Here is a 113,280-nt window from a genome sequence, read left to right as displayed (position 1 = left end):
CGACTGACTCTTATTCGCTCTGTCCTGTGCCTGCGCAGCAGAGCGGATTTATGCTTTGCTTGTAGCCTGCAGGGGCAGCCATGCGCCTTGCCCTCTGCAGCTGACTGATCTGGGGAGTGTGCTTTTGTCCTTTACGCGCGATGACGTGGACATCATCAGCCGGGAAACCGGCTTCAAGGGGTTCTATCGCCTCGACGTCCTCAATTTGCGTCACCGGCTGTTCAACGGTGGCTGGGGACCCGTGCTACGGCGCGAGCTGTTCGTGCGCCACGATGCCGTGTGCGTTCTGCCTTACGACCCCTGGCTGGATCAGGTTGTGCTAATCGAGCAGGTGCGTGTCGGCGCGCTGGAGAAAAGTGACAATCCCTGGATGCTGGAGCTGGTTGCCGGACTGATCGATACCGATGAAACCCCGGAAGAGGTTGCCCATCGCGAGGCTGACGAGGAAGCTGGCCTGACCCTGCGCTCGCTGCACCCCATTATCCGTTATTACCCGTCACCCGGCGGCAGCGACGAGTTTGTGCATCTGTACTGTGCGCTGGTCGACAGCCGCGGCGTTGGCGGTATTCACGGTCTTGCCGAGGAAGGCGAGGATATCCGCGTCAGCCTGTGGCCGCGCGTCGAGGCCGTTGCGGCGCTCGAAACTGGTCGAATCGACAATGCTGCCAGCATCATCGCGTTGCAGTGGCTGCAGTTGCATGCGGAACGCTTGCGTGCCGAAGCGGACCCACAGCCATGATGACTTTGCGCAAGCCTCGATATCACGTTGATCTGGTCGGTCTGCAGGCGCTGTGTGAGAGCAATTATTGGAAATTGCTCAAGCTGATGTCATCAATGAATGAAGAAAATGAGCGCCGCATTGTTGTCGATGCTGGTGACGGCGCTGTGCAGGCGTTGGTTATCCGCGTGCTGGAGCGTTGCCCCTATACTTCAACGCTGCAGCTGGCGCATGAGCGTCAGCAGGACTGGGTAACGCCGCCCAGCATGGAGGTGCGTCTGTATCACGATGCTGGGCTCGCTGAGGTGGTTGCAGCGTACAATAGACGGCGCTTTCGTGGTGTATACCCCTATCCGAATGAGCAGATGCTGCAGCCGGATGAGAAATTTCAGCTGAACCAGTTCCTCGGCGAATGGTTGGGCTATTGCCAGCGCTATGGACAAAGCGCGCAGCCGTTGTCATTTGCCGGTCAGGGTCTGTGACCGAATCGCTGGATTCCTGCTGCAGCAACGGCCAAGATTACACCAGAACAAGGGAGCAATGAGTGGGGGCACAATGTCGTTAGGGTCGGATTTCGTCTGCGTGGTGCAGTTGACGGACAGTCATCTGTTTGCCGAGGTGGGCGGTGATCTGCTCGGACTCGATACGCAGGCCAGTCTGGACGCCGTAATCGATATGGTGCTCGAGCAGACGCCGGAAATGGACCTGGTGCTGGCCACCGGTGACATTACCCAAGACGGCAGTGAGGCGGCCTACCGTCGCTTTATCACCGCCAGCCAGCGTCTGCCAGCGCCCTGCTGCTGGATTCCCGGTAATCATGATGACGCTGAGCTGATGAGCCATATCGGCGATCCGCTGGGTCTGAATCGGCCGTGGGTCGATTTGGGGAATTGGCGGATTGTCATGCTTGACACCAGTATCCTTGGTGCCGTGCCCGGCCGTCTGGAGCCCTCCCAGCTGGCCATCGTTGATGACGCATTGAGTTCGGTAGGCGAGCGCCATGTCATGGTCTGCCTGCACCATCAACCGGTTGACATTGGCAGCGACTGGATGGCGCCGATCGGACTGCTTAATCCTCAGGATCTGCTTGAGCGTATTCGGAATCGATCAGAAGTAAAGGTCGTGCTCTGGGGTCATATTCATCAGCACTTCGACCAGCAGCTGGGTCACCTGCGACTGTTGGCCACGCCTTCTACCTGCGTCCAGTTTGCTGCCGGCAGCAGCGATTTTGCTGCCGATACGCTGGCACCCGGCTACCGCTGGATGCGTCTGTATGACAACGGTCGCATCGAAACGGCCGTTTCCCGTCTTCCCGAAGGGGTGTTTTTGCCCGAGCCGGGAGCGGTGGGCTATTGAGTTGCTGCCGCACTGACGGTGGCAGGCAGTCCGCCCGCCGGATACTATGTGACCCCATGCAAGCTCACTCCGATGGCCGGCGTCAGTCAGTCAGGCAGGCGGGTGGGCGTTGAAGCAATTCAAGAAGGATACCTGCTCACACCATGTCTGATTCGACCTATAACGCGGATGCGCTTGAAGTACTCAGCGGCCTCGATCCGGTGCGCCGTCGCCCCGGCATGTACACCGATACAGCGCGTCCCAACCATCTGGCGCAGGAAGTCATTGATAACAGTGTCGACGAAGCGCTTGCCGGGCATGCCCGCACCATCAGTGTGGTATTGCATCAGGACAACGCCCTGGAGGTCAGTGATGACGGCCGCGGGATGCCGGTGGACATTCACCCGGAAGAGGGAGTCTCTGGCGTTGAGCTGATCTTTACCAGGCTGCACGCCGGCGGCAAGTTCTCGAACAAAAATTACCAGTTCTCCGGCGGTCTGCATGGGGTTGGTATTTCTGTGGTCAACGCGCTCTCGTTGCGAGTCGAGGTGAAGGTCAAGCGCGACGGGCAGGAATATGCCATGGCCTTCGAGCACGGTGACAAGGTTCGTGAGCTGGAGGTGATCGGCACCGTCGGCAAGCGCAATACCGGCACAAGTGTGATTTTCTGGCCGGATGGCAAATACTTCGATTCACCCAAATTCAGCGTCAGTCGTCTCAAACACCTGCTCAAGGCCAAGGCCGTGCTGTGCCCGGGGTTGCGAGTTGATTTTGATGATCGCCAGTCCGGCGAGAAGATCAGCTGGCATTACGAGGATGGTCTGCGCGACTACCTGGTCGATGCCTGTGCCGAGTGGCCAAAGTTGCCGGAAGAGCCCTTTGCTGGCAGCTTCAGCGCCAAACAGGAAGCAGTTGACTGGGCTGTTTTCTGGCTGCCGGAGGGTGGCGAGCTGGTGCAGGAAAGCTACGTCAACCTGATCCCGACCGCACAGGGCGGTACTCATGTTAATGGCTTGCGCGCCGGGCTGCTGGAAGCTATCCGTGAGTTCTGCGAGTTCCGAAACCTGCTGCCGCGTGGCCTTAAGCTGGCTCCGGAGGACATCTGGGAACGCGTTAGCTACGTTTTGTCGCTGAAGATGGCCGAGGCGCAGTTTTCCGGTCAGACCAAAGAGCGGCTGTCGTCCCGTGAGTCGGCTGCTTTTGTGTCCGGTGTGGTCAAGGATGCCTTCAGTCTGTGGCTCAACCAGCACGCCGAGATCGGCCAGCTGATTGCCGAAATGGCGATCAGTCACGCTGGTCGCCGTCTCAAGGCGGGCAAGAAGATCGAGCGCAAGCGCATCACCCAGGGGCCTGCACTGCCCGGCAAGCTGGCCGATTGTGTCGGCCAGGACAGTAAGCGCTCCGAGCTGTTTCTGGTGGAGGGTGACTCGGCTGGTGGCAGCGCCAAGCAGGCCCGCGACAAGGAGTTTCAGGCCATCATGCCGCTACGCGGTAAGATCCTGAATACTTGGGAAGTTGAATCCAATCAGGTCCTGGGCTCGCAGGAAGTACATGATATTGCCGTTGCCATCGGAGTGGATCCGGGCGCAGCCAGCCTCGACCAGCTGCGTTACGGCAAGATATGCATTTTGGCTGATGCGGACTCGGATGGGCTACATATCGCGACGCTACTGTGTGCGCTGTTCGTTCGTCATTTCCGCCCGCTGGTCGAGGCTGGCCATGTCTTTGTTGCCATGCCGCCGCTCTACCGAATCGACATCGGCAAGGACGTCTACTACGCGCTGGATGATGCCGAGAAGCAAGGTATCCTCGACCGCATTGAGGCTGAAGGCAAGCGCGGCAAGATTCAGGTTACCCGCTTCAAGGGTCTGGGCGAGATGAACCCGCTGCAGCTACGTGAGACCACCATGGCGCCGGAGACTCGCCGGCTGGTGCAGCTCACCGTTGATCAGACGCAGGACACCGAGCAGTTGATGGATATGCTGCTGGCGAAGAAGCGTTCTTCCGATCGCAAGGTCTGGCTGGAAAGCAAGGGCAACCTTGCCGAGGTGCTGCTTTGATGAGTGGCTCCCGTCTGCTGGCGGCAGCGCTGATGGTTTTCAGCACTGCAGCGCTGGCATTTGAACGTGCTCCTGAGCTGCAGCTAGAGCGTGCTTTGCCGGTGGATGGCATGCCGCGCGGCAATCTCTCCGCTCTGCAGCACTGTGATGGGCGCCTGCTGGCGGTGTCCGACCGGGAAGATACCAGTCTGTTTGTGTTGCAGCGTACTGAAGACAGTTATCAGGCGGAGATTGAGCCGTTCTTGCTGCCAGCAGAAACACCGTCGAGTTTGCCAATGCAATTGCTGGCGGGGGCCTGGTTACGCGGGCTAAGCGGGCCGGCACTGGATTTTGAAGGCCTGGCCTGCGATGGTGATGGCAATCGCTATCTGGTCAGCGAAAGTCAACTTGGCGTGTTGCGGTTGCCACCCTCGGCCGACGAGCCAGTGGCGGGTGAATGGCTCAAGCTGGATTCGGCGCTGTACACCGAAGGCGAGTCGCGTGGCCTGTGGCAGCAAATCAACGCGTTGGCTGAAGGCATTGCGATCGACGCGGAAGCGGGCACGCTCTGGCTTGCAGCGGAGCGTCAGGCACGCGGGCTGCTCAAGCTGCAACGTCAGGGGGATGAGTGGAAATGCCCGCTTGCCGGCTGTGTGCTGCTGGCTGAGCGGCGGTTCCTGCCGACCGAGCCGTTCGGGCCCGGTATTCTCAACCGTGAAGTGATGCCGGTGGATTTCTCTGACGTCGTGTACTGGCAAGGGCGGCTGTGGACGCTGGAGCGCAATGCTCATCAGGTTTGTCGCCGTAGCCCACTTTCCGGGCAGCGCGAGCGTTGCTGGTCTTTTGCGCAAAGCGTGCTGGTCGAACCCTATTTTTACCCGGATGCTCCGTTCGGCCTGGCTGAAGCGCTGATGATTGGCGATGACGGCATCGTTATCGGACTGGACAACAATGACCGCGGCCGCCCGGATGGGGACACGCGTCCCTGGGTGTTTCACTTTGTCTTGCCGGATGACTGGCGCGAGGGATATCAGCCGTGAACGAGCCTCTGCCTCCTTCACAGCGCAAGCTGGGCACCGGGATGATGATCCTGGCCTGGGTGGCAGGGCTGCTGCTGGCCGCCTATTGGTTCAGTGGGGTAGAGGAGCGTCAGCGCAATCCCAACCAGCAGCCGACCTCCAGCCAGCTGGGCGGCGCGGTTGAAGTACGGCTGGAACCGAACAGACAGGGCCATTACCTGTTGCGCGGCCAGATCAATCGCAAGGCGGTAACGCTGCTGGTGGACACCGGTGCCAGCTTTGTTGCGGTTCCTGCTGCGTTGGCCGATGAGCTGGGGCTGTCGCGCGGTCGACAGTTTATGGTTGATACCGCCAACGGCACAGCCGAGGGCTATGCCACGCGCCTGCAGACTCTGCAACTGGGCGACATTCTGTTGCACGACGTTGATGCGGGCATTGTGCCCGGTATGGCGGGTGACGAGGTGTTGCTGGGCATGAGTGCGCTCAGGCAACTGGATTTTCGTTCGCAGGGCGGTGATTTGCTGCTGCGACAGTACCAATGAGTTATCCGGCGGGCTGCGCATGGCGCGCAGCCGCCCGAGTGGAGAAGAAGCATGAGTGATGGACTGGACCTGAGCCTCGATGGCGTCGAGCGACGTTCGCTGGCGTCCTTTACCGAGGAGGCCTATCTCAACTATTCCATGTACGTCATCATGGATCGGGCGTTGCCGCATATCGGCGATGGCCTGAAGCCGGTACAGCGTCGTATCGTTTATGCAATGAGTGAGCTGGGCCTTTCGGCCAGCTCCAAGCACAAGAAGTCGGCCCGTACCGTCGGTGACGTGCTGGGTAAGTATCACCCCCACGGCGACTCGGCCTGCTACGAGGCCATGGTGCTGATGGCCCAGCCATTCTCCTATCGCTATCCGCTGGTGGACGGGCAGGGTAACTGGGGCGCGCCGGACGATCCCAAGTCGTTCGCGGCCATGCGTTACACCGAGGCTCGCCTGGCGCGTTACAGCGAGGTGCTGCTATCCGAGTTGGGACAAGGCACGGTCGATTGGCAGCCGAACTTCGACGGTACCATGGAAGAACCCATGGTTTTGCCGGCGCGCCTGCCCAATCTGCTGCTTAACGGAACGACTGGTATTGCGGTCGGTATGGCGACCGATATCCCGCCGCATAACCTGAAAGAAGTGGCGGCGGCCTGTATTCGTCTGCTGGACGATCCGGGTGCCGGACTGGACGATATTCTGGAGCATATTCAGGGGCCGGACTTCCCCACTGAAGCCGAGATCATCACCCCGCGGGAAGACCTGTTGAAGATGTACGCCAGCGGCCGCGGCTCGGTGCGCTGTCGTGCGGTGTGGAGCAAGGAAGACGGTGAGATCGTGATTACTGCGCTGCCGCATCAGGTGTCTGGCGCCAAGGTGCTGGAGCAGATTGCCGCGCAGATGCAGAACAAGAAGCTGCCGATGGTGGCCGATCTGCGCGACGAATCCGATCACGAAAACCCGACGCGTATCGTCATTGTTCCGCGCTCCAACCGGATCGATCTGGACGATCTGATGCAGCATCTGTTTGCGACCACCGACCTGGAGCACAGCTACCGGGTCAATATGAACGTCATCGGTACTGACGGCAAGCCTGCGGTGAAGGATCTCTGGGGCATGCTGAGTGAGTGGCTGGGGTTCCGTGTTGCCACGGTGCGTCGCCGCTTGCAGTACCGCCTGGATAAGGTCTTGGCCCGTCTGCACCTGTTGGACGGTTTGCTGGTCGCCTTCCTCAATCTGGATGAAGTCATCCATATCATCCGTACCGAAGAGCATCCCAAGGCGGAGCTGATCGCGCGGTTCGACCTCAGCGATCTGCAGGCTGACTACATTCTCGATACCCGTTTGCGGCAGCTGGCGCGACTGGAAGAAATGAAGATCCGGGCCGAGCAGGATGCATTGCGCGACGAGCGTGATGAGCTGCAGGGGATCCTCGGAGATGAGCGCAAACTGCGTACTCTGGTACGTGACGAGTTGGCTGCTGATGCTGAGACCTATGGTGATGAGCGCCGTTCGCCGCTGGTCGAGCGCAAGGAAGCGCGGGCCCTGTCGGAAACCGAGCTGGTGCCATCCGAGCCGGTTACGGTCGTGATCTCAGAAAAGGGCTGGGTGCGCTGCGCCAAGGGGCACGATGTCGATGGTACGGGGCTCAGCTACAAAGCGGGGGACGGTTATCTTGCACAGGCGAGCGGGCGTTCCAATCAACAGGCAGTCTTTATCGACAGTACCGGCCGCAGCTATTCATTGTCTGCTCACACCCTGCCGTCCGCCCGTGGCCAGGGCGAGCCGCTTACCGGTCGCTTCAGTCCGCCGGCGGGGGCCGGGTTTGATGCGGTACTGATGCCTGATGAGCAGGGCCTGTATCTGTTGGCGTCGGATGCCGGTTACGGCTTTCTGGTCAAGGGTGAGGACATGCTCGCCAAGAACAAGAACGGCAAGGCGCTGCTGAATATTCCGGACGGCGGACGAATCCTTTCGCCACAGCCGGTCCGCTATCCGCAGAGCAGTCATCTGGCGGCGGTTTCCAACGAAGGTCGTCTGCTGGTATTCCCACTCAAGGATCTGCCTCAGCTTGCCAAGGGCAAGGGCAACAAGATCATTTCCCTGCCTTCTGGTCGGGTGAAGATGCGCGAGGAGTTTGTCGCTGGTCTAGCCGTTCTGCCGCCGGGTGCGCAGTTGGTGTTGACTGCCGGCAAGCGCACCTTGACGCTGAAGTCAGCCGACCTTGAGCATTACAGTGGCGAGCGCGGTCGACGTGGCAACAAGCTGCCACGCGGCTTCCAGAAAGTTGACTCGGTGGCAGTGGAGCTGACGTCAGCGGCAGCTGCCGAGCCGGCTGCCGATTAGGGGGGAGCGGCGCCAGTCTCAGGACTGGCGTTGGTTGTACAGTGAGCTGAGCTGCCGCTCCAGCAGGGACTGATAGGGTTCCAGCAGGCGCTCGATGCAGAAGGTGCCGGGCTGGCTTGCCAGGCGGCGTGTTGAAGCGCAGTGGGAAAGTGCTTCGCTGGCTGCCAGCTCGGCGTCCACCAGCAGCAGGTTGCGGCTGTGCTGCAGGTGCTCTATAACGCGCTGACAGGCTTCATGCTGCCCCAGCGTCTCATCGTCCAGGCCATCCAGTCCGCTGGCGTGGCCGAGCGCCAGCTGCATGTGCAGCGCGATACCCGTGTCGGCAATCTCAATCTGCAGATCGTGGCCGAGCACACGCAGCAACTCCCCGCAGCACAGGCCATGCTTTAGCTCCGAACCGTCACCGGTACTGTCCCTGAACAGCGCGATGCTGGTGCCGTCGTGCAGCGTGTGTTGCTCGCCGCCGTACAGCTGGCAAGCATGCTGAACTTGCTGACGATAGCGCTCGAGCAGTTGCATCAGGCGCTCACGCGGCAATCGGCGCAGCGCGTCGTGGTTACCGAGGCGTACCGCCAGCATGGCCTGCTTCTGGACGCGCTCCTCCGCGGGGTTACTATCCTGCGGCTCAGTTGCTGCCGTCTCGTCCAGCGATTCGGTTGTGTCGCTGGACGAGTCGGCCGCTACGTCTACTGCTTCTTGCTGGGCCGGCTCATCCTGGGGGGGCTCGTCAGCACCGATTTGCTGTTCTGGCTGGAGCACCGGGATGGCGTCAGTCTCGAAACTGGGAACCTCCGGCATCGGCGTCGTTACGTCCTCCGGTTCAGGCTCAGGCTCGGGTTCCGGTGGCGTCAGGCCGCGGTTGCTGAGCAGAGCCCGTGACAGCGCGCCGAGTTCATCGCTGCGGGTGCAAGCTGGTGCCGGATAGCTGGGCGTGGCGTCCCAAAGGGCGAGTGCTTCCAGTTGGCGTGACAGCTCACGCCCGCGGTGCCATGCAAGCAGGCCCGCGCCGCAACCGACCAGTAATAGCCCCCAGATCATGCGTTCCAGCAGCAGATTAGCGGGCAGGATGAATGGCGTGGCGGCCAACGTCAGCTGCACTTGACCAGTAAGCTGGTCCTGCAGGTGAACTGCTGCAATGTAGTTGCCCTGGCCCGGTGCCCGCTGCTGCCGCGGCGGTTCACTGCCGGCCTCGGCGATCAGCCGGTTACCCGGTGAGTAAAGGCTGACGTGGGCAATCATCGGGTTCTGGTTCCACTGGGCCAGCAGAATGTTCAGGCTCAGTCGGTCTTCGGCTGCCAGTGGTTCCGCAGCGCTTGCTGCAATCTGGCGTGCCAGTGCGCTACCGACGCGGTCGGCCTGCTGCGCAACATCCTGCTGCAGCTGCACCTTGCCCAGCCAGAGAACCAGAATCAGCATGAGCAGCAGCGGGGCAATCACCATCAGCGGCATCGCCCCGGCCAGAGTCAGCGAGCGACGGCGTAGGTTGGCATAGCAGCGCAGGAATAGATTGTCGTGGTTCGGCGTTTGGCGGCTCAAAGCGTGACTCGATGGTTGCGGAGGTTTGAATCTCGGGGGAATCGGGGAATAGCAATGTGGCGAGTATAGCTATTCCCCAAATGCGGCAAAAGGCTGATATGTGAGGCGTTGGGCAAATGCAGGTAGAATAGGTTCCTCACTTTTAACTGGGAGCGAGCGTCTTGAAGGAAATCGTTCTGATCAACATCACCGGTCCTGATCGCCCGGGTCTTACTGCGGCTATCACCGGGCTGCTCGCCAGGGCGCGGGTCAATATTCTCGATATTGGTCAGGCGGTCATTCATGACACGCTGTCCTTCGGTATTCTGGTCGAAATGCCGGCTGATCAGGGTAGCTCCGATGTGCTCAAGGAAGTTCTGTTCCGGGGCTATGAGTTGGACCAGCAGGTGCGCTTCACGCCTGTCAGTGCGGACGAGTACAGTCGCTGGGTCACAGGGCAGGGCAAGCCGCGCCATATCGTAACCTTGCTCGCCCGCCGGGTGACTGCCGAGCACATCGCCCGGGTCAGTGAGATTACCGCGCGTTACGGTCTTAATATTGATCATATTGATCGTCTGTCGGGGCGGATTCCTGAGGGGTTGCCGGAGGATCAGGGCAAGGGTTGCATCGAATTCTCCGTACGCGGTGAGCCGGAAGATCCGGCCGCTCTGCGCGCGGAATTTCTGGCTATTGCTCAGGAGTTGAGCGTCGACATTGCTTTCCAGCAGGACAGTATCTTCCGCCGTAACCGTCGCCTGGTTGTATTCGATATGGACTCGACGCTGATTGACGCCGAGGTTATCGACGAGTTGGCCAAGGCCGCCGGTGTTGGTGATGCGGTGGCGGAAATCACCGAACGGGCAATGCGGGGCGAGCTGGATTTTCGCGCCAGCTTCCGTGAGCGGATGGCGTTGCTCAAGGGGTTGCCGGTGTCGACTCTGGACAGCATCGCTGAGTCGCTGCGGTTGACGGAAGGGGCAGAGACGCTGATCGCGCAATTGCGCCGACTGGGCTACAAGACCGCGATTCTCTCTGGCGGTTTTACCTACTTTGCCGAACGCCTGCAGCAGCGCCTGGGCATTGACTATGTGTATGCCAACTCACTTCCGGTCGAAGATGGTTTGGTGACTGGGGAGGTGCTGGAGCCGATTGTTGATGGTCAGCGCAAGGCTGAGCTGCTGCGTCAACTGGCTAGCCAGGAAGGGATCAGTCTGGAGCAGACCATCGCCGTCGGCGATGGTGCAAATGACCTGCCAATGCTCTCTATCGCGGGGCTCGGTGTAGCCTTTCGGGCGAAGCCGCTGGTCAAACAGTCTGCCAAACAGGCTATTTCAACACTGGGGCTGGACGGCATTTTGTATCTGCTGGGATTTCGCGATCGGGAAGGTATGTAGTGCACTGTGGGCGTTGCATGCGCTGCAACGCCCACACGCTGTCAGTCGGCTGAGAAATCGTAGTTCATGCTGTCGCTGGGTGCCTGCAGGTAGTGGCCCTGAATGTAGTTGGCGCCAGCCTGCCAAAGTGTTGGCATCATGGCCGCGCTATCAACGTACGGCACAATGGTGAGCTTGCCCTGGCTGTGCAGCGAACTGATGATTTCCTTCAGGGTTGCTACCGCTTTCTCGTCAGACAGGTCGCGGGTGAATGAGCCGTCTATCTTGATGTAGTCGGCGTGCACATGTTTGAGCGCAGCGTAGGGGTTCAGCGCACCGCCAAAGTGGCTGATTGAGACCTTGCAGTGCATTTGGTGCAGGGCCTCGGTGTGCATCTTGGCCTGCTTGAGGTAGGTGTTCACATCCGCGTCGTGGAACTGGAAGATGATGGCGTCAGCCGGCAGCCTGGCCTCTTTCAGTTTGGCGGCAATCCATTCGACCATGTCTGCTTCCTGCAGGCTCGCCGCGCTCAGGTTGAGCAGCAGATGGGTGTCTGCGCCGCGACCGCGGTGATTGCTCAGTAGCTTGACGGCCTGAGTGATCACCCAGCGATCAATCTCCAAGGCCAGGCTAGCTTCCTGCGCCGCCGGCAAAAAGTCTGCGGCTGGCACTTCCTCGCCCTCATGGTTCAGCAAGCGGAGGAAGGTCTCGTAATTCTCTGCCTCGTCACCACGCAAGCTGATGATAGGCTGGAACAACAGGCGGAAGCCGTTGGTTTCCAGCGTGTGCTGGATCAGTGCGATCAGGTTGCCGCGGTTGGCTTGCAGTGCCAGCTCTTCCAGCGGGTTGAATACCTTGATGCCATTACCACCGTTGTTGCTCAGTTGATCGGCAAGGCGGTGGGCCCGGTCTATGGCTTCGACCGGGTCAGCTTCGGTTTCGCTGATCGAGGCTACGCCCATGCTGACCGTAATGCGCACGGTGCGGCCGTTGGTTTCGAACAGGTGCGCTTCAATCTTGGCGCGCAGGGCCTCCAGTTGCTCGGTAGCGGTGGCAGGCTCCTGACCTTCGATCAGGATGCTGCAGGCATCGTCGGCGAAGCGTGCCATGAGGGTGTCTTCGCTAAAGTGTCCACGCAGCATTTGCGCTAGGTCGGTCAGCAACAGGTCAGCCGCGCCGATGCCGATGTCGGCTTGCAAGCTGCTGAAACCGTCGATGCTGAGGTAGACCAGCGTGCTTGGTTGGCCCTGGCGCACAGCCTGGTCACGAACGGTTTCCAGCTGCTCCTGAAAGTACGCTCGATTGAACATGCCGGTAACCAGATCGCGGCTGGCCATGACCTTGAGCTTTTCTTCGAACTCGCTGCTCGCTGTTTCGGCGCGGATAACAACCTGGGTGCAGGGTTCGCCGTCGTAACTCGCCGGCGAAAAGCTCAGCACAATAGGGAAGCGTTTACCACTGCTGTCCAAGGCCTTGCAGCGCATTTCGTTCTGACCGGCCGGACTGCTGTAGTTGCGCAGGAAGTCTTTGAACCGCCCCTGATCTTCCGCATCAATCAGGCCGACCATCGGCTCTGCGGCGAGGTCATCCGGATCATCGTAGCCAAACATCTCGCCATAGGCGCGGTTGGTGTAGATGTGCATTCCGTCGAGTACGTAGGCGATCGCGTCCACGGAGCTATCTAGCAGCAGCTGGCAGCGTTTTTCGGCTTCTCGCAGGGTCTGTTCGATGATGCGGCGCTGACGGCGTGCTTCGAGGTTTGCCAGCTCGCGGTCTACCACCAGGGTCATCAGGACGTCGGCATCTTGTGGCAGGGCGTCGGCCATGCCGGCACGCAAGGCGTCGACACGCATGTCCAGGTCCACTTCTGGTTTGAGCAGAATGAACGGAATGTCGCGGGCCTGCCGCTTGATCAGAGTGATGGCGTCGTCGGCACTCAGATAGCTTGTCTCGGCTTGCGCGAGACAGATGTCCCAGGTTTGTTGCAGGCATTCCTGCAAGTCTTCAATCGAGGTGACACGATGGGCGCGAGTGGCATGGCCTGCATTACGAAGCAGGCTGACCAGACGCTCTGCGTTATTCTGAGAGTCGTCGAGAATCAGCAGCTTGATGGCTTGTTTTTCGTTGGCCATGGTCTTCCGGGGGATGTCGGGCTGGACTCGCCAGCCCCTTGCAAATCAGGAAGCTTGAATCTACAGAGACTTCCAGAGTGAGTCAAAGTCATCTTCTGGGCCAGTGACCAAAGATGCGCTGCTTGTCTCAGATTGGCTGCTCTCTGCCACTGTCTGATCAATCAGATGGTATTCGAACTGGCTGAAGCTTCCGGTCGCTGTCACCCTGCCGCTAAGGTTGGCCTTTTCGGTCTTGCCGCTGTGCAGGATGTTGATTTTGCTGTGAACCTGGAACGGCAGGCGCGGGGTAATAATGGTTGGCGGGCGGTCGATAGCGGTCACCGCGGGGAGCAGCAGGGCGCGCAGATACTGGCTCGGCTCGCCGGTCTTGCGGATCAGCTTGGCCGCGCAGGGGGTACAGTGTGGCGCAATCAGCTCAATACCCATCTGGGTGCCACCGCCGCGAACCTGACGAATCCAGCGCACGACCGCCAGACTCCAGTCCTGTTCGTTGGCTTCCTGAATGCCGAGCAGTTCGCCAGCCTGCAACTGCTTTGGAACTTCCTTCGGCCAGGTCAGGCAGAAGCCGCCCGGGCTGTGGTTGACGATGGGCAGGGTGTGGATCGGATATTGTTCATCGCCTTCGTCCTGGTCTCCCAGGCTGTTGCCATAATCAATCAGCTCCACGCCAGCCGAGTGCCACTCGACTGAGCCACCGCTGCCAGCACCGCCACTGCCACCGTCGAAGGCGTTGCTCCAGCCACCCTCGCGGGCGCGTTGGGCTGCGTCCGAGAAGGGGTTCAGTTCGGCTTCACTGGCGTCGATCATACGCGCAAAGCTTTTGCCGGAAATCCGGTAGTGAGTCGCGCTCATGCCGATGCTGACGCGCAGATGACCCTGGCTCGGAATTCGGTTGAAGGTACGCTCTGCCAAGTCGCCCCAGGACTGGCTGACATGCTGCAACAGCTCAATGCCCAGCGCATTGGGGATGTGCAGGTCACCGTGATATTCACTGCCAGCGGTCATGAATTCTTTGATGCCATTGACCAGCCTGCGGGTATCCAGTCCTAGGCTGTTGTCGAGGCTTTCACCACGAATCAGGGACTTGTAGCGCGGCGGGCAGTCCATATCAGGGTTGATGATGAACAGTGCCTTGCTGTCTTCCGGGGATACCAGGCGAGCGTGTCGGCTCCAGTCTTCTAGGGTGGCAAACAGGCGGCCCATTGCGCTCTGGCGCATTTGGTTCGGACGGCTTGCACCCATCAGCAGGGCAACCAGATAGCATTGTTCAATGCTAAGGGGCTGGCGGTCAGCGCTTTCGCTGTCGGGGACAGGTGTCTGGTGAAAGCCGCGTTTGCGTGCCAGTTGATAAAGCTGGTGTAGCTCCAGCCAGACGCCATCGGCAACCGGGCAGTAGAGTTGAAAGGCGCGTAACAACGGCCCGCAAAGCCCGCGGATTGAGCGTTGGAGGGCCAGCGTCATCAGGTTGGCGTGGTCACGTGACTTGATGCTGCGTTCCTGGGCAACGATTATCTTGTAGCCGTTGGCGAGGTGGTTTTGCAGTGACTGCGACAGGTTGGCAACCTTGCGTGGCTTGTCTTCAAGCACGATTGACTGGCCAAGGTAGTAGCGTGACAGCGCTGTGCAGACGTAGTGCACTTCCGGTCGGATGCGTTCCAGCATCGCCAGGCGCTTGTCGGCAGGTACGTTGTACTGGTTGAGCTCTATCAATCCTTGATACAGCTGTCGCGCGGTCTCGCCAATGTTGGCTTTTGGCAGATTAGCCAGCCACTGGGCTATGCCTTTCTCGGACCCCTCGGCGAAGCTCAGGTTGCTGAGGGTCTGCTGAGGTATCCGCAAATGCATTTTCTGCGTTGTGCTATCCATAACTGTTGTATCCAGTACAAACGTCTACGGCCTGATTTCGGCTTGCATCTCGTGCCGCTCGTCCGTGGCTCAGTGGGGGAAACTGCCTTCTGAGAAGACACTCTAGCAGCTTAGACATCAACTGGCTAAGCATGCTGTTCCGTGCGTGATATGGCCTTGGGATCACGCCTGATTCGGTTTTGAGGATGCGTCGTGCATCAGCTCAACACTGACGGGTACTTTTCCGGGCTCGCCGGCAACTTCTCGCACCAGTCTGGGTACCAGATAGCCCGGCATGCAAGTCAGCAGCGCACCGACAAGTTCCCGTGCTTCGTCGTCCGGAACCATAAAGTGGCTGGCACCACGTACGCGGTCAAGCAAGTGGAGATAATAGGGCAATATGCCTGCATCGCCTAGTGCCTCTCCGAGCGCCTGCTGTGCCTCCACACTGTCATTGACGCCGCGCAACAGGACCGCCTGGTTGAGCAGTATGACCCCTGCCTGGCGCAGTCGGGCGGCGGCGTCCCCGGTCAGGGTATCCAGTTCGGCGGCATGGTTGCAGTGCCAGACCATGGTGACCGGCAGGCGTGTGCCGCACAGGGCATCAATCAGCTCGGGTGTGATGCGCTGCGGGATGACGATGGGGAGCCGGGTATGCACACGCAGTCGCCGGACATGGGGGATTGCCGCAATGGCGCGGGTCAGCCACGCCAGGCGACGGTCATTGGCCGCGAGCGGATCGCCACCACTGTAGATGACCTCGCTGATGCTGGTGTCGCTGCGAATATAGTCGAGGGCGTCATCCCACTCGCTGGTGCTGAGATTGTTGTCGTCGTAAGGGAAATGACGGCGAAAGCAGTAGCGGCAGTTGACGGCGCAGCCACTGCTGACGACCAGCAGCAGGCGACCATGGTACTTGTGAATGATCCCGGGCCGTGCGTTGGTATGCTGTTCACCCAGTGGATCCAGTACATACCCTGGCTGTTCTGTCAGCTCTTCGCCAATGGGCAGGACCTGGCGCAGCAACGGATCATGGATATCGCCCGGGCGCATGCGGTTGAGGTAAGGCTCAGGTACTCGCAGCGGGAAGCTGCCGGCCGCCGCCAAGGCTGCGGGCAGCAGTGAACTTTCCAGTTGCAGGCGATGGAGCAGTTCGGCCGGGCTGGTGACGCTGTTGGCGAGGATGTTTTGCCAGTTGGCAGACTCAACACGAACTGCAGAACCATGTATCATTGGCGTTTTTCCGCGCATGGGTGTCAGGGTGTCCGACTGACTGCCTCGCACACTGATGGTGTGGCGCGAGTCGGATCATCCATTCAATTGAAAGTGGGAACTTGTATGGCCAACTATTCTACCAACGAATTCAAACCGGGTCTTAAGGTGATGCTGGACGGTGATCCGTGCTCGATCCTCGAGAACGAATACGTCAAGCCGGGCAAAGGCCAGGCGTTTAACCGCGTCAAGGTCCGTAACCTGAAAACCGGCCGCGTCAACGAGCGTACCTTCAAGTCGGGCGACAGCCTGGAAGGCGCTGACGTGATGGATCGCGAAATGGAATATCTGTACGCCGACGGCGAATTCTGGCACTTCATGGCGACCGACGGCTCCTTCGAGCAGTACGGCGCTGACGAGAAAGCCGTTGGTGACTGTATTAACTGGATGAAAGAGCAGGTGGTTTACACCGTGACCCTGTTCAATGGTGCGCCGATTGCGGTGACTCCGCCGAACTTTGTCGAACTGGAAGTCGTTGAAACCGACCCGGGCGTGCGTGGTGATACCTCCGGTGGTGGCAACAAGCCGGCCAAGCTGGTAACCGGCGCTGTGGTCAAGGTGCCGCTGTTCATCAACACCGGCGACGTGCTGAAGGTCGATACCCGTTCCAGCGAGTATGTTGGTCGCGCCTGATAGCGTCGGCAGTTGACGAAACCGGGGCTAAGCCCCGGTTTTTTGTGTCTGTAATTCGAGGTGTCCAGCATGACTAGAGAGTGGCGGCCCAGTGCGTCTATTGAGGCGTTGCGTCAACGCGCGGATATCATCAATCGCATTCGTCGCTTCTTTGCCGAGCGGCAGGTGCTGGAGGTGGATACCCCCAGCCTGTCGCATGCTGCGGTTAGTGATCCGTTTCTGCACCCCTTTTCCGCCGATTACATCCCGGAGGGCGGCGGTCAGCCGGCGACACTGTACCTGCATACGTCACCTGAATATCCGATGAAGCGCTTGCTCGCGGCCGGCAGCGGGCCGATCTGGCAGTTGTGCAAGGTCTATCGCAACGGCGAGATGGGGCGTCGGCATAATCCGGAGTTCAGCATGCTGGAGTGGTATCGCCCCGGGTTCGATCACCACCAGTTAATGGATGAGGTGGATGCGCTGGTTCGCGAGGTGCTTGTATGTGAGCCGGCGCGGCGGGTCAGTTACGCTGCCGTGTTTGCCGAGCATACCGGCCTGGATATTCACCGGTGCGGTGATGCCGACCTGCAACAGCTGGCCGCCGCCCGATGCGGCTTTCAGGGTGAGCTGTCGCGCGATGGTTATCTGAATCTGCTGTTTTCCGATTGCGTCGAGCCACAGTTGCAGGCGCCGACCATGGTTTATGCGTTTCCGGCGTCGCAGGCGGCGCTGGCGCAAGTTGTTGAGGGCGATGATGTGGTGCCCAGCGCCGCGCGCTTCGAGATGTTCGTGCAGGGGATGGAGCTGGCCAACGGTTACTTTGAGCTGACCGATGCCAATGAGCAGTTGCGGCGTTTTCAGGTGGATCAGCAGCAGCGGGAGGCGTTGGGGCTGTCAGTCTTGCCGATCGACATGCCTTTGGTTGATGCGCTGGAGGCGGGTATGCCGTCATGTGCTGGCGTGGCACTGGGGGTTGACCGGTTGGTGATGCTGGCGCTGGGCGCCAGCACGATCGCCGAGGTTATTGCGTTCGATACGCAGCGTGCCTGAAAATCAGGCGACGCTGCCCATGAGTTGCCCCATCTGGACGCTGTCGCCGGCCTTGAGTGATTCACTCCAGCGCATTGCATCAGGGCCAAACAGGACGATAGCGGTTGAGCCCAGTTTGAAGCGGCCCATCTCGTCACCTTTTTCCAGGCTCGGTGCAGCCTGGCCGTAGGCGGTGCTGCGCAGCTCGCGGCTGGGCGGGGCAACCAGGCCGGCCCATACGGTTTCAACCGACGCAACGATCATCGCGCCGACCAGAACGACGGCCATTGGACCGGCTTCGGTATCGAACAGGCACACCACCCGTTCATTCCGGGCGAACAGCTCTGGTACGTTCTCAGCGGTGGTCTGGTTGACCGAGAAAAGTTTGCCCGGAACGTAGATCATTTCCTTCAGGGTACCGCCCAATGGCATGTGTACGCGGTGGTAGTCCCGAGGCGACAGGTAAACAGTCGCGAACTCGCCGCCCTGGAAGGGGGCTGCTAGTTCGGCGTTGCCGCCGAGCAGTTCCTGTACGCTGAAGCTGTGTCCCTTGGCCTGGAATATACGGCCGTGTTCAATCTTGCCGAGCTGGCTGATGGCGCCATCGGCGGGGCAGAGGATGCTGCCTGAGGTCTGGTCCAGTGGGCGCGCATCGGGTTTAAGGGCGCGGGTAAAAAAGTCGTTGAAGCTGCTGTAAGCCGTTGGGTTCTCTTCCAGCGCCTGGCTCATATCAACCTGATAGCGCTTGACGAACCAGGTAATGAAGGGGTTCTTGACCCAGCTCCAGGTGCAATTGGCCAGGCAGCCAGCCAGGCGTGACAGCAGGTGGTGCGGCAGAAGGTACTGAAACAGGATGAAAAGGCGATCAGGCATGGGACTTCCTTAGAGTTCTACTTCGGTGTCAGGGTGGTTGCCCCACTCGGACCATGAGCCAGCATAGGCCTTGACGCGAGGGTAGCCCAGCAGCTTGGCTGCCAGATAGGTAAAGCCGGAGCGGTGGTGCGTCTGGCAGTGGGTGACAACTTCCTTGTCCGGGGTGATGCCCCGTTGTTGCAGCTGCTCGGCCATGTCTGCACGTATGCGCAGGCCACGCTCTGGGTCCATCCCGGCTGTCCATTCAAAGTTGACCGCGCCGGGTATATGTCCGCCCTTGCTGGCAACGACTTTCTCGCCGCGGTATTCCTGTGGCGAGCGTGCATCCCAGATAACGCGATCGGGGTTATGCAGGTCTGCCATCAGCGCTGCCAGAGTGACAGTGTGATGGTCATTTGGTGTGATCGTCGGTGTCGTAGGCGTGGCTTGCTGCGGCGCACTCTCTAGCGGCAACCCGTCTGCAATCCATGCTTTAAGGCCGCCATTGAGGTAGCTGTAGTGCGTATGGCCGATGCAGTCGAGCATCCAGATGAAGCGTCCGGCCCAGCCACCCCCTTCATCGTCATACACAACGTAGTGGAGATCGTCCCGGTGGCCCAGTTCGGCGAAAATAGCCTGCAATTCGGGCAGGCCCGGCAGTGGCCCTGGGCGGGGGGCTGACGAAGCTGTGCGTGCCGTAGCCAGGTGCACTGCCCCCGGGATGTGCCCGGTTTGATATTGCTCTGTGCTACTGAGGTCGACGAGGCGAATATGCTCGGCGTCCAGCGGCAGCGACAGGTCGGCCGGCTCAATGAGTAGTGGTAACGTGGAGGGCGCCATGGGCAAGGTCTCCCGGGTTGGAACGCTCAGGCGATCCGTCGAAAAGGTGAATGCTTGGGACTGTTGACGCTCATCTTGACTGCGCCAGCCCTATTTTGGCGTAGGGCAGGGCGCGAGTCACGAGGTTTGGTTGTTGCTGGCCTGTGGCGCGTGACACTGTGCTCTTTCTGGTACCGGCTGCCTTTGGCAGCGACCTCATATCGGTCCCCGGTTACTGGTGGCGTTGCTTGAAGTGCAGCAGCGCCTTGTGCAGGCATTGAGTGGTCTTTACTACTGCCTGCAGGTGTTTGGGGGCGAGCAATTGGTCGTTGCCGGTGCTGACGAAGACCAGACCGATCAGTTGCTGGTTGTGCACCAGTGGTGTCAGGTGAAATGCGTTTCCTGCGCTTAGCTGTAACACCTTGTCGGGCAGTGTGGCGGCGTGTGTTGCGCGTTGCCGTTGGTCAATATCATGGCTGTTGGCGCTGAGCAGCCACGTTGGCCAGCTGCCTTCGCGGCTGCTGCCGATGGCGGCGCCGGCGACCGGCTGCTCGTTGTTGAAGCCACTTGCAACCGCGATCACCAACTGGTGGGTGCGGGCGCTGGACAGTGCGATCCAGCTGGCAGGCAAGCCGAGCCCGTTAATCAGGGCATTTTGAGCGCACTCCAATAGCTGCGTCAGGTTGTTGAACGATTCCGGTTGCTTGCTCAGTTTTAAACATAGCGATCGCCACAATTCCGGGTTGGCGGCGGAGCGGTTGTTGCTGGCACCACTGGAGTTGGTGGCTGTTGCGCTGACCGGTTCTGGCACCTTGTTGGTCGCGCCGGTGAGCGTCACCGGGTGCAGCAGGCGAGTGGCTGGGAGCAAGAGGTCACTGCCGTTGCGTGCGAACTGCTCGTGGGCACTGTTGACGGCATTCTCATGAGTCAACCGCTGGGCGTCAGCGACGTCGCAGTTCAGGTAAAGGGCGGTCAGCTTCTGCCAGCGCAGGGTGTGTCGTTTGTACCAGCTGTCGTGGCTGCTCAATGCGATGCCGTTGGAGATCAGCGCGCTGTTGGCGGGCTGGGTCAGCCAGCGATACAGTTCGCGGTCACTGTCCAGCTGGGCCTGCTGGTCCTGCGGATGTGCGCTGTCGCGTGCAACGTGCAGTGCCTTGACCATCGTTCGCCGATTATCGTTCAGTGACCGGTAGCCCTGCAGTATCCATGGCGGTAGCCACCAGTCTTGAGCCACCAACTGGACGAGCTTGAAGCCGCTTGCGGTGGTTTCGGCAACCTGGCGACGGGTGACGCCGTCAGGCAGAACGCCGTTGTTCAGGCCTTCCCAGTGCTGGAACAAGTGCGGCTTGAGGTAGGCAAGAGTCCATAAAGGAGAGAGAAACAGCAGGGTCGCTAGTGACATCTCGTGCCAGAGTCTGGCGATGCGGTGGGCGAATAGCCCTTGCGCCTGACTGACCGCGTGTTCACTGATACTCAGCAACTGGCGGTAGGCCCAGGGCAATTGTTGCGGGTCGACTACCGGAAGGTCCTTCAGCAGTTGTGCAATGCGTTGAGTGCCGAGCAGCGAGCAGGCCTGCTCCAGTGTCAGCACATCAACATCACGTTTGCGCGCCGCTGCGCCGGCGGCACGACAGATGTGGAGCGCGGCGACCGGCGAGCGCATGATCTCCTGGGTCAGCTCAGTGATGCTGAGCAGATCACTCTCCAGATGCTCGACCAGAGACTGTTGGTCGGCGGGGCTGATAGGCAGCACGCAGTCGCTCAGCTTCTGCCGCAATTCGCCGATAACCTCTCTGTTACCGTTGTTGGGGTGTGTGCTCATGCGCCTCACAGCTTTATACTAGTCTTCTGCACGACTATAACCTGAAAGGCAGTACTTTGCTGCCCTGCGCGGCGACGCGCGCCGGCTCGTTCTGGATACCTCGAATCTATGTTGAAAATTGGTGGTTTTGTTGTTGTTATCGGCAGTGTGTTGGGAGGCTTCCTGTTGTCGGGTGGCCACATCGCAGCGCTCTGGCATCCTTTCGAGATCCTGATCATTGGCGGTGCTGCCTTTGGCGCCTTTTTGGTGGCCAACAGCAGCGCCATAGTAAAAAAGTGCCTGCGTGCCGGGCCAGCCATCATTTTTGGTCATCGCTTTTCCAAACCGTTCTACCTGGATGTACTGGGTTTGCTCTACGAGGTGCTCAACAAAAGCCGGCGCGAGGGGATGATGGCCATCGAGCAGGATATCGAGGAGCCGAGCGAAAGCCCGATCTTCAGTAAATATCCCGCAATCCTCAACGATAAGATGATGACGGAGTTCATCTGTGACTATCTGCGCATCATGTCGACCGGCAACATGGCCCCGCATGAGCTGGAAGCGCTGTTTGATGTCGAGATTTCCGCGCTGACCGAGGAGCTGCTGGAGCCCTCGCACGCGGTCACCCGCGTCGCGGACGCGTTGCCCGGCTTCGGTATCGTCGCTGCCGTTCTGGGGATCGTGATAACCATGGGGATCCTCGGTGATGCTGAGCAGTCGGAAATTGGTGAGAAGGTAGCCACGGCGCTGGTGGGTACGTTCCTGGGTATTCTCGCCGCCTACGGTTTTGTTGGTCCGTTTTCCAGTGCGATGGGACACACCGCGCACGAGGAGGCCAATACCTATGAAGCGATCAAGATGACGCTCGTTGCCAGTGCGCAGGGGCTGCCGCCAGCGTTGGCGGTGGAGTTTGGTCGCAAGTCGCTGTTGCCCGAGCACCGTCCCAGCTTCACCGAGCTGGAAGATTCGGTTAAGGGACGCTAAGCGGTGGACAACAATCAGCCGATTATCGTTAAGCGTGTGACCCGCAAGGAGGCCGGCCATCACGGTGGCTCTTGGAAGATTGCCTTTGCCGACTTCGCAGTGGCGATGATGGCGTTCTTCCTGGTGATGTGGTTGCTGACAGTTGCGACACCGGAGCAGTTGCGCAGTGTGTCCGGCTACTTCAATGACCCGGTGGGCTTCAGTGAAGGGGGGAGCCCATTTGCCATTGATCTTGGCGGATCGCCAGAGGTTGCTCCGGAGCGCACGCTGAACAAGACTGAAGATCCCGAGGATCAGCAAATGATCGATGAGGACTCTGCCAGGCAGCTTGCGGATCAGGTTGAGCGCCGGGACATGGAGCAGTTGCTGCAGGAGCTGCAGAATCAGATCGACAGTGAGCCGGTACTGCAGCGGTTCAAGGATCAGATTCTGGTCGAGATTACCCAGGACGGCTTGCGTATCCAGATCGTCGATGCGGAGAATCGGCCGATGTTCGCCAGCGGTAGCGCCCAGCTGCAGCCTTACTTCGAAGATATCCTGCTGTCGCTGAGCGACACCATTGCCAAGGTCAACAAGAAAATCAGTATCAGTGGGCACACTGATGCCCAGCCCTATGTCGGGCGCAGTGGCTATGGCAACTGGGAGCTGTCGAGCGATCGGGCCAATGCCGCGCGCCGTACTCTGCTGGCGGCGGGCTACCCCGAGCAGCAGGTGGCGCGGGTGGTCGGTTATGCCGATTCGGCGTTGTTCGATCGCGAAAATCCGATGAGCCCGACCAATCGGCGCATCGATATCGTCGTGCTGAATAAACATGCGGAAGAGCAACTGCTGGATGGCACCGATGCGGCTGAGGCGCCGGCGTCAGCCCCGACTGCGTCTGCCCCGCTGGAGCCTGAGTCGCCGCCCCAGCCGGTTGAACCGTCAGCGGAACCCGTCGCGCCGGAGGAGAGTGCGCCTGTCGCAGAGCCTGCAGCAGCAGAGCCGGCAAACGAACGACGCCTTAATCTGTTTGATAGTGCCGAACCGATCAGACGCCTGCAGCAGTAAGGATGTCTCAGTTGGCAAGGGTTGAGAGGATGTGGCGATAGCTGCTCATGCGGATCGCTGAGATCTCACCTGCTTCAACCGCTTGAAGCAACGCGCAACCCGGTTCGTGCAGGTGCTGGCAGTCGCGGAAGCGGCAATGGCCCAGGAATGGCCGAAATTCGATAAAGCCTTCGAGCAGTTCATCGTGTGAGATGTGTGTCAGGCCGAATTCACGGATGCCGGGCGAGTCGATCAGGTCGCCGCCCGCCGGGAAATGAAACAGCTTCGCGGTGGTGGTGGTGTGGGTGCCCTTGCCAGTACTTTCCGACAGAGCGCCGACGCGCAGGTCCTGACCGGGTAGTAGCGCGTTGATTAATGACGACTTGCCAACCCCGGACTGGCCAACGAACACGCTGGTATGGTCCTTCAGTTCTGCTCGCAGGTTGTCCAGACCGTCCCCTTCGCCCGCCGACAGTAGCAGCGTGCGGTACCCCAGTCGGCTGTAGTCATCCAGCCATTGCAGCAGTTCCGGGTTGGGGCTGGTTTTCAGCAGGTCCGATTTGTTCATTACCAGCAGTGGTTCAATGTCAGCCTGCTCGGCTGCGACCAGATAGCGGTCAATCAGGTTGGTGTACGGCGTGGGCAGTGGCGCAAAGACGATGATCAGTCGGTCAACATTGGCGGCAACCGGCTTCAACTGGCCGCGCTGGTCCGGGCGGCAAAGCTCGGTCTGGCGCTCCTGCTGGGCGACAATGACACCGCCTTGCTGGTTGTCTGGGCGCCAGACGACTCGGTCGCCAGTAACCAGTGTGGGTAGATTGGCGCGGCGATAGCAACGGCGAATCTGGCCTGCCAGCTCGCCGCTGGTGGCCTCGACGTCAACCTGTACGCCAAAGTGTGCAATCACCAGACCCGGCTGCTCGCTGCCAAGGTCGCCACCGACCAGGCTTTCCTCTGCTCGTTCGGCGCGGCGGTCGGCGCGCGCGGCGCGCTCGTCCTGGATCTTCTGGATGCGCCAGTTTTGGCGGCGACTAAGGTTTCGTTTGGCCATGGACTCGGAGTCTGAATAATCGGCGGCAGTTTAGCAGTTATACTGCAGACATTGCGCGTTTCGCGCGTCCCACACCCATGCAGGAGCTCCCATGCAACACCCCGACAACCTGATCTGGATCGACCTGGAAATGACTGGCCTGGATCCTGATAACGACGTGATCATCGAAATTGCCACGATTGTGACCGACGCCGAGCTCAATGTACTGGCCGAGGGCCCCTCGTTGGCCATCAAGCAGCCGGACGCTTTGCTTGATGGCATGGACGAGTGGAATACCCGTCAGCATGGGCAGTCTGGCCTGACCCAGCGGGTGCGGGACAGCAAGATCAGCCTGGCTGATGCTGAGCAGCAGACCATTGAGTTTCTGTCCAGCTGGGTGCCCGCGGGTAAATCACCGATGTGCGGCAACAGTATCTGCCAGGACCGCCGCTTCCTTTATCGCGGCATGCCGGCGCTGGAAAAGTTCTTTCATTACCGCAATCTGGATGTCTCAACCCTTAAGGAGTTGGCGGCGCGCTGGGCTCCAGAGGTAAAGAACGGCTTCAAGAAGCAGAGCAGTCATCTGGCTATGGACGATATTCGTGATTCCATTGCCGAGTTGCAGCACTACCGCGAGCATTTCATCCGGTTCTGAGGGATCAGGCAACGCCGTGTTGCCGCAGTGCCCAGGCTACATGTTCGCGTACCAGCTCTGACGGATCGTTGCGACGCCGCTTGAGGGTCTCGATCACGGGAATACTGGTGGTGGCGTTACCGAGGCCTACCGCCAGGTTGCGCAACCAGCGCTCGTGACCGATCCGGCGAATCGGGGAGCCTTCGGTGCGCTGCAGGAAGGTGTCCTCGTCCCAGCTGAACAGCTCAACCAGATCGGCCTGATCCAGCTGGTGGCGAGGGCTGAAGTCCGATTCCGTCGTCGCCTTGGCAAAACGGTTCCAGGGGCAGACCAGTTGGCAGTCATCGCATCCGAACACCCGGTTTCCCATGAGGGGGCGCAGTTGCTCGGGAATCGCGCCTTTCAGCTCGATTGTCAGGTATGAGATGCAGCGTCGAGCGTCCAGCAGATGCGGTCCGACGAACGCGTCGGTAGGGCAGCGTTCAAGGCAGGCCGTGCATTTGCCGCAATGTTCGGTCTGCTGAGGCTTATCAAGCGGTAGCGGCAGATCGGTGTACAGCTCGCCGAGGAAAAAGTAGCTACCGGCCTTGCGGTTGATCAGCATGGTGTTCTTGCCAATCCAGCCCAGACCGGAGCGCGTGGCTAGGGCGCGTTCCATGACTGGCGCACTGTCGACAAAGGCGCGGTAGCCGAACGGCCCAATCAGGTTTTGGATGCGGTCAGCCAGTTGTTGCAGTCGTCGACGAATCAGTTTGTGGTAGTCGCGTCCCAGCGCATAGCGGGATATATAAGCACTATCGCGGTTGGCCAGACGCTTGGTCATAGCGCTGTCTGCCGGCAGATAGTCCATGCGCACTGAAATGACCCGTTGAGTGCCGGGAACCAGCTCTGCCGGCCTGGTGCGCTTGGTGCCGTGGCTGGCCATCCATTCCATCTCACCGTGATATCCGGCCGCCAGCCAGCGCTGGAGCCATTCTTCGTGATCACCGATATCGGGAGCGGCGATACCCAGCTGTTGGAACCCCAGCTCGCCGGCAAGGGCGCGAATCTGGTCGGCGATGGCTTGGTAGTCTGCGGTATCGGGCATGTGGTTGCTGGGGCTGGGTGGCAGGATTCCCGTATAATTGTGCCAGACAACCCGTGCAGGAGCCTATCGATGTCCGATCCGATGCCATTCTGGGTCCATTCCCGTCAGCAGACCCGACAGATGGACGCTGCCCTGATTTCCTCGGGGATTGCCGGAATTGAGCTAATGGAGCGTGCTGCGCAGGCGGCCTGGCAGGCACTGCTGGCCCGTTGGCCCGATGTCGGATGTGTCACGGTCTTGTGTGGCGCGGGCAACAACGCGGGTGACGGCTACCTGCTGGCCCGCCTTGCCCTTGCTGAGGGCTGGCGTGTGCACGTGTGGACGCTGTCGCCGCCAGAGCGACTAACTGGTGATGCTGCTATCGCCTGGCAGCAGGCGCAACAGGTAGGTGTTTCGGTTCTGGCATGGACGCCGGATGTGGTTCTTGATGGCGTGGTAGTGGATGCGCTGCTAGGCACCGGGCTGACCGGGGCGGTGCGCGCGCACTTCGCTGAGGCGATAGCCGCGATAAACAACACGGCGTGTCCGGTGCTTGCCATTGACGTGCCCAGCGGGCTGGATGCGGATCGTGGCCTCCCTTTGGGCGCCGCGGTTCAGGCTGATGCTACGGTTACTTTTATTACCCTGAAGCTGGGTTTGTTGACCGCGCTGGGGCCGGATTTTTGTGGCGAACTGATTTACGCGGCGTTAGCCGAGCCGCTGCCAGAAGAGGTGCCGGGGTCGCTGGAATTGTTGCAGTTGGAGCGCTGGCGAGGGTGCTTGCCGGCGCGGACACGGTCGGCGCACAAGGGGAGCTTCGGTCATCTGCTGCTGGTCGGTGGTGGGCCGGGCATGGGTGGTGCAATCATGCTGGCGGCGGAAGCGGCGCTATGCAGCGGCGCCGGCAAGGTTAGCGTGGCGACCTGCGCTGAGCACGTTGCGCCGTTGTTGGCGCGGAGCCCTGAAGTGATGGTGAGGGCCGTCGCGAGCGTTAAGGAGCTGGCGCCACTGCTGGCCACGGCGGATGCGCTGGTGGTGGGGCCTGGGTTGGGGCGCACTGGCTGGGCGGAGGAAATGCTGTCAGCGTGCCTGGAAGCAGCGTTGCCCCGGGTACTGGATGCCGATGCGCTGAATCTGCTGGCTCAATGCTCAGGGCCGCTCACTCTGGGTGCAAACACCGTCATTACGCCGCATCCGGCTGAAGCTGCGCGTTTGCTGGGTTGCTCAACTGGCGCGGTGCAGAGCGATCGCCTCGACGCGGTGCAGCGTTTGATCGAACCTCTCGGCTGTCATGCGGTTCTAAAGGGGGCGGGCTCGCTGGTTGCCAGTCCGGTGGCGATGGAGCAGTTGCCCGCGGTCTGTGGGGCGGGCAATCCGGGTATGGCAGTCGGAGGTATGGGTGATGTGCTCTCCGGGTTGCTGGGGGCGCTGCTGGCCCAGCGCGTTCCCGCCGAGCAGGCGGCGAGGTATGCTGTGCTGGTTCACGCGCTGGCAGGCGACATGTTGGCCTTGAGCTGCGGCGAGGTGGGTATCAGGGCTGGCGACATGATGCCTGCCATTCGCAGGGTATTGAATCAGCGGGGAGTCGAATGAGGCTGGAGTTGCATGCAGTTGGCGAAGAGGCGATGACAGCGTTGGGTGGTGATATTGCCAGCGCCTTGCAGGGGCATGGTGTTGTCTACCTGGATGGCAATCTGGGGATGGGCAAGACCACGCTGAGTCGCGGTATCATTCGCTCACTTGGCCAGCAGGGACCGGTAAAAAGCCCCACGTATACTTTGGTGGAGCCCTACGAGCTTGCCTGTGCCAACGTCTATCACTTTGATTTATATCGTCTTGCCAGTCCTGAGGAGCTGGAGTTTCTCGGCGTTCGCGACTATTTTGACGGGGAAAACCTCTGCCTTATTGAATGGCCGGAGAAGGGGCGGGGAGTTTTGCCAAGACCGGACCTGACGATTACCATTGATGCCGTGGGCGACGGGCGGCGTCTGACATTGACCGGTGAGACTTCACACGGGGAAATGACGTGTCAACGGATTCAACAGATGCGGAGTGAAGGCTAGCGTGATACGCACAAGCGTGAGGAAGGGGCGTCTTGCCCGGCTGGGCGCAGTGGCTGCGCTGCTGGGGCTGCTGTCGTCCTTTGTGCAGGCTGCGGACATCAAAAGTGTCCGTCTCTGGCGGGCACCCGACAATACTCGGTTGGTGTTTGATTTAAGTGGGCCTGCCGAGCACACCCTGTTCACTCTGTCCAATCCCGAACGCATCGTCATCGACATCAGCAACGCACGTCTGGTGGCCGATACCAGTGCGCTGCCGCTGGAGAACACGCCGCTGCGGGGCTTGCGGGCTGCCCCCCGTGACGGCGACGGACTGCGTGTGGTGCTTGATCTTTCCGAGCAGGTCAACCCCAAAAGCTTTGTGTTGCCGCCCAACCAGCAGTATGGGGATCGTCTGGTGGTTGATCTGTACGACCAGACGCGGCCATCGGCTTCCTTGCCGCAACCAGCTGCCCCTTCTGCAACACCGTTGCCGCAGACGTCGACTCGCTCGGCAGCAGAGGCTGGCAGCCGAGATATTGTGGTGGCAATTGATGCCGGTCACGGTGGTGAGGACCCGGGCGCCATTGGCTATGGCGGAGCGCGTGAGAAGGAAGTCGTGCTGGCTATTGCCCGTGATCTCAAGCGCCTGATTGACGCCGAGCCGGGTTTCCGGGGAGAGCTGGTGCGGACCGGGGATTACTTCATCCCCCTGCGCCGGCGCACGGAGATCGCTCGTCAGCACAACGCAGATATGTTTGTCTCGATCCATGCCGATGCCTTTACCCGGGCGAGTGCCAACGGTGCATCCGTGTTCGCCCTGTCTGATCGTGGGGCAACCTCGGAGACGGCACGCCTGCTGGCTGATCGGGAAAACCGTTCCGACTTGATCGGCGGTGTCGGTGGGGTGAGCCTCGATAACAAGGATCAGGTGCTTGCCAGTGTGCTGCTTGATTTGTCGATGACGGCAACCCTGTCGGCGAGCCTGGATGCGGGGCAGCAAGTGCTTTCGTCTGTCGGTCAGGTAAATCGTCTGCACAAGTCACGTGTGGAACAGGCCGGTTTCATGGTGCTGAAATCACCGGATATCCCATCGATTCTGGTTGAGACCGGCTTTATTTCGAATCCTGGCGAGGCGCGCAAGCTGGTGACTCGCAGTCATCAGCAGGCCATGGCGCGGGCCATCTATACCGGGCTTAGAGGCTATTTCCATCGCAACCCACCGCCGGGAACTCGTATTGCTGCACTCAAAGCGAGTGGTCAGCTGGCGCAGGGCCCCCGTGAGCATACGGTACGCCGCGGTGACAGCCTTTCGATGATCGCCAACATCTATCAGGTCTCGCTGGCAAGTCTGCGCGCGGCCAATGACCTTTCTACTGATCAGATCCGGGTTGGCCAGGTGCTCAAGGTGCCGGCCAGCAGCATGCTGGTCCAGAACGAACGCTGATATGTCCCGAATTCAATTATTGAGCCCGCGTCTGGCTAACCAGATCGCGGCTGGTGAAGTTGTTGAGCGTCCTGCCTCGGTTATCAAGGAATTGCTTGAAAACAGCCTTGATGCCGGCGCCACGCGCGTGGATATCGACGTCGAGCAAGCGGGCGTCAAGCTGCTGCGCGTACGCGATGATGGTTCAGGAATTGAGCAGGATGACTTGCCGCTGGCACTGTCCCGTCATGCCACCAGCAAGATCCGTGACCTGGACGATCTGGAAAAGGTTGCAACTCTGGGGTTTCGCGGCGAAGCGCTGGCCTCGGTCAGTTCGGTCTCCCGGTTGACGCTGACTTCGTGTCCTGCCGGGGCAGACCAGGCCTGGCAGGTTGAAACCGAGGGGCGCGACATGGCCCCGAACATCCGGCCTGCAGCGCACCCTCAGGGCACGACCGTTGAAGTGCGTGACCTGTTTTTCAATACGCCGGCCCGGCGCAAGTTTCTGCGCACCGAAAAGACCGAGTTTTCCCATCTCGAGGAGGTGGTAAAGCGGCTGGCGTTGTCACGTTTTGATGTCGGTTTCAATCTGCGTCATAACGGTCGGCCGGTGTTCAGTCTGCCGCCCGCCCGCACCGAGCAGGAAGCGCGTCGTCGCGTTGCGACGGTTTGTGGTCCGGCGTTCGTCGAGCAATCACGATTCATCGACCATGAGCGCAGTGGCTTGCGGTTATGGGGCTGGGTTGGGTTGCCGACGTTTTCGCGCAGCCAGGCTGATCTGCAGTATTTCTTCGTTAACGGCAGGATGATTCGCGACAAGCTGGTAGTGCACGCTGTGCGTCAGGCTTATCGCGATGTGCTGTTCAACGGTCGTCATCCGACCTTTGTTCTGTTTATGGAGCTGGACCCCGCTGTGGTGGATGTGAATGTGCATCCGACCAAGCATGAGGTTCGCTTCCGTGATGGACGGATGGTGCATGACTTTCTGTTCAGCACCTTGTACCGCGCGCTGGCGGATCAGCGTCCGGGCGATCAGGTGGATGGGGAAGATGGCGAGGCCGCTGTTGCTCCGGCGTTGAATCCGGTGCAGGCGCAGCCTGCCGCAAGTGGGATCGATGCCGGTGTGTTCTCTGGTCAGCAGCGTATGGCGCTGAACGAGCCGCCTGCGCGCTGGGATGCCGGTGACAGGTCGCCCCACTCACCGTTGCAGGCGCCGCCCGCAGGTACTGGTGCGGCCTATGCAGGCCTGTACGGTGCTGGGCCGGTCAGCGCAGGTCTGCCAGAGGCGTCGAAGGACGACGAGATTCCGCCGCTGGGTTATGCGGTTGCACAATTACATGGGGTTTACATTCTCTCTGAGAATGCGCTCGGTCTGGTGGTAGTGGATATGCATGCCGCCCATGAGCGGATTACTTACGAGCGGTTAAAGCTGGCGATGGACCAGGAGGGGCTGCGCAGTCAGCCATTGCTGGTTCCGGAAACCCTGTCCGTGAGCCAGCGTGAGGCTGATTGCGCTGATGAGCATGCCGAGTGGTTCACTCGTTTGGGAATGTCCTTGCAGCGTATGGGCCCCGAATCGCTGGCCATTCGCGAGATACCAGCGTTGTTGCGGCAGGCCGACGCGGAGCAACTGGTGCGCGATGTGCTGAGCGATCTGCTGGAGTACGGCACCAGCGACCGCATCCAGGCGCACCTTAATGAGTTGCTCGCGACCATGGCTTGCCATGGCTCCGTGCGCGCCAATCGGCGCCTGACACTGGCGGAGATGAATGGATTGCTGCGTGATATGGAGCAGACTGAGCGGAGTGGGCAGTGCAATCATGGACGCCCAACCTGGACTCAGTTGAGCATGGCCGAGCTGGACAAACTGTTCCTGCGGGGGCGTTGAGCATGGCGCGGCTGGCTGGTCCGGCGACATCTGAACGTCCGCCGCTGATTTGTCTTATGGGGCCGACAGCGTCCGGCAAGACCGACCTGGCGATGCATCTGTTTGATCGCTTTCCCTGTGAGCTGGTCAGTGTTGATTCCGTGCTGGTATATCGCGGCATGAATATCGGCGCTGCCAAGCCCGACGCCGAGACTCTTGCCCGTTATCCCCATCACCTGATTGACATACTCGATCCTGCTGAGCCCTATTCTGCGGCGCGTTTCCGCGATGACGCGCTGGCGCTGATCCGGGACATTACCGCGCGGGGCAAGGTGCCCGTGCTGGTCGGCGGGACCATGCTCTATTTCAAGGCGCTGATGGGCGGTCTGGCGGTCATGCCCTCGGCTGATCCGGCTGTTCGTGCGCGAATAGAGGCGTTGGCGCAGGAGCAGGGCTGGGAGGCTGTTCATGCGGCAATGGCGGCTGCTGATCCAGAGGCCGGTGCGCGCATCCATCCGAACGATCCGCAACGTATTCAGCGAGCGTATGAGGTATTTCTCAGCAGCGGTATTACACTGAGTGAATGGCACCGACGTCAGCACGCAGAAAAAGCCTCAGGACAGGCGCCGGAGAGCGGTGTTTTACCTTATACTGTGCGCTATCTGGCGGTCGCGCCGCAGGAACGTTCGGTTCTGCATCAAAGAATTGCCGAGCGTTTTTCGCTGATGTTGCAACAAGGGCTGATTTCAGAGGTCGAAGCGTTGCACGCGAGAGGGGATCTGGATGTCAGTATGCCCTCCATTCGTGCGGTCGGTTACCGGCAGGTCTGGGATTATCTGGATGGTCGGCTTGATTACGAGCAAATGCGCGAGCGCGGAATCATCGCGACGCGCCAACTGGCCAAGCGGCAGTTCACCTGGTTGCGTGGCTGGCATGCGCCGATTGAATGGCTCGACAGTCTTGATCCGAAAAGGTTTGAGCGGGCCTTGAAAGTGCTGGAAGCCGTCGCAATATAGTTCTGACGCTTCCGCCAGCCCTTAGTCTGTGCGCGGTACAAGCCTGCTCGTCTTTCGGATAATGGACAGGCCGGCCAAATTGCATTGTTATGATGCGTAAAAATTATACGGTTTCCATGAAAGGAGTGAGGCAATGTCAAAAGGGCATTCTCTACAAGACCCTTACCTGAACGTTCTGCGCAAGGAACGTGTTCCGGTATCCATTTATCTGGTTAACGGCATCAAGCTGCAGGGCCAGATCGAATCTTTTGACCAGTTTGTCATTCTGCTGAAGAACACTGTCAGCCAGATGGTCTACAAACACGCAATTTCTACCGTCGTTCCGGGTCGCCCGGTACGTTTGCCGACTCAGCCAGGTGCAGATGAAGCTGAAGCCGGCAATTCCTGATGATGCAGGGGGCCTGATTGTTTTTTGAGCGTCACGAAGGGGGTGAGCGTGCGATCCTCGTTCACCTTGAAGGCGTAGATGAGCAGCGCCGGGAAGATCCGCACGAATTCATCGAGCTGGTGCGTTCTGCCGGAGCTGAAAATGCAGGTTTCCTTACCATTACGCGTCACAAGCCGACGCCGCGATTCCTCATTGGCCCTGGAAAGGTCGAGGAATTGCGAGCGCTGGTGAAGGCCAGTGAAGGTGATCTGGTTATTTTTAATCACATTCTGACGCCCAGTCAGGAGCGTAATCTTGAGCGAGAGCTTGAGTGTCGTGTGATTGACCGAACCGGCCTGATTCTCGATATTTTTGCGCAGCGCGCTCGTACCCATGAGGGCAAGCTGCAGGTTGAGCTGGCCCAGCTCGACCATCTGAGCACTCGTCTGGTTCGCGGTTGGACTCACCTTGAACGCCAGAAAGGTGGTATCGGTTTGCGTGGGCCGGGTGAAACCCAGTTGGAGACCGACCGCCGACTGTTGCGGGTTCGCATCAAGCAGATTACCAAGCGGCTGGAGAAGGTTCGCAGTCAGCGCGATCAGGCCCGGCGTTCCCGTCGTCGAGCCGAAATTCCTGTTGTCTCGCTGGTGGGTTATACCAACGCGGGCAAGTCTACGCTGTTCAATACTCTGACCACCTCCGAGGTGTACGCGGCTGATCAGCTGTTTGCGACCCTCGACCCGACCCTGCGGCGGATTGAGCTCAATGATGTTGGTCCGGTAATTCTGGCTGACACGGTAGGTTTTATTCGGCATCTGCCGCATAAGCTGGTCGAGGCTTTTCGCGCCACGCTTGAGGAGTCCAGCCAGGCTGATCTGCTGCTGCACGTGATTGACGCTGCGGACGAAGAGCGCGAAGCCAACATGGAGCAGGTTCATGTGGTGCTCGGCGAGATCGGTGCGCTTGAGCTGCCGACGCTTGAGGTTTTCAACAAGATTGACCTGATTGACGGGTTTGAGCCGCAAATCCAGCGCAACGAAGACGGTGTCGCGGTGCGTGTCTGGATCTCGGCCCAGAAGGGGCTGGGGCTGGATTTGCTGCAGCAGGCTATCGCTGAGCGCGTTGGTGATGACGTGATACATGAGCAGATTGTGCTGGGGTATGCCGAAGCACGCCTGCGCGCCCAGTTCTATGCTGTGGGGGCGGTGCTGAGTGAGTCCGTGTGTGAGGACGGGCGCCCGCAACTGGATGTGCGCCTGCAGCGCAGTGATTTTAATCGTCTGCTCAAGCGCGAGGGTTGGCAACCGGAGCAGTTTCTGCAGCAACATACTTTGCAATGAAAGTGCGCGGGCGTGGTTCGCGTACGTCGCGCGGTTTACGGTAGGATGGCACCCGGTTACGGGGCAACTCCCGGACCTTGAACGTTACAGACAACGGAGAACGCTATGGCCTGGAATGAGCCTGGTGGCGGCAACAATTCAAACGACCAGGACCCTTGGGGTAGCGGTGGCAATCGCGGTGGTAATCGCGGCGGCAAGCAAGGTCCGCCGGATCTGGATGAGGCGCTGCGCAAGTTACAGGATAGCCTGAACAACCTTTTTGGCTCGGGCAAGCGCAGCGGCAACGGCGGCTCTGACCGGGGCGGCAGCGGTGGCAGTGGTATTCCGGGCTGGATCTGGGGGCTGGCGCTGATTCTGGTGCTCGGTTTCTGGGCGTTCAAGGCCGTCTATATGGTCGATGAGCAGGAGCAGGCGGTTATTCTTCGTTTTGGTGAGTACAACCGTACGGTTGGTTCCGGCTTGCATCTGTACTTTCCGCCGGTGGAAAGCAAGTTCCAGCGCAATGTTACTCAGGTACGTTCCTATCGTCAGAAAGGGCAGATGCTGACCGAAGACGAGAACATCGTTGAAGTGCCGGTGGCGATTCAGTACCGCATTTCCAACCTGGAAAACTTCGTACTCAAGGTGGAAGACCCGGAAACTAGCTTGCGTCACGCTACCGAAAGTGCGGTGCGGCACGTCGTTGGCTCGACGCCGATGCACCAGGTGCTGACCGAAGGTCGTGAGCAGATGGCGGTAGAGGTTACCGAGCGTCTGCAGCGCTACCTGGATGCTTACAATACTGGTATTACCGTTACTCAGGTCAACATTGAAAATGCGCAGGCGCCAGCTGAGGTGCAGGACGCGTTTGATGACGTGATTCGCGCCAAGGAAGACGAAGTGCGTGCCCGCAACCAGGCTGAGGCTTATGCCAACGGTGTCATTCCTGAAGCTCGCGGCCGCGCCCAGCGCATGCTCGAAGAGGCCAGCGGTTACCATGATGAAGTGATTGCTCGCGCTGAGGGGGAGGCTAAGCGTTTTGACCTCCTGCTGGAGCAGTATCAGGCGTCGCCAGGTGTGTTGCGTGAGCGTATGTACCTGGATGCCATGCAGGACGTGCTGAGCAGCACCAGCAAGGTTATGGTGTCAGGCGGCGAGGGCAGTAACAATCTTCTGTATCTGCCGCTCGACAAGATGATGGGGCAGGGTGGTAGTGCGTCTCCGTCGGTGAGTGGCTCGTCCAGTTTGCCGTCGGCTTCGCAGGGCGATTCTTCTGCCAGCCGTTCAACTTCTTCGCAGCAGCGCGATCTGCGTTCCAGGGAGTCTCGCTGATGAGTAACAAGTCTCTGATGGGTTTGATTGTTCTGCTGGCGGCGATCATTGTTGGCTGGAACGCCTTCTTTGTCGTCAACCAGACAGAGCGCGCCATTGTTCTGCAGTTCGGTAAGGTAGTGGAGAGCGACGTTGCTCCAGGTCTGCATTTCAAGCTGCCGTTTGTGCAGGAAGCGCATACTTTTGATGGTCGCTTGCTGACGCTCGATACCGCAACTCAGCGTTATCTGACGCTGGAGAAGAAGGCGCTGATGGTCGATTCCTACGCCAAGTGGCGGATCGCAGATGTGCAGCTGTTCTACACCGCAACCTCAGGTCTGCGTGCGATTGCTGAAGAGCGTCTGTCGCGCCAGCTTGAATCCGGCCTGCGCAACGAGGTGGCTCGCCGCACGTTGCATGAGGTGGTCTCGGGTGAGCGTGATCAGTTGATGGCGGATATCACCGCAACCCTGGATGAGAGCGCGCGTCGTGAGCTGGGTATCGAAGTGGTAGACGTCAGGGTCAAAGCAATCGATCTGCCTGCCGAGGTTAACCGCAGCGTTTTTGATCGGATGAGTACCGAGCGTGAGCGCGAGGCGCGTGAGCACCGTGCCAAGGGGACGGAGCTGGCAGAAGGTATTCGCGCGGATGCTGATCGTCAGCAGCGTGTGATTCTTGCCGAGGCGTTCCGTGAGTCTGAGAAGATTCGCGGTGATGGTGACGCGAAGGCGGCCGCGATCTATGCCGAAGCCTACAACAAGGATCCCGAGTTTTACTCGTTCTCGCGCAGTTTGCAGGCGTATCGTGAGAGCTTCGCCAGCCGTTCCGACATGCTGGTGCTGGACCCGGATAGCGAGTTCTTTAAGTATATGCAGGGTAATCCGGTCAAGCGTTGATCGGAGTCTGCAGTAAGTGTAACGGGTCGCCCATGGGGTGGCCCGTTTTTCTGTCGGCGGCTCGCTTAATTGGGGCTAATGCCGGGGTGTCCGCCGCAGAAAACGTGTTACACTTGCGCAGCCGGGAAATCCCGGCTTTTTTGTGACCGCTTGAAGCCGTTACGGCGGGCGGGTCGGCGCTCAAGAGGGCAGCATGTGGCAGGAAATTCTTACCGCGCTGTGTCTGGTGCTGGTGCTTGAGGGCATATTGCCTTTCCTGATGCCTGAGCGTTGGCAACGAATGATGAGCGGTATCGGCGACCTGAGTGCGCGTCAGGTGCGACTGGCAGGTCTTGTCAGTATGTTGCTCGGTACCCTGTGTCTGTATCTGGTTCGCCAGGTGGCGTAGTTCGAGCAGGGCGCTGGCCCGCTCCATCGTCACCCTGTATGAAAGGTTCTGAAAATGCCTACTGTAGATCGCTGGTTGCTGCCCGATGGCATCGACGAGGTGCTGCCTCGCGAGGCTGTGCGTATTGAGGCAGCCCGTCGGCAGTTGCTGGATCTGTTCTCCCGCTGGGGCTATGACCTGGTCATTACTCCGCATATCGAATACCTCGAATCGCTGTTGACCGGTGCTGGTCATGATCTTGACTTGCAGACGTTCAAGATGACCGATCAGATGTCTGGCCGGATGCTCGGTTTGCGTGCAGACATTACTCCGCAGGTTGCGCGTATCGATGCGCATACCCTGGGGGCAGAGGGCCCTTCCCGTCTTTGTTATTGCGGTAGCGTGCTGCATACGCTGCCGCGCCCGTTGTCTACCTCACGCAGTCTGATTCAGCTTGGTGCCGAGCTCTACGGCGACGCGTCCAGTGCCAGTGATGTCGAGGTTATTTCCCTCATGCTGGAGACGCTGGGCGTCTGTCAGGTCGAGGGTGTGCATCTGGATATCGGGCATGTGGGGATTTATCGCGGCCTGGTGCAGGCAGCCAATCTGGATGAGGCAACCGAACGGGCGTTGTTTGACGCCCTGCAGCGTAAGGCGGCAGACGAGGTGGCCCAGCTGGTGGGTGATCTGCCGCAGGCATCTCTGGGTGCCATGCTGTGCAGCTTGGTTGAGTTGTCCGGGGGTGTCGAGGTGCTGGATCGTGCACACGTCCTGTTGGACGGTGCGCCTGAGTCTGTGATGGCGGCGCTGGATGATCTGGCCGAGGTTGCACAGGTGCTGGCACGGCGCTATCCCGGTGTGCCGCTGTATTTCGACCTCGGCGAATTGCGTGGCTATCATTACCACACGGGTGTTGTGTTTGCGGCTTTTGTCCCGGGCGTTGGGCAAAGCGTCGCGCAGGGCGGGCGATATGATGATATTGGTCGTGATTTTGGTCGCGCCCGCCCGGCAACCGGCTTTTCCACTGACCTGCGCTTCCTGGTTCAGCGTGGGCAAATCGTTGATGCGGAGGTTCCTGCTGGCATCTGGGCGCCACATAGTGCCGAGGTGGGGCTGCAGGACGCAGTAGCGCAATTGCGCGCTCAGGGTGAGCGCGTCATCGTCGCGTTACCGGGGCAGGGTGACTCCGACGCGGCGCAGCATGGCTGTGGCCGGCGACTGGTATTTGCTGCGGGTAGCTGGCAGGTCGTCGAACTGAATTCGTGATTAGAGGGCCGCAAGGCCATTTCATTTCTAGCGAGGCATGGGCTGAACATGGGTAAGAATGTTGTCATCCTGGGGACCCAGTGGGGCGATGAGGGTAAGGGCAAGATTGTCGATCTGCTGACTGATCAGGTTGCTGCGGTCGTTCGTTATCAGGGCGGTCATAACGCGGGGCATACGCTGGTCATCGACGGCGAGAAGACTGTGCTGCACCTGATTCCTTCCGGGATTCTGCGTGACAACGTCCAGTGCTTTATCGGTAACGGCGTAGTGCTGTCACCGGAGGCGCTACTGAAAGAGCTGACCGAGCTGGAAGCCAAGGGTGTTCCGGTTCGTGAGCGTCTGCGCATCAGCCCGGCCTGTCCGCTGATCCTGCCGTATCACGTTGCGCTGGATCAGGCGCGTGAAAAGGCGCGTGGCGAAGCCAAGATTGGTACTACTGGTCGTGGCATTGGTCCGGCCTACGAGGACAAGGTTTCCCGTCGAGGATTGCGCGTTGCGGACTTGTTCCATCGCGAGCGTTTTGCTGCCAAGCTCGGCGAGGTGCTGGATTATCATAACTTCGCGTTGCAGCACTACTACAAGGTTGATCCGATCGACTTCCAGAAAACGCTGGATGAGGCGATGGTTTATGCCGAGTGGCTGGCGCCGCTGATGACTGATGTCACTGCGCGTCTGCACGAACTGCGTCGCGAAGGTGCGAATATCATGTTCGAAGGCGCCCAGGGTTCGCTGCTGGATATCGACCACGGTACCTATCCTTTCGTTACCAGCTCCAACACCACTGCTGGTGGTACGGCCACCGGGTCGGGTTTTGGCCCGCTGTACCTGGACTACGTGCTGGGTATTACCAAGGCCTACACTACGCGGGTAGGTTCCGGTCCGTTCCCGACCGAGTTGTTTGATGATGTGGGTAGCCGTCTTGCAGAGCGTGGTCACGAGTTTGGTTCGACTACTGGGCGGGCGCGCCGTTGCGGCTGGTTCGATGCTGTCATCCTGCGTCGCGCTATCGAGATTAACAGTATCAGCGGGTTGTGCCTGACCAAGCTGGACGTGCTTGATGGTCTGGATGTTATTCGCATCTGTGTCGGTTATCGTAATGCTGCCGGCGATGTGCTCGATGCGCCGACTGATGCTGATAGCTATATTGGTCTGGAGCCGGTCTACGAGGATATGTCGGGCTGGCATGAGTCCACGCTGGGTATCAAGACTGTTGAGGGTTTGCCGGCGGCGGCTCGTGCTTATATCGCGCGAATCGAAGAGCTGGTTGGTGCGCCGATCGATATCATTTCGACCGGCCCGGACCGTAATGAAACCGTTATTCTGCGTCAGGTGTTCTGACGCGGTAGCGGTTTTTAAAAAGCGCCCTTTGGGCGCTTTTTTTATGTCTGGTCGGGCAGGGACTGGCGCTGGGAGAGGTGGGGTATATTTAAGGTATAAAAAAACCGAGCGCATGGCTCGGTTTTTTACGAAATTGGTGCCCAGGAGAAGACTCGAACTTCCACGGCCGTAAGGCCACTAGCACCTGAAGCTAGCGTGTCTACCAATTTCACCACCTGGGCGATTTCTTTACTGCTGAAAAAATCGAGTAACAGATCTCGGTTCTTTCTGAATTGGTGCCCAGGAGAAGACTCGAACTTCCACGGCCGTAAGGCCACTAGCACCTGAAGCTAGCGTGTCTACCAATTTCACCACCTGGGCATGTAACCTGAAGCTGCTATGCTGAACTAAGGTTCGTTGCGTTAGCTGTTTCCTGTTGACGGCGCGAATCTTAGATAGTCCCGGCGCACTTGTAAACCCCCGGCATGGAAAAATTATTTTTTTAAACAGGTGCATGCAGGCTTCATTTTCGGTTCAATAGGGCCCTATGACGAAAAAGACGAAATCCCCCGGTTCGACCTCTCGGTCGACCACCTCAAACGCTTCCCCCGATCTCGATTTGACCAAGGACTGGAGTCACCTCGACCCGGAAGCTCGGCGCGAAGCCGAAAAGTATGACAACCCCATTCCTAGTCGCGAACTGATCCTGCATCTGCTCGAGTCGCGCGGCGCACCAGCTACCCGCGCTCAGCTGCAGCAAGAGTTTGGATTGTCCGACGAGGAAAGCGTAGAGGCGTTACGCCGCCGCTTGCGCGCGATGGAACGCGATGGTCAGGTAATCTACACCCGCCGAGGTGCCTACGCTCCAGTCGACAAGCTTGATCTGATCCCAGGACGTATTCAGGGTCATCGTGATGGCTTTGGCTTTCTGATCCCTGACGACAACAGCGGCGACATTTTCCTTGGCCCGTCGCAGATGCGCCTGGTGTTTGATGGCGATCGAGCTCTGGCCCGGATTACCGGCGTCGACCGCCGCGGCCGCAATGAAGGTGCGGTGGTTGAGGTTATTTCCCGTGCGCACGATATTCTGGTCGGTCGTTATTATGAGGAAAACGGCATCGGCTATGTCGTCGCCGACAATGCCCGTATCAATCAGGACGTACTGATCGCGCCGTCTGCCAAAGGTGGCGTAAAGCACGGTCAGTACGCCGAAGTGCGCATCACTCAGTGGCCGACCATGAGTCGTCAGGCCCAGGGTGAGGTCATCGAGGTTGTTGGTGACTATATGGCGCCCGGTATGGAAATTGAAGTCGCTCTGCGTAGCTACGACATCCCCAGCGAGTGGCCTGAGGCAGTGCTCAAAGAGGCCGCCAAGCTGAAGGATCACGTAGTCGAAAAGGACAAGCAGAAGCGCGTCGATCTGCGTCACCTGCCACTGGTGACCATCGATGGTGAGGATGCTCGCGACTTCGATGATGCGATTTATTGTGAGCCACACAAGGCCAGTGGCTGGCGCCTGTTCTCGGGCGGCTGGAAGCTTTATGTTGCCATCGCGGACGTGTCCCACTATGTGCCGCTGGGCTCTGCGCTGGATGAAGAGGCTGAGCTGCGTGGCACCTCTGTGTACTTCCCCAGTCAGGTTATTCCGATGTTGCCGGAGGAGCTGTCCAACGGCCTGTGTTCTCTGAACCCGCACGTGGATCGGCTGGCAATGGTCTGTGAAATGACCGTATCCAAAAGTGGCGAGCTGACCGATTTCGAGTTTTACGAAGCGGTGATTCATTCCCATGCGCGGCTGACCTACAACAAGGTATCGAGCATGCTCGAGCACCCGCGCAGTCGCGAAGGTAAGGCTTTGCGTGACGAGTATTCCGAGGTCGTTGCCCATCTGGAAAACCTGTACGAGCTTTACAAGGCGCTGGCCAAGGCGCGTCAGGGGCGCGGTGCCATTGATTTCGAGACTACCGAGACCCGGATGGTGTTCGGTGATGATCGCAAGATCGTCGAGATCAAACCGACGACGCGTAACGATGCGCATAAGATCGTCGAGGAATGCATGCTGTGCGCCAACGTGGCGACGGCGCGTTTTCTGCAGGAGTTGGAGCTGCCTGGGCTTTATCGTGTGCACGATAGTCCGCAGGCAGAGAAGATTGAGCGCCTGCGCGAGTTCCTTAATTCGCTGGGGCTAAGTCTGACCCGCAAGAAAGGTGACCCCACGCCGGAAGATTATGCCGCGGTGCTGGCTCGGGTGCAGGGGCGTCCCGACGCCCAGCTGATTCAGACTGTCATGCTGCGCTCGCTCAGTCAGGCGGTCTACAGCCCTGACAATGCGGGACACTTTGGTCTGAACTACGAGGCGTATACCCATTTCACCTCGCCGATTCGCCGTTACCCGGATCTGCTGGTGCATCGCGCCATTCGCAGTGTGATTCGTTCGCGTCGCAATACGGATCGTGTTCGTCGCGCCGGTGCGGGCGTCATTCCCAAGGCCAAGATCTACCCCTACGATCATCAGCGTCTGACTGAGTTGGGCGAGCAGTGCTCGCAGAATGAGCGGCGCGCGGATGAGGCGACGCGTGATGTCGTCAGCTGGCTCAAGTGCGAGTTTATGCAGGACCGTGTGGGTGAGAGCTTCGATGGGCTGGTAACGGCGGTCACCGGGTTCGGGTTGTTTATCGAGCTGACCGACATTTATGTAGAAGGGCTGCTGCATATCACGGCGTTGCCGGCTGACTATTACGAGTTCGATGCGGTGCATCATTCGTTGATTGGAGAGCGTTCCGGCCGTCGGTTCCGGCTGGGTGATTCGGTTCGGGTGCAAGTGGCACGGGTTGATCTGGATGACCGCAAGATCGACTTCGAAATGGCTCAGGACAAGCCGCAACCCGCAGCTGAGCGCCAGGTGTCGGCGAGTCGCGCCATGCGTGAAAAGCTGCTGGCTGATGCCCGCCGAGCGGCTGGTGAGACTGGCTCCAGTGGCAAGTCCAATCGCAAGGGGCGCTCTGATGGATCTGCGGGTAAATCACCCGCAGCGTCTCGAGACAAGACGTCCAGATCAGGCAAGCCCTCTGGTGGCAGCAAGAGTGGCGGGAAAAAGGCGGCACCGGCGGATGCCAATGCGAACCGCGGCCCGCGCAAGCGCAAGGCGTGATAGGTTGAGAGCTGTGCATGAGTGATCTGGAGCGGGTATTTGGTGTTCACGCCGTACAGGCGTTGATCGAGCGTCACCCCAAGCGCGTTAAGCGCCTATTGGTGCAAAGTGGTCGCTTGAACGAGCGGCTGCAGGGGCTGTTGGCGCAGGCTGAACAGGCGGGGCTGGCTGTCGTTCGCGTGGCGGGTGATGAGCTTGATGCTCAGGCTGATGGCGTTCACCAGGGTGTGGTTGCTGAAGTGGCTCCCAGCCAGCTCTGGTCGGAAGAAATGCTTGGTCATCTGCTTGATCGTCTGGAGGTGCCGCCCCTGCTGTTGGTGCTCGACGGCGTCACTGATCCGCATAACCTGGGGGCGTGTCTGCGTAGTGCGGATGCCGCCGGGGCTCACGCGGTCGTTGTGCCGCGTGACCGTTCGGCCAGTCTTAATCCGACTGTGCGCAAGGTGGCATGTGGTGCGGCAGAAACCGTGCCACTGGTTGCGGTGACCAACCTGAGTCGTACTCTCAAGCAGTTGCAGCAGCGTGGCTTGTGGGTTACGGGTACCGCAGGTGAGGCAGAACAGCTGATTTATGATGTCGACTTCAAGGTGCCGTCGGTAATCGTCATGGGGGCGGAGGGTGCAGGCATGCGCCGCCTGACCCGCGAGCACTGTGATTATCTGGTCAAGCTGCCGATGGCTGGCAGTGTCAGCAGTCTCAATGTCTCGGTCGCCGCCGGTGTGTGCCTGTTTGAAGCGGTAAGGCAGCGCACGACAAGTGCGCGTTGAGCGCGATCTTTCCCTTTCCCGGCATTTTCCTTGCAAGCCGGGCGGCCGTTCACTAGAATGGCCGCCCCAAACCCTATGTTCCACTCCTTGCCAGACTGTTTGGGCAGCTGGCTATAACCCGTAAGGAGCTTGTATGCGTCATTACGAAATCGTATTTCTGGTTCACCCGGACCAGAGCGAGCAGGTTAACGCGATGGTTGAGCGTTACACCAAGCTGATCGAAGAAGACGGCGGCAAACTGCACCGTCTGGAAGATTGGGGTCGCCGTCAACTGGCTTACCCGATCGACAAGGTTCACAAAGCGCACTACATCATGATGAATGTTGAGTGCAGCGCCAAAGCACTGGAAGAGCTGACTGAAAACTTCCGTTACAACGATGCCGTGATTCGTAACATGGTCATCCGCCGTGACGAAGCCGTTACTGAACAGTCCGACATGCTCAAGGCTGAAGAGAGTGGTCGTGGTGAGCGTCGCGAGCGTCGCGAGCGCAACGATGACAATGACTCCAGCGACAACGCTGACAGCAATGACACCGATGACAACGGTGACGACGAGTAAGTTTTTTCAGTTCCCATTCCAGAATTAAGGAGACGCTGCCATGGCACGTTTTTTCCGTCGCAGAAAGTTCTGCCGTTTTACCGCTGAAGGCGTTAAAGAGATCGATTACAAAGATCTCAACACTCTGAAGGCCTACGTTACCGAGACCGGCAAGATTGTCCCGAGCCGTATTACCGGTACCAAGGCTAAGTACCAGCGTCAGCTGGCTGTCGCTATCAAGCGCGCCCGCTACCTGGCTCTGCTGCCTTACACCGACGGCCACGGTCGTTAATTGGTAGCCAAAAGTAATTGATCAGGAAGCCGAATAGGCATGCAGGGGCTGGCTGAGTTCATCTTGCGCGGTCGTAGACAAGCCACTCTCGTGGTGGGTTTGTCGATCGCAGTGCCCATGCTGTTCTGGTTTGGCGCGGTAGCAATGGCTCTTGTGCTGTTGCGCCGGGGGTGGTCGGAAGGTTTTCCAGTGCTGGTGTGGGCTTCCTTGCCTGCAGTTGCCTGGGCGCTGCTGGGTGACCCCACACCGCTGATGGTGTTGTTGGGCTGTTCGGCATTGGCGCTGCTGTTGCGTCAACGTAGTGAGTGGTCGCTGGTGACGATGGCGGCTGCGCCGCTCGGACTGGTGTTTGCAATGGTGCTACTGGCTACCCTGCAGGGCCCGTTGCAAGAGGTGGCAGAGCAGATTAAATCTGCATTGCCGCAAATGCTGACTGAGTTGAGCGCGGACGTGGACGAGGCTGCACTGGCCCGCCTGCAGGCACTGATGGTGCCGCTGCTGGCAGGCCTGATGGGGGCAACCCATGCAGCCATGACGCTGGTGTGCTTGATTCTCGCGCGTGCCTGGCAGGCTCGGTTGTTCAACCCTGGCGGGTTTCGCAGTGAGTTTCACCGTTTGCGTTTGGCGCCGTGGATGAGTATCGCGCTGGTGGTGCTGGTGTTTGTCGGCCCCCAGATTGACTCACTGGCCATGTTGGCTCCGATTGCCACTGTACCGTTGTTGTTTGCCGGTCTGGCGCTGGTACATGGCGTGGTCGGTATCAAGCGGCTCGGCATCGGTCCGTTGGTCGTGATGTACGTCGCGCTGATTTTTGTCTGGCAAGTGCTGTACCCCCTGATCATGTTTTTGGCGTTTATTGATAGTCTGTTTGATTTCCGTTCCCGCCTGCAGCCGGTTTCTGGCCCCGGTGGAAACGATGACTCAAACGGTCAAGGTTGAATTAAAGAGGTCATCGCAATGGAAGTTATCCTGCTCGAAAAGATCGCGAACCTGGGTAACCTGGGCGACAAGGTCGCTGTAAAGGCTGGTTACGCTCGCAATTTCCTGCTGCCTTTCGGCAAGGCTACTCCGGCCACAGCTGACAATGTTGCTGCGTTCGAAGCTCGCCGCGCCGAACTGGAAAAACTGGCTGCCGAGAAGAAGGCCGAGGCTGACGCCCGCGCCGCTCAACTGGCTGAACTGACTGTTACCATCGCTGCTAACGCTGGCGAAGAGGGCAAGCTGTTTGGTTCTATCGGTACTCGCGACATCGCTGATGCTGTTACCGCGGCTGGCGTTGCCATCGAGAAGAGCGAAGTTCGTCTGCCCGACGGCGCTCTGCGCACTGTCGGTGAGTTCGATGTTGTTGTGCAGCTGCACACCGACGTTGACGCCACCGTCAAGCTGGTTGTTGTAGCCGGCTGATAACGGTCTGCCTTGGCAACCCCCGCCTTCGGCGGGTGATTTGCCGAGGCATTATCGTTAGACTTGTCACACGGCGCCTGTCTCCGGACAGGCGCCGTGTTGCATTTCTGTACCAGCCGTTTCGAGCACCTGTTCATGACTGAAACCCTGTATACCGAACACCCTGAACTCGATCTGCAGACCGCAGCATTGAAGGTTCCGCCGCACTCCATCGAGGCTGAGCAGGCCGTGCTTGGTGGCGTCATGCTGGATAACATGGCGTGGGAGCGGGTCGCTGAGCTGCTCAGCGAAAGTGATTTCTATCGGCACGACCACCGGATGATCTTTAAGGCGCTGGTACGACTGGCGTCACGCAACCAGCCATTCGACGTCGTTACGCTGGCAGAGGATCTCGACAAGGAGGGGTTGATCGATCAGGTTGGCGGGCTCGCCTACCTCGGTCAACTGGCCAAGAATACGCCCTCGGTAGCCAACATCAGCGCCTATGCACAGATCATTCGCGAGCGCTCCACGCTGCGCCAACTGATCAGTGTCAGTACGGAAATTGCCGACACCGCCTTCAACCCCAAGGGGATGCAGGCCACCGAAGTGCTCGACGAAGCCGAGCGCAAGATTTTCTCGATTGCCGAGAGCCGCCCCAAGACCGGCGGACCAGAGGGCGTCAACACGCTGTTGACCAAGGCAATTGACCGTATCGATACCCTGTTTAATAGCGAGGGCTCGATCACTGGGCTCTCAACGGGCTTTACCGAACTCGACAACATGACGTCGGGCCTGCAGCCGGCTGACTTGATTATCGTTGCGGGTCGTCCGTCGATGGGTAAGACCACGTTCGCGATGAACCTGGTCGAGAACGCAGTCATGCGCAGCGACAAGGCGGTGCTGGTGTTCTCCCTGGAGATGCCAGGTGAGTCACTGATCATGCGTATGTTGTCGTCGCTGGGGCGTATCGACCAGACCAAGGTACGCTCAGGGCGTTTGGACGACGAGGACTGGCCGCGGCTGACCTCTGCCGTCAACATGCTGAACGACCGCAAGCTATTTATTGATGATACTGCCGGCCTGTCACCGATGGAAATGCGTACCCGTGCCCGTCGTATTGTTCGCGAACACGGCGATCTGGCGATGATCATGATCGATTACCTGCAGCTGATGCGCATCGGTGGCGCCAGTTCCGAGAACCGGACCAACGAGATTTCCGAAATCTCCCGCTCGCTCAAGGCGCTCGCCAAAGAGTTCAACGTGCCGGTGATCGCCCTGTCGCAGCTCAACCGCTCACTTGAACAGCGGCCCAACAAACGTCCGATCAACTCCGACTTGCGTGAGTCTGGTGCGATCGAGCAGGACGCCGACGTCATCATGTTCGTCTATCGTGATGAGGTCTATCACCCCGATACCCAGGACAAGGGTATGGCTGAGCTGATTATCGGCAAGCAGCGTAACGGTCCCATTGGTACGGCACGGATGGCGTTTCTGGGCAAATACACCCGTTTTGAAAACCTCGCACCCGGTTCCTATTCCGGCTACGGGGAGGAGTAAGCATGGCGGTCAGCATCCCGGTTGCGAAGCAGCAACTGTTCGACTATCCGCGTTACTGGGCCGAGTGTTTTGGCCCGGCCCCCTTCCTGCCAATGAGCAGGGAAGAGATGGATCTGCTCGGCTGGGACAGCTGCGACGTGATCATTGTTACTGGCGACGCCTATGTCGACCATCCGTCTTTTGGTATGGCGATTATTGGCCGCCTGCTTGAGGCGCAGGGCTATCGCGTCGGAATCATCAGCCAGCCGGACTGGCACAGCAAGGATGATTTCATGAAACTGGGCAAGCCAAATCTGTTCTTCGGGGTGGCTGCCGGTAACATGGACTCGATGATCAACCGCTATACGGCTGATCGAAAGGTGCGCTCCGATGATGCCTACACGCCCGGTGGCAGTGGTGGCAAACGTCCGGATCGCGCCAGCCTGGTTTACAGTCAGCGCTGCCGTGAAGCGTTCAAGGATGTGCCGGTGGTACTGGGAGGTATCGAGGCATCGTTGCGTCGCATTGCCCACTATGACTATTGGCAGGACAAGGTTCGCCATTCGCTGCTGATCGATGCCAAGGCCGATATTCTGCTTTATGGCAACGCTGAGCGGGCTATTGTGGAGGTTGCGCACCGGCTGAGTCGGGGCGAGCCGATTCAGAGCATTACCGATATTCGCGGTACCGCCTTCGTTCGCCGCGACACGCCTGAGGGCTGGTTCGAGCTTGACTCGACTCGCATTGACCGGCCCGGCAAGATCGACAAAATCATCAACCCCTACATCAACACCCAGGACACCAGCGCCTGCGCTGTGGAGCAAGCCAAGGGGCCGGATCAGAACGACGATGACGGCGTCCAGGTGGTGGAGTTGCTGCCGCATCCCAGGCTGGAGCGTGATCGTACGGTGATCCGTCTACCTGCGTTCGATAAGGTCAAAGGCGATCCGGTTCTCTATGCGCACGCCAACCGCGTGCTGCATCTGGAAACCAATCCGGGTAACGCCCGTGCGCTGGTGCAGCGTCATGGCGATCGGGATGTGTGGTTCAACCCGCCGCCGATTCCGCTTTCCACCGAAGAGATGGACTACGTATTCGGTCTGCCGTATGCCCGTGTGCCGCATCCGGCTTATGGCGATCAGCGTATTCCCGCGTACGAGATGATCCGCTTTTCGGTCAATATCATGCGCGGTTGTTTTGGCGGCTGCACCTTCTGCTCGATCACCGAGCACGAGGGGCGCATCATCCAGAACCGCTCGCACGACTCGATCATTCGCGAGATTGAAGAAATTCGTGATCGGGTGCCCGGCTTTACCGGGGTTATTTCCGATCTGGGTGGGCCGACCGCCAATATGTATCGCATTGCCTGCAAGAGCCCAGAGATCGAAGCGGCGTGCCGCAAGCCCTCCTGTGTCTTCCCGGGCATCTGCGAGAACCTCAATACCGACCACTCATCACTGATCTCGTTGTACCGCAAGGCGCGCGACCTGCCTGGCGTGAAGAAGATTTTGATCGCTTCAGGCCTGCGCTATGACCTGGCGGTGGAATCACCGGAATACGTCAAGGAACTGGTCACCCATCATGTGGGTGGCTACCTGAAGATTGCGCCTGAGCACACCGAAGAAGGCCCGCTGACCAAGATGATGAAGCCGGGCATTGGCTCTTATGATCGGTTCAAGCAGATGTTCGAGAAGTTCTCGAAAGAGGCGGGCAAAGAGCAGTACCTGATCCCGTATTTCATCGCAGCGCACCCGGGGACGACCGACGAAGACATGATGAATCTGGCGCTTTGGCTCAAGCGCAATGGCTTCCGCGCGGATCAGGTGCAGGCGTTCTACCCCTCACCGATGGCGACGGCGACGGCGATGTATCACTCGGGCAAGAACCCGTTGCGCAAGGTGACCTACAAGAGCGACGGCGTCAGCATCGTCAAGGGCGAGCGTCAGCGCCGGCTGCACAAGGCTTTCCTGCGCTACCACGACCCGAACAACTGGCCGCTGCTGCGTGAAGCGCTGACGAATATGGGGCGCGCTGATCTGATCGGCAACGGCAAGCACCAGTTGATTCCGGCATTCCAGCCGGCAATGTCCGGTTACCAGAGCGCTCGACGCAAAAACTCAACACCGGCTGGCAGCAAAAAGGCAGGGCGCGTACTTACCCAGCATACTGGGCTGCCACCGCGTGATACCGGTGCCGGCAAGGGCACCGGCAAACCGGGTAAACGCAAGCCGGCCCGCCGGGGCTAAACGCGACGGTTCTATTGCGCTGATAGCGGTTTTCGAATGGCCGTTGCGTGCGCTTACGCCTACAGTGAATAGCAGGCAGCGCGGTAAGTCGCTGCCCCTACACGGAGGGCGTCGTCATGCTGAGTGAAGTCTGGATGCGGTGGTGGGCTGACTATGCCGCAGCGGCGGTCTGTTAGGGACACCGCCCTCAGAGCAGGCTAAGGTCACTTTCGGCCTTTTGCTCACGCCAGTGCTGCAGTTGTTCGCGTAGTTGGCTCAGCTCAACCGGCTTGGCCATATGGCCGTTCATTCCTGCCTTGCGCGCCCGTTCGCGGTGCTCGGGAAGAATGTGGGCGGTTAGGGCGATGATTGGCACCGGCTGGCTACCCGAGCGCTGTTCCCACTGGCGAATTCGCTCGGCGGCAGTAAATCCGTCCATCTCCGGCATCTCACAGTCCATCAATACCAGGTCGAACGGTTGCTGCTGTACCGCTTCCAAAGCCATGGCGCCATTTTCCACAGCTGTGGCAGACACCTGCAGCTTCGCCAGCATTCCCAGAATCACCTTGGTCGAGATAGCGTTGTCTTCGGCGATCAGTACTCTGAAGTTGTCGCTGCTCTGCTCGGTACTGGGCTGGTCGCGGTCACTGCTGTCGAGAGCAGGGGTGCTGCGTTGTGTCCATTCGTCGATCAGGGTGGTCCGCAGGGTGTAGCCGGCGACCGGTTTGCTGAGAATGCGACGAATACCGGCGTTGCGGGCGATCACCCGGCTGGGTACCTGATTGATACCGGTCAGCATGATGATCAGCAGTTCTTTGTTGATGACCGGGTCGTCCTTGATGCGTGCAGCCAGCTCCACGCCACTCATGCCGGGCATTGACTGGTCGAGCAGGATAATCTCGAACGGGTTGCCAAGATTGGCCTGGCTACGCAGCAGGGCCAGTGCCTCGCGGCCACTCGAGGCGCACTGGGCACGCATGCCCCAGGCGGCGGTCTGTTGCTGCAGTACCTTGCGGCAGGTGGCGTTGTCGTCGACGATCAGCACGTTACGATCGGTCAGGCTGTTGCCGTCGGTATTGGCGTCAGTGCTTGCGTCCAGGCTGGTTGCCGGGAGGGTAAACCAGACGGTAGTACCCTGGTCACTGCCGTACTTGATACCGAGCTGTCCTTTCATCATGTTGATCAACTGGCGGGTAATCACCAGTGGCAACTTGCCGTCGGTATCGGACTGATCCAGGAAACGGGTAACCTTGAAGTCGCTGTTGAGCAGGCTGCTGCGCGCGTCCTCCGGCATCCCTGCGCCGGTATCCTGGATGGCGAAGCGCAGCAGTGTGCTGCCATCTTTCTGATCCAGGCCAACAACCAGCAGCACTTCGCCTTGCTCGGTGTAGTGCAGTGCGTTGGCCAGCAGGTTCATCAGTATCTGGCGCAGGCGGGTGGGGTCGCCCTGCATGGTGCGGGGTACGTCGGGGTGCACAAAGCCGATCAGTTCGATGCCCTGGCCTTCGGCGCGGGCGCGGTAGATATCGAGACAGTCATTGACCAGTGCGTGCAGGTCAAACTGAACCCGCTCGAGCGTCAGCTGGCCCGACTCCAGCCGCGACATATCGAGAATTTCGTTGATCAGGTTGAGCAGGTCGTTGCCGGAGCCGTGAATGGTTTGCACGTAATCGCGCTGCTTGGCGGACAACGCAGTGTCGAGCAGCAGTTCGCTCATGCCGAGCACCCCGTTCATCGGGGTCCGGATCTCGTGGCTGATCCGGGCTAGAAACTCAGCTTTGGCGCGTTGCTCTGCCCGAGCAGTGGCATTGTCCTGACGGTCACGCACGCGGCGGGTGATGATGTTCTGCAGGCGCAGATAGAGGCTCCAGCTGTAGCCAACCAGGGCGCTCCATAACAACAGCTCGGCAATGTACGCTTCCGGGAGTTGCTCTTCGGCCAGCGCCTCCATAAGGCCGTTGCCGAGCAACAGAAAGGTAGCAAGGGTGAAGGCGATATCCAGACGCTGCTGCCGGGTGCGCAGCCAACTGATCAGCAGCAGGATTGCTGCTGGCAGACCGAGATGAATGGTATGTGTCAGCAGGCGGAACAGCGATGGGAATGCCGCGCAGCTGGCTGCCAGCATCGCCGTCACAATCGCTGTTGCGTAGATTGCGTTACGGTACTTGCGCTGGGTCGGCCCGCCGAGCACTGAGCAGGTAAGCAGTGCCAGCAGCGGGTAAGCGCTGAGGTGGACGATTTCCCCCGAATGGCTGTGCAAGCGAGGCATGGCCTCGGCGATCCAGCTTAGGTTGCTAAGGCTGCTGACCGACATCAGCAGGCTGGCTACGGCGAGCAACAGGTGGAATGGATCGCGGCCGAGCACGCCATGCAGGATGCAGTGCAGAACCAGTGCCAGCATCAGACCGACCAGAATGCCCTGCATGGTCTGCTGCATGCTGTGTCGTGCGGAAGCCTCCTTGACGTCAAGCAGCGCGATGCGGGTACTCAGCGGGTAGTCGCTCTGCAGGCGCAGGATCAGCGTGTCGCCAGTGCTGGTGCTGGCTTCAAGGGGGAAGGCAAAGCCATGGAATGGCAGTGGCTTGGTCGCTGGTGGCAGTCGGCTGCCGGTGCGATAGAGCTGGCTGGTTTCGCCGTTCTGCAGGCGATACACCTCAATTAGACCGATCGCAGGGTTTTCCAGCGTCAGCAGCTTGTTCTCGACGTTGTCGAGATTAATCTCGACCCAGAGCGCACCCGCATTGCCGGGCAGCCTCAAGGGTGAAGAGGGGGCGGGTACAAACCGATTGGCGTAACGGTTGGAGAGGATGTCCTGCAGCAACAGGTCGCCGCTGGCGTCGATGTAGGTACGGTAAGCGGGTGTGCCGCTTTCCACCGTATCGATCCAGGTAGTAAACGTGAAAGCAATGCCCAGAATCAGGGCAAGCATCAACGAGCCGATATGCTTCACGAGTGAGTCCTGTCCTTGGTCTGGATGTCCGGTTGATACAACGCGAGAGCCAGTATAGCGCAGCGATTGGGTAGCAGAAACGCAACGGCCGGACAGTGTAGTGTCCGGCCGTGCCTTGGTCAGGTCTCCCGCGCGATGGCTCGGTAGCCAATGTCGCTGCGGAAGAAACTTCCGTTCCAGCTAATCTGTCGGGCCAGCTCATAGGCACCCTGCTGGGCGGCACTGACGGTTTCACCCAGAGCGGTTGCGCAGAGCACGCGACCACCGCTGGTGGTGACGTTACCGTCCTTCAGCGCTGTGCCAGCATGGAATACCTTACCGCTGTCGCTGACGGCCTTGTCCAGCCCGCTGATGACGTCGCCCTTGGCGTAGTCCCCAGGGTAGCCGCCAGCAGCGAGCACGACACCGAGACTGCAGCGTGGGTCCCATTGAGCACTTACCTGATCGAGTGTGCCGGCATTGGCGGCTTCAACCAGGGCAACCAAGCTTGATTGCAGGCGCAGCATGATCGGCTGGGTTTCAGGATCGCCAAACCGGCAGTTGAACTCGATCACCTTGGGGTTGCCTTCAGCGTCGATCATCAGACCAGCGTACAGGAAGCCGGTATAGACGTTGCCTTCGGCAGCCATGCCGCGCACGGTTGGCCAGATGACCTGTTCCATGACCCGTTGGTGGACCGCGTCGGTGACCACAGGGGCTGGCGAGTAGGCGCCCATTCCGCCAGTGTTGGGGCCGGTATCGCCGTCGCCAACACGTTTGTGGTCCTGGCTGGTGGCCATCGGCAGGACGTGCTCACCGTCGACCATGACAATGAAGCTGGCTTCTTCGCCATCCAGAAACTCCTCGATCACCACGCGCGAGCCGGCTTCACCAAAAGCGTTGCCAGCCAGCATGTCGCGCACGGCATCCTCGGCTTCGGCCAGGGTCATCGCGACGATCACGCCCTTGCCCGCAGCCAGACCGTCCGCCTTGATCACGATGGGCGCGCCTTTTTCTTGGAGGTAGGCGAGGGCGGGTTCGATCTCAGTGAAGTTCTGGTACTCGGCGGTCGGGATCTGGTGGCGCGCCAGGAAGTCCTTGGTGAAGGCCTTGGAGCCTTCCAGTTGTGCGGCACCGGCGGTTGGCCCGAAACAGGCGAGGCCCTGTTCGCGGAAGCGATCGACGACGCCGGCAACCAGCGGAGCCTCGGGGCCGACGATGGTCAGGGCGACGTTGCCCTTGGCAAAGGCGACCAACGCGTCCAGGTCCAGTACGTCGATCGCGACATTTTCGCACTTGGCCTCGATTGCTGTGCCGGCGTTACCCGGGGCGACAAATACCTTCTCGACGCGCTCATCCTGCGCCACTTTCCACGCCAGCGCGTGCTCACGCCCGCCGCTGCCGATAATCAGTACATTCATGTAACTCTCCTGTGGAGAGAGCTTCAAGCTTCAAGCTGCAAGCGGCGCTGTGGGGCGCTCTGCTTGCGGCTTGCGGCTTGCGGCTCAGGGATTAGTGGCGGAAATGGCGCATGCCGGTGAAGACCATGGCAATGCCGGCTTCGTCGGCTGCGTCAATCACTTCCTGGTCGCGCATGGACCCGCCAGGCTGGATAACTGCGCTGATGCCCACCTTGGCGGCGTTGTCGATGCCGTCGCGGAACGGGAAGAAGGCGTCTGACGCCATCACGGCACCTTCAACCGGCAGGCCGGCGTGCTCGGCTTTGATGGCGGCAATGCGGGCGGAGTTGACGCGGCTCATCTGGCCGGCGCCGACACCGATGGTCTGGCGGCCTTTGGCGTAGACGATGGCATTGGATTTGACGAACTTGGCAACCTTCCAGGCGAACACCAGATCGTGGATTTCCTGTTCGGTTGGCGCACGCTTGGTGACTACCTTCAGGTCATCTACGGTGATCATGCCGGTGTCGCGGCTCTGTACCAGCAGGCCGCCATTGACACGCTTGTAGTCCCAGTCAGCGTGGCGCTCGGTGCCCCATTCGCCGCACTCGAGCAGGCGAACGTTGGCCTTGGCTGCCACCGCGGCGCGGGCTTCGGCGCTGATGCGCGGGGCGATGATGACTTCAACGAACTGACGCTCGACGATGGCAGTAGCGGTGGCGCCGTCCAGCTCGCGGTTGAAGGCGATGATGCCTCCGAAAGCGGATTCGCTGTCGGTGGCCCAGGCCAGATCGTAGGCTTTGCGGATGCCGCCTTCGTCTTCCGGGACCACGGCAACGCCGCAGGGGTTGGCGTGCTTGACGATGACGCAGGCTGGCTTGGTGAAGCTCTTGACGCATTCCAGCGCGGCGTCGGTGTCGGCCACATTGTTGTAGGACAGCTCCTTGCCCTGCAGCTGGGTTGCGGTGGCGATGCTGGCTTCGGCGGGCGCTGCTTCCTTGTAGAAGGCTGCAGCCTGATGCGGATTCTCGCCGTAGCGCATGTCCTGCACTTTAATAAACTGGCTGTTGAAGGTGCGCGGGAAGGCGGCGCGGTCTTCGGTGCTCAGCGTCTCGCGGGTCTGCTCGATAGTACCGAGGTAGTTGGCGATCATGCCGTCGTAGGCGGCGGTGTGCTCGAAGGCCTTGAGGGCCAGATCGAAGCGCTGAGCGTAGGTCAAGCCGCCGCTTTTCAGCGCTTCAAGGATGTCGCTGTAGTCGCTGGCATTGACCACGATGGCAACGTCCTTGTGGTTCTTCGCTGCACTGCGAACCATGGTCGGACCGCCAATATCGATGTTCTCGATGGCATCGGGCAGGGGGCAGCCGGGCTTGGCAACGGTTGCCGCGAAGGGGTAGAGATTGACCACGACCATATCGATCGGCTGGATGCCGTGCTTCGCCATGACCTCGCCGTCGATATCGCGACGGCCGAGAATGCCACCGTGGATTTTCGGATGCAGGGTCTTGACCCGGCCGTCCATCATTTCCGGAAAGCCGGTGTAATCGGCTACTTCAACAGCCTTGATACCCTGTTCACAGAGCAGCTTGTAGGTGCCGCCGGTGGAGAGGATTTCAACGCCCTGAGCGCTGAGCTCGCGGGCAAAGTCGACGATGCCAGTCTTGTCGGAAACGCTGATCAGTGCGCGGCGTACCGGCAGGCGGGTAGTTTGATCGGTCATCTTGGATCCAGGCTAGGTTCAAAATTCAGCTTCAGGCGCTAGGCCTCAAGCGTCAAGTGGAGGCAATGCTGGCTTGCAGCTTCAGAGCAATCCGTACTGTTTGAGTTTCTTGCGCAGCGTACCGCGGTTCAGGCCCAGCACCTCGGAGGCTCTGGTCTGATTGCCTTTGACGTAGTTCATCACGCTTTCGAGCAACGGGGCTTCGACTTCAGACAGCACCATGTTGTAGACGTCGGTGACGTCCTGGCCTTCGAGGTGCTGAAAGTAGTTGTGCAGAGCCTCTTCTACGCTGTCACGCAGCGTTCTCGGGGTGCGAATGTCATCGATCCCGGTTGGCGGGAGGGTGGGTTGACTGCTGTCACTCACGGTGTGGCTTCCATCAGGTAGGGTGGTGTCGTAAATCATGCTGCTAGATCTCCTTCCAGCAGACGGGCGAAGTGATGCGCGATGGCGATGTGTTGCTGGTGCGCATCATTGATGCGGTTGAATTCGCGGCGAAACTCGGTGGCACCAGGCAGCGCCTGCAGGTACCAGCCGACGTGCTTACGCGCAATGCGTGCACCGTGCTCATCGCCGTAGAATGCGTGCAGTGCGTCCAGGTGGCTTTGCAGAATCTGCTGCTGCTCGGCCAGTTCAGGGGCAGCCAATTGCTCGCCGGTGCGCAGGAAATGATCAATCTCACGGAAGATCCAGGGGCGGCCCTGAGCGGCACGGCCGATCATCACGGCATCGGCGCCGGTATGTGCGAGCACCTGCTTGGCCTTTTCGGCGCTGGTGATGTCGCCGTTGGCGAACACCGGGATATTGATGCTCTGCTTGACGGCGGCAATGGTGTCGTACTCGGCGTGACCGGTGTATAGCTCGGAGCGGGTGCGGCCATGCACGGCAAGCGCCTGAATGCCACTGTCTTCGGCAATCCGGGCTACCCGCAGGGCGTTGCGGTTTTCCGGATCCCAGCCAGTTCGTATTTTCAGGGTAACGGGGATATCGACGGCCTGAACCACGGCCTCGCAGATGGCCGCAACCAGCGGTTCGTCACGCAGCAGCGCTGAGCCGGCGGCCTTGTTGCAGACCTTCTTTGCCGGGCAACCCATGTTGATGTCGATGATTTGGGCGCCGAGTGCCGCGTTCATCCGGGCGGCTTCGGCCATCATCTCGGGGTCGCCGCCAGCGATCTGTACCGAGCGGGGCTCCGGCTCGCCATCGTGGATCAGACGCAGGCGTGATTTACGGCTGTTCCACAGGCGGGTGTCGCTGGTCACCATTTCGGAGACTACCAAGCCGGCACCCAGTTGCCGGCATAGCTGCCGGAAGGGCTGATCGGTAACGCCGGCCATAGGGGCCAGAATCACACGATTGGCGAGCTGATAGGGTCCGATACTGATCACTGCTGGTCCATCCCTGTACTGTCGGTTTTCAGCGCGGCGAGCGGGTCGCCACGTCCCGTCCGCTCTGGCTCAGGGTGAAGATGGGCGAAAAGGGCGCACATAATACCCGCAAAGCATGACCGGTTAAAGACTGTTTTGAGTGTTTTTTGTACAGCTGACCAGCGAGTGTAGGCCAATTGAAAGCACCGTGCGACAGGCAACGGTGCTTGCCGACGAAAGGCTCAGGGGGCGACGAAGTCCAGTTGGTAGCTGGTTGCTTGCTGGGTTGGTGCAACCATGCTCAGTGCGATATGGATCGGAGTCTGCGATGGCATCAGAGTGCGCCCAGCCAGTTCGCCCGCCAGATACTCGGTCGGACGGAAGTCGTGAGTCGCCACGGTGCGGCCACGGCTGTCGCTGAACGCCATGCGAATCACCGGGAACGGCTGATCGTAGTCGGCGCGGTTGTAGATGATCAGGTTGATGTCCAGTGTGTTGGGGAATTCCGGGTGCGGTCGTACCAGCAAATTGCTGCTGCGAATCTGGCTGATATCGACCCGCGTCGGCAGGTGGCAGCCAGCTATCAGACACACGTTCTCCAACGCGGGGCGCAGGCGGTCGTCGCGCGACCAGGCTTCGAGGTTGTAGTAGGTGGCCTGAGCCGCCAGGCCTGCGAGTGCGAGCACGCAGAGTAGCCCCCACAGCCAGTTGTGCCGTGCCCGACGACGGCTCAGCGGCGCCTCGAAGTGCAGGGGCTCGTCTTCCAGGTCCGGCAGTCGGATGTTCTCGGCGAACCCCGGTTCGAGCACATCTGTCTGCTCGTCGTCCTCCGCAGAGGTGGTCGAGGTGCCGAGGCTCGGCTCGCGGCGTAGGTCGCGCTGCATCAGTGGATGGTCGATGTCGTCATCCTGCAGGGGCAGCAAACGTGCATGCGGAGCGAAGGGCTGATGCGGCTGCTCTGGCTCCACTTCCGGTTGTTCTGAGGCCGCCGGCGCTGGTTGGGACTGGGCATTCTGCGCTTGGGTGAACTCGCGGGCCGCCGGGGCGGCGCGGAAAGACTCGTCCAGATCGAGGTCTTCGTCGTCCAGGGCGCTCAGGCCTGACTCGGCGAACAGCTCGGTGCTGACCGTCTCGGCCAGTGAAGTCGGCTCGTCACTGGTGTCCAGATCGGTATCCGCGCCTGGCGGGGGACTACCCTGGGGGCGCGGGTTGATTTCATCCAGTATCGATTCGTCAAGCCCAAGCGCTTCGAGGTCAAGGTCATCCAGCTCCAGATCGTCGTGGATTAGCAGGGTGTCCTGATTGACCGGCGAGCGCTTTGGTGGCGTTGGCTGCTCCGGCTTGCTCGGAGCGGGAGCTTGCGGCAGGGCGTTGAAGACCTTCAGGCAGGCACCGCAGCGAACGTTACCACCGGCAGCATGCAGCTGCTCATGAGTTAGGCGGAAGTGCGTCTTGCAGAATGGGCACTGGGTGACCTGCAGTTCACTCATGGGTGGCCGGCTGTCCTGTTGCGGTGATTAGTCGTGCGATTGCGTATTCTGCCCGGATCAGGGGTGAGCTGTCACCGCCGCCGACCGCTGACCCGAATCCAGCCGTCCTGATTGGCAACCGGATCGAGCTCGAAGTCATTGTTGTAGGCCTCAAGTATCTCGTCAGTCTGTTCCGCGAGGATGCCGGACAGGGCCAGCAATCCACCGGGTTTGACCAGGCTGGCCAGGCGTGGTGCCAGGCTGACCAGCGGGCCGGCGAGGATATTCGCCACCAGTACATCGGCCGGTGCGTCCGGCATCTGTTCGGGCAGGTAGAGATCAAATCGCTCGTCGGCAATCTGGTTACGTCGGGCGTTGTCGCGCGAGGCTTCCAGCGCCTGGATGTCGATATCGGTGCCGACCGCGTGTTCTGCCCCCAGCAGCAGACCGGCGATAGCGAGGATGCCGGAGCCGCAACCGAAGTCGATCAGTGTCTTGCCTTGCAGTTGCTGTGCATCCAGCCATTGCAGGCAGAGTGCGGTGGTCGGGTGGGTGCCGGTACCGAACGCCAGACCGGGGTCCAGCAACAGGTTGACTGCGTTGGGCTCCGGTGCCGCGTGCCAGCTAGGGACGATCCACAGGCGTTCACCGAACCGCATGGGGTGGAAGTTGTCCATCCAGCTGCGCTCCCAGTCCTGGTCCTCAATCTTCTCCAGCTCGTGCGGCGGCAGCGTGGCTTGGCACAGCAGACGCAGGTGCTGGAGCAGGGCATCGGGGTCGGTGTCCGCTTCGAACAGGGCCAGCAGGTGGGTGTTTGACCAAAGCGGGGTGGTGCCAAGGTCTGGCTCGAAAATGGGTTGGTCTTCGGCGTCCATGAACGTGACGGATACAGCGCCGAGTTCCAGTAACTGATCTTCCAGCGTGGGGGCCTGCTCAGGGGTGATGGCAAGACGCAGTTGCAGCCAGGACATAGGGGGGCTCCTTTGGAGCAGCTTTAAGCGGCAAGCTTCAAGCTGCAAGATCAGCAGAAAAAGAAGGGGAGCGATAATTCGCTCCCCCGAATGGTGCAGATAATACGCTGTGAGCTTGCAGCTTGCAGCTTGCAGCTTGCAGCTTGCAGCTTGCAGTTACTCCGCTGCCAGCTTGTGCTCCAGGTAGTGAATATTGACGCCGCCCTTGCAGAAGCCGGGGTCACGTACCAGTTCACGGTGCAGTGCTGTGTTGGTCTTGATGCCGTCTACCACCAGCTCGTCGATGGCGTTGCGCATGCGTGCAAGCGCTTCATCACGGGTGGCGCCGTAGGCGATCAGCTTGCCGACCAGCGAGTCGTAGTTCGGCGGAACCTTGTAACCACTGTACAGGTGGGAGTCGACACGAATGCCGTTACCGCCCGGAGCGTGGAAGAAGGTGACCGTGCCGGGGCTGGGCATGAAGGTCTTCGGGTCTTCAGCGTTGATACGGCACTCGATGGCGTGGCCACGAATGACAACATCTTCCTGACGAATGCTCAGCGGCTGGCCCGATGCGACAAGGATCTGCTCCTTGACGATGTCGATGCCGGTGACCATTTCCGAAACCGGATGCTCAACTTGTACGCGGGTGTTCATTTCGATGAAATAGAACTCGCCGTTTTCATACAGGAACTCGAAGGTACCTGCACCGCGGTAACCCAGGTCGATACAGGCCTGAACGCAGCGCGCCTGAACTTCTGCACGCGCCTTCTCGTCGATACCCGGTGCCGGGGCTTCTTCGATGATCTTCTGGTGACGGCGCTGCAGCGAGCAATCGCGGTCGCCCAGATGAACGGCGTTACCCTGGCCGTCTGACAGTACCTGCACTTCTACGTGACGCGGGTTGGTCAGAAACTTCTCCAGGTAGACCATCGGGTTGCCGAACGCGGCACCCGCTTCAACCTGGGTAAGCTTGATTGACTTGATCAGCTCGGCCTCTTCATGCACAACGCGCATGCCACGACCGCCGCCGCCGCCAGCGGCCTTGATGATGACCGGGTAGCCGACGCGCTGGGCAATCTTCAGGCACTCTGCTTCGTCTTCGGGCAGCGGGCCGTCGGAGCCGGGTACGGTTGGTACGCCGGTTTCCTTCATGGCGGCAATCGCGGAGACCTTGTCACCCATCAGGCGGATGACGCTGGCGCTCGGGCCGATGAAGGTAAAGCCGGAGTTTTCCACCTGCTCGGCAAAGTCTGCACGCTCGGCGAGGAAGCCGTAGCCGGGGTGGATACCGTCAGCGCCGGTAACTTCTGCAGCGCTGATGATCGCCGGAATATTCAGGTAGGAGTCGGTCGCTGGTGCCGGGCCGATGCAGACGGTTTCGTCTGCCATGGCCAGGTGCATCAGCTCGCGGTCGGCAGTGGAGTGCACTGCCACGGTTTTCAGACCGAGTTCCTTGCACGCGCGGATCACGCGCAGGGCAATTTCACCTCGGTTGGCAACTAGTACTTTTTGCATCTAAGCCTCCGGCCCGGGCTCAGGCGATGCTGAACAGCGGTTGATCGAATTCGACCGGCTGGCCGTTGTCTACCAGAATCGCCTGGACCACGCCGCTCTTGTCGGCTTCGATGTGGTTCATCATCTTCATCGCTTCGACGATGCACAGTACGTCGCCCGCCTTGACGGTATGGCCTACTTCAACGAATACGGCCGCAGTCGGAGACGGCGAGCGGTAGAAGGTGCCAACCATCGGCGAGCGAACCAGATGGCCGCTCGGCTCTGCCGGTGCGGCAGGTTCGGCAGCCGGAGCAGCGGCCGGAGCGGGTGCGGCGGCAACCGGTGCTGGAGCAGGGGCTACCTGATACTGCGGTACCGGTGCGTGCTGGCTGTGGCGGCTGATGCGAACCGACTCCTCGCCCTCATGTATTTCCAGTTCGTCGATGCCGGACTCTTCCAGAAGTTCGATGAGTTTTTTGACTTTGCGAATATCCATTGATGCGTGCACTCCAGAGCAGGTTTGCGTAATCAGTTTTGTTCGATCTTGTGTATCGCGGCTTGCAGGGCCAGCTCGTAGCCCTTGGCTCCCAGACCGCAGATCACTCCCTCGGCTACGTCCGAAAAGTAGGAGTGATGACGGAAGGGTTCGCGCTTATACACGTTGGATAAGTGAACTTCGATGAATGGGATGCTCACTGCGAGCAATGCGTCACGTATTGCGACGCTGGTATGGGTAAAAGCAGCCGGATTAATGATGATGAAGTCGATGGCTTCGTCACCCGCGGCGTGAATCCGTTCGATCAGTTCATGCTCTGCATTGCTTTGCAGGCTGAGCAGGTGGTGCCCCTGCTGGCTGGCCAGTTCGCGCAGGTGCTGGTTGATCTGATCCAGTGTTGTCGCGCCATAGACACCGGGTTCGCGGCTGCCGAGGCGGTTCAGGTTGGGTCCGTGCAGGACCAGGATACTGGCCATTGTCCGTGTATTCCGTTGCGGGACGGGAGGCTCTTTTGGAGTGACCCGTCAGTCAAGATTTTTCCGGCAGTTTGCCGTAATCAGATCGGCCTGTCCAGAAGCGGAATGTTGACATCAAATGTCAGCATGATGGCTGCATTATGGCGCAATCTTTTCCTGTCTGGACTGGCTTGCAAGGCTGCTGAATTCTTCCAGTGAGACTTCGCCTTGAATGCGCAGGTCACGCTGTTCCTGCCCGTTGCGAGCAAAAAACAGGTAAGCGGGAGGGCCAAATAGCTCGTGGCGGGTCAGCCAAGCGCGCTGGGCCGGGCTGTTGTCAGTCAGGTCAAGCTTGATACGGAGGTGGTCGGCCAGCAGTGCCTGTACCTCTGGCTGGCTAAGAATGGTGCGTTCCATGATCTTGCAACTGATGCACCAGTCAGCATAGACATCGACGATGGCTGGCTGGCCGCGTTCGGCAGCCACTGCCAGTTGACGCTCCAGTTCGGCTGGCTCCTTGATCAGGGTGAAGGCCGCGGAGGCGGGTTGTACGCTGCTACCACCGGTCAGTGGTTGTAATGGTCGTAGCGGGTCTTCGCCGCCGGCAAGGGCACCGAACAGGGCGGCCGCGGCATACAGGCCAAACAGCAGGGCAATGGTCTGGCGCAGATAGTTGCCGCCCTGCATCAAGCCCAGACGAACAGCCAGGCCGGTGCTCAGCGCTGCCCACAAGGCGAGGCTTACCGGGCCCGGCAATACACGTTCGAGCAACCAGATGGCGACCGCCAGCAAGCCAAAGCCGAACAGATGCTTGACCGTTTCCATCCAAGGCCCTGAGCTGGGCAGCAGGCTCTTACCGAACAGGGTGATAACAATCAGCGGAACACCCATGCCGAGCCCCAAGGCAAAAAGGTTGAGGCCGCCGCCGAGGGTGTCCCCGGTGCTGCTGATGTACACCAGTGCCCCTGCCAGAGGCGCCGAGATACAAGGCGATACCACCAGCGTCGACAGTGCGCCCATGGCGGTTGCGCCGGTCAGCGAGCCGCCGTGGGCACGGCGGTTCAGGCGTTCGAGTGGCTCACGCAAAAACTCGGGCAGGCGCAGATCGAACAGGCCGAACATGGCCAGCGCAAACAGCACGAAGAACACCGCGAAAGTGCCCAGAATCCAGGGTGATTGCAGGCGCGCCTGCAGGTTGAGGGCGGCGCCGAAACTACCGATCAGGGCCCCGACAATAGCCAATGTCACTGCCATGCCAAGCACGTAGCCAAGTGCCAGTGACAGCGCACGGCCACGGCTGATGTGGCTGCGGCCCAGCACCATGCTGGACAGAATCGGCAGCATGGGCAGCACGCAGGGGGTGAACGTCAGGCCGATACCCCCGAGCAGAAACAGCAGCCAGGTCACCAGTCGGCCATGCTCTTGCGCAGCGGGCTGCGGCGCCGCTGTGGGCGCTGCTGCGGGCTGGCTGTCGTTGCTGGCAGGCGTGCCACCGGTCGCCGGTGTCGGCAGCTCCAGCATGGCGGTTTCTGGCGGGTAGCAAAGACCCGCATCGGCGCAGCCCTGGAAACCGACCCGCAGCTGGGTTTGTCCGGCGCTCAATTGGTTGGTATCGAGCTGAATCTGCAATTGGTCGTAATAGACCTCGACGTCACCAAAGTACTCGTCGGTCTTGTGCTTGCCTTCCGGTAGCGCGATCTGCAGGTCCTCGTCGGGACTGTCCGGGTTGCTCAGGTGCAGGCGATGGCGATACAGGTAGTAGCCGGGCGCGATGTCAAAGATCACGGTGACCTGTTGAGCGTTGGCGTCGAGGATGTCGGGGCGAAAAGCCTGATGAACCGGCAGAAAGGTGCTTTGGCTGCTGCCACTCTGGATCAGGCCGGTCAGCGAGCCGTTACCAGCGAATTGGGCGTGGACGCTGGCGCTTAGCAGGAGCAGCAGCATCAGGCAAAAACGAAACGCGCGCATGGGATAACCGAGCGGAAAGTGGACGGTCATCATAAAGGCTGACGCTGGCTGGTGAAAGGCACTGGCCCTGAGGCGCAGTGCCACAATTGTTGCTGAATGGCTCAGCGGTTCAGATTCGGAAGGCGGAGACCGCTGACAGCAGGGCACGGCTGCGCTGGCTGATCTGCCGGGTGTGCTCGCGGGTGTGGGCGACCATACCAAGGTTGGCCTCACTCAGATGATTGATCTGCTGGCTGTTTTCGCGAATGGTGCGGACCCGGTCGGATTGCGCGTCGGTGTGTGTGGCGATGTGTTCGGCCAGTTCGGTGATGCGTTCGATGGCATTGACGATGCGGCCCAAGGCGGCGTCCGCCAGCTGACCTTGTTCGGCGGTATTGCGCGCTTGCTTGACCTGTTCTTCCATCTGCCCCGCCGACTGGCGCGCAACCTGTTGCAGGCGTTCGATCAACTGGCGGATTTCCTGGGTGGAGCCGGCTGTGCGCTGGGCCAGTTGGCGCACCTCGTCGGCAACCACTGCAAAACCGCGGCCGGCTTCACCAGCGCGTGCAGCCTCGATGGCCGCGTTGAGGGCCAGCAGATTGGTTTGCTCGGCAACGCCCTGAATGACTTCCAGCACACTGCCGATGGTATCGGACTCGGTGACCATGCGATCAATGGTGCGGGAGCTATTCTGCACTTCCACCACTAATTGCTGCATCTGGGCAATGGTGCCGCCGATGACCTGCTGACCGTCGCGCACCTCGCGATTGGCCACCCTTGCCAGCTCGGCGCTTTCGCCGGCGTTGGTTGCCACCAGACGAATGGCTTCATCCATGCCACCAATATCCTGATTAATCGATTGGGTGTCGCGTTGCTGCTGAGCGGCGCGATCGTGGGTGTCGGCGGACAGCTGTTCCAGGTCGTTGCTGGTACCGCTGAGGGCTTCTGCCTGTTGGTTGATGGTGGTCACCAGTTCGATCAGGTACTGGCGCAGCTGGTTGGCCGAGTGTTCGAGTTGCTTCAGTTCCTGTACCCGGCTCCGGGAGGATACCGGTTGGGTGAAATCACCGCTGGCGTAGGTGGAAAGCGCCGGCGCAAACTGACTGATGCCGTTAGCGAGCGAACGCTGCATGCGCTCGATCAGCACCGCGATCAAAATGATCATGGCGATGATTGCCAGTTGTACGTTGCGCACTTGCGTGGTGACGTTATCGCGCGCTGCGGTCAGCGCCGGGCGCATCTGCTCGGTACCAGCCAGCAGACTGGCAATGCGCTCGCCGGTAATCTGCTGCAGCTTGGCCCGTTCGGCGATCAGCGCGCTGGTGCGCTCCAGCTCTGCCGGGTAGCGGCTCAGCAGCGATTGCAGGGTGCGCTTGTAGTCAGCGCCAGGGTCACTGGCTGCGGATTTGTTGCCGGTGTTGACGCCCAGCAGTGAGGCAAAGGGGTCGTTGCTGTTGTCCTGCTCTTCAACCACGCCCAGCAGCGGCAGGGCATCGAGCTCATTTGCAGTGGTCCGGGTGCTGCGGATCAAGCGCTGCAGGTTCTCCAGCAGAGCCGGATCGTTCTGGCTGAACAGGCGCGCGCGGGCGATGCTGACACGAAACAGGTTGGCCTGCAGGTCGTCTATCAGACGGACATAGTCGGCTGCTGCCGTTGCGCCCTGTTGCTGGCCATTTCGGGCGTATTCGGCGAGATGGTTGAGTTCTGCGAGGACTTCGCGCTCGGCTTGAATCAACAGTGCCTGTGGGTCGCCCGCCAGCTTGCCGACGGCCAGCAGATCGGTCTGCATGAATTCGGCAAAGGTGGCCAGTGGCGCCTCCAGTGGCTGACGGATATCAGCTGGAAATTGCTGCAGGCTTTCCTGCAGCGCCGTCGCTGCGTGCTGCGCTTGCTGCAGCCGCAATGCGTCGCCGTGCAGGCGGTAGGCCTCGGTATTCTGCTGCAGCGATTGGGTCTGGCCAACGATATTGAGGTAGGCATCCATCAATGCGTAGGGGGCTTTTAGCGCCTGTTGCGACCACCAGAGACTGGCACCCAGCGTGACCCCTGCGGCGGCCAGTAGAACGGTGTTGATCAGGGTGAGGGATTTCAAGCGCATGGCAGTGCCCCGGACGATAATGGACTGCCTGGATAATAATGTCAGTTCTGTGACAGCTTGATGAATGCTGGCCCTGTGATGGCCATGGCAGGCCGCTGCCGTTTTCCTCAATGGTGGCGGCACATTCAGACAGCCGTGATATGCTGAGGCGCAGAACAGCCACAGGAGTCAGAATATGAAATTTGGCAAGCGGACCGCCGGTGCGGATGGGGACAGAAACAGCTCGCTGATTGGCAGCGTCCTTCTCGCTGTGGTGCTGATTTGGTTATTCATCTGTCTGCTGGTTGGCTGGTACTGGAGCAGCGAGCCGGATTTGGAGCCGGTTGCCGGTCCACCGACCCCGGAGATGGTCAGCGGTGAATACACCGCCCGCACCCTGCGTGGGATCGTTGAAACCTTGTTGGACAAACCTGGCGGATACCTTAGCAACGACATCATGCCGCCGGGTGTATGGCTCGATAATATGCCGCGCTGGGAGTACGGCGTGCTGGTTCAGGCCCGTGACATGACCCGCGCTCTGCGCCGAGATATGGCCCGGTCCCAGTCCCAGTCGACCGAAGATCGGGATCTGGTGAAAGCCGAGCCGCGCTTGCACTTCGACAACAACAGCTGGGCCATGCCGGCCAGTGAAAGCGAATACCGGGACGGCATTCGAGCCCTCGACAGCTATATCGTGCGGCTACAGAGCGGTGATGCTGACTTTTACTCCCGTGCCGACAATCTCTCCAGTTGGGTGAGCGATGTCAGTACCCGTCTTGGCTCGTTGTCCCAGCGCCTGTCTGCCAGTGTCGGGCGCGCGCCGTTGACCACTGGTGGCAAGGTTGGTGAGACCACGCCCTGGCTGGAAATTGACAATGTGTTCTACGAGGCACGCGGTACCTCCTGGGCACTGGTGCAACTGCTGCGTGCTGTTGAGCACGATTTTGGCGATGTGCTGGAGAAGAAGAACGCGCTGGTAAGCCTGCAGCAGATCATTCGTGAGCTGGAAGCAACCCAGCAGACCCTGTGGAGCCCGATGGTGCTCAATGGCGATGGGTTCGGCGTGCTGGCCAACCACTCACTGGTAATGGCGAACTATCTGTCTCGCGCCAATGCCGGGATGATCGAACTTGGCCGCTTGCTGGAGCAGGGCTGATACGTGGATGAGCGTCAAGTCGCGGCCTATCTTCAGGCCTCGGGTGCAGAGCAGGTCATCCATGTCGATGAACAGGATCGTGAGCTGGGCGTCGTGTCGCGCGCCGATGCCCAGTCTCAGGGACTGATTACCCGCTGCACTTTCATTTTTGTCTTCAATTCTCGTGGCGAGTTGTGTGTGCATCAGCGCACAGCGCACAAGCGTCTGTATCCATCCTTCTGGGATGTTGCGGCTGGTGGTGTGGTGGCCGCCGGCGAAAGCTATTTGCTGGGCGCCGAGCGTGAGCTTGCTGAAGAGCTGGGCGTTGTGGGCGCTCCACTGACCGAACATTTTCGCTTTTTCTTCAACTCAGCCGAGAGCCAGCTCTGGGCTGGCGTGTTCAGCTGCTGCTGGGATGGGCCCCTGACGTTGCAGCCGGAGGAGGTGCAGGCGGTGCGCTGGGTTGATCCGCGTAGCGACTGGCAGCGTCCGGGCGAGCAATATGCGCCTGACTCTCAGGAAGCTCTGGTACGGCTGTTGCGGCAGTTTTAACTGGATATTCAGGCATGAAAAAAAACGGTTTGCAGGCCCTCGGCGGCCTGGTGTATTCGACCGATTCCGGACGGCTGTGCCCGGATTGCGAGCAGCCAGTGGCGCAATGCCGCTGTGCTGAACAGGCGATTCCCGAGGGTGATGGAATCGCCCGGGTGCGTCGGGAAACCAAGGGCCGTGGTGGCAAGACCGTGACCACGGTAACCGGTGTGCTGCTTAAGGCCGATGATCTCAAGGCGCTGGCCAAGCGGCTGAAGAATCGCTGCGGCTGTGGTGGCGCGGTCAAGGATGGCATCATCGAAATTCAGGGCGACAAGGCTGATCAGGTCTGTGAGCTGCTGGTCGCTGAAGGTTTCAAGGTGAAGCGTTCGGGAGGCTGACAGTGAGTCTGCGTCAGCCGTTGCTGACTCACTGGCGTGATCGGAACGCGCAACGCCGGGTCTGGCACATTGCGCTGCCGTTGATTCTCTCCAATATCAGTGTCCCGCTAGTGGGGCTGGTCGATACTGCGGTTATTGGCCATCTCGACGCGGCCTATCATCTCGGCGCTGTTGCTGTCGGTAGCACTCTGTTTACCTTTGTACTCTGGGCGACCGGGTTTCTGCGCATGGGAACAACCGGGTTCGCGGCGCAGGCCTGTGGCAGCGGTGACGGCAACGCGCTGCGACGTATTCTGTTGCAGGCGATCTGGCTGGCGGTGTTGATCAGTCTGCTGGTCTGGTTGTTTCAAATGCCCTTGTTGAATTTGGGTCTGCACTACCTGCAAAGCAGTGAATCACTGCTGGAGCAAGCCCGAGCCTATTTCCAGATTCGTCTGTTCAGCCTGCCAGCTGCGCTGGCCAACTTTGTACTGATCGGATGGTTTATCGGTGCCCAGAACAGTCGAGTGCCGTTTGCCATGCTGCTTACCGTGAACCTGACCAACATGTTGTTGGACCTGTTGCTGGTGGTCGGGCTGAAAATGGGCGTAGAAGGCGCTGCCTGGGCCAGCGTATGCGGGGACCTGCTGGGACTGCTGCTTGGTCTGGCGCTGCTGCGACCGACGCTGCGTCAGTATCCAGGGGTGTTTGACTGGGCGCGGGCGCTGCGGCTCAAGGGGGCAGCACCGCTGTTGCGGGTCAATCGCGATATTCTGATTCGTACTCTGGCCCTGCAGTTGGTTTTTTATCTTCTGGTTGTGCAGGGCGCGCAGTTGGGGGACGACGTGGTAGCGGCCAACGCGGTGCTGCTGAACTTCCTGCTTATTACCTCCCACGCGCTCGATGGGCTGGCGCATGCCCTTGAGGCGCTGGGAGGTCACGCGCTGGGCAAGCGGGACAAGCGCACGCTGGTTCGGGTGCTGGTGATCACCACTGTCTGGTCGCTGCTGCTTAGCCTGGTTTTTGTCGTAGCGTTTGCGTTCGGTGGTGGCCTGCTGATCCGGTTGCTGACGGACTTGCCGGACGTCAGGGCGCAAGCCCAACAGTACCTGATTTGGGTCGCGGTCATGCCACTGCTGACGGTCTGGAGCTACCTGCTCGACGGACTTTTCATCGGGGCGTCGCGGGCGCTGGCAATGCGCAATACCATGTTGCTCGCGCTAGCCTGTTATCTGCCGCTGGCCTGGGCGTTGCAAGGGCAAGGCAACCACTTTGTCTGGTTTGGTTTTTTGACGTTTATGGCGTTACGCTCGCTGTTTTTGGGTGGCTGGTTTGTCTGGCTCTGGCGCACGGACCGCTGGATGCCTGCAGGTTAGTCGCGAGGCAGGGGATAGACACCCGGTGCAGGAATGGGAGAAGAGCAATGATCGAAGCGCCAATTCCGGCGGGTGAAGAGCAGCGCTTGGCTGCTCTCAGGTCCATGAAACTGCTGGATACGCCACCTGATCCGCACATTGATGCGCTGCTGCGCATCGCTCAGCGCCTGTTTGGCGTGGGTAGCGCGCTGGTGAGCCTGATTGACACTGATCGTCAGTGGTTCAAAGCGCGTATCGGCACCACCAGTCTTGAGGGGCCTCGCAACATATCATTCTGCGGCCACACCATTTTGTCTGAAGACATCCTCTACGTGCAGGATGCGCTGGTGGATGAGCGCTTTGTCGACAACCCGGCCGTTACCGGTCACCCCCATATTCGTTTTTATGCCGGTATCGCACTGCATGCGCCCGATGGCAGCAGGATCGGATCGTTTTGTGTGCACGATCCTGTACCCCGTGAGCTGACCGGCGTCGAGCGGGAAGCACTAAGCGATTTTCGCGAGCTTTTCGAGGCGTTGTTTGTCGCGCATCAGCTGCGCATGGATGCCGCCTGGTTGCAGGACGCGCTGGGACAGGCAGAGCGCCGGGCGCTGATTGATCCGCTGACCCAGCTGTGGAATCGGCAGGCGCTGCATGCCATGTTGCCGGCTTTGCTCAGCCGGGCCGAGCGCGAGGGGCTGAAAGTTGCCTTCATTTACGGCGATCTTGATCACTTCAAGCGGATTAACGACGAGCGCGGGCACGCTGGTGGTGACCAGGTACTGATCCAGTCCGGTCAGCGCATGGCGGCGGCAATTCGACCGCATGATCTGGCTTTGCGGCTGGGTGGTGAGGAGCTGGCGGTGCTGGCGCTGGTGCAGAGTCAGGGTGAGCTCGATATCATCGCCGAGCGCATGCGAGACTGTTTCTGTCGCCATCCGTTCGATTTGGACGATGGGCCGCTGAACGTGACCATAAGCCTGGGTACCGCGCTGGCGGAGGCGCAGGACGTGGTGCGGGGCGGCCAGAATCTGATAGAACGCGCCGATGCCGCGCTCTATGTCGCCAAGCGGGAAGGGCGTAACCGGGTTGAACGCGGCTAGCGCGGTACTGCCGGTCGCAGCCACCAGTGCAGGTACCGGCCAAGGTGCTGGTACGCCGGGTGCTGGCTGTACCGCAGCTCGTATTCGATCAGGTCATCAAGGCTGCTGTTGCTGCTGAAAGGCTCCGGCATGTAGTCATAAAACACCCGTACACCACTCGTTGTCAGGCACTCCAGGCCTGCTGCCGCGACCCATTGCGTGGCGGCGCGTGGGTCAATCGGCTGCTGTGGCGTTAGCCCGCTGGTGCCTTGCCCGGACAACGGTTTCTTGCGCAGTTTTTTGAACTGCCCCTTGACCAGATTCTTGTAGATCAGTGCGTCGCGGTTGTAGAACGCCAGTGAAAGGGCTCCCTCCGGCTGCAGAAGGGAGGCCAGTTGCTGCAGCGCTTGCGCAGGATCGGCCAGCCATTCCAATACCGCATGACAGACCACCAGATCGTATTGCTCACCTTGCGCGGCGAGTTCCTGCAGCGGTGCCTGCATGAAGCGCACTGGCACGCTGGGTTGGTCGGCGGTGATGCGCTCGCGGGCGACCTCCAGCATGGCTGCGGAAGGCTCTGCGACGGTGAGTTGGTGGCCGAGGCCCGCCAGCCAGCCGCTGATCTGGCCCAACCCAGCGCCAACGTCGAGAATGCGCAGCGGCGACTCTCGCTGCAGCAGTGCCGGCAGCCATTGCTGCAGGTCGCGCTGCAGCACGGCCAGGCGGATAGAGCCTTTGGGGCTGTCGTAGATGCGTTGGGCGAAACGGGCGCCCAGATGGTCGAAGTAGCGATCGGTCATGGTCGGACTCTGCCGTGCGGGCATAAAAAAAGCCAGCTTGTGGCCGGCTTTTTAGCGAGGCGAAACGCTTATTTTTGGTAAGCGTTTACAGCCTTAACGATTTCCGCACGGGCTTCTTCAGCGCCGCCCCAGCGGTCGATCTTGACCCACTTGCCAGGTTCGAGATCCTTGTAGTTCTCGAAGAAGTGCTGGATTTGCTGGATCAGCAGCTCCGGCAGGTCGGTGTATTCCTTGATGTCGCGGTACAGCACGCTCAGCTTGTCGTGCGGAACAGCAATCAGCTTGGCATCTCCGCCGCCATCGTCGGTCATGTGCAGTACGCCAACCGGGCGTGCGCGGATGACCGCGCCCGGAACGACCGGATGCGGGGTAACAACCAGAACGTCCAGCGGGTCGCCGTCGTCTGCCAGGGTGTTCGGGATGTAGCCGTAGTTGGCCGGGTAGAACATCGGGGTCGCCATGAAGCGGTCAACAAACAGCGTGCTGCTGTCCTTGTCGATCTCGTACTTGATCGGCGCGTGGTTGGCTGGGATTTCGATAGCGACGTAGATGTCGTTGGGAATGTCTTTGCCGGCGGGGATCTTGTCGTAGCTCATGGGTTACCTGAGGGGCCATAGTTGAAAACTGGCCGGCATTATAGGCGCATCAGCCGGCTGATACCAAGCAAAAACGGGGTGAACCTTGGTCGTAGTTCGGTATTGCCGATTCATGCCGGTCTGGAACGTTTTTGAAGGCAAAACGAATGCGCCGTCCCGGTTCCCGGTCAAAAGGCGTCGGGGCGGCGCACGGCGTCAAAGTTTCAGTGCGAAGTACATGAAGTCGTGGTCGTTGGAGAAGCCCAGCGAGCGATACAGACTCTGCGCCGCCATGTTCTCTTCCCCGGTCATCACGGTCATGCGCTTGACCCCAACTTCGCGCGCCATGGTCTTGGCATGATTGATCAGCTTGTCGGCCACGAGCTGGCGACGCGCCTCTTCGGTCACGTAGATGCCTTTGAGTACCCAGCTGGCAGCCAGCGTCAGTGCGGAGAAGCTGGGAATGAATTGGCAGAAGCCGAGGGCTTTGCCGCTGTCATCATCCTCTGCAACCAGAATGATTGCCTGCTCGTGCACCAGGCGCGCCTCGAGGAAGCGGCGCGAAGCCTCAGGCAGCGGCGGTTGGCCGTAGAACTCCCGGTACTTGATGAACAGCGGTGTGACTTCATCGAGATGGTCAACATCGGCCTGAACTATGCGCATACGATTACCCCAATCATGGTCATGAAATGGCTGGCAGGTTTTGGGTGGTCATTACATGCATCCTGCACCAGCGCTTTTGAATCTGCAATCGCGCGGCCAAAAAATACCGTCAGACGCCTTTGGCATCGTGGTTTTGCTTTCAGTATGGGCGTGAGATGTTAACTAACGACCGTTTTTGGTGACCGTCTGTCGCTTAAAGGCTTACAGCGATGTGGTGATTCATCGCAGAGCAGAAGCTCTTTGGTTTTGGCTCAAAACCGCCGGCAATAACCTTGATGGTCTGGCGAACTACCGTCCCAAGGCGGGATCAAAGTGGCGTCGATTGACGGAGTCAATGCCGGTCGCTCGGCAAACTGGCGCGGAGGAATGTCGGCAGGCTGGTTGGCTGTTACCTGCTCGCCTGCATGGCAGGCGGTGCGGCCTAGCATGCTAGTATCGCTCGGTGTGCGGCGCAGCCCTGCCTGCTTGCGCCCCGACCGGATCAGATTGCCTGCCACTGTGGCGGGCTTTACCTATATGAGAGGCACAAAGGACCCGACATGCACCTGCACATTCTTGGCATCTGCGGTACGTTTATGGGCTCGCTGGCGCTGCTGGCGCGTGAGCTTGGTCATCAGGTCAGTGGTTCAGATGCCAACGTCTACCCGCCAATGAGCACCCAGCTGAGCGAGCAGGGTATTGCCTTGCAGGAGGGCTACCATCCTGAACACCTGCAGCCGGCGCCGGATCTGGTGATCGTCGGCAACGCCATGGCCCGCGGCAACCCGGCGGTGGAGTACATGCTTGATCAGGGCATGCCCTATATGTCCGGCCCGGAATGGCTGGCGCGTCATGTCCTGCAGGATCGCTGGGTGTTGGCGGTGGCCGGTACCCACGGCAAAACATCGACTTCCAGCTTGCTGGCCTGGTTGCTGGAAGACGCTGGCATGTCGCCCGGTTTTCTCATCGGCGGTGTGCCGCAAAATTTCGGCATTTCCGCGCGCCTGGGTGGTACGCCGTTCTTCGTCGTCGAGGCAGATGAGTACGACAGTGCTTTCTTCGACAAGCGCTCCAAGTTTGTCCATTACCGCCCGCGCACCGCAGTGCTGAACAACCTTGAGTTTGACCATGCCGATATCTTCCCCGATCTGGCTGCCATTGAACGGCAGTTCCACCATTTGGTGAGAACCGTGCCGGCTTCCGGGTTGATCATTCATCCGGAGCAGGATGAGGCGCTGCAGCGCGTCATCAGAATGGGTTGCTGGACGCCGTGCCAGACCACGGGTGAGGGCGGCAACTGGCAGGCACGGCTGCTCAGTGACGACGGCTCGCGCTTTGAGGTCTGGCTCGACGGCGAGCTGCAGGGCGTCGCCGAGTGGCAGCAGACCGGCCAGCACAGCGTCGCCAATGCGCTGTCGGCGCTTGCGGCCGCACGCCATGTCGGCGTGACGCCAGCGCAGGGCATTGCCTCGCTTGGCGGGTTCCGCAATGCCAAGCGGCGCATGGAGAAGCTGGCCGAGATCAATGGCATCAGCGTCTACGATGACTTTGCCCATCACCCAACGGCGATTGCTACCACGCTGGCCGGCTTGCGCGCGCAGATCGGTGACGCGCCGTTGATTGCGGTAATTGAGCCGCGCTCCAACACCATGCGCCTGGGCAGCCACATGGCGGCGTTGCCGGCCAGTGTGTGCGATGCCTCGCAGGTGTTCTGGTATCAGCCGGCGGGGCTGGATTGGTCGCTTGATAGTGTGGTGGCCGACAGCCCAGTACCGGCGCAGGTAGCCAGTGACCTGGATGCGATTGTCGAACAGGTCGTGGCGGCGGCGACGCCGCAAACACGTGTGGTGGTGATGAGCAACGGCGGCTTTGGCGGTATTCATCAGCGCCTGATTGAGGCCCTGGAGGCGCGTCATGGCTGAGCGGGTTACGCTGGCAGTGACCGGTGCGTCCGGCGTCCAATACGCGATGCGGCTGCTTGGTTGCCTGGTCGAGGCGGGGGTAGAGGTTTCCTTCCTGATTTCGCAGGCGGCGCAACTGGTCGTGGCGACGGAAACCGAATGGCAGCTGCCACCCAAGCCGCAGGCGCTGGAGCAGTATTTGATCGAGCAGTTCAAGGCGGCAGAAGGGCAGATCCGGGTTTACGGCAAGCAGGACTGGATGGCGCCGGTGGCTTCGGGTAGCGGTGCGCCAGCGGCGATGGTGGTGTGCCCCTGTTCGACCGGTACGTTATCGGCGATTGCGACCGGAGCCAGCAACAACCTGATTGAGCGTGCGGCCGATGTAGCGTTGAAAGAGCGGCGCAAGCTGATTCTGGTGCCACGCGAGACGCCATTTTCCAGCATTCACCTGGAAAACATGCTCAAGCTCAGTCAGATGGGGGCGGTCATCATGCCGGCCAGTCCCGGCTTTTATCACAAGCCGCAGTCGATTGATGATCTGGTCGATTTTGTGGTGGCGCGGATTTTGGGGCAGTTGGGGATGGAGCAGGCGCTTATTCCGCGCTGGGGGGAGTAGCCTGTGAGTCACGACCAGCCGGCTGCTGGTCGTGACGGGTCTGATTGCTGGCCAATCAGACGAAGTACAGCGACAGGCCTTCGGAGATAAACGCGGGCTTGTCGACGCCTTCGATTTCCAGGGTGTTGCGGGCTTTCATCAGCCACTGCCCCGGGTTCTTTTCGGTGACATCCAGGATGGTGGTGTGCAGGCGAACGCGTGAACCCACGCGAACCGGCTGAATGAAGCGCAGGCTGTCCATACCGTAGTTAACTGCCATTTTCAGGCCTTCCGGACGCGGCATCAGGCCTTCAGACAGCGCCGGCAGCAGCGACAGCGACAGGAAACCGTGGGCGATGGTGCCGCCGAACGGAGTCTGCTTGGCTTTTTCTTCGTCGATGTGGATGAACTGGTGGTCGCCAGTGCATTCGGCGAACTGGTTGACGCGTTCCTGGTCGATCTGCAGCCAGTCAGAATGACCCATATCCTTGCCGATCAGGGACGTAAGTTCAGAAACGGGAATGGCTTTCATCGTGCTCTCCGTGACTCTTATTGTGAGGGTGTTCGTGCTCGCCCTGGGCATTGTTGCTACCCTGCCGCAGGTAAGTCTGTTCGCAGGCATGGTTACAAGGGGGGCGGCAGTGGTCAATGCAAGCCATGGTTTCATAGGTTTGCTGAATGATTCGACCACCTGTCTGCAGGCTATGTCGCGCCGCAGTGAATGACAAGGGGATTTCCGTGAGCGAGCAGATCGCGCTTTTTCCACTCAAGACCGTACTGATGCCGGGCTGCCACCTGGACTTGCAGATATTCGAGGCGCGTTACCTGGATATGGTTAGCCGTTGCTTTCGGCAACAGCAGGGCTTTGTCGTGGTCGGTCTTGAGCAGGGTTCAGAGGTGGGAACGAGCAATCTGCGCTTCAGTGCCATAGGCTGCGAGGCGCGCATTATCGACTGGCAGCAGCGTGACAACGGGCTGCTGGGTATCCGTGTCGAGGGACATCGGCGCGCCCGGCTGGGTAAGGTGGACGTTGCGGCTGATGGGCTGGTGACGGCGGAGGCGCAATGGTTGCCTGAGGCGCTGGATGCTCCGCTGGAAGCCGAACACGATGAGTTGTTGGCGCTACATGCTGCGCTACAGGAGCACCCACTGGTGAGCAATCTGCAATTGCCGCCGGTAGATGGCAGTCAGCAAGCGCTGGCCTGGCAGTTGGCCTACCTGTTGCCGCTAAGCCTGGAACAGAAAACCAGCTTGCTGGCGCTGACGCCGCCGCTGGAGCGGCTGGATCGCATTGGTGACTGGCTGGTGCAGATGCAGGCTTGAGCTCAGGCGGTCAGCAGTAACCAGCCGGCGATCAGATAGGGCCACAGTGCAACCAGTAAGCGTGACAGCCCCGGCAGAGGGGGAAGCGGGTTGGCGCGCTGGACCAGCCAACTGGCGAGCAGCACCGCGCTGCTGGCGCACAGCAGGCTGCTCAGCATCGCCAGTGGGACTGCAACCTGTTGGAACAGCAGGTTACTGTCCAGCAGAGCCAGTAACGGCAAGGGGTATAGCAGCCAGCTGACCCTTCCCCAGAAAGGTTGTCCCCGATTGCACAATACGATGATCACTCCGAGCGCGGCTGTGATCAGCGCGGCTATGCTGCTCGCGGTGGGCAGTTCCGCCAGCCGGGTCAGGCCGAACGTGATTGCCATGGCTGTGGCAAACAGTGCGGCGGCGCCCCAGCGCCGGGCCAGCAGCAGGCTCAATGGTACCGGCAGCATCAGCAGCAGCACTTCCGGTTGGGGTTGGCCGAGTGTGGGCAGTACCGGCAGCTGCAGCTGCGTGCGACTGTCAATCAGGGTGCTGCTGAATACATCCAGTGTGTGCTGCTGCAGGATCAGCACCAGCAGTGCCAGCAGGCACAGGCCGGCAGCCGCCAGTGGGCTCCAGCGCCGTTGCCAGCGCATCAGGTAAACGCAGCCAGCCAGCACAATTGCCGCGCCCGCGGTCAGGTTCAGCGCCTGCCCCCAGAACAGCGGGGGGACAGCCCAGTGTGCTGCATGGCCAGCCGTGTAGCCGGGAATCAGATAGGCCGGTGCCCAGGCCAGGGCTGAGAGGACATTGATGGTGACAAAACGCCAGGCTGGCATATCGAACATGCCGGCGATCATCGGTATGACGGGGCGGATGGGGCCAATGAATCGCCCCAGCACAATGCTCAGCCAGCCGTAGCGGCGGAAGAAGTGCTCTCCGCGGTCAATCCACTGCGGATTGCGCTGGAACAACGGAATGCGCCGAATATCCTGATGAAACCAGCGGCCCAGGCCAAAGCTGAGCAGGTCGCCAATGACCGCTCCGGCGAAGGCCCAGAGAACGGCCTCGGTCAGTGATACGCCGGCGCTGGCGGCGAGCGCGGAAATGGCGAACAGCAGGAACACGCCTGGTACCACCAGGCCGGCCACCGCCAGTGACTCGGTCAGGGCGACCAGAAAAATCGCGATCCCCAGCCATTGCTGGTGGCTGGCGAGCCAGTCGGTCAGGCCTGCGAGCATGGGGGGACTCCGCTGACAACTGAGCGCAGTGCTGTGCCATGTTCCAGCAGGTGGTAGTCATGCCCTGGCAGGCGGCTGCGGCCAAGAGGGTTGCGCGTGCAGTGGGCTGCATAGGCGGCGTCTACCCAACGGTAGGGAAGGTGTTCGTCGCGGCCGCTCGGAATACCCAGGCGAGCGGCTTGAATCACCTGCTCGGGGTGGTAGCCGTCATCCTCGATCAGCAGGGTGTCTGCGTTGAACCCCTGTGCGTTCCAGTCCGGTACTCGAATGTCCAGCGAGCGGCACAGCAGCGTTTGCCCAGCGCACAGGCGCTCCGGCTTTCGTGGCTCGCCGTTGCGCTGTGGGTTGAGCTGCTGCATGCGAGCAAGACTGCTGTTAGGGCTGACGGCATCGACCACCGGGTATCCGGACTTGAGCAGGACGCCGCAACCTTCGCCCTGAGCGCTGCAGTTCATCGAGTCGCCGCCACGGGCGTAGTACATGTAGATGGTGCCGGGGGGCATGAATAGCGCGCGTCTGGCCTGGGTGAAGCCGAGCGAGGCGTGGCTGCCGCGCTCCTCCAGCAGGTAGGCCTCGGTTTCGATGATGCGTGCGGCCAGCCACTGTCCGTCGAGTCGGCGACGAATCACCTTGCCCAGCAACGCAACCGCCAGTTCGCGGGCGTCTCGCTGGAAGAAGCGCTCTGGCAATGGGGTTGGGGACGGAGGGCTGGTGCAGGTATCGGGCATGGGCTCATGGTAACAGGGGTTGGATGACACATTGAATTGCACTGCGACCGCAGGCGGCGCTGTCAAGCCAATGGCGAGCCCGCTATAATGCCGCATTTGGTCAGACAGGTGGCAGGTGAAAGCATGAGCGTTGAACAGGTAGCGGTATACATGACCGAGCTGGGGCAGAAGGCCCGTAAGGCATCGCGTGTGATTGCCCGCACCCCAACCGCCGTCAAGAATGCTGCCCTGCTGGCCACCGCCGAGGCGATTGAAGCGGCGGCGGAGCGTTTGGTCGCCGCCAATGAGCTGGACTTGCAAGCGGGTCGTGATAACGGGCTGGATGACGCCATGCTGGATCGGCTGGCGTTGACCCCCGCGCGTCTGGCGGGGATGGTTGAGGGCCTTCGTCAGGTTGCTGCGCTGCCCGACCCGGTTGGTGCCATTCGGGACATGAAGTTCCTGCCGTCTGGTATTCAGGTCGGCAAGATGCGCGTGCCGCTCGGCGTGATCGGCATTATCTACGAGTCGCGCCCGAACGTGACCGTCGAGGCCGCCAGCTTGTGCCTGAAATCGGGTAATGCTTGCATCCTGCGTGGCGGTTCCGAGTCCATCCATTCCAATCGCGCCATCGCCGAGTGCCTGCGTGAAGGGTTGGCGGCTGCGGGTCTGCCCAACGAGGTGGTGCAGGTGGTGGAAACCACCGATCGTGCCGCCGTAGGTGTGCTGATCACCATGCCCGAGTACGTCGACGTGATCGTGCCGCGCGGCGGCAAGGGCCTGATCGAGCGCATCAGCAAAGACGCGCGCGTGCCGGTGATCAAGCATCTGGACGGCATTTGCCACGTCTACGTTGATGACCGCGCTGATTTCGACAAGGCCGAAGCCATCGTCATCAATGCCAAGACCCATCGTTACGGTGTCTGCAATGCGATGGAAACCCTGCTGGTTAACGAGGCCGTCGCCGAGCCGTTCCTCAAACGTGTTGCCCCGCTCTATGCGGCCAAGGGCGTTGAGCTGCGCGGCTGTGCGGCGACCTGTGCGCTGCTGCCGGAGGTGGTCGCAGCGACCGAGGAGGATTGGTCGACCGAGTATCTGGCGCCGATCCTGTCGATCCGCGTGGTTGCCGACATGGATGCCGCGATTGAACACATCAACACCTATAGCTCACAGCACACCGATGCGATGGTCTCCGAGGATTACACTCGGGCCCGCCGTTTCATTGCCGAGGTGGATTCCAGCTCGGTGATGATCAACGCTTCGACCCGGTTTGCCGACGGTTTCGAGTATGGCCTGGGTGCGGAGATCGGCATTTCCACCGATAAGATTCATGCCCGTGGTCCGGTTGGCCTCGAAGGGCTGACCAGTGAGAAGTACGTGGTGTTCGGTGACGGCCACATCCGTCAGTGAGCAACTGCTGATGCGCCGTGTTGGTTTGCTCGGCGGTACCTTTGATCCGGTTCACTTCGGTCATTTGCGCAGTGCGATCGAAGTGCGTGAGCAATTGCAGCTGGATGAGCTCAGGCTGATTCCCAGTGCACGACCGCCACATCGTGATATGCCGGGTGCCACTGCCGCGCAGCGGCTGCGCATGGTGGAGCTGGCGGTAGGGCCGGGTGGCGGCCTGCAGGTGGATGATCGGGAGTTACAGCGCCAACGGCCCTCTTACACGGTAGAGACGCTGGAATCGCTGCGTCTTGAGTTGGGGGCAGATGTTGCCCTGTTCATGGTGCTGGGCTGGGATGCCTTTTGCGGGCTGCCAGGCTGGCACCGCTGGCAGGATTTGCTGGAACTGGCCAATCTGGTGGTACTGCAGCGCCCGGATTACGATCTGGAAGTGCCGGAGGTGCTCAAGGACCTGCTGGCCGCACGTAGCGCCGATCAACCCGAGCGCAGTCACGGCCAGATCATCTGTCTGTCGCAGACGCCGCTGGCAATCTCGGCTACTCATATTCGCACGCTGGTGGGCAATGGCGCGTCGCCGCGCTTTTTGTTGCCGGATGCGGTGCTTGACTATATTGAAAACGAAGGGCTGTATCGGCCCTCTACTGAGGATTGAAAATCTACATGCAGATTGAAGAACTGGTTCAGCTGGTGGTCGACGCGCTCGAAGAGCTGAAGGCCAAGGACATCGTGCAAATCGATGTACGCGAACACACCAGCGTTACCGACTACATGATCATTGCCAGCGGTAGCTCCAACCGCCAGGTCAAGGCGCTGGCTGACAATGTCGTGGAGAAGGCCAAGGACGCCGGTCGTCAGCCGATGGGTGTGGAAGGTAAGGAGTCCGGCGAGTGGGTGCTGGTCGACCTGGCCGATGTGGTGGTGCACATCATGCAGCCGGCTACCCGTGAGTTCTACGACCTGGAGCGCCTTTGGCAGAGCGCTGAATCGCGTCGGGCGCAGCAGCAGCCAACGGAGTAAGCGACCTTGCGCATTCGCCTGATCAGCGTGGCATCACGCATGCCACGCTGGGTCGAGGACGGCTATCAGGAATATGCTAAGCGCATGCCGCCTGACCTGCCGCTGGAGCTGGTCGAGATTCCGTTGGCCACCCGAGGTAAAAACGCCGATGTGGCCCGTCTGATGCGTCGCGAGGGCGAGCAGATGTTGGCTGCGGTACAACCAGGGGAACGTATCGTTACTCTGGAGGTCAATGGTCGCGCCTGGTCTACCGAGACGCTGGCCGAGCAGCTTGAGGGCTGGCGGCTGGATGCGCGCAACGTAAACCTCATGGTGGGCGGCCCCGAGGGGCTGGCAGAGGAGGTCGCTGCGCGCAGTGATCAGCGCTGGTCGCTGTCGCCTCTGACCCTGCCGCATCCGCTGGTGCGTATTCTGCTGGCGGAGCAGTTGTACCGGGCCTGGACCATTCTCAATCGTCATCCCTATCACAAGTGATTCATGGCCAAGCCGATTCACCTGAAAGACCACAACCATGATGCTCGCATCGTCCAGCGACGCCTGATTCTGGCTGCGGTCTTCATTCTCGGACTGGTTGGTGCGCTGGTTGCGCGGATGTATTTCCTGCAGGTGACCCAGTACGAGTATCACTCGACGCTGTCAGAGAATAACCGTGTTCACGTTCAGCCTATTCCGCCCACTCGCGGTCGTATCTACGACCGCAACGGTGTGGTGTTGGCGGAAAACCGGCCAAGCTTTAGCCTGACCATCACCCGCGACCGGGTTGAAGACCTGCCCGCGACCTTTGAGCTGCTCAAGTCCCTGCTCGAGCTGAGCGATGAGGACACCGCGCAGGCCGAGCGGCGCTTGTCGCAGGCCCGTCGTCCGTTCGAATCCGTGCCGGTGATGTTCGAGCTGACCCAAGAACAGATCGCGCGCATTACCGTCAACCAGTTCCGCCTGCCCGGCGTCGATGTGCAGGCCAGCTTTGTCCGCTACTACCCCTATGCCGATCACTTTGCCCATGCGCTGGGCTATGTTGGCCGGATCAATGAGCAGGAACTCAAGTCAATTGACCCGGTGGCCTATGCCGGCACGCATTACATCGGCAAGACCGGTATCGAGCGTTTCTATGAAAAGCTGCTGCACGGCACCGTAGGGTATGAAGAAGTCGAGACCAATGCCCGCGGCCGGGTACTGCGCGTGCTCAATCGCACCGACCCGATCCCCGGCAACGACCTGACCCTGGAGTTGGACGTCGGGTTGCAACAGGTGGCGGAAGAGGCATTGGGCGACCGCCGTGGTGCGGTTGTGGCGATTGATCCGAATACCGGTGGCGTGCTGGCCTTTGTCAGCAAGCCCGGCTTTGACCCGAACCTGTTTGTCACCGGCATCAGTTACGCCGATTACGGCGCGTTGCGTGACTCGCTCGACCAACCGTTGTTTAACCGCGTCCTGCGTGGGCAGTACCCGCCGGGCTCGACCATCAAACCAATTGTGGCGCTGGCGGGACTGGATTCCGGGGTGGTTACCCGCACCAGCCGGGTCTACGATCCCGGCTTTTACCAACTGCCGAACGTCAGCCACAAATACCGCAACTGGAATCGCTCTGGCGATGGCTGGGTCGACATGGCCTATGCCGTCGCGCGTTCCAACGATACCTATTTCTACGACCTGGCCAACAAACTGGGCATTGATCGGATGCACGACTTTATGAGCCGGTTCGGGATTGGTCAGCGGGTGTCGGTCGACATGTATGAAGAGGCTGCGGGCCTGATGCCGTCCAGCGACTGGAAGCGCACCAAGTATCGCCAGCCGTGGTATCCGGGTGAGACCTTGATTGCCGGTATTGGTCAGGGCTATATGCTGGCGACGCCGCTGCAACTGGCCCAAGCCACGGCATTGATCGCCAGCCGCGGTGTCTGGCATCGACCTCGCCTGCTCAGAGACGCCGAGGGGGTGTTGCCGGATGAGTCCGATACGCCGCCGGACATTCAACTGCACAATCCGGATGACTGGAACTTCATCACCCAGGCCATGCAGGACGTGATGCAGTCCTCCCACGGCACCGCGCGTGCCGCCGCCGCTGGCGCGACCTACAACATGGCTGGCAAGAGTGGTACCGCTCAGGTGGTTGCCATTGCGCAGGGCGAGCGCTACGACTCTGCAGCGCTGCGCGAACGGCATCGCGATCATGCCTTGTTCGTTGGTTTCGCGCCGACCGAAAAGCCGATGATTGCGGTAGCTGCCCTGGTGGAAAACGGCGAAGGCGGAGGCCGGGTAGCCGGCCCCGTTGTGCGGGCTGTATTTGATGCCTGGGTTATGCCGCGTCTGGAAGCTCAGCAGCAGAGTGAGCCGGCAGCACAGCAGGAGAGTGCGCAATGAAGTCCATCCCGGTATCCAGCCAGGGGCTGCGTCGACGCGAGTCAATCTGGATGCGTATCCATGTTGACCCCTGGTTGCTGCTGCTGATTTTGGCGCTGGCGACGGTCGATGCCTTTGTCCTGTACTCGGCCAGCGGCAAGAGCATGGCGATGGTCATTCGCCAGATGGCGTACTTCGCTGTGGGTATCTCGGCGATGATTGTGGTTGCCCAGTTCCAGCCCCGCTTCATGCAGCGCTGGGTGCCTGTTGCCTATGTCGGCGGCACGTTACTGCTGGCCGCGGTGCTGCTGTTCGGCACGGAGGCCAAGGGTGCCCAGCGCTGGCTGACGATCCCCGGCGTCACCCGCTTCCAGCCGTCGGAAATCATGAAGCTGGTGATGCCGATGAGTGTGGCCTGGTATCTGGGGCGGCGTAACCTGCCGCCCAGCTTCAAGTACGTGGTCATCACCCTGGCTATCATCTTCCTGCCGACCTTGCTTATCTTGAAGCAACCGGATCTAGGGACTTCGCTGCTGATTGCGGCCTCCGGTATCTTTGCGTTGTTGCTGGCCGGGCTGCGCTGGCGCTACATCATTGGCGCTCTGCTGGCGCTGGCTCCGGCAGCGGCGGGCATGTGGTTCTTCGTCATGCACGGCTATCAGAAGCAGCGGGTGCTGACGTTCCTCAACCCCGAGAGTGATCCCTTGGGTTCGGGCTGGAACATCATCCAGTCCAAGGCGGCGATTGGCTCGGGCGGTGTGTTCGGCAAGGGCTGGCTGCAGGGTACCCAGTCACACCTGGATTTTTTGCCAGAAGGGCATACCGACTTCATTATCGCGGTGCTGGCCGAGGAATTCGGCATGGTGGGTGTCTGCCTGCTGCTCGGCGTCTATCTGCTGGTCATCGCCCGTGGCATGGTGATCACGTTGCAAGCCCAGGATGCATTCTGCAAACTGCTGGCAGGCAGCATCACCTTGACCTTTTTCGTATATGTTTTCGTCAACATCGGCATGGTCAGCGGTCTGCTGCCGGTGGTGGGGGTGCCGCTGCCGTTCATCAGCTACGGGGGGACCTCGTTGGTGACCCTGCTGCTGGGTTTCGGAATCCTCATGTCGATCCAGACGCACAAGAAATGGATGGCACAAACTTGATGGTATCTTCGTTGTTTCGTCGCGCCGGCTCGGTCGTGGCTTCGCGCTTCATGCGTTCTACCCTGGTGGTTGCCCTCGGCGTCGGCAGCCTTTGCGCGCAGGCCGCCGACTACGGTCCGCAGCATCCAGGTGTGCCGGACTTCATTCGGCAGATGCAAAGCGAGCACGGCTTCAATGCCGAGCACGTGCAGGCCCTGCTGGACCAGGCGGTGCATCAGGAAAACATCATCAAGGCGATTTCGCGCCCGGCCGAGCGGGTCAAGCCGTGGCACGAGTACCGTGCGATCTTTATTACCGATCAGCGGATCGAGCGTGGTCTGGCGTTCTGGGCCGAGCACGCCGACACCCTGGCGCGCGCCGAGCAGGAGTACGGTGTCGAGCCGGAAGTGATTCTGGCGATCATTGGCGTGGAGACCTTCTACGGGCGGAACATGGGGTCTTACCGGGTACTGGATGCGCTGGCGACCCTGGGTTTTGACTATCCGCCGCGCGCCGACTTTTTCCGCAAGCAACTGATGAGTTATATGGTGCTGACCCGGGAGCAGCAGATTGATCCGCTGACGCTCAAGGGGTCGTATGCCGGCGCCATGGGCTTCGGTCAGTTCATCCCGTCCAGCTATCAGGCCTACGCGGTTGATTTTGACCATGATGGCAAGGTTGATATCTGGAATAACCCGGTTGATGCCATCGGCAGTGTTGCCAACTATTTCCACCAGCACGGCTGGACCCACGGTGCTCAGGTGGCCATTGAGGCCCAGGTTACCGGCGAGCGTTTCCGGGACGGGCTGACCGAGCCCAAGGGCCTTGAAGCGCGCCAGAGCATCGGTGAGCTGAAGGCGTTGGGTTGGACACCCGCAGCGCCGCTGGCGGACGATGAGCAGGTCATGGCGTTCGAATTCGATACCGGGGAACGAATGCAGTACTGGGTGGGTCTGAACAACCTGTACGTCATCACCCGCTACAATCGCAGCGTCATGTATGCCATGGTGGTACATCAACTCGCAGACCTGTTACGTGAGGCCAGGCCCGAATGATGCCGATTGTCCTGTCATCTACGCGTTATCTGCTGTTTGGCGGCCTGGTGCTGCTGGCGGCCTGTTCTTCGACTCCCCAGAGCGGGCCTGCCGCCGGTTCCGGCGGAGAGACTGGCGGTGCCCGGCCGCTGCATGATGGCCCGCCCAGTTACATGCAGGACGTCTCGCTGATCCCGAATGCAGTGCCTACCCCGCACACTGGTGCGTACAAGGCATCTCCCTACACCGTGCTCGGGCAGCGCTATCAGCCGATGCAGGATGGCCGCAGCTATCGGGAAGAGGGGACGGCGTCCTGGTATGGCACCAAGTTTCATGGTCAGCACACCGCCAATGGCGAGGTGTATGACCTTTACGGCATGTCGGCAGCACACAAGACATTGCCGCTGCCAACCTACGTAAAGGTCACCAATCTGGAGAACGGCCGTCAGGTGATCGTTCGGGTCAACGATCGTGGGCCGTTCTATTCGGACCGCATCATCGACCTGTCCTTTGCGGCGGCAAAAAAACTGGGTTATGCCGATCAGGGGACAGCCCATGTGCGGGTCGAGGGGATCGACCCGGTAGCCTGGCAGCAACAGAATAATCCGAGCTATCTGGTTACCCGCGAAGCGGTAGCCGAGGCGCCGGTGGCGGCGGCGTTGCCAGCGGAGCCGGTCGAGAACGTGCAGGCGGGCGGTTACTACCTGCAAGTTGGTGCCTTTTCGTCCGACCAGGCCGCCCAAGCGCTGCGTCAGCGCGTGATGGGGGTGGTCGGCAACAATGTCCGGGTAAGCCCGGTGCAGATTGACTCCCGTACCCTGCACCGGGTCCGGGTCGGGCCTCTGAGCACGCAGGACGAGGCCCGGCGGATGATGGAAACCCTACGCGTGGCCAATCTGGGGACTCCGGCTCTGGTCACCGCTAACTAATTTTGTACCCGCGGAAACGCAACCCACCACTGATTGTGAGCACCATGTTGAAAAAACTGATTTCGACCCTGCTGATTACCTCTGTCGCGACCCTGTCGTTGACGGCCAATGCGCAGACACCCTCTCGTCCGACGTTGAATGCACCCGCTGCGGCGGCGCCTATCGTGCCAACAGCGCCGGAGCTGGCTGCGTCCAGTTACCTGCTGATTGATGCCAACAGCGGTGCCGTGCTGGTCGACCACAACGCGGACACACCGCTGCCGCCGGCCAGTCTGACCAAGATGATGACCAGCTATATCGTCAGTCAGGAAATCAAGCGCGGTCAGATTAGTGAGAACGATCCGGTGCTGGTCAGCGAGAAGGCCTGGCGCATGGGTGGTTCCAAAATGTTCATCCGCGTTGGTAACCAGGTGCCGGTGATCGACCTGCTGCGCGGTGTCATCATTCAATCGGGTAACGACGCGAGTATCGCGCTGGCCGAGCATGTTGCCGGCAGCGAGGACGCGTTCGCCGACCTGATGAACGCACAGGCGCAGCGTCTGGGCATGACCAATAGTCATTTCGTCAACGCCACCGGCTGGCCGGCCGAGGATCACTACGCTTCTGCCCGTGACCTGGCGATTCTGGCGCAGGCAATCATTCGCGATGACCCGAAATCCCACTACGCCATCTATGGCGAGAAGGAGTTTGTCTGGAACGATATCCGCCAGCCCAACCGTAATCTGATGCTGTGGCGTGACAGCACCGTAGATGGTCTGAAAACTGGCCATACCGACGAAGCGGGTTTCTGTCTGGTCGCCTCGGCCAAGCGTGATGACATGCGCCTGATCTCGGTGGTCATGGGTACTAGCAGCGAGCAGGCCCGGGCTGCAGAAACCCAGAAATTGCTGACCTGGGGCTTCCGCTTCTTCGAAACCAAGACCTTCTATCAGCCGGGCCAGGTTCTGGCTGATGAGCGAGTCTGGAAGGGCGCTCAGGACACAGTTCAGCTCGGCCTTCAGGACGGTCTGATGCTAACCCTGCCAAAGGGGCAGTCTGACAGACTGGAAGCAAGTCTGACCCTGAATAAACCGATCATTGCTCCGATTCAGGTGGGCGACGTGTTGGGTGAAGTTGAAGTGAAACTGGGTGATGAGGTGGTTCACAAGGCACCTCTGGTGGCACTCACAGCCGTCGATGGGGCTGGTTTCGTTGGTCGTCTGTGGGACAGCATTCGCCTGTTCTTCTACGGCCTGTTCGAGTAAGGAGGGCCGAGTATGTCTGACGTAACCGAGCCGCAGGCTCCCAAGATCGAGTTTCCCTGTCAGTATCCGATCAAGGTGATTGGCACCGCCGGTGATGATTTTGCCGAGGTGATCTGTCAGGTCGTGGAGAAGCACGCGCCTGGTATCGACACCACCACCATTGAGCTGAAAGACAGCAAGAACGGGCGCTTCCTGTCCCTGCGTGTGGTCATTACGGCAACCGGACAGGAGCAGCTTGAAGCCCTGCACCGCGACCTCAAGGCGACTGGCCGCGTGCATATGGTGCTTTGATGGAAGGTCCCGCGGAGCTGGTGATTCGCCATCTCGGGCTGGTGGATTACCAGCCCACCCTGGAGGCCATGCGTCGTCTCACCGAGGAGCGTGGCCCCGATACCCCCGATGAAATCTGGTTGCTGCAGCACCCCCGGGTGTTTACTCAGGGGCAGGCGGGCAAGGCAGAGCATGTGCTGGCACCTGGCGACATTCCGGTCATTCAGGCCGAGCGCGGGGGGCAGGTGACTTATCACGGTCCGGGTCAGCTGGTTGGCTATCTGATGCTGGATCTGCGTCGCAAGAACCTGGGTGTGCGCGATCTGGTGACCGCCATGGAACAGAGTCTCGTGGACGTGCTGGCGCTCTACGGCGTTGACGCGGCGCCGCGCGCGGACGCCCCCGGTGTCTACGTGGCGGGTGACAAGATTGCGTCGCTGGGGCTGCGGGTACGGCGTGGTTGCTCCTTCCACGGTCTGGCACTGAATCTGGATATGGATCTGGAGCCGTTCCTGCGGATCAACCCCTGTGGTTACGCAGGTCTGCGCATGACCCAGCTCAGCGAGCATGTCGAAGGGCCGGTGGATATCGGCCTGGTCGAGGAGCAATTGGCGGAGGCGTTGCGCAAACGTTTGGGTTACGCCACAGAGCAGTAGAGGGGAGGGCGCGCTGCTGATTGCTGCGCGCCCGAGTCAGACCTGGCGTTAGCTGAGATTCAGGGTGGGAATCAGGCTAGCATCGACAGCCTGGCCCGGCACCGGAGCCGGTGCAGCCAGGCCCAGGTTGTTTTTCTCGAAGACCCGGTCAGCACGGTAGCTGGAGCGCACCAGCGGGCCGGCTGCGACCTCCATGAAGCCCATTTCCAGACCGATCTCGCGATAACGGTTGAATTCCTCCGGGCCCACCCAGCGCTTTACTGCCAAATGGTTGCGGGTTGGTTGCAGATACTGACCGAGGGTAACGATGTCGACACCGATCTCGCGCAGTTCTTTGAAGGTCTGCAGAATTTCATCGTCGGTTTCGCCCAGCCCGACCATCAGACTGGTCTTGGTCAACACCTGAGGGCGGTGTTTCTTGGCGTGGGCCAGCACGTCCAGCGTCTTGCGGTAACCGGCCCGCGGATCGCGTACTTCATGGGTCAGGCGCTCCACGGTTTCCACGTTCTGGGCGAAGACTTCCAGGCCCGAATCAACCACCGCTTCAATCGCACTCAGCTCGCCGTCGAAGTCAGGCGTAAGGGCCTCGACGACTACCTGTGGTGTACGCGCCTTGATAGCGCGAACGCAGGCTGCGTAGTGAGCCGCGCCGCCGTCGGTCAGATCATCCCGGTCGACCGAAGTCAGCACGATGTAGCGTAGCGCCATCAGCTCAACGGACTTGGCGGTATTCTCCGGCTCTTCCTGATCCAGCCAGCCATTCGGGTTACCGGTATCGACCGCGCAGAAGCGGCAGGCCCTGGTGCAGACCGACCCCATCAGCATGATGGTAGCGGTGCCGTTTGACCAACACTCGCCCATGTTCGGGCAGTGGGATTCCTGGCAGACCGTACTTAGACGGTGTTCACTGACGTTGCGCTTGACGGCTTCGAAGCGGTCGCCGCCTGGCGCCTTGACCCGCAACCACTTGGGTTTTGGCGAAAAAACCTGGGGGTCGGCGCTGGCGCGTCGTTTCTGACCATCCTTGATCGCGGCAATGCCTTGGGCGTTGCGAAACTTCTCGCCACTGGCAACGGACTTCTGCGGGGTGTCGGACATGTTCGGCAGGGCTCCTGGTAGAGACTCCGTAAAGTGCGCAAGGGCACGGTGCGGCTTGTGGCCAGCGCGGATTCTAACACAGGGAATGGGGCGTGCGCGCAGCACCGTGCTGCGCGCGAGGCGTCCATTACTTGCGCAGGGCGTCCAGCAGCTCGACTGACGCGTAGCCGTCAGCTGGCCAGCGTTGCTGTTGCTGGAAGCTGCGGATAGCCCGGCGCGTGTTGGCGCCGATGATGCCGTCGATACCGCCTGGCTCCAGTCCCTTCCGGGTCAGCAAGGTCTGCAGTTCGATGCGTTCGCTGCGCGATAGCGGGCGGTCATCGGTCGGCCAGCTCGCGTGAATCTGACCGCCACCCTGGAAACGCTCGGACAGCAGGCCGATGGCGAGCGCATAGCTCGACGAATTGTTGTAGCGCATGATGGTGCTGAAGTTGTGCAGCAGCAGGAAGGCCGGGCCGCGGTGGCCGGCTGGCAGCAGCAGTGCGGCACGTTGATCAGCCAGATTGTTGGCGAGGCTCTTTCCGCCGGCAGCGGTAACGCCAAGTGCCTGCCATTCGGCGACGGTCTTTTTCACTGCCGGATCGGCCTGGGCATAGTCAAAGTCGGCCGGCAGCAGGACTTCCTGTCCCCAGGGCTGGCCGCTGTGCCAGCCGGACTGCTGCAGATAGTGCGCTGCGGAGGCCAGTGCATCAGCGGAGGAGTTCCAGATGTCGCGGCGGCCGTTACCGTCAAAATCGACCGCATACTGGTTGTAGGTGGTCGGAATAAACTGGGTCTGGCCCATGGCGCCAGCCCAGGAGCCGAGCATGCCACTAGGTTCGATATCGCGGTGCTGGAGAATGTCCAACGCGGCCAGCAGCTGGTCGTGGGCAAAACCGGGGCGTCGGCCTTCATGGGCAAGTGTTGCCAGCGAGCGGATGACCTGGCGGCTGCCCATGTTCTGGCCGTAGTTGCTTTCTAGGCCCCAGATGGCGGCCAGGATATGCCGGTCAACGCCGTAGCGCTGCTCGATGGCGTCCAGCGTCTCCCGCTGGGCGCTGAGGCGACTGCGTCCGGTCGCGACCCGTTGGGTCGACAGGGCGCTGTCGAGATATGCCCACACCGGTCGGGAGAACTCGGGCTGGCTGCGGTCGGCCTTGATGACATCCTGATCGGGGGTGACGCCCGCGAAGGCGCGGTCAAACAACTCGGCGTCGATGCCTTTGGCCAACGCCTCCTGGCGGAAGCGGTCGCGCCACTGGTTGAAGGTTTCCGCCGTGGGCGTTGCCACTGGGGCGGCCGCCGTGGCAGCGGTGGTTGGCTGGGTCGGTGCTGGCTGCGCGACAGCGGCGCTGGGCGTGCCTGCACAGGCGCTGAGACAGATCAGGCTGATGGAAGCAAGCAGATGGAAGCGGGCCTTGCGGCTGGGAGGTGTGGGCATGCAGTTTCCCTGGATTCTTGTCTGGTCTTTCGGGTGCTGCGTAAGCCCCGTCCTTGAGCCGTTGGAGGTTGGCGCGCAGGAAAGGTTCCGGCAGCAGCCCCAGACAATGACAGGTGATGCGTGGCTCGGCAAGGGCGGCAAATGGCCGCGTCCTGGCATTTGTGCTAGAGTTCGCGGCCTTTATCGTCCCCGTTCTCTGTCTGCGCACCTGTGCATTTCCCCGGGCTGCGTGGCTTCGTTGTTGCTGGATGTGATCAGGGGCCTGCGCCTCGCAACCTGACGACGCTACGGTGTACGTCTGCTGAACTTAAAACAGGTTTGCCTACCCATGACTTTTATCGAAACCCTGCGCCACGAATGGTTCTCCAACGTGCGCGGCGACCTGCTGTCCGGGCTGGTTGTTGCATTGGCATTGATCCCGGAGGCGATTGCGTTTTCCATTATCGCCGGCGTTGATCCCAAGGTTGGCCTGTATGCCTCTTTCTGCATCGCGGTGGTGATTGCGTTTACCGGTGGACGCCCGGGCATGATCTCGGCGGCGACCGGCGCGATGGCGCTGCTGATGGTGACGCTGGTGCGTGAGCATGGTCTGGAATACCTGCTTGCGGCCTCGCTGCTGTGCGGGGCGTTGCAGATTTGCGCTGGTTATCTGCGGCTCGGCTCGCTGATGCGCTTTGTCTCGCGCTCGGTGGTGACCGGTTTCGTCAATGCGCTGGCGATCCTGATTTTCATGGCGCAGTTGCCTGAGCTGACCGACGTGACCTGGCATGTCTACGCCATGACGGCTGCCGGTCTGGGGATTATCTACCTGTTTCCGCTGCTGCCGGGTATTGGCAAGGTGATACCGTCGCCGCTGGTGTGCATCCTGCTGCTGACTGCTGTCTCGATCTATCTGGGACTTGATATCCGCACTGTGGCAGATATGGGTGAGCTGCCGGATACCCTGCCGCTATTCCTCTGGCCGGACGTGCCACTCAACCTCGACACGCTGATGATCATTCTGCCGTACTCTGCCGCGATGGCGGTGGTCGGGCTGCTTGAGTCGATGATGACTGCCACGATTGTCGACGATCTGACCGATACCAGCAGCGACAAGAACCGTGAGTGCAAGGGCCAGGGTGTAGCGAATATCGCATCGGGCCTGCTTGGCGGCATGGCGGGCTGCGCGATGATTGGTCAGTCGGTGATCAACGTGAAGTCCGGCGGCCGTACTCGCCTGTCGTGCTTCGTGGCCGGCAGTGTGCTGCTGGTACTGGTCGTGTTTGCCAGTGACTGGGTCGGGCAGATTCCGATGGCAGCGCTGGTGGCGGTGATGATCATGGTCTCGATCGGCACCTTCAGTTGGGATTCGATCCGCAACCTGCGTCATCACCCGCTTTCGACCAATCTGGTTATGCTCGCCACTGTATCGGTGGTGGTTGCGACCCATAATCTGGCCTATGGCGTGTTTGTCGGCGTGCTGCTGGCGGCAATGTTTTTCGCCAACAAGATTGGTCATTACCTGCATATCGGCAGTGTGTTGAGCGCCGATGGTGATGAGCGTCGCTACGAGGTGGTGGGCCAGGTATTTTTCAGCTCTGCGGACAAATTTGCCGCGGGCTTTGATTTCAAGGAAGCGCTTGATAGGGTGGTGATTGACCTGAGTCGCGCCCACTTCTGGGATATCACCGCCGTGGGGGCGCTCGATAAGGTAGTGATCAAGTTCCGTCGCGAAGGTACCGCAGTCGAGGTGATCGGGCTCAACGAGGCCAGCGCCACCATCGTTGACCGCTTCGGGGTACATGATAAGCCGGATGCGGTTGATCACCTCGGTGGCCACTGATCAGCGGGAGAGCTGAATGAGCGAAGCAAGGGTATTGGCATGTATTGACGGTTCCGCTGCCAGTGAGGCGGTGTGCGACTACGCGGCCTGGGCCAGCCTTCGGCTGAAGGCACCGCTGGCGTTGTTGCACGTGCTGGAACCTGCTCCCTCGACGATACCGACTGACCTGTCTGGCAGTATCGGGCTGGGCAGTCGCGAGCATTTGCTGGGTGAGCTGGCCGAGCTGGATGAACGGCGTGCGCGGCTGCTGCGCGAGCAGGGCAAGCTGATGCTCGACGCTGCTGCGGCGCGGGTGCGTGCGGACGGAGTTGCAGAGCCAACGCTGCGTCAGCGTCACGGTGGGCTGGTCGATACCCTGCAGGAACTTGAAGAAGAGGTGCGCCTGCTGGTCATGGGCCGTCAAGGAGAGGCTGGCGGCAGCGCGGCCAGCCAGGTTGGCAGTCAGTTGGAAAGCGTCATTCGTACCATGCATCGTCCGGTGCTGATTACTACGGGTGAGTATCGGGCGCCGCAGCGGGTGCTGATTGCCTTCGATAACAGCCCCAGCGTGCGCAAGGGGCTGGATCTGTTGATGCAGAGCCCGCTGCTGGCTGGCGCGTCAATCCATCTGCTGCTGGTCGGCGCCGATACCGCCGATGCGCGGCAGGCGATCGAAGCCGCTCGCAAGCGCCTGGAGGAAGAGGGCTTTGCTGCCAGTGCAGAGATTCGCGCAGGTGAGGTCGAAGAGGTGCTGCTGTTGTGCCGGCGCGAGCGTGAGATGGACCTGATCGTGATGGGTGCTTACGGTCATTCGCGCATTCGCCAGTTTCTGGTTGGTAGCACAACCACGTCCATGCTGCGGTGCACCGACTGTCCGCTGTTGCTGCTGCGCTGACTACAGCGGCAGGCGCGCGCCGGAGGCCTCAACCAGAATGCGCGCCAGACCATCCCACGGCGAGCCGGGCGCTTGCCCCTTGATCTGCTCGTCTACTGTCTGAGCGTCGTTCAGCCAGCGCTCCCAAGCGGCCGCCGGATGGCGCTGCAGAGCGTTGCGCAACAGCGGTTTGCGTTTGTCCCAAACCGGCGGACGCTGGCTGGAAAACACCTTGTCGAGCGGTATTCCGCGACTTTGCTGCTGAGCCATGTCGGCCAGCGCCCGCAGTTCGCGGCTTACTGCCCAGAGTACAACGGGGGCTTCCACCCCCTCACCACGCAGGCCGTTGAGCATGCGCAGGGCATGTTCCGGCTGGCCCTGCAGCATCGCGTCACTCAGGTGGAACACGTCAAAGCGGGCGCTGTCGGCGACGACCTGCTGCACGGTATCGAGCGTCAGTTGGCCTTCCGGACAGTACAGTTTGAGCTTCTCGATTTCCTGCGCGGCCGCCAACAGGTTGCCCTCCACGCGAGCGCTCAGCAGGTCAATCGCTTCAGCGCTGGCCTGCAGGCCAGCGGCAAGCAGGCGTTCGCGAATCCAGTTGGGTAGCTGTGCTGGCTCAATCGGCCAGATTTGCACAAAACGGCTGTCGGCGTGCTCGATCAGGCTTTTTGCCCATTTGCTGCGCTGGGTAGCCCCATCGAGTTTGGGCAGGCTGATCAGCAGGGTCGTGTCTTCTGCCGGTTGCTCAAGGTAGGCCAGCAGCGCCTTTGCGCCGGTGTCACCCGGTTTGCCCGACGGAATGCGCAGTTCGAGCAAGCGCTTCTGGGCGAACAGGGAAAGGCTGTGGCTGGCCTCGTAGAGTTGAGACCAGTCGAAACTGCGGTCAACATCAAAGACCTGACGCTCCTCACTGCCGGCAGCGCGGCAGGCTCGGCGAATCAGATCGCAGGCCTCACCGCAGAGGAGTGGGTCGTCGCCACTGACGATGTAAACGGCGGCCAGCTCATCCTTGAGCTGCTTGCCCAGCTGGGGGGCGTTGAGTTTCATTGCCGGCTCAGTTGCCCTGCTGGTCGAGGCGCGACTCGCGGCTGGACAGTTCGCCTTCAGTGATACTGGACAGACGGAACAGCAACTGGCGGGTCAGGTCCTGGCGCATCTCGTGACGCAGCAGTTCTTCTTCCTCGGTCGTGCCGATGATGTTGTCCTTGTCATTGACGTAGAGACGGCGGGTAGCCAGCGTCTCGGGGCCAATCAGTGCACGGCCACGACGGTCAGCGATCTGGAACATCAGGGTGCTGGTCAGCTCGTACTCTGCGGGAGTCGAGCTACTGGTGTAGCTGACGGCCCGGCGGCCCTGGTCTTCCTTCAGCAGTTGCAGTTGGTAGGCTGCGGTCGGCGTAACCTTCACCCCGTCCACCTCCAGTGCCTCAAGTACCTGCTGATAGGTGCGGCCATAGCGGTTATGGGCCGTTACGTCCAGCTGATTCAGCTCGACGCTGTCGACACCGGTACCGCGCAGGTGAAACCCGCAGCCAGAGGCGAGCAGGGTGGCGCCGAGGACGGCGCAGCTGAGCAGCAGGCGGGGTGTGGTCAATGACATCTTGGCTCTCCGTTGCAAAATCAGTTGGCGACAATGTTGACCAGCTTGCCGGGCACGACGATGACCTTGCGGATCGTCAGACCTTCGGTAAAGCGCAGCACATTCTCGTTTTCCCGCGCGGTGGCTTCAATCAGCTCGCGGCTGGCGTCAGCGGCGACTTCGATGTGGCCGCGCAACTTGCCGTTAACCTGGATAACCAGCTGCAGGTTGTCCTGTACCAACGCGCTCTCGTCGACGCTCGGCCAGCTCGCATCGATGATTGCGTCGCTGTGACCCAGTGCCTGCCAGAGGCTGTGGCAGATGTGTGGGGCAATGGGCGCGAGCAGCAGAGCGACGGTCTCGAGACCTTCCTGCAACAGCGCGCGGTCCTGCCCGGCGTCCTGCGGTGCCTTTTCCAGCACGTTCATCAGGGTCATGACCGCCGCGATGGCGGTATTGAACTTGTGGTGCTGGCCAATATCCTGGCTGGCCTGCTTGATGGCCAGGTGGATGGCGCGGCGCACGGCTTTCTGCTCGTCGCTCAGGCTGCCGAGGTCGGCTTTTCCTGCCGGGCCCTTGGCGTGATGCTGTTGGCTCAGGCGCCAGACGCGGCGCAGGAAGCGCTGCGCGCCTTCAACACCGGAGTCGGACCATTCCAGGCTCATATCCGGCGGTGAGGCAAACATCATGAACAAACGGCAGGTGTCGGCACCGTACTGGTCGATCATCGCCTGCGGATCAACGCCGTTGTTCTTCGACTTGGACATCTTCTCGGTACCGCCGATCTCGACCGGCTGGCCGTCGCTGCGCAGGGTGGCGGCAACAACCTTGCCCTTACCGTCGCGCTCGATATCCACGTCGGCCGGGTTGAACCAGGTCTTGCTGCCGTTGGCTTCGAGACGGTAATAGGTGTCGGCCAGTACCATGCCCTGGGTCAGCAGGTTCTTGAACGGCTCGTTGCTGCTGACCAGTCCTTCGTCGCGCATCAGCTTGTGGAAGAAGCGGGCGTAGAGCAGGTGCAGAATGGCGTGTTCGATCCCGCCGATGTACTGGTCCACCGGCAGCCAGTGATTGGCTGCAGCCGGGTCGACCATGCCCTTGTCGTATTGCGGGCTGGCGTAACGGGCGTAGTACCAGGAGCTTTCGACGAAGGTGTCCATGGTGTCGGTTTCGCGCTTGGCGGCGGCACCACACTTCGGACAGATGCATTCGTAGAACTCGGGCATTTTCGCCAGCGGGCTACCGGCGCCATCGGGGATCACGTCTTCGGGCAATACCACCGGCAGCTGATCATCCGGTACCGGCACGTCACCGCAGCTGTCGCAGTGAATGATCGGGATCGGGCAGCCCCAGTAACGCTGACGGCTGATACCCCAGTCGCGCAGGCGGAACTGGGTGCGTGGCTCGCCCAGGCCTTTCTGCTTGAGCACTTCGCCAATCGCGGTGAAGGCGCTGTCGTAGTCCAGGCCGTCGAATTCTTCGGAGTTGATCAGCTCGCCCTTCTCGCCGTAGGCGTCTTGCCACGGCTCGGGTGTTTCATCGCCGACTGAGGTGCGGATGACCGGTTTGATCGGCAGTCTGTATTTGTTGGCGAAGGCAAAGTCGCGCTCGTCGTGCGCCGGTACGGCCATAACGGCGCCTTCGCCATACCCCATGAGCACGTAATTGGCGACCCACACCGGCAGCTTCTCGCCGGTCAGCGGGTGCAAGACGTACAGCGGGGTCGGCAGGCCTTTCTTTTCCTGGGTAGCGATGTCGGCCTCGGCCACACCGCCACGCTTGCATTCGTCGATGAAGGCTTGCAGTTCCGGGTTGTTCTGCGCGGCCTGGGTGGCCAGCGGGTGCTCGGCGGCGACGGCAACGTAGGTCGCACCCATCAGGGTGTCCGGACGGGTGGTAAAGACCTTCAGGGTGCCGTCGTGACCGATGCTGGCGGTGTCGTACGGGAACTGGACTTCCATGCCGACAGACTTGCCGATCCAGTTGCGCTGCATGGTCTTGACCTGTTCGGGCCAACCGGTCAGCTCATCGAGTGAGCTCAGCAGCTCCTCGGCGTAGTTGGTGATCGCGAAGTAGTACATCGGGATTTCGCGCTTCTCGATGACCGCGCCACTGCGCCAGCCTTTGCCATCGATCACCTGTTCGTTGGCCAGTACGGTCTGATCGACCGGGTCCCAGTTCACCGTACCGTTCTTGCGGTAGATGATGCCTTTTTCGAACAGGCGCGTGAACAGCCACTGCTCCCAGCGATAATAGTCGGGTTTGCAGGTGGCGATCTCGCGCGTCCAGTCGATGGCCAGGCCCAGGCTCTTGAGCTGGGTGCGCATGTAATCGATGTTGGAGTAGGTCCAGGCGGCCGGAGCGACCTTGTTGTTCATTGCCGCGTTCTCTGCCGGCATGCCGAAGGCGTCCCAACCCATGGGTTGCAGCACGTTCTTGCCTTGCATGCGCTGGTAGCGGGCGACCACGTCACCGATGGTGTAGTTGCGCACATGCCCCATGTGTAGCTTGCCGCTCGGATACGGAAACATCGACAGGCAGTAGTAAGTCTCCTGATCAGGGGTTTCGGTAACCTGGAATGCGTTGGCATTGTCCCAATCGGTCTGGGCAGCGGCTTCGATCTCACTCGGTGAATACTGTTCTTGCATGGCGTGGGGTCTGGTGACTCGTGGTGACGTGAAAAAGTAATGGGGCAGGATACACCACCCGGCGCTCATCAGGTAGTCACATGCCATTCGTCGCCAGCCTGGCAGCAGCGGACTGGGTGGGTCTATTCTCTAGCTGAGGAGACGGGCCATCCCGGGCCGTCGCAGAGCCGTTGCGGGAGGTTGCAAAGATGTGCGCTGGATTGCCTTCAGTGGTGGCACGACAGCCCCAGGATAGCGCCTATGGCCAGCTTCTCAGGCGGCTCGATCAGGCACTGGATATGGCGCACACCCGGCAGTGGTTGAACAATTCCCCTGAGTCGCCACGCGATCTTGAATTACGCGGACTTAGTCCCGAGGAAATGGCGCTGCTGCTGCAAATTCTGGTCGCGATCTCGCTGCGTACGCCGCTACCGGGCCTGGCGCCGCCGCCACGCAAGCGGCAACAGCACTAATAGCGCGAGCACCACCAATGGCCAGCTGCGCCACTGCAGATAGGGTGTCTGGCCGCTCATCGGCTGCACCTCACCAATCAGCACTTCCTGCTGAAATTGCGGAATCCGCTGGCGGATGGTACCGCGCGGATCAATCAACGCGGTGACACCGTTGTTGGTTGCGCGGATCATCCAGCGCTGGCTTTCCATAGCGCGCATCTGCGCCATCTGCAGGTGCTGCAGTGGGCCGATTGATGAGCCGAACCAGCTGTCGTTGCTGATGGTGATCAGCAAATCGCTTTGGGCGGCCAGTTTGGCAGCAAAGTCCGGGTAGACCGCTTCGTAGCAGATCAGTGGCGCCAGCTTGTAGCCGGCTGCCTGCAGTGGCGGCTGGTCGGCGGGGCCGCGGCTGAAGCTGGACATCGGCAGGTTAAAGAAGTCGATCAGGCCGCGCAGCAGGTCTTCCAGTGGCACGTACTCACCAAAGGGCACCAGTTTCTGCTTGAGGTACTCGCTGCGTGGCTCGCTGCCACCGACCATGATGCCGTTATAGATGCGCATGCCGTTTTCGTCGTGGGTATCGACCGGGATGCCGGTGATTAGGGTGCGGCCTTCCTGGGCCAGATTGGCGGCGATGCCCTCGACGAAGTACAGCGATTGGCTCTGCAATACCGGCACTGCGGTTTCCGGCCAGACCACCAGATCGGTCGGTGGTTGGGCGTAGGTCAGGTCGCGGTACAGCTCCAGTGTGTGGGTGATGTAGGCCGGGTCCCACTTGTCGGATTGGGCGATGTTGGCCTGCACCAGATTGACGCTCAGGCGCTTGCCGACGGGCTGGGTCCAGTCGACGTACTGCAGCAGCAACCCCCCACCCCAAAACAGGCCGATCAGGGCAGCAACGGCAACGGCTTGCAGCGGGCGCCGAAACAGCTGCCATTCGCTGAGCAGGCAGGCGACCAGAACCGACATCACGCCCAGCAGCCAGACACCGCCGACGGGTGCCCAGCCGGCTAGCCAGCTGTGGCTGTGGGCGTAACCGTGATACAGCCAGGGGAAACCGGTCAGAAACCAGCTGCGGAACATCTCTTGGGCAAACCACAGCAGAGCAAAGCTCAGACTGCTCAGCCACGCCCCTTGTGGGCGCAGAAAGCGCACCCAAAGCCAGGCCATCAGGGCAAAGAAGCAGGACAGCCCTAGCTCTAGGCCGCCGGTCAGGAAGGCAGCCAGCGGCGGTGACGCATTGCCGTGCACGTGGATGCTGATGTAAATCCAGGACACCCCCGAAGCGAACAGCCCCAGCCCCCAAGCGCCACCGCGCAACGCGGCCTGCTTTGGCGTGACTTCCTTGAGCCCCTGATACAGGAGGGCAACCGAGAGCATACCCAGCGGCCACAGGTTGTAGGGGGCGAAGGACAAGGTGCTGAGCGCGCCGGCGAGCAGCGCGATCAGGTGGCCGACAAAACCGGGGCCGCGCAGGCGGCTCAGCAGGGCATGCATGGGATGTCCTTAGCGCGGAAGGCTCAGCGGTTGACCAGGGTGACGCGCAGCAGGTGAACCCGGCGGCTGTCGGCGTTCAGGACGCGAACTCGGAAGCCATCCAGCTCAACCACTTCGTTGCGCTTGGGCAAATGGCCAAAGGCGTTCATCACCAGGCCGCCGACGGTGTCGAATTCCTCGTCCGAGAAGTCGGTCTCGAAGTGTTCGTTGAACTCTTCGATCGGGGTCAGGCCCTTGACCAGATAGTCGCCACTGGGCAGCGGTTTGATCTGGCTGTCTTCGTCAACGTCGTGCTCGTCTTCGATATCGCCGACGATCTGCTCCAGCACGTCTTCAATGGTCACCAGACCGGAAACGCCGCCGTATTCGTCAATCACCACCGCCATGTGGTTGCGGGTGGCGCGGAATTCCTTGAGCAGGACGTTGAGGCGCTTGGATTCCGGAACGAAGGTTGGTGAGCGGACGATGTCCTTGATGTTGAAACGATCAGTATTGTCTTCCAGTAGCAGCGGCAGCAGATCCTTGGCCAGCAGGATGCCGATAACGTCATCGATGCTTTCGCCGATGACCGGGAAGCGCGAGTGCGCTGCTTCAATCACCGCCGGCAGGAACTCGCGGGGGCTCTGGTTTGCCTTGATGGTAGTCATCTGCGAGCGCGGCACCATAATGTCGCGGACTTGCATGTCCGAGACCTGGAGCGCACCTTCGATGATCGACAGGGCCTCGATATCCAGGACCTCGTTACTGTGCGCTTCGCGTAGCAGTTCGAGCAGCTCCTGGCGGTTCTTGGGTTCATGGACAAAAGCCTGGACCAGCTTATCCAGCCACGACTTATGTCCGTTGGTCGATCGATCTTCGCTCATTGATCCTTACTCATCATCTTCAAGATAGGGGTCGGCTATGCCGAGTTCTGCCAGCAATTCCCGTTCCAGGGCTTCCATCTCTTCTGCATCGGCGTCTTCGATGTGATCGTAGCCGAGCAGGTGCAGGCAGCCGTGGATGACCATGTGCGCCCAGTGGGCGAACAGGGGTTTGCCCTGCTCGTCGGCTTCACGGGCGACTACGGGGACGCAGATCACCAGGTCGCCAAGCAACGGCAGGTCAAGTTCGGGGGGCAGGTCGGCAGGGAAGGACAGCACATTGGTGGCGTAGTCCTTGCCGCGATAGGTGCTGTTCAGCTGGCGGCCCTCATCGGCATCCACCAGGCGGATAGTCAGTTCACGGTCGGTGCCGGTACCCAGTGCCAGCCCGACCCAGCGTATGAAGCTGTCGTCGTCAGGCTGATCCGGAGCGCTGGAAGCGCGCTGGATGTCGAGCTCAATGCTCATTTCGGCGCTCCTGGCGAGCGGCTTCCTGCAGCGCGTCGAAGCGGTCGTAGGCTTCAACGATGCGTTGCACCAGCGGATGGCGTACCACGTCCTTGGACTGGAAGTGGGTGAAGCCGATGCCATTGACGTCCTTGAGTACTTCGGCAACATGGGCCAGGCCCGAACGGGTGCCGCGTGGTAGGTCGACCTGGGTAATGTCACCGGTGATCACGGCAGTCGAGCCGAAGCCGATACGGGTCAGGAACATCTTCATCTGCTCAACCGTGGTGTTCTGCGATTCGTCGAGAATGATGAAGCTGTTGTTCAGCGTGCGGCCGCGCATGTAGGCCAGTGGCGCGATCTCGATAACCTGGCGTTCGATCAGCTTGATCACCTGCTCAAAGCCCAGCATCTCGTACAACGCGTCATACAGCGGGCGCAGATAGGGGTCGATCTTTTGTGCCAGATCGCCCGGCAGAAAACCGAGTTTCTCACCGGCCTCAACCGCCGGGCGCACCAGCAGAATACGGCTGATCTGCTCGCGCTCCAGCGCGTCGACGGCACAGGCCACCGCCAGATAGGTCTTGCCGGTACCGGCCGGGCCGATACCAAAATTGATGTCGTGCTCCTGAATCGAGCGCAGGTACTTCTGTTGATTCGGTCCGCGTGGCTGAATGCTCATCTTGCGGGTGCGCAGGATGACCGGCTTGTGTTCATCACCCTTGCTCAGGCTTTCACTCAGGCTCTCGAGCCCTGATTCCTGCAGATACAGGTGTACGGTATCCGGACTCAGGTCGTCGGTATCGCGGGTTTCGCGGTACAGCTGGCGCAGGACGGCTTCTGCCGAGCGGGTCAGGGAGTCGTCGCCAATCAGCTCAAAGTGGTTGCCGCGGTTGCGGACTTCGATGCCGAGGCGTTGTTCGATCAGGCGGAGATTTTCATCGAACTGGCCGCAAAGACTGGCAAAGCGGCGGGGATCGACAGGTTCGATGCTGAAGCGATGAATATGCTGGGGCGCGTTCAAAATAGTCCGTTGGTCGCCATATGGCACTGGGAAGCGCACAGGATAGCGCGCAAATATCCCGCTGCAAAGACCCGCCCATCCGTGCTGATCATTGAGATGTCAGCACGGCGGTGACGGACTTGCAGCGAGGGCGGGGCACACCGGTTCAGTGTGCCGTGTCGCTGATCAGAGTGCCGCGCAGTGAGTGTGGCAGCGCCTCTTCGATGTGGACGTCGACGAACTGGCCGATCAGGCCAGGATTGTCGCAGCGAAAATTGACTACCCGGTTATGCTCGGTGCGGCCCTGCAGCATGCCCGGGTCCTTCTTCGAGAAGTCGCTGACCAGGATGCGCTGGGTGCTGCCGACCATGCGACGGCTGTTCTCAAAGCCCTGTTGGTTCAGGCGGGCCTGGAGAATCTGCAGGCGCTGCTTCTTGGTCTCCATCGGTGTGTCGTCGTTCAGGTCGGCCGCCGGAGTGCCCGGGCGTGCGCTGTAGATGAACGAGTAGGAGAAGTCGAAGCCGACATCCTCGACCAGTTTCATGGTCTGTTCGAAATCACGGTCGGTTTCACCCGGGAAGCCGATAATGAAGTCCGAGCTGAGGATAATATCCGGTACGGCCGCTTTCAGCTTGCGGATGCGCGACTTGTATTCCAGTGCGGTGTGGTTGCGCTTCATCGCCGCCAGTACGCGGTCGGAACCCGATTGCACCGGCAGGTGCAGGTATTTCACCAGCTTCGGAATTTCGGCGTGGGCCTGGATGATGGCATCGGAAAATTCCAGCGGGTGGCTGGTGGTGTAGCGAATGCGCTCGATACCGTCGATTGCCGCGACGGCGTGCAGCAGGTCGGCAAAGTCGGTGCCGTCAAAACGGTAGCCATTGACGTTCTGACCCAGCAGGGTGACTTCCTTGACGCCGTTCTCGGCCAGGTGAACGATCTCGCTCAGGACGTCGGCCAGCGGGCGACTGACTTCCTCGCCGCGGGTGTAGGGCACCACGCAGAAGCTGCAGTACTTGCTGCAACCTTCCATGATCGAGACAAAGGCGGTTGGACCATCCACCCGCGGCTCGGGCAGGGCGTCGAACTTCTCGATCTCCGGGAAGCTGACATCCACCTGCGGCTGCTGGGTAGTGCGCGCTGCGTTGATCATTTCGGGCAGGCGGTGCAGGGTTTGTGGGCCAAATACGACGTCAACGTAGGAAGCACGGTCGCGGATCGCGGTGCCTTCCTGGCTGGCCACGCAGCCGCCAACGCCGATGATCAGCTCCGGGTTCTTCTCCTTTAGCGGGCGCCAGCGGCCCAGCTCGGAAAAGACTTTCTCCTGAGCCTTCTCGCGGATGGAGCAGGTGTTGAGCAGGATGACATCCGCCTCATCGGGGTTGTCGGTCAGCTCCATTGCCTGATGTTCGCCGAGTAGGTCTGCCATACGCGAGCTGTCATACTCGTTCATCTGGCAACCGTGGGTCTGAATAAAGAGTTTCTTGGCCATGGGAATGTGCTGGGGGCTAGCTGGGAAAAGGGGCGATTATACACACATCTGCTTCTGCCGCCCCCTGTGCTATGATGCGCGCCCGCCGAGCGGCTGATGCCGCGGTGTCCTTTCACGTTTTTCAAGGTGTTGATCAACCCGTCATGAGCAAAGAAAAGCAACCGGTTTTCCGGGTCATCTTCCAGAACCAGGGACAGGTGTTCGAGCTTTACGCCCAGCAGATATTTCAGAGTGAACTGTGGGGGTTCATGGAAATCGAAGAGCTGATTTTCGGCGAGCGCTCACAGATGCTGGTTGATCCAGCCGAAGAGAAACTGAAAAATCAGTTTGACGGGGTCAAGCGCAGCTTCATTCCCGTGCACTCAATCATTCGTATTGATGAGGTTGAGCGCGTCGGTACACCGAAGATCACTGACGCTCAGGGCGGTAGCAACATCATGCACTTCCCGATGCCGCCGCGTAACGACAGCTGATCAAGTGCGCAGGCAGGATTACTCCTGCTCCTCCAGTTGCTCCGTCTCGTTACTCAGGTCGTTGTTGGTGCGCGGGACGACGGGTGTTTCCTGCTCCAGCGTGCCGCTGAGCTGTTCTTCTCGAATCTGCGCCAGGTAGTCCCGAAACAGCATGCCCAGCACGTGATTGGCGACCTGGATTTCCTGGGCGTTCATTTCCTGGCTGACCATGTCAGCAGCGTCGATTGCCGCGTCGTTGCCGTTCACGGCAGCCATCTTCAGGATGATGTAGGCCTGCGGCAGGTTGCGCGGGATACCCTGGCCGCTGAAGTGCATCATGCCCAGCAGGTACTGCGCTCTGGGCTCACCCTGAATCGAGGCTTTCTCCAGCCACTGCAGCGAGGTGGCAAAGTCCCGCTCGACGCGTTCGCCGCGGTAGTACAGCTGGCCCAGTTCGAACTGGGCTAGCGTATCTCCGCGCTCGGCAGCTTGCCGGCAGGCTTCCAGTGCCATCGGCAGGCTCTCGTCGTCCACCCGCTCGAATGCGCAGCGGTCGCTGGCACTGATCAGTAACGGATTGTCTGACTCGGCCAGCACCGGGGCCGTTGGCAGCATGAGCAGGCCGGAGAAAGCAACGAGCTTGAGCAGGCGACGCATGGTGGGTTCAAGACCTCGGCAAATGGTCGGCAGAAACGGGTTGTGCTCTATTGTGCGCCTGTTCGCTCAACAGTCCAACCGTCAACGCCGCCCCGAGTAGCGCCGGAAACAGCCAGAGCAGGGTCTGGCCCGGCGCGAACAGGTCGGTCAGCGGCGCGGTGCCCGGTTTCAGCAGGGGCGCCAGGGTACCAAGAGCGCATAGCAGCGCGGCGGGTAGCGCCCGGCGGTCCTGCCTGAAGACCAGCAGGCAGCCTATGAGCATGAGCAGCACCGCAGCGCTGTTGATGGCCCATTGGTAGCCGAACAGCTGGTCCATCCGGCGCAACAGTTCAAAGGCGGCCATCAGACCAAGCAGAATGCGGCCCCACATTGCCGGTTGCCATTGCAGGCCGCGGCCGAGGAAGAAGGCCGCCAGCCCCAACAGCGGCAGGCTGATGTTCTGCGCCGCCAGGCCGAGGATGCGCTGGGTGTGTTCCAGTTCCTGGGCCAGCGCGCCCAGACTCAACAGCAGGCTGGCCGCCGCGGCCAGGCCTAGACCCAGCAGCGCGGCGGTGATGGCGCCGCCAGCCGGCGTGGCCAGAGGTGTGCGCTGTCGCCACAGCCACAGGCTGGCGGCGATCAGCGTCAGGGTCAGCACGCCGTAGGCGAGTTGGCTCATAGCGCGGCGAAGGCCTTTTCGGCAGCGTCCAGGGTCAGCTGCAGTTCGGCATCGCCGTGGGCAATGGAAGTGAAGCCGGCCTCAAAGGCGCTGGGTGCCAGATAGACGCCGCCATCGAGCATCAGATGGAAGAATCGCTTGAAGCGTTCCACGTCGCTGGCCATAACGTCCTCAAAGGTGACGATGTCGTCGGCGCCGGAGAAGTACAGGCCGAACATCGCACCTGCCTGAGTGGTCACGAAGGGCACTCCAGCGGCATCGGCGCGTTCCTGCAGGCCGGCCAGCATGCGGCTGGTATAGGTGCTCAGCTCGTCATGGAAACCCGGGCGGTTGATCAGGCGCAGGGTGGTCAGGCCGGCTGCCATCGCCAGCGGGTTACCGGACAAGGTGCCAGCCTGATAGACCGGACCGAGCGGGGCGATGCATTCCATCACGGCGCGCTTGCCGCCAAAGCAGCCGACCGGCATGCCGCCGCCGATGATTTTGCCGAAGGTTGTCAGATCCGGCGTGACACCGTAGTGCGCCTGCGCGCCACCAAGGGCCACGCGGAAACCGGTCATCACCTCGTCGAAAATCAGCACCACGCCGTGCTCGTCACAGGCCTCGCGCAGGCCCTGCAGGAAGCCGGGCGCCGGCGGCACGCAGTTCATGTTGCCAGCGACCGGCTCGACGATGATGCAGGCAACCTGCTCGCCGACGTCTGCCAGGGTGCTGCGCACCGCTTCGATGTCGTTGAAGGGCAGGGTCAGGGTGTGTTTGGCGAAGTCGGCTGGCACGCCGGCGGAGCTGGGTACGCCCTGGGTCAGCAGGCCGGAGCCGGCTTTGACCAGCAGGCTGTCGGAGTGACCGTGGTAGCAGCCCTCGAACTTGATGATGCTGTCGCGGCCGGTGTAGCCACGGGCCAGGCGGATGGCGCTCATGGTCGCCTCGGTGCCGGAGCTGACCATGCGCACCATATCCATCGACGGCACCAGCGAGCAGACCAGCTCGGCCATCTCGGTCTCCAGCGCAGTCGGCGCACCGTAGGACAGGCCGTGCTGCAGCTGGATGCGCACTGCGTCGAGCACGTCCGGGTGGCTGTGACCGAGGATCATCGGACCCCAGGAGCCGACGTAGTCGACATAGCGCTTGTCGTCTTCATCAATGACGTAGGCGCCCTCGGCGTGCTTGAAGAACAGCGGTGTGCCACCGACGCTCTTGAAAGCGCGGACCGGTGAATTGACGCCGCCCGGGATGTGTTTCTGGGCGCTGGCAAACAGGGATTCGGAACGGGACATGGTCAAGTCTCTCAGGATGCGTGAATGAGTTGGCTGAACTGACGGGCGCGGTGCTGTACCGTCTCAGCGTCGGGGGCGCCGAACAGACCGTTGATCACGGCCAGATAGTCGGCGCCGGCGTCGAGCAGGGTCGACGCATTATCCAGGGTGATGCCGCCGATGGCGATAACGGGTACCGAAAATTGCTGCCGAGCTGCCCGTAGCAATTCGGGTGTTGCTGCGGGCGCGCCCGGCTTGGTCACCGAATTAAAGAAGCGGCCGAAGGCGATATAGCTGGCACCGTCTTCCAGGGCGCGTTCGGCCAGCTGCAGGCTGGCGTGGCAGGTGCCGCCGATCAGTGCGTCAGGGCCCAGCTGCTGGCGCGCTTCGCGCAACGAGCCGTCGTCCTGGCCCAGATGCAGACCGACGCCGAGCTGGTCGGCCAGCGCCAGATCATCGTTGATCAGCAACTGGCAATCATGCGCGCAGCACAGTTCGGCAAGCTGGCTCGCTTCGGCCAGGCGCTTGCCGGCATCGCCAGACTTGTCGCGGTACTGCAGCCAGCGCGCGCCGCCGAGCAGCGCGGCTTCGACGTAGGGCAGCAGCTTGCCGTCTGCCAGCAGGGCGCTGTCAGTAATGGCGTAAAGGCCGCGCTCGCTCACGAGCAGAAGTCCAGCGGCAGGCGGCGCGGCACGTACTGGCCATGGCCGGGCTGCTCGGCGTCACGCAGGGTGCGCCAGGTGTAGTCGAGGGACGAGCGCACCGCGCTGACTAGGCCTTCGCCGAGGGCCAGGCGCCCGGCCAGCGTGCTCGCCAGAGTGCATCCGGAGCCGTGATAGCTGCCGGGTAGGCGTGGACAGGTGAAGTCATGCTTGCTGCCATCGGCGCAGTAGAGGCGGTTGTGGATTTCGGCCTCGTCGCCGTGACCGCCGGTGATCAGCAGGTGGCGAATGTAGGGCAGCAGCTTGGCCGCACATTCATCGGCACTGCCGTCCGGCAGTTCGGCGAGAATGCGCGCTTCCGGCAGGTTCGGTGTGGCGATGGTGGCGACCGGGAACAGGCGCTCGCGAATGGCGAAGCCAACATCGTCCTTGCCCAGCGAGCCGCCGCCACCGGCGCGCAGCACCGGGTCGCAAACCAGCGGCGCATCGGGCAGTCGCAGCATCAGCTCCAGCACCGTATCGACCATCTCTACCGAACCGAGCATGCCCAACTTGACCGCCGAAACCGGCATGTCGCTAATGACCTTGTTGGCCTGTGCCATGACCCATTCGCGGTCGAGGACCCGGAAGTCACTAACGTCGACGGTGTCCTGCACGGTCAGGGCGGTTACCGTGGGGGCGGCGTGGCAGCCCTGCGCGATCAGCGCTTCAATGTCTGCCTGCAGGCCAGCGCCACCGCTCGGATCGTGGCCGGAAAGGCATAGAACGACGGGCTTGAACGGGTTGGGTTGGGTCATGGCAAGGTGTTCCGCATGCTGACGGGTGGTTAGCCAGCACTGAGGTTGAATCAGTGCTGGCATGACAGCGCGCTAGCATACCATTTTGCCCGCCCAACGGGGCGTTCAGGCGCTGCGCAGATGCAGTCTCTGTTGTGCCGAATCGTAACGCCAGTGTGGCCGCCCCGGCTGCAACTCGACGCCGCCGACCCAGTAGCCGGTAGCGCGGCTGGCGAAGCCATCGGTTTTGCCGCGCAACACAGCCTGACCCTGCGAGCTCAGCTCAATGATGCGCTGGGGCCAGTCCGCCGCGCTGTCGTCGATGCGCAGCAGCGGCGTCGGGCCGGTCAGCAACGGCTGCAGCAGCCACCAGTACATCAGGTCGCCGAGATAGGGCAGTGGCTCGTCACGCCTCATCAATGTGGCAAAGACCTTGCCTGCAGGCAGGGCACCCTCGCGCTGGAGAATCTGCAGGATCAGGCGCTCGGTCAGCCCGAGTCCGTCATGCAGTCCCGGTAGTTGCTGCAGATGCCGGTGCAGGGCTTTGCCAAGCATCGGCAGGGCGGGCGTGCCGGTTTGAATCAGGGCCAGCAGGGCGCTCGGATCATCTGCTGTCAGCGCGTGCCAGGCGTCGCTGCCGAGCTGGAGCAGTTCGGGTTGTATCGGTTTGCGCTGCGGCCAAAGCCAGCTCAGCACCTCCGGTGCGAGTTGGCCAATGCCGATAAAGCGCTCCACCCCCGGCACCTGATCGACGGCAATCAGCTGCAGCTCGGCAGCAGGCTGCAACTCGCGCAGGCGATGCAGCAGGTAAGCGAGAATCAGTTGGTCGTAGCTGTCGTGCTCGAACCACAGCACGATGCGTTGATACTGATCGAGCTTGAGTAGTGTGCCGTAACCCTGTTGCTGGCGGCCCAGCGCGTCGGCGGGCTCCAGATTGAATGCGTCAGCAAGAAAGGCCGCGCGCTCGCGCAGCAGGGTTTGCGGGTCGCTGTCGCTCAGCGGGCCGATGCAGAATGGGTCGGAAAATTCGAGAAAGTCACCGTGCAAGCCTGCGGTGCGCAAGCTGTGCTGAATATCGCTACCGCAGCGGATGTGCAGGGTCTTGCGGTCCAGGTCGCCCTCGCGTTGCAGTCGCTGATTGGCCAGGCTGATGCTCTCGATGTGTTGCTTGAGCCTGGGCCAACTGGCAAAGCCGCATTCACGGGCAATGACCCATTGGGCGTCGGCTAGCCGCAGCGTCGCGCTGCGTGGCGGTATCCACTGGCTGAGGCGGGTCAGGGCAGCCTGTTCGCCCGCGTTGACGGCCTTGAGCAATTCCTTGGCACGCTTGCGTTGTTGTTCAAGATTGAGGCGGCCGTTGCTGATGGGCCGGGTGTTGCTACTGGACATACGATCCCCTTATCGGGCCTGTGTCCGCCTGGCAGGCTGGGTGTCGTATGGGTGACTCAAAATGAGGTACAGCGGGCGCAGCCCTTTCCGCGAACGGGGACGCTTTGCAGCGTGCGAGGGAGCATCGCTTGCTGCGCGAACATTGTCAATAACGGCGGTTTTGGCTCGTCAGGCCACTGGTGCTTGATGGTCGTTCAGTAAATAGTTCGACTACTGAGCTACGCTCATGGTTAAAAGACGAACAAGAACAGGTGTTGTATGAAAGCCATCGATCAGTGGTTTGATGAATATGGTGAAAGCCACCGTAACCCCTTCAACAAGTTGACACACTGGATCTGTGTGCCGCTGATTACCTTCAGCGTGCTCGGTTTGCTCTGGGCAATTCATCCTTGGGTCGCAATGGTTGCGGTCGCCGCGGCGCTGGTCTTTTACCTGCTGTTGTCGTGGCAAATCGGCTTGGCAATGCTGGTGGTCAGTCTGCTGATGCTACTGGGGCTGAGCTTGATGTCGAATGTGTTCTGGTGGTCGCTGGGGATCTTTGTGCTGGCCTGGATCGGTCAGTTCATCGGCCATCACGTCGAAGGTAAGAAGCCGTCCTTCTTCAAAGACCTGCAGTTTCTGCTGATTGGTCCTGCCTGGCTGCTGGGCTTTCTATTCAGGTTGGCGGGCGTACGGTATTAATCAGAAAAGGCGCCGGAAGGCGCCTTTTTATTGCCGCTACGACAGCTGGTGTTTCATTACCTTGCCATTGGCGTTACGCGGTAGCACGGTCGTCTCGGCGTACAGACGCGGCCGCTTGTAGTCCGCTAGCAGTGGTTCAAGAAAGGCAGACAATTGCGCATGCAGGTCGGCAACTGACTCGCGCAGCACCACCACCGCTTTCACGGTTTCGCCCCACTGCGGGTGCGGTACGCCGAACACGGCGACTTCGACGATGTTCGGGTGACCTTCCAACGCGACTTCAATCTCCCGCGGGTAGACATTCACACCGCCGGAAATAATCAGTTCCTTGGCGCGGCCCAGCACCCAGTAATAGCCATCGGCGTCGCGACGGGCGAGGTCGCCCGAGTCCAGCCAGCCGTCGCTGTGCAGGCACTCGGCGGTGGCTTCGGGTTTGTTCCAGTAGCCAAGCATCATGCCTTCGGTGCGGATCTGGATCTGGCCGGTACCTTCACCTTCCACTTCCTTGCCGTGCTCATCGATCATGCGCAGCTCGGTGTGCAGCGCACCGCGGCGGCCGATCGAGCCGGCTTTGCCAGGGTGCTCGTCCGGCATCATGATGGTGCCGCTGGGGCCTGCTTCGGTCAGGCCGTAGACGCAGTACAGGCGGTCAGTGCGCATGCGTTCGGCAATCAGCCCGACCTGCTCGCTGGACAGCGGACCGCCGCCGTAGACCCAAGCCTGCATCGAGCTTATGTCACGGGCGGTGATGTCCGGCTGTTGGGCGGTCATCAGGAAGGCAATGGGTGCGCCAAAGAAGTGGGTAGTGCGCTCCTGCTCAACCGTGTCCAGCAGCAGCTTGGGGTGAAATTCCGGCAATACCACGTGGGCTGCGCCAACATAGGTGCCGCCCAGTAAAAAGACGTTGAGTGGCGCCGAGTGGGTCAGCGGCATCATGTGCAACAGGCGGCTGTGCGGGCGCATGTCCATTTCTACTGCCGAGGCGGTGGCCACGGTCAGCAGGGCATGGTGGTGGAACAACACGCCTTTGGGCTTGCCCGTGGTGCCGGAAGTGTACAGCAGAGTGCAGGGCTGATCGGAGGGGATCTCGGCGACGTCCCAGCGGCTCTGCATGTCCAGAACCTGGGCGCCCGGCTGATCCAGACGCAGGCAGGGAGCCAAGGTGCTGGCACGGTCGGCGTGGTCGCCCTGGGCGAGTACCAAGCGTGCGTTGCAGTCACCGAGAATGTACTCCAGTTCTGCGGTTGTCAGGCGGGCATTGACCGGTACGACAATCGCGCCAAGATTGATAACGGCAAAGTAGCTCAGCACCCAGCCATAGCTGTTGGGCATGTAGAGGGCAACGCGGTCGCCGCTGCCAATCTGGTACTGCTCATGCAGATGGGCTGCCAGACGCAGGCTCTGGTCGTGCAGCTCGGCCCAGCTGAGACGGCAGTCTGCGGTGATCAGCGCCTCGCCCGCGGGAAACTTGCGGGCGTTGACCGCTAGCAGCTTGGGAATGTTCATCGGGTAGCCATCCTGTTGTTGTCGTTGAGTGATGGGATCTTACGGTGTTGGTCTCAGCTGGAGCTTGGCAGTTCGCGCCACTCTCCCGGTTGCAGGTCGTCCAGAGCCCAGTCGCCGATGCGTACGCGTACCAGCCGCAGGGTTGGCAGGCCGACTGCGGCCGTCATACGGCGGACCTGCCGGTTGCGGCCTTCGCGGATGGTGATGGCCAGCCAACTGGTTGGAATACTCTTGCGAAACCGCACCGGCGGGTTGCGCGGCCAAAGCGTCGGCTCATCGATCTGTTCGACCTCGGCCGGACGCGTGGGCCCGTCGTTCAGCTCCGGCCCTGCGCGCAGCTGCGCCAGTTGTTGCTCGCTCGGTTCGCCTTCGACCTGCACCCAGTAGGTCTTGGCCAACTTGTGCTTCGGATCGGTGATGCGCGCTTGCAGGCGACCGTCGTTGGTCAGCAGCAGCAGGCCCTCGCTGTCGCGGTCCAGTCGCCCGGCCGGGTAGACCCCGGGGATGTCGACATAGTCGCGCAATGTCGCCCGCCCATCCCCGTCGGTGAATTGGGTTAGTACATCGAAGGGCTTGTTCAGTGCGACCAGGCGCGGCTCCGCGGGCGGCGGCGCAGGTTTGCGACGAAAGCGCTGCGGCGGGCTTGATTGAGCTGAGCGGGGGCGTTGCTTCATGCGATTCCCTGATTAGATCGGCGGCGGTTGGCGGCAACTATTGTCCCTCTGTCTGGCTGCGACTGCCAGCGACAGACCCTAGGCCAGTCCTGCGGCCGAGACCACGGCGATGGTCACGGTGGCTTTGCTGAATAGCCGTTTCTTGCCGTCCTGCAGCGCAAATACTTCAGCCTCCACCACGCTGATCTGCTTGCCCGGCTTGAGTACTTCGGCGCGGCACAAAAGGGTGTCGCACAGCGCTGGGCGCAGCAGGTTGAGCTTGAACTCGACCGTCAGCGGGGCAAAGCCTTCCGGCACCAGGGTTGCAGCGGCCGCCCCGGCGCTATGGTCGGCGATGGTGCCTTGAACGCCTGCGTGCACGAAGCCGTTCTGCTGGCCGTGGCGATGCAGGATAGTGAGTTGGGTTTCTACCCAACCCGGCCCGCAGGCGACCAGTTGTACGCCAAGGTCGCCGAGAAAGGGGGCGCGGTCAAAGCCGTTGCGAACCAGCTCTTCGATCTGTTGCTGTGTTTTGTTCATGCGCGCGCCCTCACAGATTGGCTGGTGTTGAGCGGGCGACTAGCGCCTCAACATTGAGACCACGTGGCAGCGTGCCGTAGGCCTGGCCGTGCTCGCCCAGACGGCTGGCGATAAAGGCGTCTGATACGGTGCTATTGCCGGCCTCGAGCAACAGTTTGGCCTGCAGCGCAATGGCGACATCTTCGGTCAGTTGGCGGGCGCGGTATTGAATGTCGTCGGTGTCGGCAAACTGCTGCTTGATGCGCTCGATACGCTGCTTGAGTGCGGTGGAATCGTGGCCGTCACCCAGTTCGGTAAACAGGGCATCGAGTACCCCGGGCTCCTTGGAGAGTGCACGCAGTACGTCCAGGCACTGTACATTGCCTGAGCCTTCCCAGATCGAGTTGACCGGCGCTTCACGGTACAGTCGCGGCAGGATGGTTTCCTCGACGTAACCAGCGCCGCCAAGGCATTCCTGCGCCTCATTGATCATTCCCGGCGCGCGCTTGCAGATCCAGTATTTGCCGATAGCGGTGACCAGCCGGGCGAACTTGTCCTCCTGCGCATCGTGGGCGTTGTCCAGAGCCTTGCCCATGCGCATAGTCAAGGCCAGCGCGGCTTCGCTTTCCAGCGCCAGATCGGCCAGCACGTTTTGCATCAGCGGCTGTTCGCTCAGCACCCGGGTGCCAACGCTGCGGTGCGCGCAGTGATGCGTCGCCTGGGTCAGCGCCTGGCGCATCAGCGAGCTGGAGCCGATCATGCAGTCAAAGCGGGTTAGCGAGACCATCTCGATGATGGTCGGAACGCCGCGACCTTCCGGGCCAATCATCCAGGCCAATGCGCCACGGTATTCGACTTCACTGGAGGCGTTGGCCCAGTTGCCGAGTTTGTTTTTCAGGCGTTGAACGTAGAACTCATTGCGGCTGCCGTCCGGGCGGTGACGCGGCAGCAGGAAGCAGCTGAGGCCCTTGTCGGTGTAGGCCAAGGTGAGGAAGGCGTCGCACATCGGTGCCGAACAGAACCACTTGTGGCCGACCAGTTCGTAGGCTTGCCCCGGACCGCCGACACCGACCGGATAGGCGCGGGTGGTGTTGGCGCGCACGTCGGTACCGCCCTGTTTTTCGGTCATTGCCATGCCTATGGTGGCACCGGTCTTCTGCGCGATGGGCAGGTTGCGCGGGTCGTACTGGCCGGAGAGGATCTTCGGCAGCCAGGTTTCGGCAATATCCGGCTGCAGGCGCAACGCCGGCACGCAGGCAAAGGTCATGGTCATTGGGC

The 113,280-nt window shown here is 60.7% G+C and carries 105 protein-coding genes and 2 tRNA genes (1 of these 107 running past the window's edge); 58 read left to right on the top strand and 49 right to left on the bottom strand.

All coding sequences use genetic code 11. The features are described 5' to 3' along the window. The first annotated feature begins 124 nt into the window (after positions 1–124). The 7 genes from ACKPCU_RS16745 to parC all read left to right on the top strand — a co-directional run bounded on the left by ACKPCU_RS16745 (position 125) and on the right by parC (position 7,990). Positions 125–739 (top strand): NUDIX domain-containing protein, encoded by a 615-nt coding sequence (locus ACKPCU_RS16745; protein WP_321348452.1) that lies wholly within the window; start codon positions 125–127, stop codon positions 737–739. Further along, positions 739–1,200 carry a DUF1249 domain-containing protein gene (locus ACKPCU_RS16740; protein WP_321351867.1) on the top strand — a complete coding sequence of 154 codons (462 nt, stop codon included), beginning with the start codon at positions 739–741 and terminating at the stop codon, positions 1,198–1,200. Before ACKPCU_RS16745 ends, ACKPCU_RS16740 begins: the two co-directional genes overlap by 1 nt. Positions 1,201–1,273: 73 nt before the next feature. Continuing rightward, a complete protein-coding gene (gene cpdA, locus ACKPCU_RS16735; RefSeq protein ID WP_407651769.1) occupies positions 1,274–2,074 on the top strand; it encodes a 3',5'-cyclic-AMP phosphodiesterase in 801 nt (266 codons plus the stop codon). Positions 2,075–2,217: 143 nt separating this feature from the next. Beyond that, positions 2,218–4,113, top strand: coding sequence for a DNA topoisomerase IV subunit B (parE, locus tag ACKPCU_RS16730; RefSeq protein WP_104737319.1), 1,896 nt, complete (start codon positions 2,218–2,220; stop codon positions 4,111–4,113). Beyond that, entirely contained in the window at positions 4,113–5,132 is a 1,020-nt protein-coding gene (locus ACKPCU_RS16725) for an SdiA-regulated/phytase-like domain-containing protein (RefSeq protein WP_321348448.1), read from the top strand. Before parE ends, ACKPCU_RS16725 begins: the two co-directional genes overlap by 1 nt. 41 nt (positions 5,133–5,173) lie before the next feature. Further along, positions 5,174–5,653 carry a retropepsin-like aspartic protease family protein gene (locus ACKPCU_RS16720; RefSeq protein WP_104737484.1) on the top strand — a complete coding sequence of 160 codons (480 nt, stop codon included), beginning with the start codon at positions 5,174–5,176 and terminating at the stop codon, positions 5,651–5,653. Positions 5,654–5,704: 51 nt separating this feature from the next. Next, on the top strand, positions 5,705–7,990 hold the full coding sequence (gene parC, locus ACKPCU_RS16715) for a DNA topoisomerase IV subunit A (RefSeq protein WP_321348444.1): 2,286 nt from the start codon (positions 5,705–5,707) through the stop codon (positions 7,988–7,990). Positions 7,991–8,008: 18 nt separating this feature from the next. Here parC and ACKPCU_RS16710 read toward each other — a convergent pair whose 3' ends face one another. Then, the gene (locus ACKPCU_RS16710; protein ID WP_321348442.1) at positions 8,009–9,526 is read right to left on the bottom strand and encodes a histidine kinase; all 1,518 of its coding nucleotides are present in this window, start codon (positions 9,524–9,526) and stop codon (positions 8,009–8,011) included. Between the two features lie 161 nt (positions 9,527–9,687). On the opposite strand from ACKPCU_RS16710, the gene serB reads away from it, so the two are divergent. Continuing rightward, positions 9,688–10,899, top strand: a complete 1,212-nt coding sequence (gene serB, locus ACKPCU_RS16705; RefSeq protein WP_104737315.1) for a phosphoserine phosphatase SerB — start codon at positions 9,688–9,690, stop codon at positions 10,897–10,899. A 41-nt stretch (positions 10,900–10,940) separates the two neighbouring features. Here serB and ACKPCU_RS16700 read toward each other — a convergent pair whose 3' ends face one another. From ACKPCU_RS16700 to epmB, 3 genes are all read right to left on the bottom strand, one after another. Further along, positions 10,941–13,010: an EAL domain-containing protein gene (locus tag ACKPCU_RS16700; RefSeq protein WP_321348439.1), complete on the bottom strand. Its 2,070-nt coding sequence runs from the start codon at positions 13,008–13,010 to the stop codon at positions 10,941–10,943. 60 nt (positions 13,011–13,070) lie between these two features. Further along, positions 13,071–14,876 (bottom strand): molecular chaperone, encoded by a 1,806-nt coding sequence (locus ACKPCU_RS16695; protein WP_321348438.1) that lies wholly within the window; start codon positions 14,874–14,876, stop codon positions 13,071–13,073. Positions 14,877–15,038: 162 nt separating this feature from the next. After that, positions 15,039–16,088: an EF-P beta-lysylation protein EpmB gene (gene epmB, locus ACKPCU_RS16690; RefSeq protein WP_321348436.1), complete on the bottom strand. Its 1,050-nt coding sequence runs from the start codon at positions 16,086–16,088 to the stop codon at positions 15,039–15,041. 105 nt (positions 16,089–16,193) lie between these two features. Here epmB and efp point away from each other — a divergent pair, with 105 nt between their 5' ends. Both efp and epmA read left to right on the top strand, forming a co-directional pair. Continuing rightward, positions 16,194–16,760, top strand: a complete 567-nt coding sequence (efp, locus tag ACKPCU_RS16685; protein ID WP_321348434.1) for an elongation factor P — start codon at positions 16,194–16,196, stop codon at positions 16,758–16,760. 69 nt (positions 16,761–16,829) lie between these two features. Continuing rightward, complete coding sequence (epmA, locus tag ACKPCU_RS16680) at positions 16,830–17,792, top strand: elongation factor P--(R)-beta-lysine ligase (protein ID WP_321348433.1); 963 nt, start codon at positions 16,830–16,832, stop codon at positions 17,790–17,792. A gap of 3 nt (positions 17,793–17,795) precedes the next feature. Here epmA and asd read toward each other — a convergent pair whose 3' ends face one another. The 3 genes from asd to ACKPCU_RS16665 form a co-directional block, all read right to left on the bottom strand. Next, the gene (asd, locus tag ACKPCU_RS16675; protein WP_321348430.1) at positions 17,796–18,644 is read right to left on the bottom strand and encodes an archaetidylserine decarboxylase; all 849 of its coding nucleotides are present in this window, start codon (positions 18,642–18,644) and stop codon (positions 17,796–17,798) included. 9 nt (positions 18,645–18,653) lie between these two features. Beyond that, positions 18,654–19,463 carry a rhodanese-like domain-containing protein gene (locus ACKPCU_RS16670; protein WP_321348428.1) on the bottom strand — a complete coding sequence of 270 codons (810 nt, stop codon included), beginning with the start codon at positions 19,461–19,463 and terminating at the stop codon, positions 18,654–18,656. 211 nt (positions 19,464–19,674) lie between these two features. After that, positions 19,675–21,264 carry a hypothetical protein gene (locus ACKPCU_RS16665; protein WP_321348426.1) on the bottom strand — a complete coding sequence of 530 codons (1,590 nt, stop codon included), beginning with the start codon at positions 21,262–21,264 and terminating at the stop codon, positions 19,675–19,677. A gap of 108 nt (positions 21,265–21,372) precedes the next feature. On the opposite strand from ACKPCU_RS16665, the gene motA reads away from it, so the two are divergent. Then, positions 21,373–22,227, top strand: a complete 855-nt coding sequence (gene motA / locus ACKPCU_RS16660; protein WP_104737307.1) for a flagellar motor stator protein MotA — start codon at positions 21,373–21,375, stop codon at positions 22,225–22,227. Between the two features lie 3 nt (positions 22,228–22,230). Continuing rightward, positions 22,231–23,274 carry a flagellar motor protein MotB gene (gene motB / locus ACKPCU_RS16655; protein WP_321348424.1) on the top strand — a complete coding sequence of 348 codons (1,044 nt, stop codon included), beginning with the start codon at positions 22,231–22,233 and terminating at the stop codon, positions 23,272–23,274. A gap of 7 nt (positions 23,275–23,281) precedes the next feature. Here motB and rsgA read toward each other — a convergent pair whose 3' ends face one another. Then, positions 23,282–24,304 carry a small ribosomal subunit biogenesis GTPase RsgA gene (gene rsgA / locus ACKPCU_RS16650; RefSeq protein ID WP_321348422.1) on the bottom strand — a complete coding sequence of 341 codons (1,023 nt, stop codon included), beginning with the start codon at positions 24,302–24,304 and terminating at the stop codon, positions 23,282–23,284. Positions 24,305–24,395: 91 nt separating this feature from the next. On the opposite strand from rsgA, the gene orn reads away from it, so the two are divergent. Beyond that, on the top strand, positions 24,396–24,938 hold the full coding sequence (gene orn, locus ACKPCU_RS16645; RefSeq protein WP_104737304.1) for an oligoribonuclease: 543 nt from the start codon (positions 24,396–24,398) through the stop codon (positions 24,936–24,938). Between the two features lie 4 nt (positions 24,939–24,942). Here orn and queG read toward each other — a convergent pair whose 3' ends face one another. Then, entirely contained in the window at positions 24,943–26,004 is a 1,062-nt protein-coding gene (gene queG, locus ACKPCU_RS16640) for a tRNA epoxyqueuosine(34) reductase QueG (protein ID WP_321348418.1), read from the bottom strand. 69 nt (positions 26,005–26,073) lie between these two features. Here queG and ACKPCU_RS16635 point away from each other — a divergent pair, with 69 nt between their 5' ends. The 12 genes from ACKPCU_RS16635 to ACKPCU_RS16580 all read left to right on the top strand — a co-directional run bounded on the left by ACKPCU_RS16635 (position 26,074) and on the right by ACKPCU_RS16580 (position 39,195). Continuing rightward, on the top strand, positions 26,074–27,576 hold the full coding sequence (locus tag ACKPCU_RS16635; protein WP_321348416.1) for an NAD(P)H-hydrate dehydratase: 1,503 nt from the start codon (positions 26,074–26,076) through the stop codon (positions 27,574–27,576). Next, on the top strand, positions 27,573–28,046 hold the full coding sequence (gene tsaE, locus ACKPCU_RS16630) for a tRNA (adenosine(37)-N6)-threonylcarbamoyltransferase complex ATPase subunit type 1 TsaE (protein ID WP_104737301.1): 474 nt from the start codon (positions 27,573–27,575) through the stop codon (positions 28,044–28,046). Before ACKPCU_RS16635 ends, tsaE begins: the two co-directional genes overlap by 4 nt. Position 28,047: 1 nt before the next feature. Then, positions 28,048–29,469, top strand: coding sequence for an N-acetylmuramoyl-L-alanine amidase (locus tag ACKPCU_RS16625; RefSeq protein ID WP_407651768.1), 1,422 nt, complete (start codon positions 28,048–28,050; stop codon positions 29,467–29,469). 1 nt (position 29,470) lies between these two features. Beyond that, positions 29,471–31,336: a DNA mismatch repair endonuclease MutL gene (mutL, locus tag ACKPCU_RS16620; RefSeq protein ID WP_321348413.1), complete on the top strand. Its 1,866-nt coding sequence runs from the start codon at positions 29,471–29,473 to the stop codon at positions 31,334–31,336. Positions 31,337–31,338: 2 nt separating this feature from the next. Next, on the top strand, positions 31,339–32,331 hold the full coding sequence (gene miaA / locus ACKPCU_RS16615) for a tRNA (adenosine(37)-N6)-dimethylallyltransferase MiaA (protein WP_321348410.1): 993 nt from the start codon (positions 31,339–31,341) through the stop codon (positions 32,329–32,331). A 133-nt stretch (positions 32,332–32,464) separates the two neighbouring features. Beyond that, positions 32,465–32,719, top strand: coding sequence for an RNA chaperone Hfq (gene hfq, locus ACKPCU_RS16610; RefSeq protein WP_104737297.1), 255 nt, complete (start codon positions 32,465–32,467; stop codon positions 32,717–32,719). A 17-nt stretch (positions 32,720–32,736) separates the two neighbouring features. Next, positions 32,737–34,038, top strand: coding sequence for a ribosome rescue GTPase HflX (gene hflX, locus ACKPCU_RS16605; protein ID WP_104737296.1), 1,302 nt, complete (start codon positions 32,737–32,739; stop codon positions 34,036–34,038). Positions 34,039–34,143: 105 nt separating this feature from the next. Beyond that, the gene (hflK, locus tag ACKPCU_RS16600; protein ID WP_104737295.1) at positions 34,144–35,349 is read left to right on the top strand and encodes an FtsH protease activity modulator HflK; all 1,206 of its coding nucleotides are present in this window, start codon (positions 34,144–34,146) and stop codon (positions 35,347–35,349) included. Further along, complete coding sequence (gene hflC / locus ACKPCU_RS16595) at positions 35,349–36,224, top strand: protease modulator HflC (protein WP_104737294.1); 876 nt, start codon at positions 35,349–35,351, stop codon at positions 36,222–36,224. The genes hflK and hflC overlap by 1 nt, the downstream gene beginning before the upstream one ends. Positions 36,225–36,417: 193 nt before the next feature. Then, positions 36,418–36,612: a DUF2065 domain-containing protein gene (locus ACKPCU_RS16590; RefSeq protein WP_104737293.1), complete on the top strand. Its 195-nt coding sequence runs from the start codon at positions 36,418–36,420 to the stop codon at positions 36,610–36,612. Between the two features lie 54 nt (positions 36,613–36,666). Next, positions 36,667–37,857, top strand: coding sequence for an ATP phosphoribosyltransferase regulatory subunit (locus ACKPCU_RS16585; RefSeq protein ID WP_104737292.1), 1,191 nt, complete (start codon positions 36,667–36,669; stop codon positions 37,855–37,857). Positions 37,858–37,905: 48 nt separating this feature from the next. Next, positions 37,906–39,195 (top strand): adenylosuccinate synthase, encoded by a 1,290-nt coding sequence (locus tag ACKPCU_RS16580; protein WP_321348403.1) that lies wholly within the window; start codon positions 37,906–37,908, stop codon positions 39,193–39,195. A gap of 134 nt (positions 39,196–39,329) precedes the next feature. Here the strand turns inward: ACKPCU_RS16580 and ACKPCU_RS16575 are convergent. Continuing rightward, positions 39,330–39,416 (bottom strand) — tRNA-Leu (locus tag ACKPCU_RS16575). A gap of 52 nt (positions 39,417–39,468) precedes the next feature. Continuing rightward, positions 39,469–39,555: transfer RNA gene (locus ACKPCU_RS16570), tRNA-Leu, on the bottom strand. A 238-nt stretch (positions 39,556–39,793) separates the two neighbouring features. Here ACKPCU_RS16570 and rnr point away from each other — a divergent pair. The 8 genes from rnr to ACKPCU_RS16530 all read left to right on the top strand — a co-directional run bounded on the left by rnr (position 39,794) and on the right by ACKPCU_RS16530 (position 49,090). Next, the gene (gene rnr / locus ACKPCU_RS16565; RefSeq protein ID WP_321348401.1) at positions 39,794–42,325 is read left to right on the top strand and encodes a ribonuclease R; all 2,532 of its coding nucleotides are present in this window, start codon (positions 39,794–39,796) and stop codon (positions 42,323–42,325) included. Positions 42,326–42,342: 17 nt separating this feature from the next. After that, positions 42,343–43,092: a 23S rRNA (guanosine(2251)-2'-O)-methyltransferase RlmB gene (gene rlmB / locus ACKPCU_RS16560; RefSeq protein WP_321348400.1), complete on the top strand. Its 750-nt coding sequence runs from the start codon at positions 42,343–42,345 to the stop codon at positions 43,090–43,092. A gap of 133 nt (positions 43,093–43,225) precedes the next feature. Continuing rightward, on the top strand, positions 43,226–43,651 hold the full coding sequence (rpsF, locus tag ACKPCU_RS16555; RefSeq protein ID WP_104737288.1) for a 30S ribosomal protein S6: 426 nt from the start codon (positions 43,226–43,228) through the stop codon (positions 43,649–43,651). A gap of 40 nt (positions 43,652–43,691) precedes the next feature. Beyond that, positions 43,692–43,922, top strand: coding sequence for a 30S ribosomal protein S18 (rpsR, locus tag ACKPCU_RS16550; RefSeq protein ID WP_083723771.1), 231 nt, complete (start codon positions 43,692–43,694; stop codon positions 43,920–43,922). Between the two features lie 207 nt (positions 43,923–44,129). Next, complete coding sequence (locus tag ACKPCU_RS16545; RefSeq protein ID WP_321348387.1) at positions 44,130–44,861, top strand: YybS family protein; 732 nt, start codon at positions 44,130–44,132, stop codon at positions 44,859–44,861. Positions 44,862–44,879: 18 nt separating this feature from the next. Continuing rightward, positions 44,880–45,326 (top strand): 50S ribosomal protein L9, encoded by a 447-nt coding sequence (gene rplI / locus ACKPCU_RS16540; protein WP_321348386.1) that lies wholly within the window; start codon positions 44,880–44,882, stop codon positions 45,324–45,326. A gap of 135 nt (positions 45,327–45,461) precedes the next feature. Continuing rightward, positions 45,462–46,865 carry a replicative DNA helicase gene (gene dnaB / locus ACKPCU_RS16535; RefSeq protein ID WP_104737483.1) on the top strand — a complete coding sequence of 468 codons (1,404 nt, stop codon included), beginning with the start codon at positions 45,462–45,464 and terminating at the stop codon, positions 46,863–46,865. A gap of 2 nt (positions 46,866–46,867) precedes the next feature. Beyond that, positions 46,868–49,090, top strand: a complete 2,223-nt coding sequence (locus ACKPCU_RS16530) for a YgiQ family radical SAM protein (protein WP_321348384.1) — start codon at positions 46,868–46,870, stop codon at positions 49,088–49,090. A gap of 187 nt (positions 49,091–49,277) precedes the next feature. On the opposite strand, the gene ACKPCU_RS16525 is transcribed toward ACKPCU_RS16530, so the two are convergent. The 12 genes from ACKPCU_RS16525 to ACKPCU_RS16470 all read right to left on the bottom strand — a co-directional run bounded on the left by ACKPCU_RS16525 (position 49,278) and on the right by ACKPCU_RS16470 (position 65,397). Beyond that, entirely contained in the window at positions 49,278–52,019 is a 2,742-nt protein-coding gene (locus tag ACKPCU_RS16525) for a response regulator (RefSeq protein WP_321348382.1), read from the bottom strand. A gap of 119 nt (positions 52,020–52,138) precedes the next feature. Then, on the bottom strand, positions 52,139–53,419 hold the full coding sequence (purD, locus tag ACKPCU_RS16520; RefSeq protein WP_321348380.1) for a phosphoribosylamine--glycine ligase: 1,281 nt from the start codon (positions 53,417–53,419) through the stop codon (positions 52,139–52,141). A gap of 91 nt (positions 53,420–53,510) precedes the next feature. Continuing rightward, positions 53,511–55,118: a bifunctional phosphoribosylaminoimidazolecarboxamide formyltransferase/IMP cyclohydrolase gene (gene purH, locus ACKPCU_RS16515; RefSeq protein ID WP_321348377.1), complete on the bottom strand. Its 1,608-nt coding sequence runs from the start codon at positions 55,116–55,118 to the stop codon at positions 53,511–53,513. A gap of 81 nt (positions 55,119–55,199) precedes the next feature. Next, positions 55,200–55,523 (bottom strand): DNA-binding transcriptional regulator Fis, encoded by a 324-nt coding sequence (gene fis / locus ACKPCU_RS16510; protein WP_104737281.1) that lies wholly within the window; start codon positions 55,521–55,523, stop codon positions 55,200–55,202. Then, on the bottom strand, positions 55,520–56,455 hold the full coding sequence (dusB, locus tag ACKPCU_RS16505; protein ID WP_407651863.1) for a tRNA dihydrouridine synthase DusB: 936 nt from the start codon (positions 56,453–56,455) through the stop codon (positions 55,520–55,522). Before dusB ends, fis begins: the two co-directional genes overlap by 4 nt. 272 nt (positions 56,456–56,727) lie before the next feature. Beyond that, a complete protein-coding gene (locus ACKPCU_RS16500; RefSeq protein WP_321348373.1) occupies positions 56,728–57,975 on the bottom strand; it encodes a DUF3426 domain-containing protein in 1,248 nt (415 codons plus the stop codon). Between the two features lie 71 nt (positions 57,976–58,046). After that, a complete protein-coding gene (gene prmA / locus ACKPCU_RS16495) occupies positions 58,047–58,925 on the bottom strand; it encodes a 50S ribosomal protein L11 methyltransferase (RefSeq protein ID WP_321348372.1) in 879 nt (292 codons plus the stop codon). A 156-nt stretch (positions 58,926–59,081) separates the two neighbouring features. Next, a complete protein-coding gene (gene accC, locus ACKPCU_RS16490) occupies positions 59,082–60,422 on the bottom strand; it encodes an acetyl-CoA carboxylase biotin carboxylase subunit (RefSeq protein WP_104737278.1) in 1,341 nt (446 codons plus the stop codon). Between the two features lie 19 nt (positions 60,423–60,441). Then, positions 60,442–60,897 carry an acetyl-CoA carboxylase biotin carboxyl carrier protein gene (gene accB, locus ACKPCU_RS16485; RefSeq protein WP_104737277.1) on the bottom strand — a complete coding sequence of 152 codons (456 nt, stop codon included), beginning with the start codon at positions 60,895–60,897 and terminating at the stop codon, positions 60,442–60,444. 32 nt (positions 60,898–60,929) lie between these two features. Next, positions 60,930–61,373 carry a type II 3-dehydroquinate dehydratase gene (gene aroQ, locus ACKPCU_RS16480; protein WP_104737276.1) on the bottom strand — a complete coding sequence of 148 codons (444 nt, stop codon included), beginning with the start codon at positions 61,371–61,373 and terminating at the stop codon, positions 60,930–60,932. 138 nt (positions 61,374–61,511) lie between these two features. Continuing rightward, positions 61,512–63,320 (bottom strand): protein-disulfide reductase DsbD, encoded by a 1,809-nt coding sequence (gene dsbD / locus ACKPCU_RS16475; protein WP_321348366.1) that lies wholly within the window; start codon positions 63,318–63,320, stop codon positions 61,512–61,514. Between the two features lie 109 nt (positions 63,321–63,429). Continuing rightward, on the bottom strand, positions 63,430–65,397 hold the full coding sequence (locus ACKPCU_RS16470; protein WP_321348364.1) for a methyl-accepting chemotaxis protein: 1,968 nt from the start codon (positions 65,395–65,397) through the stop codon (positions 63,430–63,432). A gap of 175 nt (positions 65,398–65,572) precedes the next feature. On the opposite strand from ACKPCU_RS16470, the gene ACKPCU_RS16465 reads away from it, so the two are divergent. Genes ACKPCU_RS16465 through ACKPCU_RS16445 form a run of 5 tightly spaced genes read left to right on the top strand, consistent with a single transcriptional unit; the run spans position 65,573 to position 69,880 of the window. Further along, complete coding sequence (locus ACKPCU_RS16465) at positions 65,573–66,532, top strand: DUF2333 family protein (RefSeq protein ID WP_104737274.1); 960 nt, start codon at positions 65,573–65,575, stop codon at positions 66,530–66,532. A 3-nt stretch (positions 66,533–66,535) separates the two neighbouring features. After that, on the top strand, positions 66,536–67,063 hold the full coding sequence (locus ACKPCU_RS16460; RefSeq protein ID WP_321348361.1) for an NUDIX hydrolase: 528 nt from the start codon (positions 66,536–66,538) through the stop codon (positions 67,061–67,063). A gap of 14 nt (positions 67,064–67,077) precedes the next feature. Beyond that, positions 67,078–67,443, top strand: coding sequence for a translation initiation factor Sui1 (locus ACKPCU_RS16455; protein WP_321348359.1), 366 nt, complete (start codon positions 67,078–67,080; stop codon positions 67,441–67,443). 2 nt (positions 67,444–67,445) lie between these two features. Then, positions 67,446–68,798, top strand: coding sequence for an MATE family efflux transporter (locus ACKPCU_RS16450; protein ID WP_321348357.1), 1,353 nt, complete (start codon positions 67,446–67,448; stop codon positions 68,796–68,798). 47 nt (positions 68,799–68,845) lie between these two features. Then, entirely contained in the window at positions 68,846–69,880 is a 1,035-nt protein-coding gene (locus ACKPCU_RS16445; RefSeq protein ID WP_321348355.1) for a sensor domain-containing diguanylate cyclase, read from the top strand. Here ACKPCU_RS16445 and ACKPCU_RS16440 read toward each other — a convergent pair. The 3 genes from ACKPCU_RS16440 to ACKPCU_RS16430 all read right to left on the bottom strand — a co-directional run bounded on the left by ACKPCU_RS16440 (position 69,877) and on the right by ACKPCU_RS16430 (position 71,897). Then, complete coding sequence (locus tag ACKPCU_RS16440; protein WP_321348353.1) at positions 69,877–70,659, bottom strand: methyltransferase domain-containing protein; 783 nt, start codon at positions 70,657–70,659, stop codon at positions 69,877–69,879. The two genes, ACKPCU_RS16445 and ACKPCU_RS16440, sit on opposite strands and share 4 nt — an antisense overlap. Before the next feature lie 68 nt (positions 70,660–70,727). Continuing rightward, positions 70,728–71,255, bottom strand: a complete 528-nt coding sequence (ppa, locus tag ACKPCU_RS16435) for an inorganic diphosphatase (RefSeq protein WP_104737269.1) — start codon at positions 71,253–71,255, stop codon at positions 70,728–70,730. Positions 71,256–71,450: 195 nt separating this feature from the next. Beyond that, positions 71,451–71,897, bottom strand: a complete 447-nt coding sequence (locus ACKPCU_RS16430; protein ID WP_104737265.1) for a GNAT family N-acetyltransferase — start codon at positions 71,895–71,897, stop codon at positions 71,451–71,453. Between the two features lie 539 nt (positions 71,898–72,436). On the opposite strand from ACKPCU_RS16430, the gene mpl reads away from it, so the two are divergent. Continuing rightward, the gene (mpl, locus tag ACKPCU_RS16425) at positions 72,437–73,798 is read left to right on the top strand and encodes a UDP-N-acetylmuramate:L-alanyl-gamma-D-glutamyl-meso-diaminopimelate ligase (RefSeq protein ID WP_321348349.1); all 1,362 of its coding nucleotides are present in this window, start codon (positions 72,437–72,439) and stop codon (positions 73,796–73,798) included. Continuing rightward, positions 73,791–74,393: a flavin prenyltransferase UbiX gene (locus ACKPCU_RS16420; RefSeq protein WP_104737263.1), complete on the top strand. Its 603-nt coding sequence runs from the start codon at positions 73,791–73,793 to the stop codon at positions 74,391–74,393. The genes mpl and ACKPCU_RS16420 overlap by 8 nt, the downstream gene beginning before the upstream one ends. Positions 74,394–74,448: 55 nt before the next feature. On the opposite strand, the gene ACKPCU_RS16415 is transcribed toward ACKPCU_RS16420, so the two are convergent. Beyond that, positions 74,449–74,904, bottom strand: a complete 456-nt coding sequence (locus tag ACKPCU_RS16415; protein WP_104737262.1) for a MaoC family dehydratase — start codon at positions 74,902–74,904, stop codon at positions 74,449–74,451. On the opposite strand from ACKPCU_RS16415, the gene ACKPCU_RS16410 reads away from it, so the two are divergent. Both ACKPCU_RS16410 and ACKPCU_RS16405 read left to right on the top strand, forming a co-directional pair. Then, positions 74,894–75,097, top strand: coding sequence for a hypothetical protein (locus tag ACKPCU_RS16410; RefSeq protein ID WP_170062998.1), 204 nt, complete (start codon positions 74,894–74,896; stop codon positions 75,095–75,097). The genes ACKPCU_RS16415 and ACKPCU_RS16410 overlap by 11 nt on opposite strands. Before the next feature lie 55 nt (positions 75,098–75,152). Beyond that, complete coding sequence (locus ACKPCU_RS16405; RefSeq protein ID WP_229744298.1) at positions 75,153–75,695, top strand: LON peptidase substrate-binding domain-containing protein; 543 nt, start codon at positions 75,153–75,155, stop codon at positions 75,693–75,695. A gap of 2 nt (positions 75,696–75,697) precedes the next feature. Here the strand turns inward: ACKPCU_RS16405 and ACKPCU_RS16400 are convergent, their stop codons facing one another. Next, positions 75,698–76,906, bottom strand: a complete 1,209-nt coding sequence (locus ACKPCU_RS16400) for a DedA family protein (RefSeq protein WP_321348342.1) — start codon at positions 76,904–76,906, stop codon at positions 75,698–75,700. Beyond that, the gene (locus ACKPCU_RS16395) at positions 76,891–77,664 is read right to left on the bottom strand and encodes a DNA-3-methyladenine glycosylase (protein WP_407651767.1); all 774 of its coding nucleotides are present in this window, start codon (positions 77,662–77,664) and stop codon (positions 76,891–76,893) included. The genes ACKPCU_RS16400 and ACKPCU_RS16395 overlap by 16 nt, the downstream gene beginning before the upstream one ends. Positions 77,665–77,757: 93 nt before the next feature. Here ACKPCU_RS16395 and ACKPCU_RS16390 point away from each other — a divergent pair, with 93 nt between their 5' ends. The 11 genes from ACKPCU_RS16390 to lipB are packed head-to-tail and all read left to right on the top strand — an operon-like array spanning position 77,758 to position 87,640. Next, the gene (locus ACKPCU_RS16390; protein ID WP_321348338.1) at positions 77,758–79,023 is read left to right on the top strand and encodes a glutamate-5-semialdehyde dehydrogenase; all 1,266 of its coding nucleotides are present in this window, start codon (positions 77,758–77,760) and stop codon (positions 79,021–79,023) included. A gap of 10 nt (positions 79,024–79,033) precedes the next feature. Beyond that, positions 79,034–79,672 carry a nicotinate-nucleotide adenylyltransferase gene (gene nadD, locus ACKPCU_RS16385; protein WP_321351863.1) on the top strand — a complete coding sequence of 213 codons (639 nt, stop codon included), beginning with the start codon at positions 79,034–79,036 and terminating at the stop codon, positions 79,670–79,672. Positions 79,673–79,680: 8 nt separating this feature from the next. After that, complete coding sequence (gene rsfS, locus ACKPCU_RS16380) at positions 79,681–80,037, top strand: ribosome silencing factor (protein WP_104737257.1); 357 nt, start codon at positions 79,681–79,683, stop codon at positions 80,035–80,037. 6 nt (positions 80,038–80,043) lie between these two features. Beyond that, positions 80,044–80,511: a 23S rRNA (pseudouridine(1915)-N(3))-methyltransferase RlmH gene (gene rlmH / locus ACKPCU_RS16375; protein WP_104737256.1), complete on the top strand. Its 468-nt coding sequence runs from the start codon at positions 80,044–80,046 to the stop codon at positions 80,509–80,511. Between the two features lie 3 nt (positions 80,512–80,514). Next, entirely contained in the window at positions 80,515–82,398 is a 1,884-nt protein-coding gene (gene mrdA, locus ACKPCU_RS16370) for a penicillin-binding protein 2 (RefSeq protein WP_321348336.1), read from the top strand. After that, positions 82,395–83,528, top strand: a complete 1,134-nt coding sequence (gene rodA, locus ACKPCU_RS16365) for a rod shape-determining protein RodA (RefSeq protein WP_104737254.1) — start codon at positions 82,395–82,397, stop codon at positions 83,526–83,528. The genes mrdA and rodA overlap by 4 nt, the downstream gene beginning before the upstream one ends. A 50-nt stretch (positions 83,529–83,578) precedes the next feature. Beyond that, a complete protein-coding gene (gene mltB, locus ACKPCU_RS16360) occupies positions 83,579–84,562 on the top strand; it encodes a lytic murein transglycosylase B (protein ID WP_321351861.1) in 984 nt (327 codons plus the stop codon). Further along, a complete protein-coding gene (locus ACKPCU_RS16355; protein ID WP_321348333.1) occupies positions 84,559–85,470 on the top strand; it encodes a septal ring lytic transglycosylase RlpA family protein in 912 nt (303 codons plus the stop codon). The genes mltB and ACKPCU_RS16355 overlap by 4 nt, the downstream gene beginning before the upstream one ends. 44 nt (positions 85,471–85,514) lie before the next feature. Continuing rightward, on the top strand, positions 85,515–86,714 hold the full coding sequence (locus tag ACKPCU_RS16350; protein WP_321348331.1) for a D-alanyl-D-alanine carboxypeptidase family protein: 1,200 nt from the start codon (positions 85,515–85,517) through the stop codon (positions 86,712–86,714). 12 nt (positions 86,715–86,726) lie between these two features. Further along, positions 86,727–87,005: an HP0495 family protein gene (locus tag ACKPCU_RS16345; protein ID WP_104737251.1), complete on the top strand. Its 279-nt coding sequence runs from the start codon at positions 86,727–86,729 to the stop codon at positions 87,003–87,005. Further along, a complete protein-coding gene (gene lipB / locus ACKPCU_RS16340) occupies positions 87,005–87,640 on the top strand; it encodes a lipoyl(octanoyl) transferase LipB (RefSeq protein WP_321348329.1) in 636 nt (211 codons plus the stop codon). Before ACKPCU_RS16345 ends, lipB begins: the two co-directional genes overlap by 1 nt. Before the next feature lie 48 nt (positions 87,641–87,688). Here the strand turns inward: lipB and lipA are convergent, their stop codons facing one another. Together lipA and ACKPCU_RS16330 are read right to left on the bottom strand one after the other, a co-directional pair. Next, a complete protein-coding gene (gene lipA / locus ACKPCU_RS16335; RefSeq protein ID WP_321348327.1) occupies positions 87,689–88,738 on the bottom strand; it encodes a lipoyl synthase in 1,050 nt (349 codons plus the stop codon). A 127-nt stretch (positions 88,739–88,865) separates the two neighbouring features. Beyond that, entirely contained in the window at positions 88,866–90,158 is a 1,293-nt protein-coding gene (locus tag ACKPCU_RS16330) for a lytic murein transglycosylase (protein WP_321348325.1), read from the bottom strand. Positions 90,159–90,486: 328 nt separating this feature from the next. Here ACKPCU_RS16330 and ACKPCU_RS16325 point away from each other — a divergent pair, with 328 nt between their 5' ends. Both ACKPCU_RS16325 and ACKPCU_RS16320 read left to right on the top strand, forming a co-directional pair. After that, positions 90,487–91,980: a SulP family inorganic anion transporter gene (locus ACKPCU_RS16325; RefSeq protein WP_321348323.1), complete on the top strand. Its 1,494-nt coding sequence runs from the start codon at positions 90,487–90,489 to the stop codon at positions 91,978–91,980. Between the two features lie 16 nt (positions 91,981–91,996). Next, on the top strand, positions 91,997–92,854 hold the full coding sequence (locus tag ACKPCU_RS16320; RefSeq protein WP_321348322.1) for a universal stress protein: 858 nt from the start codon (positions 91,997–91,999) through the stop codon (positions 92,852–92,854). On the opposite strand, the gene holA is transcribed toward ACKPCU_RS16320, so the two are convergent. The 3 genes from holA to leuS are packed head-to-tail and all read right to left on the bottom strand — an operon-like array spanning position 92,855 to position 97,063. Beyond that, positions 92,855–93,883: a DNA polymerase III subunit delta gene (gene holA, locus ACKPCU_RS16315; RefSeq protein ID WP_321348321.1), complete on the bottom strand. Its 1,029-nt coding sequence runs from the start codon at positions 93,881–93,883 to the stop codon at positions 92,855–92,857. Between the two features lie 7 nt (positions 93,884–93,890). Continuing rightward, positions 93,891–94,436: an LPS-assembly lipoprotein LptE gene (locus ACKPCU_RS16310; protein WP_104737243.1), complete on the bottom strand. Its 546-nt coding sequence runs from the start codon at positions 94,434–94,436 to the stop codon at positions 93,891–93,893. Positions 94,437–94,456: 20 nt separating this feature from the next. After that, positions 94,457–97,063: a leucine--tRNA ligase gene (gene leuS / locus ACKPCU_RS16305; protein WP_321348318.1), complete on the bottom strand. Its 2,607-nt coding sequence runs from the start codon at positions 97,061–97,063 to the stop codon at positions 94,457–94,459. Between the two features lie 212 nt (positions 97,064–97,275). On the opposite strand from leuS, the gene ACKPCU_RS16300 reads away from it, so the two are divergent. Continuing rightward, a complete protein-coding gene (locus ACKPCU_RS16300) occupies positions 97,276–97,515 on the top strand; it encodes a hypothetical protein (protein WP_146040289.1) in 240 nt (79 codons plus the stop codon). Here ACKPCU_RS16300 and lnt read toward each other — a convergent pair. The 5 genes from lnt to miaB form a co-directional block, all read right to left on the bottom strand. Then, a complete protein-coding gene (gene lnt, locus ACKPCU_RS16295; protein WP_321348317.1) occupies positions 97,471–98,991 on the bottom strand; it encodes an apolipoprotein N-acyltransferase in 1,521 nt (506 codons plus the stop codon). The two genes, ACKPCU_RS16300 and lnt, sit on opposite strands and share 45 nt — an antisense overlap. A 23-nt stretch (positions 98,992–99,014) precedes the next feature. Further along, positions 99,015–99,854 (bottom strand): HlyC/CorC family transporter, encoded by an 840-nt coding sequence (locus ACKPCU_RS16290; protein ID WP_104737240.1) that lies wholly within the window; start codon positions 99,852–99,854, stop codon positions 99,015–99,017. A 6-nt stretch (positions 99,855–99,860) separates the two neighbouring features. Beyond that, positions 99,861–100,319, bottom strand: coding sequence for an rRNA maturation RNase YbeY (gene ybeY, locus ACKPCU_RS16285; RefSeq protein ID WP_104737239.1), 459 nt, complete (start codon positions 100,317–100,319; stop codon positions 99,861–99,863). Further along, positions 100,309–101,322, bottom strand: coding sequence for a PhoH family protein (locus ACKPCU_RS16280; RefSeq protein WP_321348312.1), 1,014 nt, complete (start codon positions 101,320–101,322; stop codon positions 100,309–100,311). Before ACKPCU_RS16280 ends, ybeY begins: the two co-directional genes overlap by 11 nt. 145 nt (positions 101,323–101,467) lie before the next feature. Further along, positions 101,468–102,793, bottom strand: a complete 1,326-nt coding sequence (gene miaB, locus ACKPCU_RS16275; RefSeq protein ID WP_104737237.1) for a tRNA (N6-isopentenyl adenosine(37)-C2)-methylthiotransferase MiaB — start codon at positions 102,791–102,793, stop codon at positions 101,468–101,470. 143 nt (positions 102,794–102,936) lie between these two features. Between miaB and ACKPCU_RS16270 the strand changes: the two genes are divergently transcribed. Continuing rightward, on the top strand, positions 102,937–103,266 hold the full coding sequence (locus tag ACKPCU_RS16270; protein ID WP_104737477.1) for a DUF1820 family protein: 330 nt from the start codon (positions 102,937–102,939) through the stop codon (positions 103,264–103,266). 18 nt (positions 103,267–103,284) lie between these two features. Here ACKPCU_RS16270 and ACKPCU_RS16265 read toward each other — a convergent pair whose 3' ends face one another. From ACKPCU_RS16265 to ACKPCU_RS16240, 6 genes are all read right to left on the bottom strand, one after another. Then, positions 103,285–103,902, bottom strand: a complete 618-nt coding sequence (locus tag ACKPCU_RS16265) for a tetratricopeptide repeat protein (protein ID WP_104737236.1) — start codon at positions 103,900–103,902, stop codon at positions 103,285–103,287. A gap of 7 nt (positions 103,903–103,909) precedes the next feature. Further along, a complete protein-coding gene (locus tag ACKPCU_RS16260; RefSeq protein ID WP_321348308.1) occupies positions 103,910–104,560 on the bottom strand; it encodes a hypothetical protein in 651 nt (216 codons plus the stop codon). Next, complete coding sequence (hemL, locus tag ACKPCU_RS16255) at positions 104,557–105,837, bottom strand: glutamate-1-semialdehyde 2,1-aminomutase (RefSeq protein ID WP_321348306.1); 1,281 nt, start codon at positions 105,835–105,837, stop codon at positions 104,557–104,559. Before hemL ends, ACKPCU_RS16260 begins: the two co-directional genes overlap by 4 nt. Positions 105,838–105,848: 11 nt before the next feature. After that, entirely contained in the window at positions 105,849–106,478 is a 630-nt protein-coding gene (thiE, locus tag ACKPCU_RS16250) for a thiamine phosphate synthase (RefSeq protein WP_321348304.1), read from the bottom strand. Continuing rightward, positions 106,475–107,275 (bottom strand): hydroxymethylpyrimidine/phosphomethylpyrimidine kinase, encoded by an 801-nt coding sequence (locus tag ACKPCU_RS16245; RefSeq protein WP_104737232.1) that lies wholly within the window; start codon positions 107,273–107,275, stop codon positions 106,475–106,477. The genes thiE and ACKPCU_RS16245 overlap by 4 nt, the downstream gene beginning before the upstream one ends. Before the next feature lie 105 nt (positions 107,276–107,380). Continuing rightward, entirely contained in the window at positions 107,381–108,643 is a 1,263-nt protein-coding gene (locus tag ACKPCU_RS16240; RefSeq protein ID WP_321348301.1) for a DUF1835 domain-containing protein, read from the bottom strand. Positions 108,644–108,901: 258 nt separating this feature from the next. On the opposite strand from ACKPCU_RS16240, the gene ACKPCU_RS16235 reads away from it, so the two are divergent. Next, positions 108,902–109,324, top strand: a complete 423-nt coding sequence (locus ACKPCU_RS16235; RefSeq protein WP_321348299.1) for an Mpo1 family 2-hydroxy fatty acid dioxygenase — start codon at positions 108,902–108,904, stop codon at positions 109,322–109,324. Positions 109,325–109,360: 36 nt separating this feature from the next. Here the strand turns inward: ACKPCU_RS16235 and ACKPCU_RS16230 are convergent, their stop codons facing one another. The 4 genes from ACKPCU_RS16230 to ACKPCU_RS16215 all read right to left on the bottom strand — a co-directional run. Further along, positions 109,361–110,830, bottom strand: coding sequence for a class I adenylate-forming enzyme family protein (locus tag ACKPCU_RS16230; RefSeq protein WP_321348297.1), 1,470 nt, complete (start codon positions 110,828–110,830; stop codon positions 109,361–109,363). A 53-nt stretch (positions 110,831–110,883) separates the two neighbouring features. Then, positions 110,884–111,504 carry a pseudouridine synthase gene (locus tag ACKPCU_RS16225; RefSeq protein WP_321348295.1) on the bottom strand — a complete coding sequence of 207 codons (621 nt, stop codon included), beginning with the start codon at positions 111,502–111,504 and terminating at the stop codon, positions 110,884–110,886. A gap of 78 nt (positions 111,505–111,582) precedes the next feature. After that, positions 111,583–112,023: a PaaI family thioesterase gene (locus tag ACKPCU_RS16220; protein ID WP_104737227.1), complete on the bottom strand. Its 441-nt coding sequence runs from the start codon at positions 112,021–112,023 to the stop codon at positions 111,583–111,585. A 10-nt stretch (positions 112,024–112,033) separates the two neighbouring features. Continuing rightward, a protein-coding gene (locus tag ACKPCU_RS16215) for an acyl-CoA dehydrogenase family protein (RefSeq protein ID WP_321348292.1) crosses the window boundary here: on the bottom strand, positions 112,034–113,280 show its 3' portion. Its footprint extends 406 nt past the window's final position; 1,247 of the gene's 1,653 nt are visible here — the last part of the coding sequence; its start codon lies off the right edge, out of view; its stop codon occupies positions 112,034–112,036.

Origin of the sequence: Halopseudomonas oceani (assembly GCF_963677335.1) — a bacterium.
Lineage (GTDB): Bacteria > Pseudomonadota > Gammaproteobacteria > Pseudomonadales > Pseudomonadaceae > Halopseudomonas > Halopseudomonas oceani.
The sequence above is the reverse complement of the archived record's forward strand: the minus strand, read 5'-3'. Positions and strand labels throughout refer to the sequence as shown.

Excerpts from the sequence above, each read along its gene's own strand:
- ACKPCU_RS16740 (WP_321351867.1), top strand. The coding sequence starts at position 739 with ATGACTTTGCGCAAGCCTCGATATCACGTTGATCTGGTCGGTCTGCAG.
- cpdA (WP_407651769.1), top strand. The coding sequence starts at position 1,274 with ATGTCGTTAGGGTCGGATTTCGTCTGCGTGGTGCAGTTGACGGACAGT.
- parE (WP_104737319.1), top strand. The coding sequence starts at position 2,218 with ATGTCTGATTCGACCTATAACGCGGATGCGCTTGAAGTACTCAGCGGC.
- ACKPCU_RS16725 (WP_321348448.1), top strand. The coding sequence starts at position 4,113 with ATGAGTGGCTCCCGTCTGCTGGCGGCAGCGCTGATGGTTTTCAGCACT.
- ACKPCU_RS16720 (WP_104737484.1), top strand. The coding sequence starts at position 5,174 with ATGATGATCCTGGCCTGGGTGGCAGGGCTGCTGCTGGCCGCCTATTGG.
- parC (WP_321348444.1), top strand. The coding sequence starts at position 5,705 with ATGAGTGATGGACTGGACCTGAGCCTCGATGGCGTCGAGCGACGTTCG.
- ACKPCU_RS16700 (WP_321348439.1), bottom strand. The coding sequence starts at position 13,010 with ATGGCCAACGAAAAACAAGCCATCAAGCTGCTGATTCTCGACGACTCT.
- ACKPCU_RS16695 (WP_321348438.1), bottom strand. The coding sequence starts at position 14,876 with ATGGATAGCACAACGCAGAAAATGCATTTGCGGATACCTCAGCAGACC.
- epmB (WP_321348436.1), bottom strand. The coding sequence starts at position 16,088 with ATGATACATGGTTCTGCAGTTCGTGTTGAGTCTGCCAACTGGCAAAAC.
- efp (WP_321348434.1), top strand. The coding sequence starts at position 16,194 with ATGGCCAACTATTCTACCAACGAATTCAAACCGGGTCTTAAGGTGATG.
- epmA (WP_321348433.1), top strand. The coding sequence starts at position 16,830 with ATGACTAGAGAGTGGCGGCCCAGTGCGTCTATTGAGGCGTTGCGTCAA.
- asd (WP_321348430.1), bottom strand. The coding sequence starts at position 18,644 with ATGCCTGATCGCCTTTTCATCCTGTTTCAGTACCTTCTGCCGCACCAC.
- ACKPCU_RS16670 (WP_321348428.1), bottom strand. The coding sequence starts at position 19,463 with ATGGCGCCCTCCACGTTACCACTACTCATTGAGCCGGCCGACCTGTCG.
- ACKPCU_RS16665 (WP_321348426.1), bottom strand. The coding sequence starts at position 21,264 with ATGAGCACACACCCCAACAACGGTAACAGAGAGGTTATCGGCGAATTG.
- motA (WP_104737307.1), top strand. The coding sequence starts at position 21,373 with ATGTTGAAAATTGGTGGTTTTGTTGTTGTTATCGGCAGTGTGTTGGGA.
- rsgA (WP_321348422.1), bottom strand. The coding sequence starts at position 24,304 with ATGGCCAAACGAAACCTTAGTCGCCGCCAAAACTGGCGCATCCAGAAG.
- orn (WP_104737304.1), top strand. The coding sequence starts at position 24,396 with ATGCAACACCCCGACAACCTGATCTGGATCGACCTGGAAATGACTGGC.
- queG (WP_321348418.1), bottom strand. The coding sequence starts at position 26,004 with ATGCCCGATACCGCAGACTACCAAGCCATCGCCGACCAGATTCGCGCC.
- ACKPCU_RS16635 (WP_321348416.1), top strand. The coding sequence starts at position 26,074 with ATGTCCGATCCGATGCCATTCTGGGTCCATTCCCGTCAGCAGACCCGA.
- tsaE (WP_104737301.1), top strand. The coding sequence starts at position 27,573 with ATGAGGCTGGAGTTGCATGCAGTTGGCGAAGAGGCGATGACAGCGTTG.
- mutL (WP_321348413.1), top strand. The coding sequence starts at position 29,471 with ATGTCCCGAATTCAATTATTGAGCCCGCGTCTGGCTAACCAGATCGCG.
- miaA (WP_321348410.1), top strand. The coding sequence starts at position 31,339 with ATGGCGCGGCTGGCTGGTCCGGCGACATCTGAACGTCCGCCGCTGATT.
- hfq (WP_104737297.1), top strand. The coding sequence starts at position 32,465 with ATGTCAAAAGGGCATTCTCTACAAGACCCTTACCTGAACGTTCTGCGC.
- hflK (WP_104737295.1), top strand. The coding sequence starts at position 34,144 with ATGGCCTGGAATGAGCCTGGTGGCGGCAACAATTCAAACGACCAGGAC.
- hflC (WP_104737294.1), top strand. The coding sequence starts at position 35,349 with ATGAGTAACAAGTCTCTGATGGGTTTGATTGTTCTGCTGGCGGCGATC.
- ACKPCU_RS16590 (WP_104737293.1), top strand. The coding sequence starts at position 36,418 with ATGTGGCAGGAAATTCTTACCGCGCTGTGTCTGGTGCTGGTGCTTGAG.
- ACKPCU_RS16585 (WP_104737292.1), top strand. The coding sequence starts at position 36,667 with ATGCCTACTGTAGATCGCTGGTTGCTGCCCGATGGCATCGACGAGGTG.
- ACKPCU_RS16580 (WP_321348403.1), top strand. The coding sequence starts at position 37,906 with ATGGGTAAGAATGTTGTCATCCTGGGGACCCAGTGGGGCGATGAGGGT.
- rlmB (WP_321348400.1), top strand. The coding sequence starts at position 42,343 with ATGAGTGATCTGGAGCGGGTATTTGGTGTTCACGCCGTACAGGCGTTG.
- rpsF (WP_104737288.1), top strand. The coding sequence starts at position 43,226 with ATGCGTCATTACGAAATCGTATTTCTGGTTCACCCGGACCAGAGCGAG.
- rpsR (WP_083723771.1), top strand. The coding sequence starts at position 43,692 with ATGGCACGTTTTTTCCGTCGCAGAAAGTTCTGCCGTTTTACCGCTGAA.
- rplI (WP_321348386.1), top strand. The coding sequence starts at position 44,880 with ATGGAAGTTATCCTGCTCGAAAAGATCGCGAACCTGGGTAACCTGGGC.
- dnaB (WP_104737483.1), top strand. The coding sequence starts at position 45,462 with ATGACTGAAACCCTGTATACCGAACACCCTGAACTCGATCTGCAGACC.
- ACKPCU_RS16530 (WP_321348384.1), top strand. The coding sequence starts at position 46,868 with ATGGCGGTCAGCATCCCGGTTGCGAAGCAGCAACTGTTCGACTATCCG.
- purD (WP_321348380.1), bottom strand. The coding sequence starts at position 53,419 with ATGAATGTACTGATTATCGGCAGCGGCGGGCGTGAGCACGCGCTGGCG.
- purH (WP_321348377.1), bottom strand. The coding sequence starts at position 55,118 with ATGACCGATCAAACTACCCGCCTGCCGGTACGCCGCGCACTGATCAGC.
- fis (WP_104737281.1), bottom strand. The coding sequence starts at position 55,523 with ATGATTTACGACACCACCCTACCTGATGGAAGCCACACCGTGAGTGAC.
- dusB (WP_407651863.1), bottom strand. The coding sequence starts at position 56,455 with ATGGCCGGCGTTACCGATCAGCCCTTCCGGCAGCTATGCCGGCAACTG.
- ACKPCU_RS16500 (WP_321348373.1), bottom strand. The coding sequence starts at position 57,975 with ATGAGTGAACTGCAGGTCACCCAGTGCCCATTCTGCAAGACGCACTTC.
- prmA (WP_321348372.1), bottom strand. The coding sequence starts at position 58,925 with ATGTCCTGGCTGCAACTGCGTCTTGCCATCACCCCTGAGCAGGCCCCC.
- accC (WP_104737278.1), bottom strand. The coding sequence starts at position 60,422 with ATGCAAAAAGTACTAGTTGCCAACCGAGGTGAAATTGCCCTGCGCGTG.
- accB (WP_104737277.1), bottom strand. The coding sequence starts at position 60,897 with ATGGATATTCGCAAAGTCAAAAAACTCATCGAACTTCTGGAAGAGTCC.
- aroQ (WP_104737276.1), bottom strand. The coding sequence starts at position 61,373 with ATGGCCAGTATCCTGGTCCTGCACGGACCCAACCTGAACCGCCTCGGC.
- dsbD (WP_321348366.1), bottom strand. The coding sequence starts at position 63,320 with ATGCGCGCGTTTCGTTTTTGCCTGATGCTGCTGCTCCTGCTAAGCGCC.
- ACKPCU_RS16470 (WP_321348364.1), bottom strand. The coding sequence starts at position 65,397 with ATGCGCTTGAAATCCCTCACCCTGATCAACACCGTTCTACTGGCCGCC.
- ACKPCU_RS16465 (WP_104737274.1), top strand. The coding sequence starts at position 65,573 with ATGAAATTTGGCAAGCGGACCGCCGGTGCGGATGGGGACAGAAACAGC.
- ACKPCU_RS16455 (WP_321348359.1), top strand. The coding sequence starts at position 67,078 with ATGAAAAAAAACGGTTTGCAGGCCCTCGGCGGCCTGGTGTATTCGACC.
- ACKPCU_RS16445 (WP_321348355.1), top strand. The coding sequence starts at position 68,846 with ATGATCGAAGCGCCAATTCCGGCGGGTGAAGAGCAGCGCTTGGCTGCT.
- ACKPCU_RS16440 (WP_321348353.1), bottom strand. The coding sequence starts at position 70,659 with ATGACCGATCGCTACTTCGACCATCTGGGCGCCCGTTTCGCCCAACGC.
- ppa (WP_104737269.1), bottom strand. The coding sequence starts at position 71,255 with ATGAGCTACGACAAGATCCCCGCCGGCAAAGACATTCCCAACGACATC.
- ACKPCU_RS16430 (WP_104737265.1), bottom strand. The coding sequence starts at position 71,897 with ATGCGCATAGTTCAGGCCGATGTTGACCATCTCGATGAAGTCACACCG.
- mpl (WP_321348349.1), top strand. The coding sequence starts at position 72,437 with ATGCACCTGCACATTCTTGGCATCTGCGGTACGTTTATGGGCTCGCTG.
- ACKPCU_RS16420 (WP_104737263.1), top strand. The coding sequence starts at position 73,791 with ATGGCTGAGCGGGTTACGCTGGCAGTGACCGGTGCGTCCGGCGTCCAA.
- ACKPCU_RS16410 (WP_170062998.1), top strand. The coding sequence starts at position 74,894 with ATGGCTTTCATCGTGCTCTCCGTGACTCTTATTGTGAGGGTGTTCGTG.
- ACKPCU_RS16415 (WP_104737262.1), bottom strand. The coding sequence starts at position 74,904 with ATGAAAGCCATTCCCGTTTCTGAACTTACGTCCCTGATCGGCAAGGAT.
- ACKPCU_RS16405 (WP_229744298.1), top strand. The coding sequence starts at position 75,153 with ATGCCGGGCTGCCACCTGGACTTGCAGATATTCGAGGCGCGTTACCTG.
- ACKPCU_RS16400 (WP_321348342.1), bottom strand. The coding sequence starts at position 76,906 with ATGCTCGCAGGCCTGACCGACTGGCTCGCCAGCCACCAGCAATGGCTG.
- ACKPCU_RS16390 (WP_321348338.1), top strand. The coding sequence starts at position 77,758 with ATGAGCGTTGAACAGGTAGCGGTATACATGACCGAGCTGGGGCAGAAG.
- nadD (WP_321351863.1), top strand. The coding sequence starts at position 79,034 with ATGCGCCGTGTTGGTTTGCTCGGCGGTACCTTTGATCCGGTTCACTTC.
- rsfS (WP_104737257.1), top strand. The coding sequence starts at position 79,681 with ATGCAGATTGAAGAACTGGTTCAGCTGGTGGTCGACGCGCTCGAAGAG.
- mrdA (WP_321348336.1), top strand. The coding sequence starts at position 80,515 with ATGGCCAAGCCGATTCACCTGAAAGACCACAACCATGATGCTCGCATC.
- rodA (WP_104737254.1), top strand. The coding sequence starts at position 82,395 with ATGAAGTCCATCCCGGTATCCAGCCAGGGGCTGCGTCGACGCGAGTCA.
- mltB (WP_321351861.1), top strand. The coding sequence starts at position 83,579 with ATGCGTTCTACCCTGGTGGTTGCCCTCGGCGTCGGCAGCCTTTGCGCG.
- ACKPCU_RS16355 (WP_321348333.1), top strand. The coding sequence starts at position 84,559 with ATGATGCCGATTGTCCTGTCATCTACGCGTTATCTGCTGTTTGGCGGC.
- ACKPCU_RS16350 (WP_321348331.1), top strand. The coding sequence starts at position 85,515 with ATGTTGAAAAAACTGATTTCGACCCTGCTGATTACCTCTGTCGCGACC.
- ACKPCU_RS16345 (WP_104737251.1), top strand. The coding sequence starts at position 86,727 with ATGTCTGACGTAACCGAGCCGCAGGCTCCCAAGATCGAGTTTCCCTGT.
- lipB (WP_321348329.1), top strand. The coding sequence starts at position 87,005 with ATGGAAGGTCCCGCGGAGCTGGTGATTCGCCATCTCGGGCTGGTGGAT.
- lipA (WP_321348327.1), bottom strand. The coding sequence starts at position 88,738 with ATGTCCGACACCCCGCAGAAGTCCGTTGCCAGTGGCGAGAAGTTTCGC.
- ACKPCU_RS16330 (WP_321348325.1), bottom strand. The coding sequence starts at position 90,158 with ATGCCCACACCTCCCAGCCGCAAGGCCCGCTTCCATCTGCTTGCTTCC.
- ACKPCU_RS16325 (WP_321348323.1), top strand. The coding sequence starts at position 90,487 with ATGACTTTTATCGAAACCCTGCGCCACGAATGGTTCTCCAACGTGCGC.
- ACKPCU_RS16320 (WP_321348322.1), top strand. The coding sequence starts at position 91,997 with ATGAGCGAAGCAAGGGTATTGGCATGTATTGACGGTTCCGCTGCCAGT.
- holA (WP_321348321.1), bottom strand. The coding sequence starts at position 93,883 with ATGAAACTCAACGCCCCCCAGCTGGGCAAGCAGCTCAAGGATGAGCTG.
- ACKPCU_RS16310 (WP_104737243.1), bottom strand. The coding sequence starts at position 94,436 with ATGTCATTGACCACACCCCGCCTGCTGCTCAGCTGCGCCGTCCTCGGC.
- leuS (WP_321348318.1), bottom strand. The coding sequence starts at position 97,063 with ATGCAAGAACAGTATTCACCGAGTGAGATCGAAGCCGCTGCCCAGACC.
- lnt (WP_321348317.1), bottom strand. The coding sequence starts at position 98,991 with ATGCATGCCCTGCTGAGCCGCCTGCGCGGCCCCGGTTTTGTCGGCCAC.
- ACKPCU_RS16290 (WP_104737240.1), bottom strand. The coding sequence starts at position 99,854 with ATGAGCGAAGATCGATCGACCAACGGACATAAGTCGTGGCTGGATAAG.
- ybeY (WP_104737239.1), bottom strand. The coding sequence starts at position 100,319 with ATGAGCATTGAGCTCGACATCCAGCGCGCTTCCAGCGCTCCGGATCAG.
- miaB (WP_104737237.1), bottom strand. The coding sequence starts at position 102,793 with ATGGCCAAGAAACTCTTTATTCAGACCCACGGTTGCCAGATGAACGAG.
- ACKPCU_RS16270 (WP_104737477.1), top strand. The coding sequence starts at position 102,937 with ATGAGCAAAGAAAAGCAACCGGTTTTCCGGGTCATCTTCCAGAACCAG.
- ACKPCU_RS16265 (WP_104737236.1), bottom strand. The coding sequence starts at position 103,902 with ATGCGTCGCCTGCTCAAGCTCGTTGCTTTCTCCGGCCTGCTCATGCTG.
- ACKPCU_RS16260 (WP_321348308.1), bottom strand. The coding sequence starts at position 104,560 with ATGAGCCAACTCGCCTACGGCGTGCTGACCCTGACGCTGATCGCCGCC.
- hemL (WP_321348306.1), bottom strand. The coding sequence starts at position 105,837 with ATGTCCCGTTCCGAATCCCTGTTTGCCAGCGCCCAGAAACACATCCCG.
- ACKPCU_RS16245 (WP_104737232.1), bottom strand. The coding sequence starts at position 107,275 with ATGACCCAACCCAACCCGTTCAAGCCCGTCGTTCTATGCCTTTCCGGC.
- ACKPCU_RS16240 (WP_321348301.1), bottom strand. The coding sequence starts at position 108,643 with ATGTCCAGTAGCAACACCCGGCCCATCAGCAACGGCCGCCTCAATCTT.
- ACKPCU_RS16235 (WP_321348299.1), top strand. The coding sequence starts at position 108,902 with ATGAAAGCCATCGATCAGTGGTTTGATGAATATGGTGAAAGCCACCGT.
- ACKPCU_RS16230 (WP_321348297.1), bottom strand. The coding sequence starts at position 110,830 with ATGAACATTCCCAAGCTGCTAGCGGTCAACGCCCGCAAGTTTCCCGCG.
- ACKPCU_RS16225 (WP_321348295.1), bottom strand. The coding sequence starts at position 111,504 with ATGAAGCAACGCCCCCGCTCAGCTCAATCAAGCCCGCCGCAGCGCTTT.
- ACKPCU_RS16220 (WP_104737227.1), bottom strand. The coding sequence starts at position 112,023 with ATGAACAAAACACAGCAACAGATCGAAGAGCTGGTTCGCAACGGCTTT.